The sequence below is a fragment of the Paraburkholderia sp. C35 genome (genome assembly GCF_003121405.1).
In the GTDB taxonomy this organism is placed as follows: Bacteria; Pseudomonadota; Gammaproteobacteria; order Burkholderiales; family Burkholderiaceae; genus Paraburkholderia.
This window is the reverse complement of the sequence record NZ_QBUY01000011.1, coordinates 1-115,343: the sequence shown is the minus strand read 5'-3', so window position 1 is coordinate 115,343 and position 115,343 is coordinate 1. Positions and strand designations below refer to the sequence as shown.

The following is a 115,343-nucleotide window of genomic DNA, read 5'->3' as shown; positions in this document are numbered from 1 at the left end:
AGTTCTACACGGATGAGGCACTGCAAAAGGCAGGCGCCGACGTGCAGATCGCCGAGCCGTGGAAGAGCAATGTTGTCGTCGACCGTGAACTGGTTACGGGTCAGCAGCCCTTCTCGGACCACGCTTTGGGTGAAGCGCTGGTCGCCAAGTTGAACGCACAGACGTCGAAGTAAGTTCAGCAATCCGGGCGTTGCTGGTTTTCTGACAAGCAACGCTCTGCTGAGTTAACGGGACTGGCTTGCCAGCCAGTTTCCCGATATGCGTTATAGCGTGCGACTTTTTTCTGGAACGCTGACTCTGTAGGACGTTTGACGGAGCTGCCGGATTCGAGAGGTGAAAGTGGATAGCGTCGATCTGGATGTGATCAGAACGAGTGTGCAGTGGATGCATGAGGGGCACGAAGTCCTTCTTGCGACCGTAGTAAGCACATGGGGTTCGTCCCCACGTCCTGAGGGTGCAATGCTCGCATTGCGAGGCGATGGCCGCATCGTTGGTTCGGTGTCTGGCGGCTGCATCGAGGACGATCTGATCGCACGCTTTCGCACACACACCTCTGAATTGCAGCATCCGGAAGCTGTGACCTATGGCGTCACAGCGGAGGAAGCGAGGCAGTTTGGTCTGCCATGTGGCGGCACGATCCGGCTGGTCCTCGAACCTTTGCATCGGGAAAATAGCAAACTCGGCGAATTGCTCGTTGCGCTCGATAGCGGCAAGCTGATAAGTCGCACGTTGGACATGTCCACGGGTGCTGTGCACATGTCAGCAGCGACACAGACTGATGGACTCTCGTACGACGGGACGACATTGAAGGCCGTGCTCGGCCCACGTTACCGGATGCTGGTGATCGGCGCGGGGGATTTATCGCGTTACCTTTGCATGCTCGCATTGGGCCTTGATTATCAGATTACGGTATGCGACCCAAGAACCGAATATACGGCTGGTTGGAGTTTGCCCGGTGTGCGTGTTGTGCACTCCATGCCTGATGACACGGTGATTGACATGCAGCTTGACGAGCGTTGTGCCGTGGTCGCCCTCACACACGATCCCAAGCTGGACGACCTCGCCTTGATGGAAGCGTTGAAGACGCCGGCCTTCTACGTGGGTGCACTTGGGTCGAGGCGCAACAATGCGGCGCGGCGTGATCGGCTCAAACTGTTTGACGTTACAGAAGAAGAGTTGGCGCGCTTTCGCGGTCCGGCTGGCCTCTACATTGGCAGTAAAACTCCTCCGGAGATCGCCGTGTCGATTCTGGCCGAAGTGACGGCCTACAAGAATGGCGTCGAGCCGGCGGAGAGTGCGACTGTGGAGGGTGGTAAGCGCCGCCGTGAGCAGATAGGATAATCGCGAGCGCGACCTTACGACGAGAAGCCTTTCGTGAATGACATCAGTCGTCGCCCCGTTGGAATACCTGTTTTTTAGGGGGTTAATCGGTCCGTGGAGTATTACAGACCGGCTAGCTGAATGTGGGAACTACGTATTGTTACGGTACACCCGCAATCGCATACTTTGTTTAAACCGGGACGACGCGCTGCTGTGTCGCTCCATCTCGAAAGTTGAGGAAATCATGCCCTATCTGCAACTCGACGTACCCTACGAATACACCTCGGACCAGAAGAAAGCCGCCGCCAAACGAATCGGCGATATTTACGCGGACGTGATGAAGGTCAACACGAACATCATCACCGTGGCTATCCGTGAAGTGGGTAAAGGCGGGGTGTGGCGCTGCACCGATGGCGAACCCGACGAAGCAGCAATCATGATGCTGGACATCCGTCGTGGCCGTCCGCTCGAACAACGCGCAGAGCTCGCGCGACAATTGATCGAAGCATGCGTTGAATTGCTCGGTCTGAAGACCAATCGGCTGAACATCGAATTCACGCAGCACACGGGCGACGAAATGTATCACCCGATTCTGGGTGGCTTCAACAAAGACTGGATCGCAGACGAGCGCAGCGAATAAGAGCCTCGAAGCCAGCTTTTTCTTTGTATTGAATTGCGGGTCCGGCTGGGACTACGAGCCGGGTTCTGTTTGCGCGCAGATCGGTTTTAAAACCAAAAAAACAATATAACGCAACCAGTCGGCCAGCGAATTGAGCGTGCTGTGAGTACCCGCCGGCTGGATCCCATCGACGCCGTATGAGTCAGGGTATGTGAGGATGACACCATGAAGCAACCTTTCTACAAAGTCCTGTATCTTCAGGTTCTGTTTGCGATTGTCGTTGGCATCGTACTCGGCCATCTGTATCCATCGTATGCCATGTCGATGAAGCCGCTTGGTGACGCATTCATCAAGCTCATCCGTATGGTGATCGGCCCAATTATCTTCTGTACAGTGGTCACCGGCATTACAAGCATGGGTGACCTGAAGAAAGTAGGCCGGGTTGGCGGTAAAGCTTTAATCTACTTTGAGATTGTTTCGTCGTTGGCATTGGCCATCGGCCTTATCTCGGGCCACTTTCTTCACCCTGGTGATGGTTTTAACGTCTCCATTTCATCGCTGGATCAGCACGCGATTTCCGGCTTTGTTAATCAGGCAGAACACCTGGATGGCGTAGCGGGTTTTCTGCTCGCAATTATTCCCGGCTCGTTCTTTGATGCCTTCGCGAAGGGCGAGACGTTACCCATTCTTTTCGTCTCCGTTATGTTCGGAATCGCGCTCTCTGCCGCAGGCGAGCGAGCCCAAAGCATTACCGTAGCGATCGAAAAGCTGTCGAGCGTCTTCTTTTCGCTCGTCAAGATCATTACCAAAGTCGCTCCTATCGGCGCATTCGGTGCGATCGCGTTCACAGTGGGGAAGTATGGAATCGGATCGCTCGTTCCTCTCCTGAAACTGATCGGCGTTTTTTATCTGACCGCGTTCGCGTTCGTTGCCGTGGTGCTTGGTTCGATTGCGAAATTCGCGGGATTCAATGTCTTTCGCTTTCTCGCATACCTGAAGGAAGAGTTGTTCATCGTTCTTGGGACGAGCACGTCAGAAGCCGCGTTGCCGCAGTTGATGCAGAAGCTCGAGCGTCTGGGTTGCTCGAAGGCGGTGGTCGGCCTGGTTGTGCCAACGGGTTACTCGTTCAATCTTGATGGCGCGAACATCTACATGACGCTGGCAGTGATGTTCCTGGCGCAGGCGACGAACATTCACCTTACGCTGACGCAGGAATTGACGTTGTTCGCCGTCACCATGCTGACATCAAAGGGATCGAGTGCCGTTGTTGGCGCAGGCTTTGTGGCGCTGGCAGCCAGTCTGTCGGTCGTGCCCACTGTGCCCGTCGCAGCGATGGTGCTGATTCTCGGTATCGATCGCTTCATGGCGGAGTGCCGTTCGCTTGTGAACATCATCGGCAATGCGGTTGCTGCCGTCGTTGTCTCGGCGTGGGAAGGCGAACTGGACAGGGATGCCATGGCTCGAGAGCTATCGGGTCGCAGTGCGGATAAGCCGATGTTTGAATCGCGTAAGGACGTGGTAGCGACCGCGTCGACGGCTCGCGAAACAGAAGCAATATAGACCGATCCGCGTGAGGCTACTCACGCCACCAGAAATGTGGGCAAAGAAAAATACACCCACCGGACGATGTCAGCGTGAACGCTGGCATCGTCTTCTGTTTGGCGTGAATGGGGCGCGGTCTCTGTTTGAAATTCTTGCTAGAAGTGAGTATTTCTTGCGTCTCCGATCATTTACGAGTGGTCCATTGCGGTTGGTGATACCGCTTGGCGTCATCTGCTTCATCGTCGTCGTCACGGGCGCGCTTCTGCTTGCGTCGCAGAATCTCGAACACGCACGTCAGGAGCGACAGCTCGTATCAGATACCCTCTGGGCCGAGCAGGCGGTTGTGTTTGAGTTACAGCGGGTTGTTGAGGCGATGCAGTCTCTAGAACGTGACTTTGCATTGTCATCGCAGAGCGAGAAGTATTTTCACGTCAGAGCAGCGGCAATCATGCAGCGAAGTCCCGAGATTGGACGGATTTCGCTGTGGCAGGATCACGGTGACAATGACAAGCTGCATGTCATCATGAGCGAAGGCGCGAGCGCAGCGGGAGACGCGCTTACAACGAACGACGACGAACTTTGGTCAGTGGCGCGTAAAGCAGAGACGATGCGAGGGCCTGCTATTTCGCTATTGCAAGATCGCAAGCATGGTGTCCATATGCTTCTCGCCGTGACCACGTATCTCGATAGCACGCGTCAGGTGATTGTCGCGTCGATTTCGCTAGATCAATTACTTGCTTCAACAATTCCGTGGTGGTTTGCGCATCAGACGCAACTCACGCTTGAGGACTTTGAAGGTAATGTCCTCGCGACCCGCGACCATCACGTGGTCGGAAAGGGCGTCTATACCCATCGTCTGGCGGCGCCTTTCGCAGATGAGACGCTCTACCTTGATGCCGATAGTACGCTCGGGCCGCCATCGCTGATTCCGAACGTCTTGACGCTTTCGGTCGTTGGCATGTCCATCCTGTTGGCATGGACCGTCTATGCGTTGTGGCGAGATCTCGCCTGGCGGACGGCTGCAGAAAAGCGCCTGCGTTCCCAACAGGCGTTCAGGGAGGCGATGGAAGCCTCGACGATTACGGGTATGCGGGCGACTGACACAGCGGGCATCATTACGTACGTCAATCAGGCGTACTGCACCATGGTTGGACGCAGTACGGGGGAACTCATTGGTACTCTCGTAGAGAGTTCACGTGACGGTGCGACCGGGTGTTCAGTCAGGGCTGAGGGCAGCGCGATACAAAAAGCGTTGGAGGCCCGTTTGACCCGATCGGATGGAACGTCAATCGATGTCGCGATTTTCGAGGCGCCGATGCTTGACGGTACGGGTGCTGTATCAGGATATATGGCGTCCGTTCTCGATGTGACCGAGCAAAAACGCAATGCGTCGTTGCTCAGCGCGCAGAACGAGCGCGTTAATCGTCTGTCTAGGCTCATTACCATGGGCGAGATGACTTCAACCCTCGCTCACGAAATGAACCAGCCGTTGACCGCTATCAACAGCTATCTCAGCGCGGGAAAAAACCTTCTTGAAGCTGCCGGGCACGACGCAGAGCATTCGGAAGCGTATCAGATGCTAGAAAAGGCGAGATATCAGGCGGAGCGAGCGGGCCTGGTCATTCGACGGATCAGGCAGTTCGTGCACAAGTCTGGACCCGTTCCTGGCCCGGTGGATATGACGCAACTGATCACAGAACTGCTGCCGCTGGTACGCCTGCAGGCACCGCGCCCGGACTCCGTTATCGAGCTGGATCTGGATGCCGCCTGTCCTTCTGTGATCGGCGACAGAGTGTTGCTTGAGCAGGTGCTGCTGAATCTGACAAAGAATGCATTTGAGGCAATGGCTACCTGGCCATCTGCGGATCAGAGAGTGATCGTTGCGATGTGGCGTCCTGAGGACGACATGCAATACGTCGTTATCGAGGTTCGGGATTCGGGACCGGGTCTCGGCGAGGAGGCAAATGCAATTCTCTCCAGTTCGTTTACTACTACGAAGGCAGACGGCATGGGTTTGGGCCTTTCAGTTTGCAGGACGGCCCTGGAATTGCTTGATTCGCGGCTGGTGTATGGGAAATCTCCGACTGGCGGTGCCTCGTTCCAGTTCCGACTTCGAAGCGCATAAGTGTAGTGAGAGACATCAATGACAACGCGTGAAAAAAGCGAGCAGAAAGGAGCACGGCTCTATCTGGTGGACGACGATGAGTTCATTCGCGACTCGCTAGGTGCGCTATTCAGGTCTCGCAACGTTGCCTCCACAGGTTTTGCCGATCCCCGACAGTTTCTGGCATCGTGGCGATCAGACGGTATGAAGGAAAGTCCCGCGGTATTCCTGCTTGATGTGCGGATGCCTGGGATGTCCGGTTTCGAACTCTTCGAGCAGTTGAAGAAGCTCGGGTTGCCTGCACACAACCTGGTCATCTTCCTGACTGCTCACGGCGAGATTTCGATGGCTGTGGAGGCTATCAAAGCGGGTGCATATGACTTTCTCGAGAAGCCGTTCTCCGACAATCGGCTCGTGGACAAGGTCGTCGCGGGTATGAAGCATGCAGAAACGGTTTTTGCTTCTGAGGAACGAGAGCGGCTGCAGGCAAATGGGGAAGCGCTTACAGTGCGCGAGCTGGAAATCGCCGAACGGATCGTCGCGGGAAAGACGAACAAGATCATTGCGGAAGAGTTATTCATCAGCGTGCGTACGGTCGAAGTTCATCGGGCGAAGCTGTTTTATAAGCTGAACATCAAGAGTGCCGTGGAACTCGTTCCTCTCCTGAAGAAATGATCCCCTCTGCCTGGATTTCATTGAATCGTGAATGCTAACCGACGGAAATTGTTGGGGTTGGTTAGTGCGGCAGCGGCCGTCGGCGCAGGCGCGACATTGATGAGCCGCCAGGCGCGAGATCGAGAGGCTCCCATCGTTCTGCGCTTTAGCCATGTTGCCGCCGCGCATACGCCCAAGGGAAAAGCAGCACAGTACTTCAGTGAGGAAGTCGCGCGTGCGAGCGGTGGAGAAGTGAGAGTCGATGTCTTCCCGAACAGTATGTTGTACAAGGATGGGGAGGAACTCGAAGCACTGCAACTCGGAACGGTCGACATTATTGCTCCGTCGCTGTCAAAGCTCGCGTCGATTGGGCTTAATGGTTTTGCGGTTTTCGATTTGCCCTTTCTGTTCTCCGACTACGACAGTCTGCACGAGATCACAGACGGGCCGATCGGTCGAAAGATGCTCAAGCAGCTCGACCATGCGGGACTGGCAGGGAAGGCGTTCTGGGATAACGGCTTCAAGAATATGAGCGCTACGCGACCGCTGGCTGAGGTGAAAGACTTCGATCAGTTGCGTATGCGTATCCAGCCGTCAAAAATTATCGATCTACAGATGCGTTTGCTCGGCGCACGTACAGAAGATATCGCACTGGCGGACCTGCGCGATGCGCTCGCAAACAGGCTCGTCGATGGATGCGAAAACCCACCGTCGAACTTCCTGACGCAGAACCTTGCGCCCGTCCAGCCGTATATGACTGTGTCCCGGCACGGGTATCTGGGAAATCTGATGTTGGTAAACAGCGAGTTCTGGGCCCAACTGCCGCGTCATGTCCGGTCGCTGCTTGACGATTGCATCGATGCTGCGACCCGTTACGCTACGAGCATTGCAAGAATAGAAAACGAGCAGGCACTGGAGGTGATTGCGGGGACGAGGATGACTACGATCGTCGAGCTATCTGAACGACAGCGAAACGATTGGAAAAGGACGCTTGCGCCGGTTTATCAGCAGATAACAGATCCTCTATCGCTGGCACTTCTGGAAAAGGTACATCGCCGCTCGTAGGTCGATCAGGCTCGCCGCTTGTCGACTTACCGGTGTGGCGACGCGTCTGTCAATGCAGCGCTTGATCTATGCGAGGCGTTCCAGAAGAGAGTTCTCAAATACGTCGGTTGCCCGTCGCAAGTTACCGGGCTGTGAGGTTCGTACGATGATCGCGTCAAGATGTAGCGAGAAATCGGCGACGTCAACGATCATTAATTGGTCTCGCAGGGGACTCTCCTTGATGATGCTACGTGGGACCAAACCAAGCCCCATCCCTGCTGCAACGAGTCGAAGTTGCATCTCGGTACCGTGCGTATTGATGCTGATTTTCAGTTGCCGCCCCTTGCCTTCCATCGCTCGTTCAACGGCGGCACGATAACCGCATCCGAGTGGGTTGAGAATCCACTTTTGCTTTGCCAGCGCGTCAATCTCAGACTTCGAATCGACCAACGGGTGCGGCCTGCTCTGCACAACCACGACCTCTACCCGTTTGATAACACGCTCTTCTATGTCGTTTGGCAATTCTCTGCCGGCAACCACGAGCAGCGCTGCAGCGTCGAGCCGTCCGGAATCGACCATTTCCAGCAATCCAGGGCTCCAGCCAGTTTGAAGTTCTATATCCAAAGCAGGAAAGCTTGCTTTTAGCTGCACAACCGCATTGAACATGGCGATGTCAGCCAACGCATGCGTCAAGCCAAGACGGATTGTGCCCGTCGGCTCCGCACTTTCCCTCGTCACTGCCACCAGACCGTCGCGGTCCCGGAGCAACCGCACCCCTTGTTCGTAGACGCGCCGTCCTACAGCAGTCAGACCATGAGGTTTGACCGTGCGGTCTAAAAGCTCCACGCCTAGCGTACTTTCAAGCTGCTGCAAGCGGCGGGAGATCGCAGACTGTGTCAGCGACAGTTTGTCTGCGGCCTTGGTGAGGGACCGCAGGTCGGCGACAGCAACAAATGCCTCGATATCTTGCAGCAACATGCGCCTCTTTCATAAAGATGATGAGAATTATGCGCTTGTCGCGCATTTCGCGAGACTATAACCTATTTGAACTGCCGGTGTTGTCGGCTAACCGAAGTCCATTCAAAGGAAATTTCATCATGCCATTGGTTCGAATCAACATCTCCCAGACAGCTTCGAAAGACGTCGCGCGCACTGTCAGCGACGTCGTCTATGAAGCGATGATCAATGTCGCGAACGTGCCGCAACACGACAAGTTTCAGATCATTACCCGTCACGCATCGGAGGAGCTTGTTTATCCCGAAGAGGGATACCTTGGGATCAGCTACACCCCGCAAATCGTCTTCATTCAGGTGGTGTGGAACGCGGGAAGAACGACTGATACGAAGAAGGCTTTCTATAAGACCATCGCGGACGGCATTCATGAGAAGGCAGGGATTCGCAAGGAGGATGTGTTCATCAACCTCATCGACGTAGCGCGCGAGGATTGGTCGTTCGGTAACGGTGAGATGCAGTACGCGCCGAAGTGATACGCGTTCTTTCGAACTGATTTCACATACTTGACGATACAACCCCATGAAATTCGCAACGTTTGAACATCAGGGGAAGCAGCTCGTTGGCAGGGTGAGCGCCGATGGCGTACGGATTTCACCCTTGCCGGCAGACAGCATGCTCGATCTGATAGAGCGATATGAGCAGCTTGCTGCACAGATCGACACCGGGCATCCGGCGACGCTACTCCTTGATGAAGTGCGCCTGCTCGCGCCTATCCCTCATCCGCGCAAGAACATCTTTTGTGTCGGTAAAAACTATCGTGAGCACGCGTACGAGTTCTCCAAGAGCGGCTATGAAGCGGGAGCCGTAAAAGGCAGTGAAGTTGACGACTATCCTGCTGTCTTCACGAAGCCCGCAACCTCGGTTGTCGGACCCAACGATGCCGTGCTCACGCATCCTCAGGTAACGAATGCCGTCGACTACGAGGGCGAAGTGGCCATCGTCATCGGACGCCGCGGTCGCGATATAAAACGGGCGGATGCCGATAGTTACATCTGGGGTTACACGATCATCAACGATGTGACTGCTCGTGACCGGCAGAAGAATCACCGTCAGTGGTTTCTTGGAAAATCACTCGACACGTTTTGCCCGATGGGCCCGTTCATCGTGACCTCCGATGAATTGCAACACAACGACATAGCCATTCGCACGTGGGTCAACGGTGAACTGCGTCAAGACGCTCACACGCGGGACCTGATTTTTGATGTCCCAACGCTGATCGAAGCTATCTCTGCAGGATGTACCCTCGAACCGGGCGACATCATTTCGACGGGTACGCCGGCCGGGGTCGGTATTGGGCTCACACCGCCTAGATTTCTTAAATCCGGCGATATCGTCGAAATTGAAGTGGAAGGCATTGGACGGTTGAAAAACCACTTCGTCTGAGGCTACATGTGCAAGGCAACCTCCGTCGTTAGTTGCGGCGGGGGCTCGCGCGTGTCATATCATACGAATTTCTCAACGCGGCCATTGTCTCTGCCTGGTGACGGCCAGACTGCCTTGCTCCGCTAGCGAGATCCCGCCTGTTCGTGCCGCGCAATCAGTTCATCGACAACTCTATGCGCCGCCTCGATCTGATCCGTGATTGGTGTTGCGGCATCGGGGCTATGAAGAACAGAGCCTCCGAGTTGCTTCGCTGCTTGCGCCAAAGCGGGAGCCGTGGATGCCGTCGGATTGATGAACAGTGTGGTTTCGATACTCCCGAATTCAATATGTCTCAGGACGAGAAGAATCTCGAAACTACGGTAGACATCTCGTACAGGCTCTTGCACTTTTATCTCCTTCGGGTCATCCGGGTCACCTCTTACGGCAGGGTAACGGATGATCTAACCGCCTGCGTCGTCTACGTCCTGAGCCGACGCAAAATGCGGAAGCGTTAACGTTGCTAGCGCATGACTGCATGCCATGCGGCGCGAGGGCGTATTTGCAGAGGCGATGAGCCGATATCCGCACGCGCTGTTAAACCGGGGAACATCCTTATCCTCCGAGTTGCTAACCGATCAGAATCCCTGTCTGCGGCTCATAGTCGCGATGCTGATCCAGCTACCCATTTTGCCCGCCGTGATGTTTATCCCCAATGACGTAGATGCAATGATTTCGGCCACGACGTGCCTGTTCGCCGCTCCAAAGGGGTGCACGCTGCGCTCGCTACGATTTCTGACCAAACGTTCGCGCGATTGCATTGCCGAGTTCGCCAACAACTTCCGTCGAAGGACCCGCTGAGGCAGATATCGTGAACTCAACATCGGGCAGTGCAGGTAAGCCGGCCTCCGACGTGACCACACGCAAGCCTTGCATGAGACTCGATTGCGCGATCGGCGTCACGGCAAGGCCGGCCTGCGCGGCAGCGCAAAGGCTGGTCGCACTCGAACCAACCAGCACGATACGGTAATCGCGGCCCGCTCGAGCGAGTTCGGCCAGCGCGGCTTCGCGGTATGGACAAGGTTCGGGCAATACCGCCAGCGGAATCGGGACACCCGGCGCGAACGATGCCCATTCCGAGCCGACCCAAACGAGCGGTTCTCGCCACAACACACGTCCGTCGCTGGCGTCGTAGCAGCGTCCGCAAACTACGACGTCGAGTTCGCGTTGATCCAGGGCGTGCAGCAACTCAGCCGTGATGCCGACCCGGGCACTGAACTCGATACGCGGATAACGCTCGCTGAAGTTCTGCACGACGTTCATCAGTCGGGTATCGGCGAGGTCGTGTGAGAGCCCGATACGGATCGCACCCTCGCTCGGCACACGCGAAAGCACCGCCCGTGCATCGTGATTGAGTTTGAGAATGGCGCGCGCGTATCCCAACAGCAGCTCGCCGTCCGCGGTGAGCGTCACCGAGCGCGTCGTGCGCGCGAGCAGTTCGTGCCCGATCTGGCTTTCCAGCCGCCGCACATGAGCGCTCACCGCGGATTGAGTCAGATTGAGGCGGGTAGCGGCAGCCGTGAATCCACCCTCCGCAACGACTGCCACGAAAGAGCGCAACAACACCGTATCGAACATCAGACATCCCTCGCTTGATTCAGTGCGATCAAAACTTAATAAGGCGACAATACTTTGTTTATATTTCAAATTCAAATATGTTGCAATGATCACTCCTTTAACGCATTGGAGTCATCTCATGTCCACCCTGCTGCATATCGAAGCCTCTCCTCGCAAGCAACGATCCGCGTCGCTGGATGTTGCGCGCGCGTATCTGGAGGCTTATCGCGAGGCCCACCCGGATCATCGGATCGATGTCCTCGACCTTTGGGGCGTCGACTTACCCGAGTTCGACGGCGACGCGCTCAATGCCAAATACGCGGACCTGAGCGGCGCCACGCTCAGCGCAGGACAGCAGCAAGCCTGGGCAAGTATCCGACAGCTCGCGCAGCGCTTGCATGACGCGGACACGCTGCTGTTTTCGGTGCCACTGTGGAATTTCTCCATTCCCTACCGGCTCAAGCATTTCATCGACGTCGTCTCGCAGCGGAACATCCTGTTTTCCTTCGACGAAAAAGGGAGCGCGGGATTACTGAAAGACAAGAAGGCGGTGGTCGTGTATGCGCGAGGCCTCGACTATTCGATGGACTCGGGCACGCGGGCTCACTGGTTCGATTTTCAGCAGCCCTATATGGAGGCGTGGCTGCGCTTTGTCGGCGTCACCGATATCGAGCCTGTCGTCATCGAGAAGACACTCTATGGTGCCGAAGTCGATGAAACGGCGCGACAGGCGGCTCGCGCCCAGGCAGTGGCACTGGCCCGACGAGCATCGAATTGATCGTTAGACACAATCACGACAGGAACAACCATGCTCGTTAAACGGCAAATGGAAATAGAGTGGATCGAGGCCGGCGTGCCTGGCGTGCAGACCGCGATCCTCTGGGGCACCAAACAGGGCGATGGCGCGCATCTGACCCGCTTCGCGGCGAATGCCCGTGCGCCGAGGCATTCGCATGTCGGCGCCTGGGAGCAAATCTATGTCGTCCAGGGGCGGTTGAACCTTGGCGGCATCGACATACGGACAGGGGACACCGTGTATTCGCAGGGCGATGATGAGCATGACGCCGTAGCGCTGGAGGACACCGTCGTGCTCGTTACGCATCACGGCGGCACTCAACCTCTGGAGTAAGAGCGTGACGTCCGTTGCGATGGCAACCTTTAGACATGCGAGAACCGCTTCTGAGTGCAATTAGTGCCTTCAGAAGCGAGCCTTCCTTTCGCGCTTTAGCCACAAACGATGGAGCATGCGGGCCATGAAAGCGGTCCTGCGCGAAGGGGCGTAACGCTTCCCCGGAATTCTGCATTGGCGTGGCGCGTGGCCGTCGATGGGTGTTATTGCAGAAAGATGTAGCGAGCAAGATAGGGAGAACTGCCGACCTGATGTTCCTGAGCACACGGCTCGGAAGGCGGAATACCACCCACGGTATCGATCCGTTGCACGTATCGCACACCAGCCAGAATGCCGTCGGCGGTACTCTTCGTTTCGAGCAGGAGTTGCGCGATGCTGTTTGGGCTTGCACTCGGTACCTGTGAAATCACATGCCCGACTATTCTGCTGCCATCAGTGGCCTGCCAGGACGGCCCAACGTCATGCTCGATCACCGCACGGCCGGCGCTGTCGTAGAGCGTGGCCCTTGGATGTTGAAAAACCCACCCGAGATGGCCAGTCTTGTCGAGCTCGCACGAGTAGATCTGTACGCCCGTCGCCGTGGTAGCGATAAGCGGCTGGGCACCGGGCGGCACGAGCGAAGCCGGCGTGACACCCGCGGCTCGCGCCATCAGTGGCGATGTGAAAGCGAATACGACTGCAAACGCAAGCTGTCGCAACGAGGTGCGACTCGGACGAAGCAGGCCATGGAAGGAGCGAAGGCGAAATGGAAGCATCTTGACGACCGAGTTTGGGATTGTCGGAACTACCGGTTGCTCTATCAGAACATTTGAGCGGACCGACTTATTCCATAGCCGTAAAGACGGGCTAACATGGCGAAGATGCACACCTCGGTGGCGACTGCTCATGGGCACGCGATGACACGGTCGCGTGTGCTCCAGTCAAGTTGCCGCCGGTATTCGCCTCGCAAACACTATCAAATTCCCCGGTCAAGCTGGCACTTGATCAGGCGCGAGAGAAAAAAGCGGGTTAATGGCTGCGAGGTTCGGGCTCTGGTACGTCCGAAAGCCCATTCGGGAACAGCATTCGCGCAGTAGATATGATGTTCAGATACTCGCGCAGCAGCTTGATTTTTCCGCCTTCTGCGAGAAGATGAGTTACATAATCCTGCGCGTACACCCGGTCCGTATCGTTGATGAGTCCATCCGTATGGTACTCAGCGAAAAGACCGTTTCCACCCTTCAATTCGTGGATGCTGACGTTCGACACAGTGAGCGAAGAGAAGCGCGATCGAATGAGATTAAGCACTTCCCGAATGGCCGCTTTGCCTTCGAATCGGGTGTTCATGCCGAGAGTCGAAAAATAGGGGAATTCGAACACGCCATCATCGGCAAAGAGTTCGACGCATCGATCGACCGAGGTATCAAGGTTTCTCAGGCAATCGAAGAATTCGTTGATCAGTTCGTTAGGGGATGACATATGGGCATTCCTGTTGCGAGACGAAGCCACGCGCAGCGCATGTTTCAGCGAGTCAGCGCGTGGCAATTCGCGTGAGAGGTCGGCTTCGTCGTCAGATTTGAGCAATCCCGCCGTCGACGAAGAACTCGCTTCCGGTTACGAAGCTGCTTTCATCGGATGCGAGAAACGCAGCGACTTTCGCGACTTCATCGTCGCGGCCGATTCGTGCAAGCGGCGTGACGCTGGCGGCGAAATCGAAAAAGCCACTCACTTCATCTTTTGTGATGCCCATTTTGTCGTGGCCGGGGGTTTCAATGACGCCGGGACTCACGACATTCACACGGATATTCCTGCCCTTGAGGTCCGACGCCCACGTACGAGCGAAAGAGCGGACGGCCGCCTTGGTTGCGCTATAGATGCTCCAGCCGCCAAACCCCTTACTGCCGACGATCGAGCCAGTGAGAATGATCGAGCCGCCTGCACGAATCAAGGGCAGCGTCTTCTGAACGGTCCAGATGACGCCTTTGACATTCGTATTCAGAAGACCGTCGATATGTTCTTCCGTCAGATTGCCAAGCGGTGCAGGCTTCGCAAACCCCGCGTTTGCGAACACGATGTCGACGTGCCCGACTTCTGCTTTCACGAGGTCGTGAAGGCGATCCACGTCGGCAGGGTTGGTGACGTCGCCGGGAACCGCGACAGCACGTGCGCCGAGGCCACGCACGGCTTCTTCCAGTTCGGCCTGTCGTCGGCCGGTGAGGTAGACACGGGCTGCGCCGTCGTCGAGGAAGGCTTTGGCCGTTGCAAGACCAATACCCGAATTGGCGCCGGTAATGATGGCGGTTTTATCTTTGAGCCGAGACATTGAGGTTCTCCATTCTGTAGAAACGTGGGCGCGCGGTAACGGTCGACGAGCACTTTGCTGTAGTCCGTCGGTCGCGCCCCTGAAACGGGTGATGCCCGATTTCGACAGTCTGGGGGTTGCACGCCATGGCGACAATGTCATAATTGCCACCATTCTCGCCATCGGATGTCAGCCATGCACAAGGTCGGTTTTATCGTCTATCCCACCTTCCAGCTGGTCTGTCTCGCGGCCAGTTCGGTGTTCGAGGTCGCCGATCGTGTCCTCGAAACGCCGCATTACGAGGTTTCGATCCGCTCGGAAGCGGGTGGCACGATCAGGGGAAGTGCGGCCGTCTCGGTGCAGAGCGAGCCGCTCGGAAACGAGTATTTCGACAGCATCATTGTTTGCGGCGGCGAGGCGCTGCCGGAAGCATCGGCTGGGCTGGCGGCGTATTTGCGCGGCGCGGTGGCGAGTACATCAAGGATCGCAGCCATCTGTACGGGCGCATTCATTCTGGCCCAGGCGGGTCTTCTGGCGAATCGTCGCGCGACAACGCATTGGATGATGGCTGCCGAACTGGAGCGACGCTACCCGGACGTTCACGTCGAAGCCGACCGGATCTTCGTGCAGGACGGTCAGATCTGGACATCTGCCGGTATGAGTGCCGGAATCGATATGGCGTTGGCAATGGTGGAATATGACCACGGCATCGAGGTTGCCCGCTCGGTTGCGCGCCAGCTTGTTCTCTATCATCGCCGCGCTGGTGGACAGTCTCAGTACTCGACGCTGCTTGAGTTGTCGCCCAAATCGGATCGGATTCAAAACGCGCTCAGCTATGCGCGAGCCAATCTGAAGAACGCGCTGTCATTGGATGAACTCGCCGAAGCGGCTCGATTGAGCTCGCGGCAATTTAGCCGCGCGTTTCGTGATGAGACCGGTCAGACGCCCGCGAAGGCCGTGGAGCGGCTGCGTGTCGAGGCCGCGCGCCAGATGCTGGAGCAGGGACGTCATACGATCGAAACGATTGCGTACGAGACCGGTTTTGCTGACCGTGAGCGTATGCGACGCGCTTTCTTGCGCACGCTGGGGCAGCCGCCTCAGACCGTGCGTCGCAATGCCACCTGACGTTGCGCCATTGCTGCGAGCGAGTGAGAGCATTGTTCTCCAATGCATCTGCGAATGACCACGCAAAAGCGGCGTGGCCGAATTCGTTGCGTCTACGTCATTGAGGATATGCATGCGCTTCCATACCATTCCCTTTATCTGATGGCGTATTGCCGTGTATTCGAAAAGGCTTGCGTCAAATGAGGTCTGAGTCCCTATCCGACTCGAGTCGGGTCGTAGTCAACAAAATGGTCAACGTGGCATCGCCGTCTTGACGCATTTCTGAAGCTGAGGCTGTTATGGATCAACTTGCATCGATGCGTGCATTCGTCACGGTCGCAAGAACGCAAAGTTATACGAAGGCTGCGGACATTCTCAACGTGTCGAGAGCCGCGCTGTCTCGCGCGATATCCGATCTGGAAACGCACACGAGTTCGCGGCTTTTGAACCGGACGACACGCCGTGTTGCGCTGGCCGAAACCGCGAGAGACTATTTCGAGTCGTGCGCGAGAATAATCGACGAGTTGGAGCAGGCTGAGCGACGTCTTATCGATGACAAGACATCGGAATGTGGATACGTGCGGGTAGTCGCGCATCCACTTGCCGTGGCCGCAGGTATCTCGACCATGCTCGATGCGTTCGGCGCAACGGCCCCGTGCATAAAGATCCATCTGACGGTGCAGGATGGCCCGCTCAATCTCATCGAGTCTGGCTATGATCTGTCGATTTATCCTCCCGATCGCATAGCGAACGCGACGGTTGTGAACCGTCCGCTTTTTCGATCCGGTTTCGTATTCGTGGCCAGTCCGCAATACCAGCAAAGAAGTGCACCGTTGAAAACGATCTGTGATTTGCCGCAGCATCGGATAATCGACGGGCGTGAAGAGGCTGCAAGAAAAGGACTGGAAATCTCATTGGATACCAGTGCGTGTTCTGCGGCGCCGTTGCAGAGTGCCGATCTGAATGTACCTGGCGCGATTGCGAGAGAGCTCGCCCTCGCTGGCGCGGGTATCGCTTTGCTGCCTGAAGTGATTGTTCGCCGTGAGCTGGCGCGAGGCGACCTCAGGAAGGTTGCTTTAGATGAGGACATGTCCCTCGGCGGGATCGATCTCGGCGTTCAGTATCAACAGGCCAGTTCTATTCCACGAAGGACAAGGACGTTCATCGATGCCTGCCTGGGATATTTCCGCTCGCTAGATGCGCATCAGGAATTAACGGCTCCGTCCGCCTCTGTCTGATTCGTCGCGAGGCGCGGTATAAATGGACAGAACATCCGTGCGCTGGAAGGTACGCGACTTGTCGCTCGGCGCACGCGAAGAAGAACCCGAAACTGAATCGAACTGGTCACGCGGTTTACGCGATGTAGCGCCGCCGTCCACATATTCACAAGGACGGCGGCGCACTCAAGCCCGATAACCCAACTACTTACTTGCTCGCAGCCAGACCATAACGCGCCGCAGGCGCCGCGTTGCCGAACTTCTGCGAGATCGCACGGCGACCCGCTTCCCACTGGTTCCAGTCTTCTGCGTCATGCAGACCCGGAATCGTCACGATTTCGCCAGCGTCGAGGCCTGCCAGCGCAGCGTCGACCAGGTTTGCCGCCGACATCGTGATCGGCGAGGTCTTCTGATCCGAATAGCCTGCGACGTCCCAGAACTCGGTAGCCGTTGCGCCCGGCAGCACCGATTGCACGCGAACGCCCTTACCGGCCAGATCGCGTTGCAGCGCGTGGCCAAAGCTGATGACATACGACTTCGATGCGCTGTACACGCCGTTCAGCATTTCGACCGCGATGCCGACCACCGACGCGATATTGACGATCGTGCCCGTGCCGCGCGCCACGAAAGCGGGAGCGGCAGCATAAGTGAGACGCGTCAGCGCGGTGATGTTGAGGGCGATCATGTCTTCCATCGTGTCGACGTCACCTTTCAGGATCGAGTTGACCGAACCGATGCCGGCGTTGTTGACGAGCATGGTGATGCTTGCGTCATCGCGCAGTACAGCTTCGACGCGGCGAACGCCAGCCTTATCGTTGAGGTCTTCGGCCAGGTACTTCACCGAGCGGCCCGTTTCGGCTGCCAGGCGGGCCGACAATGCCTTCAGGCGTTCTTCATTGCGGGCGACCAGAATGAGGTCGTAGCCGCGCTTCGCGAGACGGTCGGCATAGATAGCGCCGATGCCGGTCGACGCGCCAGTAACGAGGGCAGTACCTTTCGAATTGCTCATGATTTGCTCCAATGGGTTAGGCCGATAAATTTCGACTTCGAGACGAAAGATACGCCCGCCCGGCGTTGTCGCAAATGTCAGATACGCAACGATTCCGGCCATGACGCAAAACGCGGTCATGGCGTCCGATTCTTGAGAACTGAGCTTCGTGACAGAAGGCCAGCGCTGCTGGAGCCGCGATGGCAACAGAGTCCCTGGATCAACAGACGGAAGGATGCGTAGCGATGCGGCAAAGCGAACATGAGACGCGGCGAGGCGACGCAGGGCATGCGGAAAACGCCTGCCATATGCCGCTGGCCACACGTTGAAGGTGCGCGGCAAGCTGTCCGTATGCGGAAGAGAGCTTGCCGTCTTTATCGCCGCTCAGATCAGGCGGCAGAATGCTGATTGCAGAGCATGAGCGTGCTTGCTAACGTCAAGCGCGCTGCGCACGGCACGAATTGGATCAAGCCGGAACGGAGGGAGCGGCGGTGCGCTGTATCGACTGCGGCGGCTGGCCGAACGCTCGCAGAAACGCCCGGCGCATACGCTCGCGATCACCGAAGCCCGTTTCCCGCGCAATCTTGTCGATTGGATGACGGCCCGTTTCCATCATGGTTCTCGCCGCTTCGACGCGAAGGCGTTCCACAGCCTTGGCCGGCGACTGACCAGTCTCCTCGCGGAAGATCCGGCTGAATTGGCGAGGGCTGAGGTTAGCGGCTTCCGCAAGTTCCTCGACTGATAGTTCCGACGTCAGGTGCTCTTTTGCATAGGCCAAGGCGCCTTGCACGCGATCTGTCTTGGCGTCGAGTTCGAGCAACGCAGAGTACTGCGACTGGCCGCCTGCACGCCGATGCGTCACGACAAGTTTCCGGGCAATGTCGCGAGCAATCTTCTGCCCTAGATCCTTTTCAACCAGTGCAAGAGCAAGATCGACACCCGCACTCATGCCTGCGGAAGTCCAGATATGTCCGTCGATCATGAAGATGCGGTCTTCTTCCATCTGTACATTCGGATAGGCACGTTGAAACGCCCTCGCAAACTGCCAGTGTGTGGTGACCCGACGTCCGTCCAGCAAGCCTGCCTCTGCGAGGACAAATGCCCCGGTACAGATGGCGCAGATCCGTCGCGAATGCCGGCTGGAAGCGCGCAGATATTCCTTGAGGCCTTCGCTCGGCTTCGCCGTTTCGTTGTCGCCGGTAACGATCAACGTGTCGAATTTACGTCGGACGAACGTACTGGTTTCGACCGAAAAGCCTTGAGACGATTTGATCAGTCCACCGAGTTCCGAAACCAGCGACAGATCGTAGATCTGTTCGCCGCTCATGATGTTGGCGTATTCGAACACGGTCGCAACAGCGAGTCCGAGCGATTGAAAGTTGGGATAGACGACGAGTCCAACCTTATGCATGGCAACCTCCGAATGATGAAGACGTCGATGGCTGAAATCGTTGCATCTACGTCATTGATGCCAATGATCGCATAGATCCAGAATTCGTACATGCTGAGCGATCAGTAAATATTGTCGGAGAAGTGGCTTGCTCGAAGGCGTCAGCAAGGGCGCTGCAGTCCTGACTGGCGACGTCAAGTGGTGTCAGTGCGTGCAGCGCTGTCCGTTTGCACGATCGCATAGTTCGCCCGGTAAAATGGAGACCCGATGAGGCGCGATGAACACTCGATGCCGCCCTGACTGCATGGCGCACCGCGCGCTTCCGATCTCCTTGCTACTGCGCGATTCAATCCACGTGTGAAGACTGCTACCCTCGAAGAACTGCGTGACGGCCAATTCGCCGGTGCGCGTCAGCTGAAGCTCGCGTGCGGGTTGACCGAAATGCCACGCGAGATCTTCGATCTTGCCGACACGCTCGAAGTGCTCGACCTCTCGGGCAATGCGCTCACATCGCTGCCGGATGACTTGCCGAAGCTGCGGCGCCTGCGCATCCTGTTCGCGTCGAACAATCAGTTTACCGAGTTGCCGGCTGTGCTTGGCGAGTGCGAATCGCTGAGCATGATCGGCTTTAAAGCGAACCGCATCCGGCATGTTCCGGGGCGCGCGCTGCCGCCGCAATTGCGCTGGTTGATCCTGACCGATAACGACATCGAAACGCTGCCTGCCGAAATCGGCGAGCGTCCGAATTTGCAGAAGCTGATGCTTGCCGGTAATCGGCTGCGATCGTTGCCCGCGACGATGGCTGCTTGCAGCCGACTCGAACTGCTGCGCATTTCAGCGAACCGGCTCGAGGCATTGCCCGACTGGCTGCTACGCTTGCCGCGGCTCACCTGGCTTGCGTACGCCGGCAATCCGCTGAACGCCGCGCGCGAACAGGTGGCGCTGGCCGATACGACTGCGCCGGAAATCGACTGGCACACGCTCGCGTTGGGACAAACGCTCGGTGAGGGCGCATCCGGCGTAACGCATCGCGCGACGCGTCTGCTGAGCGACGGGCACCCGACCGAGGCCGTTGCCGTCAAGTTGTATAAGGGCGCGGTGACGAGCGATGGTTTGCCGGAGCTTGAAATGGCCGCGTGTCTACGGGCCGGCGAGCACCCGAATCTCATCCCGGTGGTTGGCAAGATCAAGGGGCATCCGCTCGACGAGCATGGTCTCGTGATGAAGCTGATCCATCCGTCGTTCGGCAATCTCGCGGGGCCGCCTAGCCTCGATTCCTGTACACGCGATGTCTATGAGCCGGAGATACGCTTCGACAGGCCGGTCGCGTTGCAGATCGCGCGTGGAATTGCATCGGCGGCGCAGCATCTGCATCGACGCGGAATCATGCACGGCGCCCTTTATGGACACAACATCCTGCATGACGGTGCGGGGCATGTATTGCTCGGCGACTTCGGCGCGGCGTCGCTTCATGATATCGACGATCACGCATTGGCCCAGTCGCTTGAACGGATCGAGGCGCGTGCGTTTGGCTGCCTGCTCGAAGAGCTTTCGCATCGTTTGGCAGGAGAGGTCGATGATCTTGCCGCCGGGTTCGATGGGCTGGTTGAAGCGTGTCTCGGCGAGCGCATCGAGATGCGCCCTTCGTTCGATGAGATTATCGAGCGGCTCTCAGCACTGAGTATTTGAATCGAACAACGTCGCCATGACGCGGCCGTTCATCCGGCGCGCAGTACTTGAATCCGATAGTTCGCCGGTGACCGCATCGACACAGAATCCAGTCATGTGGTCACTGGCGCTCGCGACGACGGCTTTTAACGCTGATTACATCGGTGCTGTTTCCTCTGCTGCCTGAGGTTCCGCATGCCACGATGAGCATGGGATAGCCTGCGCGGGTTTAATGTAGAAGACGCGCTCCGCGAGCGACTGTCTGGTTTGAAATGCCTTTGGATTGTCTCTCCGTATATCGGATATGGTCTTGTCCAAAGATTCCAGATCCTGTTTAGCGGCGAGCACTAGCTGCGTTCTTTGCAGGCTGGTGAGATGAATATACATATAGACCTCATGCGTGTTTGACGATACCAAAGCGAATGACCGGCCCCATTTAAGACACTCGAAGCGTTTCACTCAAGGCACAGCTTGAACGCGTTTTGTTAGCAGAGGGTTAGCGAAATTCTCTCGATAGCTCTTCGTCGTTTGCGCAACTTTTCCTGGTGCTGTGATGGCTACTGTGGGCGGTTGCCGCCGCTGTCACAGCGCGAGCAGATTTGGCCCTGCCAGCGGCGCGCCAAATTGCTGAATACGCCCACCCTCAGCCAGACCGCCGAGATCAACAGGGCAGAATCCTGTAGACGACAAAATCGCAGATACGACCTTCTTGGCCTTCTCGTCGTCGCCACTTAGAAACATCACCCTGCGCCCACCCGCTTCGGCAGGGTCTCTCTCCAGCACCTTGTAATACAGCGTGTTCAACGTCTTGACGATTCGAGCACCGGGCAGCATGTCAGCCACAATTTCACTCGATGTCCTGCCGCCAAGGTCGGCTCTACGAAAATCAGGTGCATAGCTGAGCAAGGCGTTCGTGGCGTCGACAACAATCCGACCGGACCAATCGATGTTTCGTTGCTGCAGAGATCGAAGCTGGGTCCATGGCAATGCCAGCACGACTACATCCGCTTCCGCCGCTGCTTCTACTGACGCGGCCGATGCCTGCGTGCCGAATGCACTCATCAGATTCGCGAGCGATTCAGGCCCGCGGCGATTGCTGAAAACTACCGAATGCCCGCTACGCAGCAGGTGTTTCGAATATGCCTGGGCGAGATAGGCTGCGCCGACGAAGCCGATCTTCATGGAAGCCTCTTCTTGAGTAAAAGCCATAGATGTCGATGGCGTAACTCTAGCGACGAATACATGGCGGAAAAATGCCGATCTTCCTAATTCATATTCCACACCTGTAGATAATCGCTCCAAAAAAAGAGAGCGAGACTGAAACGGCCTAACTGCATTCTGTGTTTTCGCGCGGTGATCAATTTGCGCGTAGATACCTTGAAACAGTGAAGCAAGGCCAATAGATGAAATTTGAAAGACGGTTGGAATAAACGCAATCGACCGTTGTTTGCCATTCCGAAGAAGCTCTCGAGGAGATATCTGATGCGCATTCGTTGGTCGCGGCCCTACACGTTATCGGGCGTACTTGTCTTGATGCTGTCCATGTTTTCCTCGCCTCTGGTGTTCGCAGGCAGCACTGCGTCTGGACCAGAGGCGGCCTATCTGAAAGAGAACGACGTTGCCATGACACGGATGATGGACGCGATGTCCGTCGATCCGACTGGCGATGTCGATCACGATTTCGTCGCCATGATGATCCCACACCATCAGGGAGCAATTGACATGGCCGAGGCAGAACTGCGTTACGGCAAGAACGAGCAGCTGCGGCGTATCGCACAGGAAATTGTGATCGAGCAGCAGCAGGAGATCGTAGCGATGCACGTCGCGCTCGGTCAGTCACAACCGCCGTCATCGGGATCCAGAGGGCCGACGGGCGGTGAATCAAACGCCGCGATGGGACACGCGCCAGTCGTCGGCAATGACGCCATGCATATGCATGGCTCTCAACAGATGTCTACCAGTGAGGAAAAATGATGAGACGTCGGCATTTCCAGTTGGGTGTGATCGCCGGGGCGATCGGGTTTGGGCTGTCCGCTGTCGCCTTTGCAGGGCAAGCGCCGGGCATCGACACGGCACCGGATGTCCCGGTGACTCACCATGACCGCGTGTATGCAGCCGAACAGTTCTCCAATACCGTATCGGTAACGGACCCTGTCGATAACAAGCTGCTCGGTGTGATCCGTCTGGGTGATCCGTCGCCGGGAAATTTCAGCCCGCTATATCGCGGTCAGGTACTGGTTCATGGCATGGGCTTTTCGCCGGATCATAAGACCCTCGCAGTGGTGTCGATTGGATCGAATTCGGTATCGTTCATCGATACGGCGACCAACTCCGTCAAGCATGTGACGTATGTGGGTCGCTCGCCTCATGAAGCCTTTTTCACACCGGATGGAAAGGAGGTCTGGGTCACCGTACGCGGCGAAAACTATGTGTCGGTTCTGGACGGCACCACCTTCGAAGAGAAGACCAGAATCACGACGCCAGCAGGTCCGGGCATGCAGATCTTCTCTCCCGATGGAAAGTACGGTTATATCTGTTCATCGTTCAATCCGGAAACGGATGTCGTGTCGGTGGCCAGTCACGAGATTGTCGGGAAAGTGAAGCAGGACAGTCCGTTCTGCCCGAACATTGCTGCGACGCCTGACGGCAAACAGGTCTGGTTCACGCTCAAGGACGTGGGCAGGACGCAGGTGTTCGAAGCAACGCCTCCGTTCCGACTACTCAAAACAATCGACACGGGGCCGATCACGAATCACGTGAACATCGTGAAGAACTCTAACGGCATGTTCGCTTATGTCACGGTGGGTGGACTCAACGAGGTGAAAGTTTTCCGAACCGATAACTATGCACAGGTTGCTACCATTCCCGTCGGTAGTCTGCCGCATGGCATCTGGCCGTCGGGTGACGGCTCGCGCGTTTATGTAGGGCTGGAGAACGGTGACGCGCTCGCCGCTATCGACACGATGACCAACAAGGTCATTGCCCAGATTCCGATCGGCCAGGCGCCGCAGGCTGTCGTCTATGTTCCAGATGCGGTACCCGATGGTGAAGGGCGTCAGAACCTGCAAGCGTTGGGCGTCGCCGGCAACGTGTCCCACATCCAGCTGACAGCCGCGGGCGGCGGTGCCAACGCGTCTGACAAGTCACCGACGAGTGTTGCACTGTTCGATCAGGGCCTGCTTCAGGTGCTACAGGCGTCAGTGACAGGACTCACGCCGAAGCATCCATACGTACTGGGTCTTTCCGATAAAGCAGATGGCAGCAGTCCAATTGAAGGTCTGGCGAACTTTATGACCAACCCGGCGGGGTCGGCGATCGTCAATGCGATTAGCCAGATCAGGCAGGTGGTGTCCGTCAACGATCCGCAGCAAACGGGTATGCGACGTTATCTGGTGATCGCACCGCAGATTGAAGGAAAGCCGGGACCGGTCGTGCAAGTTCAAGGGTTGTGAGTTCCGATGGCTATTTCGTGAGCGGCCCGTTCTGACGGTGCCGCTTAGCGTTCAGCCTCGGCGTGTGCATCTTCCAGTGCGGTATCCATCCCATCCCGGAGCGCTTCCAGGATGGGGTGATACCACCAGCTCTCGTGTTGCACGCAATGCTTCAGCGCGCCTTCAATCACCGCGAGCGCACGGTCGCGTTGGCCGTTTGCGGATAGTGCTTTCGCAAACTCACCCAGCACCATCGGCAATAGAGCGAGATATCCGGTGTCCCGAAGTCTTCCGATCGCGGCTTCCATGTCCTGCAAATCGGCAGACGACAACGTGTACTCCATCGCTTTCGCGATCCATTCCAGCGCATCACAGCAGACCAGCCACGCGCGCAGGCCTGCGGTGCGGCATTGCCGTTGCAAGTCTTCGACGGCAAGCATCAGCGCGTCCGGCATGCGTTGAAGTATCGCGAGCGGAATGCTGGCCTCAATGAGAACGTAAGCCAGCGTGAGTTCATGGCCCGCCATTCGCGCGGCGTCTTCGGCCGCTTCGATCTGACGCAGACTGCCTTCGGCATCGCCGAGAAACCACTGGATGCGCGCGAGCGTTGCGTGGGTAGCAGCAATCATATCGGTCCGCACGCCCGTCGTGGACCAACGGACAACCTGCATATCGGGCGATGCCAATGCCGCACGAAGTTCATCGCGCGCCTCGGCGTGCCGACCCGCATAGTGCAGCGTAATGCCGATGATTCTTCGGCTAAGGGCTACCTGCAGCAGCGAGCCGAACTGCTTCGCGGCCGTCTGAAACCATTGCGCGTGAGCAAGTGCCTCAGCGGGTTCACCTGCGTATTGCTTCAGATTCCAAAGGCCCCAGATTGCACGTAACTGATGTCCACGGTCCTCCACCAGATCGGCGAGTCGGAGAGCTTCGCGCCATGCGATCTCGACCGATGGTTTTGGGCCTTCCGTATAGACCAGCGCAGACGCGTACGCCGATAGAAGGCGCAACCGCGTTTGCACAAGCCTGCCTTCATGTCCGGTACGAGCGAGCGCGTTCAGCGCGAGATCCGCCCAGTGCGCACATTCCTCATACAGCGGGAGCTCGTAGAGGATCGGCACGGCGGTCGTGGCGAGATCGACACCCAGTTCAGTGTTGGCAGCGCTGCTGAACGCCCAGCTCATGGCCGCCCGCATGTTGCCGATCTCCGCGCTGATCACATCGTGCGCGTCCTCGATCTTGATGTACTCGGATTTGTAAGGCCCTTTGTCGAAGAAGTCGCGGAAATAAACGGCATGCGTGTGAGATGCGGACGCCGTTTCACCATGTTGATCGAGCAGCGCGCGTGCGTAGGCTCGCGAACTTTCCAGCTGACGAAAACGCCGTGAGTTCTGAAGATCGACATAGAGCAACGATTTTGCCACCAGCCCTGCAAGTGCCTGCGCCGTCTCGGCTATCGATAGCCGATGACGCGCCATGACGGCAGAGATCGCCTCGAGGGAAAAACCGTCGACAAACACGCCAGCCTGCCGGAAAAGAATCTGCTCTGCTTCCGAAAGCAGACGGTAGCTCCATTCGAATACTGCCCGCAAGGTCTGGTGACGCGGAAGGACATCGCGTGAACCACCCGTCAAGATGGCAAAGCGATCGTCCAGATGGGCGCGAACCGTATCGAGACCGAGCGTCGCAGCACGCGCTGCTGCAAGTTCGATAGCGAGCGGAATACCGTCGAGTCGGCGACAGATTTCTCCAATGACCGCGAGACTCTGTGCATTCAACGCGAAACCTGCCGACAGGCGTCGCAATCTGTGCAGGAACAGTTGTACGGCGTCGCTTCGAAGCGCTTCTTCTTCATTCACCGACGGCGCGGGGCAAGCGAGGGTCGACACAGGATGTACCGTCTCGGCCGGGATGCGCAACGCTTCGCGGCTGGTTGCCAGTACGCGTACGCCGTCGTTTCCGGCTGTGATCGTTTGTGCAATACAGGCAGCCGTGTCGATCAGATGCTCGCAATTGTCGAGAATCACCAGGCATTGCGAGCTGCGCAGATTGCTGGCCAACTCTTCGATGGTCATCGCACTGCCCTTGACCACGTCGGCGAAGATAGACAGCACGGCCTCGCGCGCCTGCCGGTCATTCTGGATCGGCGCGAACGAAACATAGCGAATACAAAAGAACCGATCGCCAGTGTGGCGACAGAGTTCGATTGCGAGACTCGTCTTGCCGATACCGCCTGCGCCCGTCAAGGTGACCACCTGACCCGACTGGAACGAGCGCAATAGGCTGTCCACGGCGTTGCGCCGTCCGAAGAGCGTATCGAAGAACGGCAAGCCAAGCGAATACGCAGCGCTTTGGCGCGGCGCTTCGTCAGGCTGCGGCAGCAGCACATAGCCGCGGCCAGACACGGTTCGCAAAAGATCGCGCGATGCGCCGAGCGCCCGCCGCAATGCCACTATGTGGACGTGTAGATTGTTCTCTTCGACAATCGTATCTGGCCATGCGTGCGCGAGCAGTGCCTCCTTCGTTACGATGGAGCCACGTTCGGCAATCAGCGCCTCGAGGATGGAGAAAGCGCGGCTGCTAAGGGGATAGCGTGAGCCCGCCCGGCTAACGGTTCGGTCCTCGAGCGATACGCGCAGGCGCCCAACGCGTATCACGCAACGGCTCCCATCAACGAAAGCAAAGGTGTCAAGAGCCCGGCCAGTGGGAACAGGCCGGCATTCTGGTCAGAGTGGAATTCAGACATGAGTCCGCGGAGAATTGACGACGCAGCTATCGATGCGGTCTATCGTAGCAGGTCAATATTGTGAGGTTGTTGCAGGCCGGCAATCGCGATGTGCCGCAACTGCGGTTGACGAGCAGCGTGAATTACGTCGCTGGATCAGAACCTGCTGCCATTGGTCCGATCGGTTGATATGACCTGTGCGTGGTCAGGGTTGCTACGCAGCGACGTTGGTGCCTTGCTCAACAGAGGATGCTTCGATCATCGCGCCAGCATTCGAGCACAACTGGCTGGCGCGCAACGGGCGGAAGACCGGATCGCCTGTCGCGATGAGCATGCCCGTCAATGCGCACACGCCCGCTCTGCGCGCGAAGCCCTTTCGCCAGACCTGCTCGCTATAGTGACAGCCCACTGAACTGCTCCATCGCACGAGTGCGGTTTCCCTGGTGGGTCGCTCGAGGATCGTGACTTGCGCGTATCCGTGCAGCGCGCGGGGCGCGAGCGCAATCGCTTCTATACCCGTGTCGACAAAGACGGGACCCTGGAGGCCAGCCAGTATCTTTCGCCAGCGCTGTGTATCGGTGGCATCGTACGATTTGCGGGAGGATTTCATCAGTCGATAGCATGCAGGCGGGCATGCCCGTGTAATAACTGGTAAGTTCTGCGGCGTGTGGTGTAGACGGCTCGACCCGACAGTTCATGCCGTGCCGTCCACGCTGCCGCTATCAGTTTTTCAGAAAATCAAGCAGGTCGCGATTGACTTCATCTGCGTTGATGACGGCCATGCCGTGCGATCCACCCGGATAGATCTTCAGCTTCGCATTCGGCGCGATTTCGACCGAGCGGCGGGCCGACGCATCGATTGGAACGATCTGATCGTCATCGCCATGCAGGATCAGCAAGGGTACCGTGATCTTTTTCAGATCTTCCGTGTAGTCGACCTCGGAGAACTCGCGAATACAGTCAAACTGTCCCTTGATCGATCCCAGCATGCCTTGAGCCTGGAACGAATCGATCGTGCCTTGCGACACGTCGGCATTCGGACGGTTGAAGTTATAGAAGGGGACGGCCAGGTCCTTGTAGAACTGCGACCGGTTCTTGACGACACCTGCGCGAATCCCGTCAAAGACGTCCATGGGAAGGCCGCCCGGATTCGAATCTGTCTTTAGCATGATGGGCGGCACCGCGCCGATCAGCACTGCCTTCCTGACGCGTGCCGTGCCATGGCGGCCGATATAGTGCGCGACTTCGCCGCCACCCGTGGAATGGCCGACCAGCGTGGCATCTTTCAGGTCGAGGTGTTCGAGCAATGCGGCGAGATCGTCGGCATAGGTGTCCATGTCATTGCCGTCCCAGGGCTGGGCGGAACGGCCGTGACCGCGCCGGTCGTGCGCAATGACGCGATAGCCCTGCTGGCCAAGGAAGAGCATCTGGGCATCCCACGCATCGGCGCTAAGCGGCCAGCCGTGTGAGAAGACGACAGGGTCGCCGCTGCCCCAGTCCTTGTAATAGATATCGGTACCGTCGCTGGATTTGAAGTAACTCATAACAGCCTCCTGAAAGGGCTCTGCAACCTGAAACTGCGTCGGCGACGCACGCTTGGTCATACGCAGGGCACGATATGGGAGACCGTTACAAAAAGCCTTTTATATAAATTAAGTTTTATGAATACCGACCTGAACTGGATCATTCGAGCTGCGTAACCGTGCTCGCTCGTTCCTGACGAAGGAACCGGCGGATCGTGTTGGGTATCCGATACGTGATGGTCGCCCCGTCGGTTGCACGGAGAACGGCGCAACGCTCGACAAGTTCGGTGACGGCATCCAGTGCCTCTTGCGAAGAAAGGCCCACGCCTTCGGCGATGTCGCGCAATCCGGCAAGGTCCGCTTCCGATCCTGCGTCCATTAGCCCAGCCAGAACGGCGTGGCGCGTCGAGCCGAGATCGGCCCATGTCCACTTCAATGCCGCGTTAAGGGACGCGTGCCGGCTCTCCATCATGCGCCGCATGTGCTGGGATGGCAGGTCGATATCCCGGGCCAACAGATCACGCACCGTTTCAATACCGAGCAGCGATGTGTGGTGGGCCGCGAGTTCAATGGCGAGCGGCAGTCCATCCATCTCCTGCACGAGAGCCAGCGCGTTTTCGATGAACGTTGCCGAGACATCGATACCGGGACTCAGCATCTGAATCCGGGAGATGAACATCTCCAGCGCAGCGTTGGTCCCTTCGACGGCAGGAACCGTCAGCAGACACGGAACCTGCATCACTCTTTCCATCGACACCCTGAGCGGCATACGCGTTGTCAGCAGTACCACAATGCCCAACTGTTTCCTGAAGGCAGCGCTATCGCGCAACGACGCGATGACTGCTTCTGCGAGCCTGTCGCAGTTATCCAGCAACAACAAACCCCGCGGGCCGGGCGCTTGAGCGGAACTGCCTTGTGCCAGTGCGGCACCTAGCGCTTCGAGTGCAGTGCCGATGGAACGATATGCCTGCTGTTCGTCTGTTTGCGTTGCAAGCGACATATAGGCAGCGCAAATGCTTCTTTCCGCAGTGAGCATGCGGGCCACTTCAATTGCCAGACGCGACTTGCCGACCCCAGCGGGGCCCGTCAGCGTTATGACAGGCTCTCCCATGTCTATTCCCGCCCGCACATGCGCGACACACGTCTCCCGTCCGAAGAAATAGCCCTGAACGTGCGGTAGTGCGTAGTCGATCCGGCTTTGCGGAGCTTCAGGCGGAACATTCGATGTGGGTGCATGCGCAGTGGGCGCTGTCTGTGGTCGGCTCATCCTGTAACCCCGGCCCGACACGGTCTGGATCAGATGACGGTGTTCGCCTAGCAGGCGCCGCAGCGCGCTGATGTGCACCTGAATGTTGTTCTCTTCGACCACGATCGAAGGCCAGATCCTGCTGAGGATTTCACCCGTCGTAACGAGTGCACCGTCCGCTTCCAGCAGCAGTTTCAGCAGATCAAATGCGCGACCGCTCACACGCACCGCGACACCATTGCGCAAGACTTGCCTTGATTCGAGCCTTACCTCCAGATCGCCGATTTTCATGGGAGTCGAAGTCGTGGTGGAAATAGTCGTTGCGCAAAGCGGGCGCTTTCGCAGCTTCATTGACGGCAGCACGGGGCGAACGAATGTTTGAAGCTTCGCCTTCGGGCGTATTGAAACGATCTGGCTACACGTCGACGGAGAACAAGCAAGCCGACAGCTTCCCGCATTTGCAAACGCTAAGGGATCAGACCGTAGAGCGAATCGTTGCGTGAGGCTTGGTGAGCCGCATATCGCCTGTAAACAAGGACGAAAGGCACAATCCGTCGCGCCATTCGAAAGACCGTATTGGAACGATGACAAAACGAATGGCGGGGACATATTACCCGCCATTGACGCATTTTCATAATCATTAATGTTCCGTCAAGGAAATTCAGCTCGCTCTTCCGGAATACTTATAGCAGCGATGCAGGCGCTTTACGCGTGCATCCAATGCCACGCTTTAGGGCATTGACTGAATACCTGCGCGCTTAAGCGAAGGTCAGTCATACGCCGGTAACTCATCGATTATCCATCTGTGTGGAAAGTCATTTAACGATTGGCGTATTTTTCCCGTTCGAGCCTACGTTTATCGTTTGCCGCGTCTTTAACAGGACGTTCGCGCTACGCATGCGGAAGGCGGTGGAAGCTGGAACTACCACACTGCAGGAAAAATAACGCAATGAAAACCAACGCTCCCGATTTCGGCGCGTCTGAGCCGAACAAGGGCCGACGCTCGATGTTGCAAATGGCTTCCGCGCTTGCCGCGCTGCCGTTCATGAAGTCCGCTGAGGCTGCGAGCAACGCTTTGCTCACAGCGCCCGCACCGTTCACGTTGCCGGCCGCCACCGAGGCGGTGACGTCGTTTCGCGTCGCGATTGCGCAGAGCCAACTGGACGATCTGCATCGGCGGCTAGCGCTGGTGCGCTGGCCGGATCAGGAAACGGTAGCGGGATGGGTCCAAGGTGTCCCACTCGACTCCGCGCGAGAACTCATTCATTACTGGCAGACGAAATACGACTGGCGACGCTTCGAGCGGCAGATCAACCGGTATCCGCAATACCGTACTTCGGTGGACGGACTTGGCATTCACTTTCTCCACGTCCGGTCGAAGCATCCCGATGCCATGCCGATCATTTTGACCCACGGTTGGCCGGGTTCGGTCATCGAGTTTCTCGACATCATTGGACCGCTCACGGACCCAACGGCTTTCGGCGGCAACGCAGCCGACGCATTCGATGTCGTGATCCCTTCGTTACCGGGCTTCGGCTTTTCTGACCGCCCCGGTGAGAAAGGATGGGACGTCGTCAGGACCGCGAAGGCCTGGGCCACCCTGATGAACCGTCTTGGCTACAAGCGCTGGGTGGCGCAAGGTGGCGACTGGGGCACGGGCGTCACCCATGCGCTCGGTCATATTCGTCCTGATGGACTGATTGCCGCGCATGTGAACTGGCCGTTGGTCTTTCCCCAGACGATGCCCGCACATCTGACGCCAGAGCAACAGGCCGCAGTAGACGGTGCGGCGAAGTTCACGGGCGAGGGTGGCGGCTACTTCAAGGAACACGCGACGAAGCCGCAAACGATCGGTTATGCGCTCGCCGATTCGCCATCGGGCCAGGCCAACTGGATGTATGAGAAGTTCATCGGTTGGGCCGACAACGCCAATCTTCCCGACGGGCATCTCTCATTCGACAAGATCCTCGACAACATCACGCTCTACTGGCTCACCAATACGTCGGCGTCTTCTGCGAGGTTCTACTGGGAAGCGACGCAGGCGGGACTGTCGGGATTCAGTGGCGGCACGATTGAATTGCCGATGGCCGCGACCATTTTCCCGCATGAGATTTACCGTGCGCCCAGGGACTGGGCGCAAGCGGCATGGCCGAATCTCTTTTACTGGTCGGAAGTGAGCAAGGGTGGCCACTTCGCCGCCATGGAGCAACCGGCGCTGTTTGCGCAGGAGATGCGACTCGCCTTCCAGAAGATTAGAACGGAATAGCGCGCCGTCTGCACGTCCAACCGCGCCTCGTCGCCCATCGCGGTCGGTTACCTGACTCGCGATGGCGACGGCGCGCTGTCGTACGGCGTGAAGACTTCGATCACCCAGTCGACGAACACTTTCAGGCGGGCACTGTTGTATTTCGATTGAGCAAAGACGATGTGCATCGGGTGGACGGGACGCGTCCATTGCGGCAAGACTTGGACGAGATCGCCGTTTTTCACCCATGGCTGCGCCATGAACGCAAACGTCTGACCGACGCCCAGCCCACTCACGAGCGACGTCAGATGCGCCGTGCTTTCGTTGACGAAGACGCCTCGTGCGCCCTTTGGATCGATAGCGATTTTTTCCTCGCCCTGCTCGAACAGCAGCGCGAACACACGACCGGTCAACGATGAAAAATAGCCCGCCACATCATGACGCGCGAGCAGATCGTCGGGATGCGATGGCGTGCCGCGTTCGGCGAGGTAGGCGGACCCGGCATAAGTGCCCCATTCCAGCCCTGCCAGACGCCGGGCGACGAGCGAGGTGTCGGTCAGTTCTCCGCCGCGGATCACACAGTCCACGCCTTCACCGATCAGGTCGACTTGCCGGTCGCCCACGCCCACGTCGAGCTGGATTTCCGGGTAGCGCTTCCGGAACGCCGGCAGGTGCGGCAACAGGATCAGGTTGGCGAGCGACGAGCCGATGTCGACCCGGATCCGGCCGCGCGGATTACCGCGAGAGTCGGCGAACAGGCCATCCATCTCGTCGATATCGGCGAGCAGTTTTACCGCGTTCTGATAGTAGGTTTGCCCTTCTTCCGTGACGACCACGCGGCGCGTGGAGCGCTGAAAGAGCTTCACCCGCAGGTGGGATTCGAGCTCCTGAATGAGCTTCGAAACCGTCGCTCGCGGCACGTTCAGCGTGTCGGCGGCCTTGCCGAAGCCGCCCGACTCGGCAATACGAACGAACACACGCAACGCCTGTAGCTGATCCATCGGTTCTCCTTGTGTCGGCTAAGTCGTCAGTGTAGCGATTATCCATGCATGTGGAGAATCAATTCGTTGGAACGGTGTTTTTCTCGGTCTCATAGACATTTATCGTTACACCCATCAACACTCAACAACCCGGAGCAAATCATGAGCAAGAAACTCGAAGGTAAGGTCGCACTGGTAACCGGCGGCACGATCGGCATTGGCCTGGCAACTGCCAAGGATCTCGCTGCAGAAGGCGCGAAGGTGTACATCACGGGTCGCCGTCAGGCTGAACTGGATGCCGCTGTCGAAGCGATCGGTCACGGTGCGCGTGGCGTGCGGGGCGACGTCACATGCCTCGAAGATCTGGACGCGCTGTTCGAACAGATCCGCGCCGAGCAGGGCCGTCTGGATGTGGTGTTCACCAACGCTGGTGGCGGCTCGATGCTGCCGCTGGGCGCGATCACCGAACAGCACTTCGATGACACGTTCAACCGCAATGTGCGCGCTGTTGTCTTCACGGTGCAGAAGGCGTTGCCGTTGATGGGCAAGGGCGGTTCGCTGATCCTGAACGGCTCGATCGCGGGTTCGACGGGCACGCCGGCATTCAGCATCTACAGTGCGTCGAAAGCTGCCGTCCGTGCGCTCGCTCGCAGCTGGGTGCTGGACCTGAAGGATCGCGGTATCCGCGTGAACGTGGTGAGCCCGGGCACGACCCACACGACGGGTTTGGTCGAACTGGCCGGCGACTCGAAGGAAGCGCAGGACGGTCTGGTGGCCTACCTCGCGACGCTGGTGCCGATGGGCCGCCTTGCTGATCCGTCGGAGATCGCGAAGGTCGTCACGTTCCTCGCATCGGACGATTCGAGCTTCATCAACGGCGCAGAGATCACCGCCGACGGTGGTCAGGCGCAGGTCTGATCGACTGTCAATCACTGCAGTGGCAGCGGGTGATCCCGCTGCTACACGCGAAAGGCACTCATGCCTTTGCTACCTTTTTGTGGAGCATTACCATGGAAAATGCAGCATCCCTTCTTAACAAGTACATTCAATCCATTCGCGATCCGAAGGCGGCTGCGGCGCTCTTCGCAGACGACGGCATTCTTGAGCTTCCCTATCTATCGAGCCTTGGTCCGACGACAGGCGCGCAAGGACCTGAAGCTATCGAAAAGTTTATCGCCGGGCTGCTGAACAAGGTGCCGGATTTCAGGTTCAAGGACGCGCAGATCCTGATCGATACACCGGATCAGGTATTCGGCGAGTACTCGGTCGAAGCATTGGTGCCGTCTACGGGAAAGGTCTACAAGCAGATGTACGCAGGCCGTCTGGTCGCAGAGAACGGCAAGATCAAGCTGCTGCGTGAATCGCTTGATACGGTTGCGGCACAGAAAGCATTTAGTGCCGCGGGTTAATCAGGAAGCAGGCGTGCTCTCTGGTTTTTAGAAAAACCAGAGAGCAGCAGGCCGTTGACCATGAAGAATGTCGTGTGCGCCAGCGCAAAAAGCACGATGCCACTGAATGACAAGACGTGACTCCCCGCGAATCCTTGACCAATAAGCGGGAGGACCACACATGCATTGGCAAGCCAGACTGCGAGTGCGTAGGAAAAACTCTTCGTAATGGAATGCTTGCGCGGATCTCCAGCTATCAGGCCGTAGAAAATGGCCATCGCTATACCCACACAGAAATGAAACGCTAGCTGGAAAGGCCACGACGTTGCTAGACCTGCGTCAGGTATGTGCGTCCATGCTCTGAGCAGCGTCAGCAGTCCTCCATGAGCGGTCGCGATTCCCGCCTGATCCGCCGCCATAAGTAGTGCGGTATTTGCAAGTATTGCCAGCGTCCCGGAGGCCAGCGCCAACTTTATTTGTCCGCCAATGCGACAGGGCTTTGGATGCACGTCTTCTCCCGCTCAATGAAAATGTCCGGATGATTTGCACGTTGCGTGCATATCTCGAACACATCGCGAGCGGATTTATTCCATGCTGATGTTGCGGCTAGCCCGGCTGCGGGGCTTTGTCACCAACGGCGTAAGTCTGCAAGCGAAACAGTTCCGCTGGCGATGTCGTGAGAATCGTTTGCCTTGCAGTTTCGTCGGGAATCCACCGCCGCAGCGCGTTCGCAGCGGCATCGTAGGCGATCAGGTGGCGATGCTGCGTGTGTGGCCAGTCGCTGCCCCATACGAGGCGATGCGCACCGAATGCGTCCATCAACGCTGCGGCCAGTCCGATTCCGTTTTCCGTGCCGTTTGCCGCTACTACGCTTCGATAAGCGGCGGAGAGCTTTACCCAGACATCGCCGGACGGCGCCTTCGACAACAAATGGCGAAACCCCGGATCGTTTGCGCCCTGAGCGGCATCTGGGCGGCCAAAGTGATCGACTACGATCGTGCAGCGCTGCGCCAGCAATGCGTCGAGCACATACGGCAGATCGGCGGAATGGGTTTGAACTTCGACGTGCCAGCGTAGCGCGTTGAGCCGCGACAGCAACGTCGACCAGCGGCGCTCACGAAAATCGGGCAGCGGCAAACCGATCAGATTCAGGCGCGCACCGACCACATGCGCATCGTTCAGCGCCTCGAGTTCCACGTCGTCGACTTCGGGATTCACCACGGCCACGCCGCGAAACCGTGCCGGATAGCGCTTCGACACCGCCGCGAGAAATGCATTGTCGACACCAAGAAAACTCGGCTGCACCAGCACGCCTTGGGACAGCCCGTGGCCGACGAGGTGATCGATGTACTGGTCGAGCGTCGCATCGTAGTCGGGCGCGTGACGGCGCGACGCGCTGAGAGGCAAGCCCTGTACGAAGATGTGCGCGTGCGAATCGATGCCCGTCATGCGCAACGCGTCGGATTCGAGCCACGCTGCGCTCTTGTCGGAGAGGCCGATGAAAGGATCAACCGTGGTTCCTGGCAGAGTGAGTTCCATGCAATGTTTTGCCTGAGAGTCGACGATAGGAGGGCGGGCAGTCGCGAAAGAAGGGCGCTCAGTGATGGGACGCGGCGCGTGCATCGGCGAGCGGAGCGCCCTGGGCCGACGTGGCCATGCGACGCTCGCGTGTTTCGGGCAGCATCAACGCGGCGACGACAACGAGTCCATACGCGACGCCTGCATCGATGCCGAGTGCCGCGCCGAGCGACATCGAACTGCTCATATGGCCGATGAGCACCGGGAAACCGGCCGAGACAATGCGGCCGAAGTTGTAGCAGAAGCCGACACCCGTGCCACGCACGCCGTGCGGATACAGTTCGTTAAAGAGCGCCCCGAGCGTCGCCGGGATCCCAGCTGAGAACAGTCCGAGCGGGAAGCTCAGGATCAGCATCGCGGTGTCGCCGAGCGGCAGGAACGTGTAGAGGTTGACCATCACCGCGCAGCAGACCGCGAAAAGGATTACGTTCCAGCGACGCCCAATGCGGTCCTGCAACCAGGCGCTCACAAAGCACCCGACAATGAACGCGACGATGACGACGGCCAGGTAGCCCCCTGTGCCCATCACCGACAGATGGCGTTCAGTCTTGAGATAGGTTGGAAGCCATGTGGTGATCGCGTGATAGCCGCCGTGCGCACCCAGCCCGATCAAAGCGCCGACAAGCGTCGTCCGGATGACCGAGGGATCGAAGATGCCGGCGGCAATGCTGAAGATGCCGCGTGGGCGAGCTTCCTCGCGCACGGTCTGTGTGTCGCGTGCCGGCTCGACGATGTTCCGGCGCAAGTACAACACGAGGATGGCGGGCAACAGGCCGATCGCAAACAGCACGCGCCAGGCCCATTGCGGTGACGTGAACGAATAAACCAGCATATAAAGCAGCACTGCGCCGCCCCAGCCGAAGCCCCACGCACTCTGCACGATACCCATCGCCTTGCCGCGATGTTTCGGGTTCATCGTCTCACTAAGGAGTACCGCACCCGCCGTCCACTCGCCGCCGAAGCCGATGCCTTGCAGCGTTTTCAGCACCAGCAACTGGTCGAAGCTCTGCGCGAACGCGCTAAGAAAGGTGAATAGCGAAAACCAGATCACGGTGATCTGCAATGCGCGAACACGACCCACGCGATCAGCCAGGATGCCTGCGAGCAGGCCGCCCAGTGCACCCGCGACGAGTGTGGCGCCGCCGATCAGACCTGCTTGCCCCTTGCTGATACCCCACGCCGTCAGCAGCGACGGAATGACGAGCGAGAAGACCTGCGTGTCGACGCCATCGAGGGCCCAGCCCGCGAAGCAACTCCACAGCGTTTTCTTTTCGACGGACGTGATGTCCCGGTACCAGCGCATGGTTGTCTCCTTGTACGCGCCGCTGGGCGCGGCGGCCAATGGTCCAGGGGACGGCCGCGGTTAGTTGGTGGAGCTCATTCTAAAAAGGCTGAAGATACGTGCATACTATGAAAATGTTGTTTATTCATAATGCTTTGATATGGAATCCGTCCGCACACTCAAGTATTTCCTTGCCATCGTCGACGCAGGAAGTGTCACGGGCGCGGCCAGCCAGCTCGGCATGGCGCAGCCCGCACTCAGTCAGGCCATCACCCGGCTGGAGCAGGATCTTGGCGTGAAGCTACTGGCGAGGACACGCCGCGGCGCGGCACTGACCCCGGCAGGCGAGGCTATCGTCGAGGATATCCGGCTGAGCGTGTCGCGCATCGAGGCGGCCGAAAAGCGTGCGCGCGATATTGGCGCCCAGCGGGGCGGAAGGCTGACGATCGGTTTCGCGTCGGCGGCGCTTTTCGAGGTGATGCCCAGGGCGATCGCGGCGCTGCGCCGTGAGGTGCCCAACGTCGAACTGACGTTGCGCGAGATGAGCAACGCGGAGCAGGCCAGCGCGCTCGAATCAGGCGAGATCGACATCGGCCTGCTCCACACACCCGTAGCGGTGAGCGGGAGGATGCGCGAAAAGTTGATCGTGCGTGAACGGCTGCAGGCAGTCGTGCACGAGTCGCACCCGCTCGGCGCGGACGGCAAGCTTGGACTCGCGGAACTCGCACGCATCGGGCTCGTGTGGTTTCCGCAAGGCCAGTTGCCGGTGGTACGCGCGGGCATCCTCAGCGCGTTTCGCAAATTCGGCTGCGAAGCGAACATTGTGCAGGACGCGAATCGTTCACTGACGGTGCTCGCCTGCGTTGCGGCGGGCTGCGGCGCCTCGTTGCTGCCGCAATCGGTCAAGGCGCTGCAGTTCGCGGGCGTGCGCGTCTGCGAAGTCCGCGAAGGCGACGCACTGCCGTTCTTCGAACTCAGCGCGATCTGGCCACACCGGTCACGGCCTACGCTAGCTGATAAATTCGCGGCACTGCTGAGTTCGGGTTGAATAGATCTTATGACGCGGCGTCTGCATGAAGGCGAACGCGCTCGCCCGTCACCATTAAAGCGTAACGGGTTGTGGCGTGTATTCATACGTAACGTCCAGCGAATCGTTACGTAACGCGAGGACGCCTTTAGCTGAATTCCCAGCCGCAAAGCGCTGCGAGACACGGCGCCGCATACGGCTTTCTCCTTTGCCGATTGAACCTTGCAATAAACACTGAACCTGGCACGACATGTGCATATTCCGGCGCGGCTTAAAAAAATCATTTGATGACTTGCCGAAAATAATGTGCAAACCGTAATTGCTTTGGTTCTGAGTTGAAGAAGTTCTTCCGGGGATCTAAAGAACTTCATTCACGTGTCCTGTGCGTCCCATATGGCGACGCAAATGGCGAATGACACATTGTTCGTGTCATTGGCCTGGCTCAGGTCGCCTATCCCCAGTTGTGTCAGCTGTCATGGCGCGTTGATGTCGCCTGCTCAAAAAGCAGGCGCGTGAGTGCTGCGCGCAGATTCTTCGTAGCGAAACGGTGACTGGTTCGAAAAAACAGGTGCGGCTCACGAGATAAGCACTCGGCCGTTCGAGATCAACGAAACGCGCGCACGCGCACGACATCCGACTACATATGCGAGGACAGTTGCAAGCACAACGACGCGCCGTATTGCCGACGGCCATCGCCATCGGCGCATTTCTTTTATTTTCGACCTGTGCCAGCGCGAGCGAGCCTGAGTTGAATGCACTGGGCCAAAGTGGCGGACTGGTTATTCCTTATGGTTTCGTTTTGCCAGAAGGCGTACTCCAGGCGCAGTACGGCAACTACATCGACCCGCGCTACGGCAAGAAGGCGACCAGTTCGGATATCTACTGGGGAGCCGTGGGGCTGCTCCCTTATGTCGAAGTCTCGGGCGGGCTTGTCAATTACCCAGGCAACGTGACCGCGCCGTTCTCGGGCGCGGACCATATGGTCCTGCGCCACCTGATGGCAAACGTCAAAGTCGAAGTACCCCGTTTTTTCAAATATCAGCCTTCGATCGCATTTGGCGTGAGTGACGTTGGTGGTCAGACGCATTACTTTCGTTCGAAATACGGCGTGGTTTCGCAGTCGCTTGGTCCCGCGACGTTGACGCTGGGATATGGAACGGGCGACCGGTTGGATGGCGTGTTTGGCGGTGCGTCGGTGGCGCTGTGGAATACCGGCATTTCGCTGATCGCCGAAGACGATTCGAAAACGCCATATGCCGGTGTGCGATACGCATCGCCTGCAATCCGATGGCTCGCCGACGCGAGTGTCGTCGGAACAGTGATGCGGTCGGTGCGTAGCACAAATGGGGTTGCGCCACGTACATCGGTGTCGGTGGCGATCAGCATTCCGCTTGGCAAGCGCTTCGACGCGCAGCGGTGCGGAACAGGGCTGTGCGAGAACGCCAGCCCCGCACAGCCGTTGGACTCGGCGGCGTCAATACCTGACGCGCACGCGGATACGCCAGCGCCATTGACGCTGCAATCGCCACTATCGCCACTCGCGATGCCGGCCTCGTACGCCACGCCAGCAGACGCGCCCGCAAACTCGCGGGCGGAAATGCGAAAAGCAGTGGCTCAGGATAGCGGCGCTGCGCTCGATCTCATCGCTGAGCAGTTGTTCGCCGCCGGTCTGGAACGCGTGCGTGTCGGTATCGACGGGGACGCGCTGGTAGTCGAGTACGAGAACCATCGCTATAACCAGAATGAAGCGGATGCACTGGGGATCGTGCTCGGCGTCGCCAGCATCGAGGCACCCGATGGCATCAGGCGTGTTCACGCAATCATCAAAAAGGCGAATGAGCCGCTCGCCGACGTCTCGGTCGAACGTGATGCCTACGCCCAGTTCGTGCGTGGCGGATCGCCCCAGGTGGCGAGCGCGACGCTTGCCATGAGCACGCAGCCCGACTCGACGTCGCACACAGTGGATTGGCACGGCGACGCAAGCAGGCATGGCCTGACGCGAATCCAGATCGAACCGATTACGAGTTACCTGTACGGGACCGAGTACGGAAACTTCGATTTCTCGCTTGGCGCGAATATCGAAGGGTTCGTGCCGTTGTGGCGCGGCGCCGAACTCTATGGCAGCTATATCGCGCCGCTGTACAACACGCGCAACATGAATGACGGCCGCGTCTACAGTCAGTACCGGCTGCGTGGCGGACTCAATGCGGCGGCCCTTGCGCAGAGCTTCTGGTTGTTACCGCAAGTATTCAACGTAGCGGCCGTTGGGCGTTTCGACTATCAGTACCTTGGCGTACAGAACGAGACTACGGTTTTCGTGCCGGGGCGCCCCGATCTGGTCCGTCTGCGCCTGGCCTATCTGCATCACGAGCCAGGACATGACGAACTGCCGAGTGAAAAGAATGCGGTGCTGACCTATCGATGGGTACAGCCTGCGTGGAAGCTCTGGATCGAAGCGGGTGTTGCACGCTATGTAGGGGGTGACAAAGGCCCGTTGATCACACTGACGCGCTGGTTCGACGATGTGTCAGTGAGTGTGCATGGCGAGCACAGCGGACAGGGTAGTTTTGTCGGCGCAGCGATCAGCTTCCCGCTCACGCCGCGCCAGGGGATGAAGCCTGGTGTGACGCAGGTGTATGGATCGGAGCAGTTCGCGCTCGATTTCCGTTCACGTGTCGGTTCGACCAATTATCTCGCCGGCAATGCTGCCGAGAACATGTCGTTTCCGTACAGCACCCAACAATATCTGTTGAATCAGGGGCGCTTTAGCGAGCAGTACTTTGGCACGCAGCTTTACCGGATGCGCGACGCGTATCTGCGCTATGTGCCGTCGTCGAAAGACGATGAGAAGGGCGAACAGGCGTCTATTCCCGCTGACGATCCACCGCTTGCCGCTGCCGATACCACCTCCCTCGTCACACTGTGTGCGCGAAATTCGCTCAGCGACACGCAAGCGCTGACGACGTCGTTTTCTATTGCCTGTCAGTCACTCACTTCTGGAGATAATCAATGACGCAGTTCAACCTCAAGGCGTCGCGCAGCTTGCGGATCAGCATTGCCGCGCTTGCCAGCAGCACGTTATTCGCTTGCGGCGGTGGGGGCTCATCACCCAGTGCGACGATCAAGGGAACGGCTGCCGTCGGTGCTGCGTTGTCGAATGCGAGCATTACGCTGTCATGTAAGAACGGCAGTGGCAGCGCGACCGCGAATTCGAATGGCGCGTATACCGCGAGTTTTAACTTCGACGGGCCATGTACGATCAAGGCTTCGAACGGCGCTGTGACGATCAATTCATTCGCGTCCGGTAGCGGTACTTTCAATGTGACGCCACTCACGCAGTTGCTGTTGAGTTACCTTGCCGGTGAACTCGGTACGACTGTCGACGGGCTCCTTGCTGGCATATCCAGCAACGCGTCGTATCAGAGTGCGTTGACCAATAGCACGTTGATCGCAAACGCGCAGAACAGTGTCGCGCAACTGCTCGACACGCTTTACGGCGTGAAGTTGTCCAGCAATTCGTTCCTGACGGTATCGTTCACGCCGGGACAGGCGGGAGCGGATTCCGATCTCGATACACTCGCCGCAGCCGGCGCGATTGGCAGCGACGGCCAGCCCGCTCCTACGCTGGTCGCGGCGGCACATGCAGCGGGGCAAAGCGCGGCGTCGGGATCGCCCGGCGGATCAGGCGGCGCGACGGGCGGCACGGGCGGTAGTACATCGACCACGAAATAACGCGGGTATCGCGCGATTCACCGAACCAGGCAAGGTGAATCGCGCAGATATTCCATCCGCTCGAGTTCGAGAACTGCGGGAAGCACTAGGCAATCTGTTTGTCCCGCATGAATATCTGTTGCGCGTACCTGTCGCGCAGGCAAACAGACATATGGCAACCGATCAATGCCCAGAAATACCAGTTGAAGCTGAGATAGTAGATCGTGTTGTCGGAATAGCTTTCCAGCAGATAGGCCGCTATCAGGGCGATCGCAATCGCGCCACGCTTCCGGTTGTGGTCTATTTTGCGAATCGCGATGATCATTGCCGCGAAGGTTGCAACATATAGCGCAAGGCCAACCGCACCCATTTCATAGATGGTCTGTATATAAGCACTATGCGCGTCGGCGGTGGCTTCCAGTGGGAAGAAGAACTGCGAGTTGTTTCTGAACGACCCCAGACCTTTGCCGACGACACGCGCATCATTCGAATCAATCAGTGCGTATTGCCACAGAAGCTGGCGCCATGACAATGAGTCGAGCTGTACGCCGTTCTTGATGTCTTGTGCGGAACCGTTCGATCCCAGATCGCTTAACCTGTCCGACACGGCAGGAACCAGCAGCAGCGGCGGAATCAGAACCAGTCCGATCAGCAGCTTTCTGTTGGCAAGGCACGCATACAGTGCAAATCCCACTACTGCCGCGATCCATGCACTGCGCGTCTGGGTGAGCAGCAGGAAGACGAGGAGTAGTGCGAGATACGCATACCGGCCCAACCTGGCGGGGAATGCCCTTGGCATCATTCCGAGATGTCGAACATAAAAAATGCAAGTCAGCACCAGAACCAGATAGAAAGCGAGAATATTCGGATGCTCGAAAGTGGATTGAAGCCGCCCGCTGAAGCCGTTGATCATCGCGTACTGAATGATGCCGAATACAGCAACGGGAATCGATGAATAGAGGATGCACTTCAACAGTGTTTCAGCCTGCCTGCGAGATCCGGTGACATTCAGGGCGATGGTAAAGACCATGAAGGTCGACAAAAGGCCCAGAAAAAGGCGAAATCCTTCGAAAGGATCCGGCGAGCGCGCCAATGAATAGAGTGCATAGACGAGATAGGTCAACCAGACGATCAGGGGTGTGCGCAAAACCCGGATACCGCGCTGGATAACAATGGCCACCCCCATCAGGATGATCAGTGCATTCATGACCGCGCCTGGTGACATGCCATTTCCATCAAGGCGCAGTGTACTGAAGACGATATCCAACGAAGACCTGATGAGCAGAATAGAAAAGAACATCAACCGGACGAATTTCATTATTGACGGCCATCCGTGATTGAGTGACCGACGGAGAATCCGGCCCGCGCTGACCGCTGTTTAAGCTGCCGAAGCTCGGGAAACAGGCTGATCGCGATGCGTCTGGCACTCAGGAAGCGGGACGATACTCGCGTGGCGGCGTACCAGAGCGCTGCGAGGTTGCGAAGACGAAGCGCTGGCGTGATGCCTGCTTCGTAGCTGATCGACGGAATGCTGCGAAGCTGTCCATCGACCAGCGATACGCGCACGGAAGCTCGATGTTGGCGGGGAACAGCCGAAAAAGGTAACGCGATGGTTTCCTTGAGCAACCGGTGCATGCTGTCGTAGTGGTGACGGTTCTTTCGACCGGAGGTAATCGAATCGGACCGAAGCCGTCTTTGGAATAGGGGCTGAGGCAGAACAGTAACGCGCAGACTTCGCTCCGTCAGCAATGCAACGAAGAAATGATTGTCTTCGAACACCATGCCTTCGATAAATCTCAAGTGACCAATAACATCGCGTCGGGCGATATAACAGCAGGGCGATGTAAAGAAACGGTTCTGCGCCACGGACTCGGCCAGCACTTCACCACTCGGCAACGGAGAGGCAACCGCGGGCCTTCTGTAATATCCCTTGTATAGCGGATAGTCGGGCGATTGAATAGGAAAAACGTCCGCGTCGAACAGCACAATATCCGCATTGTGTGCCTTGAGACTCGCATAACAGCGTTCGAGCATATCGGGCACGATCTTGTCGTCGGCATCCATGTAGTAGAGATATTCGCCCGTCGCCAGATCCGTTCCGGCGTTTCGAGCCGAAGAGACGCCCTGATTGTTTCGCGCACTGTATGTGAATCGTGAGTTCAGTCGGCAAAAGTCGCGTGCGATTGCGCCGCTTCTATCGGTGGATCCGTCGTCAATCAGGATCACCTCGAAATCCGTAAAGATCTGCGCGGCGATGCAATCAAGCGTCTCCTGCAGAAAGTGCTCTACGTTGTACACGGGGACGATGATGGAGAAAGTTGTCATGATGGAAGACCCTCGTTCAGTGCCAGCTTTGACTCGCGTTCTTCTGCGGACGTGTTCCTCAGTGACAGACAGCGGCGCAGGAAGAGAAGATCACCCGTCACGATCAATACGGCGATATACAGGATGGTTAGCGTGGCGATCTTTCCGACAAGAGTTGCGATGCTGAAGTCAGCAGGGTGAATGAAGCATTGCGCTGCAACGCACGCGGCGAGTATCAACGCGGTCCCGCACAGAACGCCTGCCGACGGACGGAAAAAGCAGCGCAGCGTTTCGCCAAATCCGTAGCGGATCAGAATAATGTAGGCTTGAATGCCATTGATGAAGAAGCTGCCAACCAGCAGCCAGCAGAACAGCACCAGGCTTCCAGACAACGCGCCAGCGATCATGGCCCCAACACTGCAACAGGCGGACAGCAGTCCCGATAGAGAGAGGAGATCGGTGCGCCCGATGGCCTGAAAGATTGCTCCGCTCGACGACAGGACAACCTGAACAGGTATCGAGAGGCTCAGAATGGAAAAGAGCGTAGCGGCGGCGATCCACTTCTCGCCGTAAGCCAGCAGAATGATTTCATGGGAACACAGGTAGCACGCCGCGCCGACAAAGCCACCGGCAATCGACAAGATCCGGACGACCTGCCGATACGATGCAAAGATGGTGCTCCTGTCGCTTTGATGCACGGCATAAATGGGTTGCAGCGCAGGCGAGATGATCTGCGTGAGGTTCGATATGGGCATTAGCATGAGCCGGTATGACATGTCATACATTCCCAGCAGATTCCCGCCCATCAACTTTCCGATTACGAGTTTGTCGAGATTCCGGGTGAAATAGTTGACGATGGTGAAGGCGAACTGATAGCCCGAGTACGTCAGGACATTGCCGATATGGCGGAAGTCTGGGCGTGTGAACGGATTAAAGCGGCTAGCAATCAGGCAAAACGTCAACATAAACGTCGCGTACGAAACGCTCTTGGTCGCGAGCGCGGCGACACCCCAGCCTCGGTACGCAGCACCAATAGCGATAACGCCGGAAAGGAGTGCTGAGGCGACTTCGACAACGACAATCGACCGGAACTGCTGCGCTTTGCGCAGTAGCGCCAGAGGCACGATTCCCCAGCATGACAGCGCGATCGACGCCGCCAGATACTGTGCAAGTGACACGTAGCCGGTTTCTCGATAAAAGCTGCCGATAACGGGGCCGCTCAGCGCAAAGACAAGGCCGAGTAGAGAACCAACGCCAACTGTCATCCAGAACAATGCAGATACCGCAGACGGTTGCAGTTCCCGAAACTGGACGATCGCTGGCCCTAACCCCATTTCGCTGATGAATGAGAAAAACGTGACCAGTACCGCGAGTACCGCGACGACCCCGAAGTCGTGAGGATTCAGCAAGCGCGCCAGTATCCCCGTTACAACCAGCTGAACGGCGATATTGCTATAGCGCCCAACGAAATTGATAGAAACACTTCTTTGTATTGCCCCGTTTAGATTCGACATATCTCGTTGTTATTGGACACTCGGCCCATTTCAAATGGGTTTTATGTGCTCGCGCCGATGGTGAAAGATCAGCGTCGGCAATTTTCGACAGGTTGTTAAAGCAACGACCATGCCGATTTCATCCAGCCGCACATTGACCGGCAAGATCGCACTGCATGCCCGCACGGACGGGCCCGGCAGGTCAGAGCGGTTTCCGCGAGCGTTCGCGATCACGCGCCTGTTACGTAACTCGCATATCGCAGCCCCTGCCGTAACGTAACAGCACGCGGTCGCTGAGCCAGTCACACGGCCAACTCAATATGCAAACGGTGGAAAAGCCACATAGTTGGCAGAAGAAGCCAGTGGATTAGCTGCGAGTCGCGCCATGTGCATGGCTGGCACGACATGTGCTCACTACGAGCCCCGAGCAAAACGTAGGAAGAAAAGACGGCCGGCAGCACACGCGATCCAGGTTGCGGATTCACCGGAAACGTCGAATGACACAACACACCGACAAGGGTCAAAAAAAACAAGTCGGGAAGAAGAAAGCCGGCGGCGGGAAGAGAGCAGCAGGCACTACACGAAGAACGAATGTCGGACCGGCTAACCATTCACGCGCCGGTCTGTTTGCTTAAGGGGAAAGCAAATTGAATCCTGGAATCCGCATCCAGCTGTTGCGGCTGGTGGATGTTGTCAGCATCATCACTTGCGCCGTCGTGGCGTTCGTTCTGCGTCTGTCCGGTCCTGATGTCCACCATGCCTACGCGACCTGCACATCGTTCTCTGCGGTGCTCGCGTTGACGCTGTTTCCCGCGATGGGCGCTTATGAATCGTGGCGCGGGCGGTCGTTACCGGGGCTCGCAAGCAGGCTGATGCTGGCGTGGCTAGCCGTGCAAACCTGCAGTCTTCTGCTGATGTTTTCGCTTCACATCACGGAGAACATTTCTCGCCTCTGGTTTGCGTCGTGGACTGCGATGGCCGCTGCATTGCTGACGGCCACGCGATTCGTCGCGCGATCCGTGCTGCGTCAGATGCGACGCGCAGGCCACAATCTGCGAAACGTAGCGATCGTCGGCTCTGCCACCCAATGTGCGCGCGTGTTAGGCACGATTGGCCAGTACCCGGGCAGTGGCTTTCGGGCTGCTGCTGCTTTGCATCTGAATACTTCGGCAGGAACCGCGAATAACAACGTGCCGATATTCAATGAACTGTGCTCGTTCGCCGGTCATGTGCGAGCAAGTCAGGTCCGTGAAGTGTGGCTGGCGCTATCACTGTCGGATGAGAACCTTGTCGCTGCCGTGGCGGAGGAGTTTAGCGGCGACCTGATCAATATCCGCTTGATCCCGGATGTGAGCAGCTTCGCACTCTTCGGTGGATCGACAACGGACTTGCTAGGTGCGCCGGCACTCAACCTGTTCGGCTCGCCGCTCGATTACGCGCCGCTGCTGAAAGAAGTGTTCGACCGCGCCTTCGCGCTCGTGTCGTTGCTATCGTTGGCGCCATTGATGCTTGTCATTGCCGCGCTGGTCAAGATGTCGTCGCCTGGCCCCGTGTTTTTCATGCAGCGCCGACAAGGCATGGATGGCCGGGTCTTCAGGATCTACAAGTTCCGCACGATGTATGTGCATCAAAACGACGACGGCGTGGTGAAACAGGCAGCCCGGGGCGACACGCGCATCACTCGCGTGGGTGCGTTTCTGCGGCGTACGAGTCTGGATGAACTGCCCCAGTTTCTGAATGTACTGCGCGGCGAAATGTCGGTGGTAGGGCCGCGTCCGCATGCCATCGAACACGACGAGATCTATCGGAACTGCGTCAGCCACTATATCCAGCGCTACCGCATCAAGCCGGGCATAACGGGTTGGGCTCAGGTCAATGGATATCGCGGAGAGACCGATCAGATCGAAAAGATGCAGAAGCGCGTTGAGCACGATCTTTATTACATCCGGAACTGGACCTTCTGGCTTGACCTGCGCATTGTTCTTTCCACCATTGCCAAAGGATTTGGTGGCACCAACGCGTATTGATGGGCCTAAGTAGTTAAAAAAAGAAACTACCCGTTGCGATGCGACGGGTGGCTAAACACTAAAAATGAAGAGAGCTGCGGGGGCAGTTGATCGTGCAAATACAAGAAAAGGCAGAGCCGACGAGGGCAATGACGACGCTCGTTCGCGCCATTGGATGGGTGAGCGCTTGCGTGGCGTTGAGTGCGTGCACGCTAGCGCCGGGCATGCGTATGGCAAGCCCGGCCAGCGTTGTGGCCACTAGCGCGACGGGCGATCAGGCAGCGCAGCAACTGAATGTGCCGATCACGCCAATCGATCTTGCGCTGATCAGGAAAATGCAGGAAGTCGACGCGAGCGAGAGCGCAGGGCTTAATGCAGAGCTCACGGCGAAGCTGGGCACCTATCGTTGTGGTGTGGGCGACGTGCTTCAGATCACCGTGTGGGACCATCCGGAACTCAACGCCGCATTGGGCGCGCAAGCCATGGCTGCGCAGAACAGGCCATCCGATCCCGCACAAGGGTTCGTGATCGATAGTCAAGGAGACGTTCAGTTTCCTTATGTCGGCAATCTGCGTGCGGCGGGTTTGACTGTCGAAGAATTCACGCGGCAACTGTATGCGCGTCTCTCGACCGTATTCATCAAGCCGCAACTGACCGTGCGCATCGCTTCTTACCGTTCGCAACAGATCTACGTCGACGGCGAGGTCAAGTCGCCTGGACCGCAACCGGTCAACGATATCCCGATGAGTCTCTACGAGGCTGTGGGCCGCGCTGGCGGGTTCCTCCCGACGGCCGACCAGAGCCGCATGAACCTGATCAGAAACGGTGTGACCTATCGGTTGAACCTGTCGCAAATGATCGCAAAGGGCATCAACCCGGCGGATGTCGTTTTGAAGAACGGCGACTTGCTGCGCGTTGTCTCGCGTGATGAAAACGGCGTGTTCGTGATGGGCGAAGTGATCAAGCCAACCACGGCCGTGCCGCTCAAAACGGGCAATCTGAGCTTGAGCGATGCGCTGTCGCAGGCGGGGAGCATCAACTCGACGAGCGCAGATGCGGCGCAAATCTATGTAGTGCGCGGAACGAAACAAAGCGAAATCAAGGTGTTTCACCTGGACGCGCATTCGCCCGTTTCGATGGTGCTTGCCAACCAGTTTTCCCTGCAACCGCAGGACATTGTTTATGTCGACGGCAATGGCCTCGTGCGATTCAGCCGCGTGCTGCAACTGCTGCTGCCCGCCATCAACTCCGCATTGACGGGCGCGATTATCACCAAATGATGAGCGAAATTCTCTTTATTTGTGAGGGCAACATTTGCCGAAGCCCGATGGCGCAGAGCCTGATGGCGAGCGCGTTGCCTGAGACCAGTGTTGCATCGGCGGGTTTGAATGCGATGGCGGGCCATGGGGCTCATCCGATTGCCGTGCGCCTGATGGCGCAGCGAGGTCTGGATATTAGCGCGCATGTGGCTGTGCCATTGGTGCCGGAGAAAGTGCACGCGGCGGAGATCGTCCTGACCATGACGCAGGCGCAACGCAAGCGCGTCGAACTGGCTTATCCATTTTCCGTGGGAAAGGGTTATCGGGTTGGACACAGGACGCAAATCGATATCGACGATCCCTATCGCTTTGGGGAGGCGGCATTCGAAGCGTGCATCGCGGACCTTGAGCGGGCCCTGCAATCGTGGCTGCACGTTCTCGCCAAACATACTGCATAAGCTATGGAACTACTCAATAAAAACCAGCGTATCGCGTTGCCGGGCGAAGATGATGTCGACCTGTCCGCTTACCTTGCCATTGTCCGGGAGAAATGGCGTGCGATTGCGGCACTGACGCTTGCGGGCGCATGCATCGGCGCCGCGTATGTATTCGTCGCGCGCCCCGTGTATAGAGCGGACGCGATGTTTCAGATCGAAGAGAGCATGGGTTCCGAGCAGAGTCTGCTTGGAAATCTCGCATCCGTGTTCGACACAAAACAGACGGCTGCGTCGGAAATCGAGGTCATCAAATCACGTCTCGTCGTCGATCAGGCGGTGCGCAAGCTTCATCTGGACATCTCGGCACAACCACGCTATTTCCCCGTGATTGGCTCGGTGATCGCGCGGCATATGCGTGCCGATGACCTGGCCGCGCCGCTATTTGGCCTGTCGAGATTCGCCGCCGGCGGCGAGGCCATTTCAGTCAGCCAGTTCGATATTCCGCGCGAGGACTACGACGAGCACTACGTTCTGATCGCGCGCGCGGAGGACACCTACGACCTTCTCGATCCGCATGGAACCGTGTTGCTGCACGGAAAGACGGGCGTTCTTGAGCACAGTAACACCGTCGACATCTGCGTTGAAAAACTGGTGGCGCGTCCCGGCACGGAATTCAAGCTCTCGCGTGCTTCCATGCTCAAGACGACGGAAGCTTTGCAAAAGGCGTTATCGATCGACGAAAAAAGCAAGCAGGCCGACATCATTCGACTGTCTCTCGATGGGACCGATGCGAAGCTGACTTCCGAGACGGTCAATGCCATTGCGCAAGCCTATCTTCAACAGAATATCGACCGCAAGTCGGCTGATGCAGCACAGGCATTGGATTTTCTCAATCACCAGTTGCCACAACTGCGGCAAGAACTCGAGAAAGCCGAGACTCGCTACAACGAGTTCCGCAACCGCAAAGGGACGGCAGATCTGGCAGAAGAATCCCGGCTGCTATTGCAGCAGGTGGTGGACAACAAGGCCAAAGCGGTCGAATTGCAGCAGCGGCGTCTGGAACTGAGCCAGCGCTTCGCTCCGACGCATCCTGCCGTGGTATCGCTCGATACGCAGATCGCAGCGTTGCAGGCACAGCAGGAATCGCTCAACAAGGGCATCGCGAGTTTGCCCGATACGGAGCAATCGGCGCTGCGTTTGCTGCGCGATGTGCGCGTCGACACGGAGTTGTATACGAATCTGCTGGATAGCGCACAGCAGTTGCGGATGACCAAGGCGGGGCAGATTGGCAGTGTGCGCCTGGTGGATGTGTCCGTCACGCCGGAAACGCCGATTGCGCCCAAGGTCCCGCTGGTACTTGCGTTGGCGACGCTGCTGGGCCTCATGGGTGGCACGGCATTTGCCTTTGTGCGCAGAGCCATTCTAGGTGGCATGGAGAGTTCGGACGCGATTGAAGGCACCTTGGGTGTGCCTGTGTTCGCAGTGGTCCCGCGCAGTATTCAGCAACGAAGAATTGATCGTCATCGTAAATCGGGTAAGTCCGCGGGCTTGAGCATACTCGCGACGGCTGCGCCAGACGACATCGCCATTGAAGCCATCCGGGTGCTTCGCACGGCACTGAAGTTCGGTCTCGGCGATTCGACCAACAACATCATTGCATTGACGGGCGCGCGGCCCGCAGCAGGCAAATCGTTTGTCGCGCTGAACCTGGCTTCCGTGCTTGCCAGCGAGGGCCGGCGAATTCTTCTGATCGACGCCGACATGCGCCGCGGCACAGTAGATCAGGCGCTGGGCATCGCGCAATCGCCCGGTCTTTCGGACGCCATCAATGGTCACGATCTGAATCGCGCCATTGTTCGGGAGGTCACGGCGGGTGTCGACGTGTTGCCGCGCGGCTCGAACAACGCAAATCCTTCAGAGTTGTTGTCGCGTGACCGTTTCGAACAGTTGCTGGATACGTGTTCTAAAGCGTACGACTTCGTAATTGTCGATACGCCGCCCGTGCTGGCTGTCACCGATCCCGTGCTGATCTGCAAACACGCGGGTATTGCGCTGCTGGTCTTGCGTTTTGGCCAGAGCCCGGCAGGAGAAGTGCTCGATGCGGCAAGCAGGTTGCGTCACGGCGGTGTGACGATCAAGGGTGCATTGCTGAACGGCATGCCGCACCAGCGCAGCCAGTATGGCGCGAGCTACTACAGTTCGCTCGAGCCGCGCCGCCGGATTCAGAAAATCACTCAAATCAAGGCGTAAATACCATGAACGCGCGAGTGGCCGTCATTATTCCGACCCGCAATCGCCGCGCCTTGCTGGCGCGCGCGCTCGAGTCTGTATTCAGGCAAACGTATCGTGACCTCGTCGCTGTCGTAGTGAATGACGGATCGACCGATGACACGCGCACGTTCCTCGATCAGATGGCACGCCAGGAACCCCGACTCATCGTTCATCACATGGCACCGTCAACGGGTGCGCCGTCGGCGCGAAATTACGCCATTGCCAACACCGACGCTGAATTCGTGACGGGTCTGGATGACGATGACGAATTTTTGCCTGACCGGATCGAATTCCTGATTCGTTCGTGGAACGCGTCAGGCAATGACAGGGATCTGATTTCGTGTCTTTTCACGGAAAGCGTCATGACAGATGGCGTGCATGCAAGTGTGACCGTCGATCGCAAAGATATTGTGAGTTATCGGGATCTCTTTACGCACAACTTCATCGGCAATCAGATTTTCTGTCCCCGAGAGCGGGTTCTATCGGTTGGCGGCTATGACCCGGCGTTACCCGCCTGGCAGGATCTGGAAATGTTCATGCGACTGGTGCGTCGTTATGGGCCAGCGCGCAGGGTGCACGCACCCACTTACGTTTGCCATGTGGATCGACGGCCGGACCGGATTTCGGCGAATGCGGAATCATTGCTGCGGGCTTTCGAGCTCATCGCTGGATAGCATGCGCGTGTGCCTGATCATTTGCATCATCAACTGTTCATGCAGATCTTCTCGGCTTTCTACGGTACCAAACCGATGATAGGCGACTGGGCAAGGCTTCTGAATTGGCGCGCCAGTCCGACGCTAATGCTCAAGATGTTGAAGTCGGACCTGCGATACCGGGTGCACGCGTTGCGTCGTGTCAGAGCGATCTAGAAAGAGACTGAACAAAATGAACACAGGCGAACGACAAATGGGCTCTCGCAATCCGATCAATGAGCGCTTCACGGGCTTGGGCGTCGTGACGATCGCCATTGGTGCGCGACGTTATTTGCGGCAGGCGGAGATTCTGTCGATGTCTTTACGACGGAACATGCCAGGCGTGCCGATTGCCATTGTGTCGGACAGCGAGAGCATGAGAGCGCACTGCGATGTACTGATCCCCGTCGATCATTCCATGCCGATTGCAACCGCGCAGAAACTCCTGCTCGATATCTATACGCCGTTTGCCGAGACGTTGTTTATCGACTCCGACTGCGTCGTTGCCCGTGACTTTAGCGAAGAACTTGCTGAAATCAGAAGGTATCCGTTCAGTCCTGTCGTGCAACAACTGACGCCCGCCAATGGAGTGGACGAATACTTTGAGCATCTCGGTGCAGCGTTGGAAAAAGTCGGGGGCACGGCATTTCCAAAATTCAACGGCGGCGTGTACTACTTCCGGCGATCAGCAGAGGCGCGCGCCGTGTTCAATCTGGCGCGTGAGTACTTTCGCGACTACAAGCGCTACGGTATCAAGGTATTCGACCGGGGCGGACCGGGTGACGAAACGGTGATTTCATTGGCGCTCGCCCGACTCGGCATGCTCGATCTCTACACCGACGGCGGATCGTTAATGCGTACGCCAACGGGATTGCAGGGGCGCTTGCATATCGATCCTATCGCCGGGTATTGCCGCTTTCGGCGCGCGGAAGGTGTCGTGCATCCCGCGATCTGTCATTTTGCGGGCCATTATCTGCTCATGCCCGAGTACCGGCTCGCAGAGGCCGCCTTGCGTCGCGGCGTGACGCGGGTTGAATTGCCGTACCGCGTTCGCGTGCTTGCCTTCGTGGCGGCGCACGCGGCGAGATTGCAGCGTTTCGCAGTGTATCGGATGCATGGTCTCAGCAGACGGCTTGATCGTGCGCTGACGCTTCCGTGGGCCAATTGAGGGCGCCGCGCAATGCACCCCAATCTGCGTCGTCGGCGCGTGTCGGCCTGTCTCGCAGCTGCACCGTTTGCAGTGGCGATGGAACATGTTGCTGCTATCGCTTCGCCGGCTAACGAGCAGCGCGAATGCGGATTCGAGCGGCCTTTTTCGGCGCGCTCGATGTGGAACGCGAGACCACTCAATCCGGTTCTGGGAACGGCGGCGATTCCGGCGAACGGCAATCGTGCTTATCTGGAGCAGGGCAAATATGGAAGCCGGCTGTTCCGTGCCACATCGTCAGATGCACCCGTTGTGATCGGCGGGGCGGTTGATTCCGATGGACCATGGGTATCTGACGAACTGCGTCATCGACCCGTGCTGATTCCGCGCTTTCCAGCCGATACGCAGCCAGCAGCCGGCACGGATGGTCATTGCGAAATCTATGACGATGCGGACGGGCGCCTGCATTCGTTCTACGGACTCGCCTACGATCGTACGTCGCAGCAATGGCGCGCCAAAAAGTACTGTGTTTCGGATGCGACGGGAAGCGGCTGGGGATCTCCGTCGCGACCGGATGGAACGCGTGCGTCGGGTGTGTCGACGGCGGGTGGCCTGCTGCGTATTCATGAAGCAGAGGCGCTCGTGTTGCGTCATGCGCTGGCCGTCGCGGCGGACGCCAATACATTGCGTAGCGGTCCGGCATTTCCGGCCACACTGGAGGATTCGGATGGACGCCGGCGCTACACGGGGCGTTTTCCAATGGGCACGTTATTCATGCTTCCGCCAGATTTCGAAGAAACATCGCTCGTGTCGTCGCATGCGCGTGTGATAGCCGGTGCGCTCAAAACGTATGGCGCGCGACTGGTTGATCAAACGGTCGGAACGTTCGCGTTTTACGGCGAAATCGGCGGTGCGTGGTCGCAATCGGTTAGCGGTGGAGTGAAATGGAATACAGCGTGGGCTGAAGACCTGACGCGTGTGCGTGACGCATTGCGACAGGTGACGTCGCAGGACGGCTGGATTGACGCGAATGGTGTGGCCTTCAGGCCCGAGTCATGGTCCGACATGAATCTGCTTTCGATGCGCGGTCCGTGGCAGTGCACTGGTGGAACTGCCACGCATGACGCGGGATTCGACACCGATAGCGGATTGTTTGTGTTCCCGGAATGCAGTACGGGATCGACTTACCGGAAGCTGCTGTATCAGCGTGACGATACAAAACCCGATGGATGGTTCAGATGGCAGAACGCAATGCGATGGTACGTCAATCCGCAACCCGGTGATGCTTACATGATCAGGGCATCGGGATTCGGCGAATGTAGTGCGACGATCGATATCCGCTCGGCCGACGGCGCGCGCAGTATCCGAGCAATCAAACCACTGCGCGTTGGCGAAACCGCATTGATCGAGATGCCGCCGGAAGGCGCCCAATTGACCATGGTCTATGTCGCCAAACCGCCCGGTCCGGCTGCGGGCATTCGACTGGAATGGATCAGGCGCACGTACTGAAGAAAACGAACGGGGGAGTCATGCGGGTTGCGTATGTGGTCAATCAGTATCCGAAGGTCAGTCACAGCTTTATCCGACGGGAAATACTCGCGTTGGAGAAACTGGGCGTGAATGTAGCGCGTTTCGCATTGCGCGGCTGGAAGGACGATCTTGTGGATGCGAGTGATGTGTCCGAGCGGGAGCGCACCGAATATCTGCTGCGCGATGGCGTCCTGCCGTTGCTATCGGCACTCGTTCTACAGATTGTGCTTAATTCCTCGCGATTCCTGCGCGCGCTTGGGCAAACGCTCAGGATGATTCACCGGACTGATCGAACGCTGGCATTGCACGCGATTACGCTGGCAGAAGCGTGCTATCTCGCGCGCCGGATGAGGGGGCGCGATATCACGCATATGCATGCGCATTTCGGCACGAATTCGACAGAGGTTGCGATGCTCGCATCCACACTGACGGACATCCCCTATAGCTTCACGGTGCACGGTCCCGACGAGTTCGATAAACCGGAATTTATCAAGCTTGCCTTGAAGGTTCGCCATGCGCGTTTCGTCGTTGCCATCAGCGACTTTTGCGCGAGTCAGATCTATCGATGGTCCGCGTATCAGGACTGGAAGAAAGTGGCCATTGTCCGCTGCGGCATCGACCCGGATTTTGGCGCGGCGGCGTACATTCCGCCGCAAAGTCCGCAGCGACTCGTTTGTATCGGAAGGCTCGCGCCGCAGAAAGGGCACATGCTGCTGGTTCAGGCAGCCGCGAGAGCAAGCCGCGATATTGCGGATCTCGAGATCACGCTGATCGGCGATGGCGAAATGCGCGGTGAAATAGAGTCCCTGACGCAGTCAGAAGGACTGACCAGCACGATCCGTTTCGTCGGCTGGAAGGATACGGAAGGCGTGCGGCGTGAACTGGTATCCGCACGAGGCCTGGTGCTCGCGAGCTTCGCGGAAGGGCTGCCGATTGTGATCATGGAAGCCATGTCATTAGGTCGCGCAGTCATTGCGGCAGATATTGCCGCTATTCCAGAACTGGTGCAAACCGGTGAGACAGGCTGGCTGTTTTCGCCGGGCTCGATGGAATCGCTTTCGAGTGCAATCACGCAATGTCTCTCGACAACGGAAGCCGATCACGTTGCGATGGGCGAGCGTGCGCGCAAGGTGATCCAGCAACGGCATGATCAGGACCGGGAGGCGTCCGTCCTCGCGAAGCTGTTTTCGGGGCAGGTGACGGTCGCCAATCTGAGAGGCGCACAATGACGCACTTCATCGATGTACTACTGGTCGGTTGCTCGATGGCGGCTCTCGTGCCTGCCTTGACGTTGGCGGCACAAGTCGTGGCTGCGATGCTGGCGCGAAATGCCTACAAGAATCGCGCAACCAGCCAGCGAGGCCGCGTGGCGATCATCGTGCCTGCGCACAACGAAACCAGAATGCTGCCGGGCACATTGGCTGCGCTGTTTCGCCAGATTGGCGGTGGTGACCGCATCGTCGTGGTGGCGGACAACTGCTCGGATGATACTGCACAGGTAGCGGAAACGCTCGGTGCCGAAGTGGTCATTCGCAACAACGACGTACATCGCGGAAAGGGCTATGCAATGGCGCGTGGAGTCGAATATCTGGCTCGCCATTGTCCGCCTGATGTCGTGGTGTTTGTCGACGCCGATTGCCTCGTTGCGCAAGGCGCGATTCAAAAACTTACCTCGGCGGCGCTGTCCACAGGGCGTCCTGTTCAGGCTCGCTATCTGTTGCAGGCGCCACCGCGTGCCGGACTCGGCGTGCGTGTCTCCGAATTTGCAGTGCGATTGAAAAACCATATTCGTCCATCAGGCGGCGACTTACTCGCCATGCCGTGCGGATTGACGGGTAGCGGTATGGCGTTTCCGTGGAGCACGGTTCGTAGTGTCGAGCTCGCGACCTCGAACATCGTTGAAGATCTCGCGCTCGGAATCAATCTCACGCTTATGGGGCACTCCCCCATCTACTGTGCAGACGCGCTCGTGACCAGCCCACTCCCGCTAGCCGAGTCGAGTCACACCAATCAACGAAAGCGTTGGGAGCAGGGGCATCTTGCCACTATTGTGCGCAAGGTTCCGACCTTGTTGATCTCAGCCGTGCGCCAGCAGTCATGGAAATGTTTTGCTGCGGCGCTGGATCTGCTCGTGCTTCCACTCACGTTGTTGCTGCTGGTGCAATCCGCGCTTCTCGTTGTCGACCTTTTGTGGACAGGGCAAGGCGGAAGCGGATGGCCACTGTCGCTCCAGATAGTTTCACTGCTGCTTATCTCTGGTTCGATTTCGATTGCGTGGCATATGCACGGCCGCGATCTGCTCACCGTCAGAGATTTTTTCTATGTCCCTCTCTACGTCATGAAAAAGATACCAATGTACTGGCGGATAGGTATGGGCGATCGGGTCGGCTGGACCCGAACGGAAAGAGATTGAGTTGCGGTGATTGGACTGTCGAATGTGTGACCGTAACGTGCGCTACAGATTGCCGTAACACATGAAACATGCTGGCGAAATTCACGTCTGGATCGAATGTTTCAGATCACGTCTCGATCTCGCTCGACCGCGCCACGCCTGACGTTTCGAACTGTCGAAAAAAGATGATTTCCCGTGCTTCGCATGGCATGCAATGTGCGTGCATTGTCGCAACGATACGAATAACAACGCAGGCGAACAGATGTCCCGGTTTTGAACAGGGATGGACTGCAAGTTGCGTGTTTCCGGAAGAAGCCGATTGAACCAACACAAAGTACTCTGCGTGATCGGGATGTTGAGTTTTGCCACTCTCTCATACGCTCAGAGCAATGGGCGATCGCAGTCTGATAATGACGTTCGTGTTGGAGCGAAGTCCACGGATTTTTCAAGCTTGGGCGAACCCATCGAATACGAGCAATCGTCTGGATCGAATCTGAACGCGAAACCCGCAGCGGGATTTTCGCGGGATGGTTCGGCGGCTACTTTCCAACGCAACAGAACGAAGACGCGACGCCACACTGCGAATGTGCGTGTGGAAAGCGACCACGTTGATTCTGCTGGTTACAACGATGCGTTCGATGCCGGCGATAGCGAACCACCACAGTCACCGCGTAGCACGCGAGCGAGCAGGAAGTCCGGTCAACGTATAGCAGCCGATGCGATGAGCAGCGATGACGGAAAAGCCTTTTACAGCAGTTCAGCGGACGCGGCCAAGAGTAGTACTCAAGTTTATTCGCAACCGTGGAGAGTCGATCCTTTCTCTGGCGACCATTGATAACCGCGATGTTTTCTACCGATTCCTGATTGGTTAAACGAAGCAGAATTTCAATTATCATGTTTTTATGTATTGATTAGGCATGCGTATAAAACGAGTGATAGATATATAAAATTTGACTTCAATATAATTCACGCGCGGAAAAATAAAATAACCATGAGAGATCAATTCATTGAGAAGACCATTGGTCTGCTCAGGTCGACGACCGTCATCAACTGGGAAGCATCGATACACGACACGGTCGCGTCCCTGCGCGAACAGGCGCAACGGCCTCTCGTCGTTTCATGGGTCAACGCTCATGCAGTCATGCTGGCGAAGTCGGACCGGCAGTTCTTCGACGCGCTATCCAGTTCGGACCTTATTCTTCGAGACGGAATCGGCGTTGCAGTGATGTTGAGAATGATGGGAGTCGATCCGGGCGCGAATATGAATGGAACGGATTTGATACCCGAGAACATTCGAGCGTTTGAAGGGAAAGCAGTAGCCCTGTTCGGAACGGTCGAACCGTACCTGTCCAGAGCGGCCGACGCGGTGCGTCAGATGGGCGGCCGCGTAGTGGCGACACTCGACGGATTTGAATCGCCACAAGCTTATGTCGACCGACTCGATGGTATTCACGTCGATCTCGTCGTGCTGGGCATGGGTATGCCCAGGCAGGAACATGTGGCGTCATTCCTGTCGACGTCGCTAAAGGAAGAATGCGTCATTCTGAATGGTGGCGCGATACTCGACTTTATGGGGCGTCGTTTTCCGCGCGCACCGCAAGTATGGCGAAACCTTCGCATTGAATGGCTCTTTCGCCTCATGCTCGAGCCACGCCGCTTGTGGCGGCGTTATCTGCTGGGCGGGGTGCGCTTTGCCGCTTACTCGGTGCGGGTAGCGGTTGCGGTCCGGACGGTTCGCGGTCTCGTGGCATTGAAGTAGGCGTTCGGCACGTCTGCTTCATGAAATGAGGACTTGGCTCAGGTCTGATTGCCCCACAAGTCGTCAATCGCGCGGATTGCTAGCAGATATCCGTTTGCGCCCGCTCCGCAGATTACCGCCGTGACGGCGGCCGATATTGTCGAATGACGATATTCCTCCGAGCGCGCGTGTATGTTCGTGATATGCAGTTCCACCACGGGACGCTTGACGAGCTTGACGGCATCGAGCACAGGAATCCGACCAAACGAAAATCCGGCTGGATTGATCACCAGTGCAGCGTCTTGCAGGAACGCCTCCTGAATCCAGTCGATCAGTTCGCTTTCGCTATTGGTTTGACGGAATACGCAGTCGAACCGGAGCGTCTCAGCGAGTGCGAGGCAGTTCTGTTCGATATCTTTCAGCGTAGTGCTGCCGTATAGATGCGGCTCCCGTAAGCCCAGCATATTCAGGTTCGAACCATTGAGGATATAGAGTTTGCGAGTCATATTTTTTCAGTGTGTAGAGGAATGTTCGAGAGCGGTGCCTTTGGTTTCCTGCGATACGGCAATCATCAGAAAAGACAGCAGATTCAACGAGCCGCACACAGCGACGATGGCCCAAGGAGAACCGTGAAAGGCATTCAGCAGCGCGACAGCCGCAATCGGCATCGGACCGCCAGTCAGGAGATTGGCGCCTGAATACGACAGCGCTGATCCCGTATAGCGTGCTTCCGTCGGAAACGATTCAGCGAACCACACTGGCTGGATACCACTCTGGAACTGAGTGAAGCCCAGGAACGCGCCCATCACGGCCATGGTCATCGCGATCGAGTTCTGGTTGAGAACCGGGAAATAGATCAGGCAGCAGACCATTGTGCAGAACGAACCGATCATCAGCGCACGTTTGCGTCCTATCCGGTCACTCAGATAACCGCCCGCCAGCGCGCCCACAATGGCGCAGACATTCGCGATCATCAGCAGCATGAAGCCGGTCTGCTTCGGCACGCCGAGATGTTTGGTCAGGTAGCTGAGCGAGAACACCACGATCAGATAAAACAGCGCAGCAGGCCCACAAAAGAACAGTGTCAGGCGAAGCGCAGTGCGCCAATGGTGCTTCAGCACGATGCCGAGCGGATTGGCGGCGCGTGCGCGTACACCCTGCTTGTTGAGCGCCTCGAAGGCGGGCGTTTCGCTGACCTTCCTGCGGATATAGATGCCAAGCAGCACGAGAACAAAACTGGCGAGGAACGGGACGCGCCATCCCCACGAATCGAAGTCGTCCGTTGAAAGCAGGGTCGCCAGCGTAAAGAGCGAGAGATTGGCGAGAATCTGGCTGAGCGGAGAACAGATGCCGAGCAGGCCCGAGTACCAACCGCGTCGCGCTGCAGATGCATGCTCCACTGCCATGAGTTGCGCGCCCGTCGATTCCCCGCCGAGTGCGAAACCCTGGATGATGCGCAGTGAAACGAGCAACGTCGGTGCGAGGATGCCGACCTGCTGGTAAGTGGGCAGCAGGCCCATCAGAAACGACGATGCGCCCATCACCGAGACCGTGATCAACATCAGTTTGCGGCGTCCCCAGCGGTCGCCGAGCATCCCGCAGATAACGGCGCCCAGCGGCCGCGCGGCGAGCCCGGCCCAGAAGCTCGCGAGCGATGCGAGCAGCGAGGCAGTCGGGTCGAGCGACGGGAAAAAGAGCTTTGGAAAGATCGTGGCCGCGACCACGCCGTACAGCGCGAAGTCGAACCATTCGAGCGCGGTCCCGACCGTTGCGCCAGCCACCGCACGGCGCGCCATCAGGTGAGCCTGCGCGGACTGTTCCGCCTCGGCGAGGTCCGGATCAGCGAAAAATGACATGGTGTCTCCTCATTTCGATGTGTTGAAGCGTTCGTTTCTGGTGACGAACAAGTGCTATTGTTTGCGCTGCCAGAAAGGGGTGTTCCGCAGCGGAACTCCATTTCGTATCGTGGGAATGACTAGAGATGTCGCTCAAAAACGGCCTGAAAGTTCTCGATTTTCTGGCGTCGCAAGGCGAAGGCGCGGGCCTCGTCGCTATTGCCGACGCCTTGTCGTTGCCGCGCAGTTCGTGCCACCGTCTGCTCACCGATCTCGTCGCGGGTGGGTACGTGCGGCAACTGGTCGATCACAGCCGCTACATTCTGACGATGCGCATGACGTCGAACGGGCTTGAATTCCTGAGTCTGACGGGCATCGCCGATATTGCGCAGCCGATCATCGAACGCGTCGCCGCGCAGACGGGCGAACTGGCGCGGCTGTCGCTGGTCGATGGCGAAGCGATTATCTGGGTGGGAAAGGCAGATGGGCAGCGCGTCGGCTTTCGCTACGATCCCGACATGGGCCAGGCCGCGCAACTCTCGTGCACGTCGACAGGACATGCGTGGCTGATGACGATGACCGATGAACAGGCGCTCGCGCTTGTGCTGAAGCAGGGTTTCGGACAGCCGAACGAGTTCGGTCCCAATGCGCCGACGACGGTCAAGGCGCTGTTGGGTTTTCTGCATGCCGCGCGCGTGCGTGGCTACGCGATGATCGATGAGGTATTTGCTCCGCGCATGTCGGCGGTGGCGGTGCCGGTGGTGAGCGGATCGCGGTGCGTCGGCGTGATCAGTCTGGCGGGGCCACGAATGCGGCTGACGGTCGAAAAGATCCACGAATACGCGTCCCTGCTGCTCGAGGCGGCGAATGAACTGGCGCAGCTGAGCAATATGGCGGGATTCCCCAGTCGGCCGCCGCTCGGCAAGGGTTGATTCGATGCCGGCGCACGGCATTCTTCGATGCGACAGGTCAGTTCCGGTCCAGATAGGGTAGAGAAAACAACCGGTTCCTCACGATCGATGCCGCGCCAATCGCGGCGCCATCGGGTCCGAGTCGGGTGATGAATATCGGCGGCGGGCTGAATCCATGCAGCAGATGAGTCGCCAGCAGTTTCTTGACCTTCGCTTCGACGCGCGGAAATAGCGCACTCAACGGGCCGCCCAGCACGATTTTCTCGGGGTCGAGCAGATAGACGAGATTGAGAAACCCGGTGGTGAGCACGTTCGCCCACTCATCGAATGTGCTTTCGAGTTCCGGCGTGTTTGCATCATTGTCGATGTTCGCGAGCCATTTCAATCCGTCATTGAGACTGAGATCTTTGGGCAGAAATGGGCGAAAGCGCTCGTAGCCCGCAAGCAGTTCGAACGTCTGCGTGCCGATGGCAGCCGGTGTGGCGCCCATCACCATATGGCCGAGTTCGCCCGCGTAGCCGCGCGCACCTTCGACTATCTGACCTCTCTGAACAATGGCGCCGCCGAGACCTTCGGTAAGCAGGATCAGCAGCATGTTCCTGGCATCTTCTTCACGCGCGATGGTGCGCTCGGCGGTCGCGAACGCGACGGCGTCGTTGCATACGGTGACTGGCCATTGCATGGCCTTGCAACCGGACAGCATCGCTTGCAGCGGAACATCGCGCCAGCGCAGGAACGGCGCGACGACAACCCGCCCGTCGTGATCGACGAGTCCGGGCACGCTCACGCAGACGCCTTGAACCCGGTCGGGATCGACGCCCGTGTCGGTCAGCAGACGCGCGGGCAGGACGGCAATCTGTTCGACCACGCGTTCGACGTTATCGGCGTGCGCTTCGACGGACTCACTGAAGCGGTGTGCGACGCGCATTCCCAGGTCGATCAGCACGGCCGTCAAGGTCAGGCTGGAAATGTCGATACCGATTGTGTACGCCCCTTGGGGATTGAGCCGCACGCCGGAGCCCGGCCGTCCCGGGCGCGCGCCTTCCGACCGCTCGGACGTCTCGACCACCAGCCCCGATTCGATCAGTTCCTTCACGGCGTGGCCAATCGTGGCGCGCGTCAGACCCAGCTCGCGCGACAGGTCCGCGCGACTGAGCGTTGCGCCACGCCTGAGTTGCCGCAGACAACGCGCTGTGTTGATGTGGCGCAGCAGCATCGGCGTAGTGGGGGCTGCTTCCGGGAGCGTGCGTTCGGAGACGCGCTTGCGCGCTTGCGAAGTCTCAAGGCCGTCGATCAACGCCTCAGGTTCAACCACAGCGCGAGGCGGCTGGCTGTCGATGCTGGCCTCGCGGGCGGCCTTGCGCATCCGGTAGAGATAGCTTTTGAGCGTGGCCGTCGTGATGGCGAAGCCGTTCTCGTTCAGCGTGCGCACCACGTCCGCGATGCGCGCGCCGGCGGCGAGGCGTTGCTCGATTTCCGGCAAGACGCTGCGCAGTCGGGCTGCCTTCGTGTGAGCTTCGATGTCGTCGATAGCCGAGCGAAGCGATCGGGTGGCATTCATTACGTGATTTCCTGTCAATTCAGTGCATTCTAATTGCATCCATTTTGATTTTCAAATGCATCTTTTTGCCAGAATTGAAGGTGTTAACCCCGCTTGAACGTCAAGTTAGTTTGTTTAATATGCAAACAAACGGGATGCAGATGAAGTTGCCATCGTTGGCGAGGCGAGATGAGCTGCAGCGCCGCCGACGCATTCCGTTCAAACCAACCTCCATCGGGAAACACCATGCTCAAACACATCGACCCGCTTCTTGGCCCGGAACTGCTGTCCGTGCTGCGTGCAATGGGCCACGGCGAGGATATCGTCATCGTCGATCGCAACTATCCGGCACTCAGCGCGGGTCCCGCCATCATTCGCGAGGATGGCGCAGACGGCCCGCGTGTCCTCGATGCGGTCCTGTCAGTATTGCCGCTCGACAAGGGCGCGCAGGCGATCACACGCATGGAAGTGCGCGATCAGCCGCAAGAGATCCTGCCCGTAATGAGCGATCTGATGAAGGTGGCAAAATCACACGCACAGCATCTCGAAGTGGACTCGCTGCCTCCGGCTGAATTCAAGGCGCGAGCGTCGAAGGCGGTTGCGATCATCGTGACGGGCGAAACGCGTGTGTACGGAAATATCCTGCTGCGCAAGGGCACGCTGCCCGTTTGAGGTTGCATCGCTGCAACTCTGTCCGGTTACTCGAAAGGCGCTTTCATGACTGACGTTTCAATGCATCTGCGGTTCTCGGCTGCCTGCGCAATTGCGCGTGAGGCAGGTTGTCTGATTCGCGAACGCTTCCTCGCTCGCGACGAGGCACTCAACTTCAAGTTCAAAGGTCCGCAAGACTATCTGACCGAAACGGACGGCGAGGTGGAGAAACTGATTGCAACGCGTATCGCCGAAGCATTTCCCGATGACGCCTTTCTTGGCGAGGAAAGCGGCGGCCAGGTGGGCGAGCGTCTATGGATTGTCGATCCCATCGACGGAACGGCGGACTTTGCGCGCGGCGTGCCGTATTTCTGCGTGTCGATTGCGTATGTCGAGCATGGCAAGACGGAGATCGGCGTGCTGTACGACCCGATGATCGATGAGCTTTTCGTTGCACGCAGAGGACATGGCGCGACATTGAATGGAAAGCCCATCAAGGTCAGTCCAGTTACCGACATACGGCAATCCGTTGTGGAACTCGGCTGGTCGGCGCGCACGCCGTTCGAACGCTACACGAAGCTGCTCGGGAAACTCAATGCACAGGGTGCAGGCGTGAAGCGTCGCGGCTCGGGCGCGCTGGGCCTCGCTTATGTGGCGATGGGGCGGCAGGACGCCTACTGTGAGTTGCATATCAATGCGTGGGATGCCGCGGCCGGTGTGCTCCTCGTCGAAGAAGCGGGCGGCTGGACCAATGACTTCCTCACGCAGGCGTGCCTCACAGAAGGCAATCAGGTGATCGCGTGTACGCCGTCTCTTCGGGACGTACTGGAAACGACGATCAAAGAAACGCCATGAAGCGCGTTGAAATTCACGCACAGATGATTGAATCAAGAGTCGGATGATGTCGAACAATCCAATGAACTGCTTCTCTCTGGACGGAGAGATCGCGCTCGTCACGGGCGCGACGCGAGGCATCGGCCTTGCGTGTGCGAAAGCCCTTGGCAAAGCGGGCGCTGCCGTTGCGCTCGGCTGTCGCGACGTGCAGGCGGGTACGTCGATCGCAGCGGCGCTGCGTCAAGACGCTATCAACGCGATTGCCGTTCCGATGGACATGCTCTCGCTCGAATCGATCGGGCAGGCCGTCTCACAGGTCGAATCGGAGCTGGGGCCGCTGACCGTTCTGATCAACAACGCGGGACACAGCCGCCCGGCGCCCGCGATGGATGTCACCTCCAGCGACTACGACGCGATGTTCGATCTGAACGTCAAAGGCGCATTTTTCGCGTCTCAGGCGGCTGCGCGCCAGATGGCAAAGCGCGGCCGCGGGTCGATCATCAACATTGCGTCGCAGGCAGGACTCGTCGCGCTGGATGGCGAGCCGGTCTACTGCATGACGAAGGCCGCCATGATTCATATGACGCAGTGCCTTGCCGTCGAATGGGCGCAGCATCACATACGCGTCAATGCAGTTGCGCCGACGTTTATTCGCACCGACAGCACCAAAGGCTGGCTCGAGAACGAGACCTCGCTGAATGGATTGCTGGCGCGGATTCCGCTGCGTCAGATCGGCGAGCCGGAGAACGTGGCGGAGCCTGTGGTGTTTCTTGCATCCGAAGCGGCCGCGCTGATCACGGGCGCCACGTTGAAGATCGACGGAGGCTGGACAGCCGTTTGAGCATGAACCAGCGGACACCGGTGAATGCCGGGTCCGCATGGAAAGCCGCACGCTGACCGCGGCGTGCACAGCAGCTATCAAGGCGCGGTCGGACACAGATAATCCAGAGTTGGAAGGAGACAATCATGAAAAAGCTGATCTATTCGATGTTAATTAGTTTAGGAATGCTACTAATAGCACAGCAATCGAAAGCTGATGAACCCATCAAAATCGGCTTTCTCGTGAAGCAGCCTGAAGAGCCATGGTTTCAGGACGAATGGAAGTTCGCCGAGATCGCCGCGAAAGAAAAGGGCTTCACGCTGGTGAAGATTGCCGCGCCGTCGGGCGAGAAGGTCATGAGCGCCATCGATAACCTCGCGGCGCAGAAGGCACAAGGTTTCGTCATCTGCACGCCTGACGTGAAGCTCGGTCCAGGCATCGTCGCTAAAGCAAAAGCAGACGGTCTGAAGATGATGACGGTTGACGACCGCCTCGTCGACGGAACAGGAAAGCCGCTCGCGTCTGTGCCGTACATGGGCATTTCTGCCTCCGAGATTGGACGGCAGGCCGGCGAGAGCATTGCATCGGAAGTGAAGCGGCGCGGCTGGAACATGAACGAAGTCGGCGCCATCAACGTGAGCTATGACCAGTTGCCGACGTCGCACGATCGCACGGCTGCGGCAGCGGAGGCGCTAGTAACGGCCGGTCTGCCGCGTGCGAACGTGATCAACGCGCCGATGAATCATCCCGACACCGAAAACGGCTTCAACGCCGCGAATATCGCCATCACCAAGCATCCGCAATTCAAACACTGGGTCGCATTCGGCCTGAACGACGAATCGGTGCTGGGCGCGGTGCGCGCTGCAGAAGGTCGCGGCATCAAGGCGGACAACATGGTCGGTGTCGGTGTGGGCGGCTCCGATTCGGCGCTCAACGAGTTCAAAAAGCCGCAGCCAACCGGGTTCTTCGGCACGGTGATCATCAGCCCACGGCGGCACGGTGCGGAAACGTCCACGCTCGTCTACGAGTGGATCAAGACGAGCAAAGAGCCCCCGTTGCTGACATTGACGACGGGCATGCTCGCCACGCGCGACGACGTGAACCAGGTGCGGGAAAAGATGGGCTTGATCGTCAGCAAGTGAGTGATGGCCGAGTGATGGATCGGCGAAGCAAAAACGGGAGGCATCGTGTCGTTGCTGCGTGTTGAGAACGTGTCGAAAGGTTTTCCGGGCGTGCGTGCGTTGTCGAGCGTGTCGTTCGATGTTCGCGCCGGTGAAGTGCATGGATTGATGGGCGAGAACGGTGCAGGCAAATCGACATTGCTGAAAATTCTCGGCGGCGAGTATCAGCCGGACGCGGGCAGGATACTGATCGACGGCAATGAAGTGCGCTTTGCCAATGCAGCAGCATCGATCGACGCGGGGATCGCCGTGATTCACCAGGAACTTCAATATGTTCCCGATATGAGCGTCGCCGAGAATCTACTGTTGGGCCGCCTGCCTGTTTCCCGTGGCTGGTTCAGCAAGTCGCGCGCGGTGTCGGTTGCGAGGGAAAGGTTGCTGGCAATGGGCGTCGATCTCGATCCCACGACGAGCTTGCGCAAGCTGTCCATTGCACAGCGTCAGATGGTCGAAATCTGCAAGGCGCTCATGCGGGACGCAAAGATCATCGCACTGGACGAACCTTCGAGTTCGCTGTCGCATACGGAAACGGAAGTACTTTTCAGGCTCGTCAGGCAATTGCGGCAGGAGCAGCGCGCACTGGTCTATATCTCGCATCGTATGGATGAGATCTACGCGCTCTGCGACGCATGCACGGTGTTTCGCGATGGCAGGATGATTGCGACGCATGCTGAACTAAAGAAGTTGCCACGTGCGACGCTCGTGCGTGAAATGGTCGGCCGCGACATTGCGGACATCTATCACTACAGGAAGCGGACGCACGGCGACGTGAGATTCTCGGCTAGCGCGTTGCTGGGAAAGCCACTCGCAGAGCCTGCAACGTTTCAGGTTCGTCGCGGCGAGATCGTTGGCTTCTTCGGTCTCGTCGGTGCCGGACGAAGTGAGTTGATGCACCTCGCGTACGGCGCAAGAAAACGCGAACAGGGAACGATCAAACTCGACGGACAGGCGGTTCGCATCAACGGTCCACGCGACGCGATTCGCCACGGCATCGTACTGTGCCCGGAAGACCGGAAAGAAGCGGGCATCGTCGCGATGGCGAGTGTCGCGGACAACATCAATATCAGTTGCCGCAGGCATTCGTCGCGGGCAGGCATGTTTCTGAACAGGAAACGGGAAGCACAGATTGCCGATGGTTTCATCCGGCAGCTTCAGATCAAGACCCCAAGCCGCCGGCAGAAGATCCGGTTTCTGTCTGGCGGCAATCAGCAAAAAGCGATCCTTGCGCGATGGCTCGCGGAGCCTGACATGCGTGTGGTGATTCTCGACGAACCGACGCGGGGCATCGATGTCGGCGCAAAGCATGAAATCTACGACGTGATCTACACACTGGCCGAACGCGGTTGCGCGGTCGTGGTGGTGTCATCGGAATTGCCGGAGGTGCTTGGCATTTCGGATCGGATCGTTGTGATGCGCGAAGGATGCATCGCGGGTGAACTCGATCGCGACTTGGCAACGGAGCAAAGCGTGCTCTCGCTTGCATTGCCTGACAGATCACGTTGATCGCAGTCCCACGTCGGTCAATCAACGTTATTTCCAAGCTCAAATCTATGGCGCGGTGCGCAGGGCAGCGTGCGCGCTCAGGAGACAGAAGTGCAAACGAATGAACAACTGGGAACAGTCGATTCGCGCAGATCACATGAACGCACGGCAGGCGAGAGCGCCCGTCGATTCAGATGGCGCGAGCAACTCGCCGAGTACAGCCTCGTATTGATCTTCGTTGTCATGTTTCTGGCGATGGCATTCAGTGTCGATCATTTCTTCTCGATCGACAACATGCTCGGTCTCGCATTGTCAGTGTCGCAGATCGGCATGGTCGCGTGCACGATGATGTTCTGTCTGGCAGCGCGCGACTTCGATCTGTCGGTCGGATCGACGGTAGCGTTTTCGGGCGTGCTATGCGCGATGGTGCTCAATGCCACGGGCAGCGCGCTGATTGCAGTCGCTGTGGCCGTGGCGGCCGGCTGCGCCATCGGCTTCGTGAACGGCGCGGTGATCGCTTACCTTCGCATCAACCCGCTGATTACGACACTGGCGACCATGGAGATCGTGCGGGGTCTGGCGTTCATCGTTTCGCACGGGCAAGCCGTGGGTGTGTCGTCGGAAGGGTTCATTGCATTCGGCGGGTTGACGCTGTTTGGTGTCTCGCTGCCTATCTGGGTGACGCTGGTCTGCTTCGTCGTGTTCGGCGTCATGCTGAACAACACCGTGTACGGACGAAACACGCTTGCAATCGGCGGCAATCCGGAAGCGTCACGGCTCGCGGGGATCAATGTCGATCTCGTGCGCGTGACGATCTTTCTCGTGCAAGGCGCCGTGACCGCGCTGGCGGGCGTGATCCTCGCGTCCCGCATCACATCGGGACAGCCAAACGCAGGAGAAGGCTTCGAACTCAACGTGATATCGGCGTGCGTGCTGGGCGGTGTGTCACTGCTTGGCGGCCGGGCGTCGATCTCGGGCGTGGTGGTCGGCGTGCTGATCATGGGCACTGTCGAAAACGTGATGACCCTCATGAATATCGACGCCTTTTATCAATACCTCGTGCGTGGCGCCATTCTGCTCGCGGCCGTGCTGCTTGATCAATTGAAGAATCGGGGCGAGCGCAACTAATTGCAGTGCATCTGCTTGGAACGAATCGTTCGGGACATCCACGGAGAAATCAGTGAAGAAAGAAGACAGGCAATTACGTATTGGCGTATTGGGTTGCGGACCGATTTCACAGTTTGCGCATTTCGAGTCAGTGCAGAAGGCGCGCAATGCGGAGCTGTTTGCGGTGTGCGACGTCGATGAAAATCTCGCCAGACATTTTGGCCAGTTCTACGATGCTCGCAAGATCTATCTGGACTATGACGAGATGCTCGCCGATCCGGATATCGAGGCCGTGATCATCGGTACATCGGATGCCTTTCATGTGCCAGCTTCGATCAAGGCACTCCAAGCCGGAAAACATGTGCTGTGCGAAAAGCCAGTTGGAGTTTCAGTCGATGAGGTCGAGCACCTTGCACAGGAAGTGAAGCGTTCTGGAAAGGTCTTGCAGATCGGTCACATGCTGCGTTTCGATCCGGGTATCGAATCCGCAAAAGCATTCGTTCAGGACGAAATGGGCGAGATGCTTGCACTCAAGGCGTGGTATTGCGACTCCACACATCGCTACACGAATACAGACGCCATTCAACCGCTGCCACGTCAGGGGACGCGCATTCTGCGTCCAGAGGGCGATCCGAAGGCGGATAAGCAGCGCTATTTCATGCTAGCGCACGGCAGTCACCTGGTCGATCTTGCGCGCCATCTTGGCGGCTCCATTCGCGCGGTCGATGCAAGGCTGCGAGAGAAGTTCGGCGCGTGGTGCTGGGTTGTCGATATCGACTTTGAAAACGGCACGCTCGGGCATCTCGCTCTGACCATCGCAGTGCGGATGGACTGGCACGAGGGCTTTCAGATCTACGGCGAACCCGGCAGCGTCACGGCGCGCACCTATAACCCGTGGTATTACAAATCGAGCGACGTCGACATCTTTCACGAACGCAATGCGACAACCACGCGTGTGCTGGGCGCGGACGGACATTTCTATCGACGGCAAGTGGAAGGGTTTGCGGATACCGTGCTCAATGGCGTGGTGATGCGAGGCGCCGATATCGACGATGGTGTTGCGTCGATCCGGGCAATGGTCGCCATTGCGCAGTCGGTACGAAGCGGAAAAGCGGTCGAGCTTGCTGAGGCAGGGGGCGCATTGTGATGACGCCAGGCGTATTTGCTCGAACCTATGCAGCAAAGCATCCCGGCGAACTGTTCGCGCGGATTCGTGCCGATGGATTTTCGGCGGTTCAGTTCAATCTGTCGTGCGCCGGCCTTGCAGCACTTCCTGATGTGTTGCCGGATGGTATTGGCGAATGCATTGCAAATGGTGCGCGGGAAGCCGGACTCACACTTTGCGCGTTATCGGGTACCTACAACATGGCGCATCCCGATGAAGCACAACGAAAGCGTGACCGGAAAGGTTTTGAAAACGTGATGCGAGCGGCCCGCGAGATGGACGTGTCGCTTGTCACGCTATGCACGGGATCTCGCGACGCGACCAATATGTGGCGCGCGCATGCCGATAACAGCACGGAAGCTGCATGGAGCGCATTGCGTGGCGAACTGGATTTCGCGCTGTCGCTTGCTGAAGCGTTCAATCTCGTGCTCGGTATCGAACCCGAGCCGGGCAACGTCATTGCAGATGCAAAACTGGCGCGAAAAGTACTCGACGAAGCAGGCTCGAAACGTCTTGGCATCGTACTCGACGCGGCGAATCTTCTGCCGCCCGAGGTGCAGGCCGTGCAGGCCAGGATAGTCGCAGAGGCTGCGGAACTGCTGGGCGGTGATCTGTTTCTGGTGCACGCGAAGGATATAGATAGCGTTGGTGTTGTCGTGCCCGCTGGTAAGGGCGCTGTGGACCTACCGTTCTTTATCGGGTGCATGAAATCGGTGGGTTATGACGGACCGCTGGTCGGGCATAACTTTGCAGAAGCCGATGCGCCCGGCGTTGCGTCGTATCTGTCGGCGCTTATTCGGAACATGACGTAATGAACGAACGTTACTTCGAAACTGCAGATGGCTGCAGACTGGCCTTCGTCGATGAAGGGTCGGGTACGCCAGTGTTGTGGCAGCACGGACTCGGCGCGGACGGTAATCAACCTGCAGAGGTGTTCCCTGACATCGATGGCATTCGCCGGATCACGCTCGAGTGCAGAGGGCATGGACAATCCGGACTGGGTGACCCGGCGCGAATTTCGATTGCGCAGTTCGCCGAGGATGTCATCGGTCTTCTTGATTATCTCGGCGTTGAACGCGCTGTCGTGGGAGGCATATCGCTGGGCGCGGCTGTCGCCATGCGCATTGCCGCGTTACACCCAGAGCGTGCATTGGCGTTGATCCTCGCTCGTCCAGCCTGGCTCGATACCGATGGACCAGCACATCTCGCGATCTATCGTGACGTCGCGCGATTGTTCGAACTGTATGGTTCCGATGACGGCGTACTCCATCTCGAACATAGTGCCCGATTCCGTGAGATCGAAGCTGAATCGCCGGATAACGCGGCATCGATGCGCGGATTTTTCGCGCGCCCCGACCGGGCATCCACGATAGCGCTGCTTAGCCGTATCCCTGAACAAGGTCCCGGTGTCACGCGGCAGCAGATCAACACGCTTGCACTTTCGACACTGGTGATCGCCAACCAGCAAGACTATGTCCATCCCGTCGAACTGGCAGAAGCGCTTTCCCGTCTGATTGCGGGCTCGACGCTCACAGTCATTACGTCGAAGACAATCAGCCGCAATGACTATGTGGTGGAGTTTCGCCATGCATTGAACGAATTCCTCTGGCCAATGCGGAATCAGCCATGACATCAGCAACAGACGATCAAAACACGCCGGCAACCGAAGCGATCCTCGTGATCGACATCGGCGGGACAAACGTCAAGTTCGGCTATTCATGCGGAGGTCAGCCTCTGGACTTCCGCAAGCTGTATTCAACCGATGCTCTCAGGGCTGGTGATCCCGTTCGGGCGCTCGCATTGATGATCGAAGATGTCGTCGCGGATACGGGCATCGAGGCGCAATCGCTGGTCGTCGCAGTACCCGGTTTCATCGACACCGACGGCAATTCTGTCCTTCATGCTGCCAACGTTCCGAGCCTAAACGGCCGGCGGCTTGGCGCCGAACTGGAACAGTGGTTCGGCTGTCCGGCTCTGCTCGAACGCGACGCAGTACTGACGCTGATGGGTGAACGGCGAGCGGGAGTCGTGCAAGGCGGCGACGATGTACTCGGCGTCTTCTTCGGCACGGGCGTTGGGGCGGCTTTTATCCATCACGGCGCGCCATTTCGGGGCGGTGGATGGGCACTCGAAATCGGACTGATGCCGTTTCAGGCAGAAGGACCCGTGCCCGACGGTGTACGTCCACAATGTCTGGAAGCCTTTGCATCGGGACGGGCGTTGCAGGCGATTGCGGGTCGACATGGCGTAGCCATTGATAGTGTTTTTCTAGCGTCGCGATACAAGCCTTCCTTAGAGGACGAACTCGCGCGCTTCGTCCAGTATCAGGCGGTTGCTATTGGCACGGCATCGGCAATGATGTCACCGGCGACCATTGTCGTCGGTGGCGGGGTCGTGGATATGGCGGGGTATCCGCGGGACAGGTTGGCCAGTCTTATCGAAAGCAAGCTGCCGAATGCGGAGACAGGCCGCGCATTCGATCTGCGATGGTGTCGTCACGGATGGACTGCTGCACTATATGGCGCGCCCGTCATAGTGGGAGAGCGTCGCCTGCAAGTCGCAGACGCTGGCCGTCGAGGATACCTTTGGCCGTAGATGGATATAGCGGCGCATGCGCATTCATGGCGATAATAGAGCGCACCAGGCGACCCGAACAGCGGAGAAAAGATGGACAAGCAAGGTTTCACCACCAATATCGTTCACGGCGACAGAATCACGGGCAATGAGCACGGTGGCGTGCGTCAGCCGATTCACACGTCCGTGCAATATGGCTTCGAGCGTGTCGAAGACCTGATCGGCGTATTCCAGGGCACGAAAAAGGGCGGCTTCAATTACGCCCGTCAGGGCACGCCCACGACAGCCGCGCTCGAGCGCAAGATCACGAGCCTCGAAGAAGGCATCGGCACGATCTGCTTCAGCACGGGCATGGCCGCCATCACGGCAACCTTCCTCACGCTCCTTCGCGCGGGCGATCACGTCGTATCGAGCCGTTATGTATTCGGCAACACCAACAGCCTGTTCGGCACATTGAGGACGCTCGGCATAGAAGTCACCACCGTTGACGCGTGCGACGTCGAGAACGTGAAGCACGCAGTCCGGCCGAACACGCGCATGGTGTTCGTCGAAACCATCGCGAATCCAGGTACGCAGATTCCGGACTTGCAGGGCATCAGTGAGGTGTGTCGCGAGCGCAGCATCGTCTATGTGGTCGACAACACGATTACGTCGCCGGCATTGTTCAAACCGAAGACGGTTGGCGCCAGCCTCGTGATCAACTCGCTGACCAAGACGATCGCGGGCCACGGTGCGGCGCTCGGAGGCGCGGTGACCGATACCGGTCTGTTCGACTGGAGCGCGTATCCGAACATCGCCGACGACTATCGGCGCACGCCGCCCAGGGAGCAGGGCCTGTTGCAGATCCGCAAGAAAGGCTTGCGCGACATGGGCGCGTCGCTGTCCTCCGAGCAGGCACACTCGATCGCGATGGGCGCGGAAACGCTCGCCTTGCGCGTGAAGCAAAGCAGCGACAATGCACTTGCGCTTGCTCACTTCCTGGAAGGACACAAGGCCGTCGGCAAGGTGTTCTATCCGGGTCTGAAAAGTCACCCGCAATACGACATCGCGCAAGCGCTGTTCAAGGGCGCGTCCTGGCTTCTGTCGTTCGAACTGCGTGACGCACAACGTATGGTGGAAGTCGTCAACGCGCTTCAGCTGCCTGTCAAGGCGACGGGTCTCGGCGATACACGCACGCTGATTATTCCCGTCGCACCGACCATTTTCTTTGAGGCTGGTCCGGAAACGCGCAAGGCTATGGGTATTTCTGACGGCATGCTGCGACTATCGGCGGGCATCGAAGATATCGACGATCTGATCGCCGATTTCTCGCAGGCACTGAAGTTGGCGGATTGAGTTGTGATACTGAATGCGCGGTGGATTCGCTTTTGCCGTCCGCACTGCATGGAAGAAGGGCGATCCCGGCACGGCGTGAGCCGCCCGGGCTTCGCTCTGAAGCGTTCGAATTTGCCGCGCTACGTACGCTCAGTTTCGTCGGCGACTCACGGAATTCCCGCCGGCTATCGTCGCCATGCCAATCGCGGATTTACTTGCTGGCCGCGGCAATAGCCTCCTCGACTACCTTGACCACCACGAAGGGCTGTGCCGCCGGAACATCATGACCAGACCTGGTCCTGACGATCCTCGCGCCGGCCCGATTTGCCATGAATTCCTGCACCTGAGTAGGGACAGCATGGTCCTGAGTCGCGACGATTTCCCACTTGGGAACAGACGCAGGTGCCGCTAGCGTGGCCGCTTCCGCGAAGGCCGCCGCGGCAAGTGGGCGTTCCCCAGCCGCAGCGACGGTTATGTCAGGCTGGCTGAGTCCACCGGCATAGACGGTGCCGTATTTATCCTGGTTGATGTACACGTCGGTCTGCCCGCCAGGGGCGGCGACGGAATGCAGGTTCGCAGCGACAAGTTGGGACCCTGGAAACTTCGTGACCAGGTCATTGGTGCTCTCGCCCACCACGGGGATCAGCGCGGCAACGTACACAATCGCCTTCACCGACGGCTCCTGGGCGGCGACCTGGCTGACCACCATGCCTGCGTAGGAGTGACCCACCAGCACCACGGGGCCGTCGACGGACTTGACTAGCGCGTCGAGGCCAGCGGCGTCGTTGGCAATGCCACGGAGCGGATTCGCATAGGCAATGACGGGATACCCGGCGCTGCGTAGCACACTGATCTCTACATTCCAGCTGGATGAATCGGCAAACGCCCCATGGACAAAGATCACCGTGGGACTGGCATTGTGAGGATGATGGAAACTTTCGGCCCTCGTTGAGGCAGGTGTGGTGGAGGTGTCCGCGGAAGCGTTGAAGCTGATGCTGGCGGCGAGAAGTGTGGCGATGAGGGCGCTGAGGCTGCTTGACCTGTTCACGGGAATACCCCTTCTGAGTAGGTTCGAACGGAGTGTGCACATGGCGCGTTCGCGGCGACATCTGGAGTCACGGCTATCCGTTGCCTGAGGCCCAGTTCGTGAGCCGCATGGCGGTCGATAACTGGTCGTATGCTGACTACCGGAAACGTTCCCGTCTTGAAGCTTCTTGCTGACTGTGGAATCTTGTTGCGCACGCGGTGATGCAAACCTCGGGCGAGGTTCGAAGGCGTGCACAAGGTATTGAATGAATTGGCGAGCGATCCAGTGCTGTGTTTTCACCGTGCCACTTCCGTCAAAGGGCGTCCGGTCCCTTGCTGACGATGGTTGTGCGCAAGTCTATTTCTGCACCTGGATGGCGTCCTGCTGCGGGTTTGCGAGAATCCGATCAATCACCAACTGATTGCACAACGAGCTTTCGAGAGAAAACGTCACGTCTTTCGTCTCCCCGCGCACGGTTCTAGCAAAGTCCTCGATCATCAACTGATACTGGTCGACATCGCCAAACTCGGTGACCTGAGTCTCTGCCGTGCGGTCGTCTCGAAGTCGCACCGTGGCGGGTCCATATACGCAAGGATTAAACGGCGCATCCACGCTGATCCACCCGGACGTGCCATGAAACACCATCTGCTGCCGGCGGCCCAATTGCGTTCCGCAGTAGAAGCGCGCGGTGAAGTCTGCGAACGCCATCGTGCAATGGGCATGGCGGTCGGTGCCGAAGCGCGGATCGATGCTGACTTCGGCGTGCACGTCGACCGGTTCGAGTCCTGTGGCAAGGCGAGTGGTGACGACGGGATAGACGCCAATGTCACGCACGCCTCCGCCGCCTAATTCACGATTGTTCTTGAGCGCGTGCGGATCGTCGTTGAAGTAGGTGAAACATCCTTCGATCAGCTTCAGTTCGCCGATAGCGCCTCGAGCAAGGCTGTCGCGCACAAACGCCCACTGAGGATGATGAGCGACCATGAACGCTTCTCCACATACGAGACCTGTTTCATCGCGCAGCGCGATGAGTTCTTCGATTTCCGACGCGTGCATGGCGACAGGCTTTTCGCACAGAACGTGTTTGCCGCCTTGCAGCGCTTTCCTGACCCACTCGACATGGCTGGCGGTAGGCAGCGGAATATAGATCGCGTCGATGTCGTCTCTCGCTATCACGTCTTCGTAGCGTCTGAGCACATGCGGGATGCCATGCTTCGTGGCGAACGCATCGGCACGCGCCGCATCGCGACTGGCGACGGCCGTAACACGCGAGTCGGTCGAACGTTGTATCGCGGGCACGACGAAGTTGTCGGCGATTTTCGCGGCGCCCAGTACGCCCCAGCGCAAAGTTCTTGTCATGCTTGTCTCCGGTGTTCTTGATGAGCAGGTTTAGCAGTGGCTTTGCAAGCGTTCAGCACAGGTCGCAAGCACCTGGTCGGGGTCACGTTGCCACCAGTCCTGCGCGGAAAAAATTTCGACTTCGACATGTCCGTCATAGCCCGCCGACTCTACGGAACGCCGAAGCGATGGCAGGTCGATCACGCCGTCGCCCATCATCCCGCGATCGAGCAGCATGTCGCGTGTATCGCGCAGCCAGTCGCACACGTGAAACGCGAGGATGCGATTCTCGCGGCCTGCCGTTTCGATGGCGGCAGCGAGCGCGGGATCCCACCAGCAGTGGTACGCATCGATGGCGACGCCGAGATAACCTGTGTTCTCTGCATCGACTGCACGGCAGATGTCGAGCGCCTGCGCGAGCGTATTGACGACAGCACGATCCGCCGCATACATCGGATGCAGCGGTTCAATCGCAAGCGGAACGCCGCAGTCGCGTGCTGTGTCGAGCAGCATCGCCATGCCTTCGACCACTTGCGACCGTGCGCCCAACAGATCGCGGCTTTGCGCAGGCAATCCTCCTGTCACGATCACGAAGCACTGTGCGCCGAGCGTTGCGGCATCGCGTAACGCGGCGCGATTGGCCTCGATGTTTGCGTTGAACTCCGCAGCCGTTGCGGCAGGCAGTGCCGTCGAGCGGCAATAGCCGCTGACGCTCAGGCCCAGAGCCTTGATTTGACGGGCGATCTGCGCGACATCGGCGCCTTCGATCTCGCGGCGCCACGGCGCAATGCCGCCGAATCCGGCACGCGCGATGCGGTCAATCGTGAGGCTGATCGGTTCGCGATGCCCGAGCGTGGCCGTGTTGATCGAGCAGAGGTCCAGTCTTCCCTGAAGGTTTCTCATCGCTGATCACTCGCCGCAGCCGAGCGGCGCCATCACGCGGCGCATGCGCGCGATGGCGTCTTCGGGATTGCGCAGCAGCCTTGCCTGATCGGCGAGACGGAAAACATCGGCGAGATAGGCGGGCGGGCGCATGCCATGATGTCCGCCGGGCATAAAGAAGTGATCCTGGAAGCCATTCAGATACGCGAGGAATACGACGCCCGTCTTGTAGTACTGAGTCGGCGCACGGAAGATGTGACGCGACAGCGGCACAGTCGGCGCGAGCAGCGCATGAAAACGCGCGGTGTCGCCCGCCGCGAGGGCAGACAATGCCTGCGATGCAGCGGGCGCAATCGCATCGAAAATGCCCAGCAGCGCGTGCGAAAAATGCGTACCGTCGCCTTCGATCAGCGACGGATAGTTGAAGTCGTCGCCCGTGTACATCTGCACCGTGCGCGGCAGACGGCGACGGAAAGCGATTTCCTTCTGATCGTCGAGCAACGAGATCTTGATGCCTTCGACGTGCGCGGCGTTTTCGTCGATGATCGACAGGCACACGTCGGCTGTGTCCGCGAAGTCTGTTGCGCCCCAGTAACCTGCCAGTTCTGGATCGAACATGTCGCCGAGCCAATGGAGGATCGCCGGTTTATCGCACAGTCGCAATGCTTCCCGATAGACGCGTCGATAGTCTTCGGGGCCACGCGCGACTTTCGCGAGCGCGCGGCTCGCCATCAGAATCACGCGGCTGCCCGTGCGTTGCACGGCCTCGAGCTGTTCCGCGTAGGCGCGGATCACATCGTCGACAGAGGTGACGGAGCCAGGTGCCAGGTGATCGGTGCCGCAACCCGATGCAATCAGCGCGCCTTCGATATCGCGCGTACCTTCCATGCAACGCGTGATCAGTTCGAGCGCCGTATGCCACGGCACGCCCATGCCGCGCTGTGCGGTGTCCATCGCTTCAGCGATGCCGAGTCCCTGTTGCAGCAGATAACGGCGGTATGCAATCGTGCGTTCCCAATCGATTGCAGGCGGGCCGTTGAGTTCACCTGAGCGTAACGGATCGGCAACGACATGCGCCGCCGAATAAGCGATACGATTGAACGCGAGCTCAGGTGCACGCACGTCGAGCGGCGTGCCTTGCACGCGCCATGTTTCGAGGGTGCCCGCAGCAGTGGGCAATTTGATGGAGAGGTTCATATGCGACTCAGTATTTGGTAACGAGAAGGCCGCCATCGACGCGTATCGCCTGGCCGACGCTATACGGCAGACCGCCTGTGGCGAGTGTGCGCACGGTGGTGGCCACTTCCTGCGGCGTGCCCCAGCGTTTGATCGCTGTCAGTCCCTGATCGATCTGCGCGTCATAGCGGCTGCGCGACGGTGCCGTCATTTCGGTTTCAATCAACCCTGGCTGGACTTCGTACACGCTGATGCCGTGCTGCGCGAGCCTTAGCGAAAACAGCGTATTCGCCATCGAAAGACCGGCCTTCGATACGCAGTATTCGCTGCGCAACGGAGACGCCGCGACAGCATTCGACGAAGTGATCGTGATCACACACGGATGCGCGGCGACGGCAGCGCGTTGCCGTGCAAGACAGTGGCGCGCGTAGGTCTGCATGAGAAAGAACGTGCCGCGCGTGTTGACCGCGATACAGCGATCGAAGCTCTCAGGCGTCACATCGAGCAGATCGCCTCGCGACATCACGGATACGCCCGCGTTGTTCACGAGGCAATCGATTTGCCCTTCGAGCTTTGCTTCGACATCGCGCAACAGCTGTGCATGCGAGTCGATGTCAGCGAGATCCGATGTCATGGCAATGGCACGCGCGCCGGTGCTTTCGACTTCGCTTGCAGCCTGCGTCAGTTCGTCGGATAGCGTGACGTCCGTCAGCGCGACGTCGAAACCGGCGCGGCCGAGTTCAACGGCTATCGCGCGTCCGATGCCGCGCCGGCTGCCCGTGACGAGTGCAATCGGGCGGGCGCTCACAGCGAGGCTCCGTGGTTGATCAGATCGCGCGCGACGATGGTGCGCTGGATCTGGTTGGTGCCTTCGTAGATCTGCGTGATCTTGGCGTCGCGATACAGACGTTCCACTTCATAGCCGCGGATGTAGCCGCTGCCGCCGAAAATCTGCACGGCATTCGCACTGTGCTTGACGGCCGTGTCGCCCGCGAAGCACTTCGCCATTGAACACGCGATGCTCGCGCGCTCGCCGTTTTGCAGGCGTTCGGCTGCGTCGTGCACGAGCAGACGGGCGGCCTGGATATCGGTTGCCATGTCGGCGAGCATCCACTGGATGCCCTGAAACTCCGCCAGATGGCTGCCGAACTGTTTGCGCGTTTGCGCATAGTCGAGCGCGGCCTCGAGACCCGCTTGCGCGATACCGACAGCAAGCGCAGCGATACCGACGCGCCCCTTATCGAGCACGCTCATCATGATGTGAAAGCCGCGCCCTTCAACGCCGAGCAGCGCATCGGCGGGCAGCTTCACGCGGTCGAAATGCAACTCGCCGACCTGCGATGCGCGCTGTCCCATCTTGTGTTCCTTCGGACCTTTCGACACACCCGCCAGCGCGCAATCGACGATGAAAATACTCATGCCGCGCCGCCCGGCGGCAGGGTCCGTGCGGGCGAGCACGAAGGCGACATCGGCGACGGGCGCGTTGTGAATCCACAGCTTGGCGCCCGTCAGTTCCCAGCCCGTTGCCGTGCGTGTGGCCGTGGTGCGGATGCCGGAGACGTCGGTACCCGCATCGGCTTCCGTGATGCAGTAAGCGGGGCGCAATTGCGCGCGCAGCAGCGGCTCCATATAACGCGCGCGCTGTGCGTCGCTGCCATGGATCGACAGCAGCGTGCCGACGAGTTCGAGCAGCCCGCACTGATCGGCAACCGACGCATAGCCGCGCGACAACTCTTCCATCACGAGCGCATAGGCCGTCACGTCGAGTCCCGCGCCGCCATAGGCCTCCGGCACCGTGATGCCGAACAGGCCAAGCTCGCCCATCTGCGTGTAGATCCCGGCCGGGAAACGCTCTTCCCGGTCGAGTTCTTCCGCCACGGGGCGGATCACTTCCTGCGCGAAACGGCGCGTGGTTTCGCGAATCTGTTGATGCATTTCGGTGAGTTTCATGCTGTCTCCGTCCAATCGATCACTACCTGTCTGACCTTTGGCGCGCTCGTGCAGGTAAACCCGAGCGTCGCAATTCGATACTTGAAACGGGCCGTTTCCTGTGCCAACATTCGCAACAAGTAACCAACTGGATGGTTATTTAAGACCAACGGTTGGACGCTGTCAATGAGCTGTGAAGCCGATCAGACGGAGGGTGGTTTGAGCAAATGGATAGATGCCGCTGCGGCGGTCGAGCAGATTTTCGACGGCGCGACGATCGCGCTGGCGGGCTCGGGCGGCGGTCTGCTGGAGGCGGACGCCGTGCTGGCGAAGCTGGAGCAGCGCTTTCTCGAAACGGGTCATCCGCGTGATCTGACCATCGTGCACGCGCTGGGTATCGGCGATGGCAAGGGCAGTGGCCTTGGACGTTTTGCGCATGCCGGCATGGTGCGGCGCGTGATCGGCGGGCACTGGAGCTGGTCGCCCGCGATGCAGCGTCTTGCGCAGGAGAACGCATTCGAGGCCTACAGCCTGCCGGCGGGCGCAATCTCCACGCTGCTGCGCGAAATCGGCGCCGGGCGTCCGGGCCTGATCACGCATGTCGGACTGCGCACCTTCGTCGATCCGCGATTGGACGGCGGCAAGATCAATGCACGCGCCACGGAAGACATCGTCGAACTCGTGCATCTGGATGGCCGCGAGTTTCTGCGCTACAAGCCGTTCAGGATCGATTTCGCGATCGTGCGCGGTTCGTCGGCGGACGATGCAGGCAACGTCACGTTGCGCCACGAACCGGCGGATCTCGACGTGTACGCCGCCGCGCTTGCCGCGCACAACAGCGGCGGACACGTGATCGTGCAGGTCAAGGCGCGCCGTAGCGACGGGTACGTGCCTGCGCGGCTGGTGCGCATTCCGGGCGTGCTGGTGAACAGCCTCGTTGAAACGTCAGAGCAGGTGCAATGCGTGGTGGCCGATTACGACCCGTCCCTGAGCGGTGAATCGCTTTGCCCGGTGGGCGAGGGTTTCTATGAAGCGCCCACTGGCATTCGCCACATCATCGCGTCGCGCGCGGCGAAAGAACTCCCCGCGGGACAGTCAGCGAATTTCGGCTTCGGCATTCCGGGCGGCATTCCCGGTTTGCTGGCAGGCGAAGGACGCCTCGGCACGTTCTGGGGTTCCGTCGAGCAGGGCATTCACAACGGCGCAATGCTCGATGGCCCGATGTTCGGCACCGCGCGCAACGCGGACGCGATCCTGTAGAGCGTCGATCAGTTCGATTTTTATAGCGGCGGCGGCGTCGATGTCACGTTCCTCGGCATGGGCGAAATGGACGGCGACGGCAACATCAACGTGTCGAAGCTGGGTGCGACGGTGGTCGGGCCGGGCGGCTTCATCGACATCACGCAAGGCGCACGCAAGATCGTGTTTTGCGGTGCGTTCGAAGCGAAGGGCCTCGAGGTCGAGCAGAAGGATGGCGAACTGCGGATCGTAGCGGCGGGCAGCGTTCCGAAACTGGTGAAGCGCGTGCAGCACATCACATTCAGCGGTGAGCAGGCGCGCATCGCGGGGCAAGAGGTGCTGTACGTGACGGAGCGCGCCGTGTTCCGGCTCGAAGCAGATGGCGTTCGGCTGATCGAAGTCGCAGCGGGCGTGGATATCCAGCGCGACGTGCTGGACCGGATGGGTTTTCAGCCGCTGGTCGATGAGTCGTTGTTGCGCGGCACGGCGACGACAGAGAAAGCAGCGTGATGGAAGCAGCACGCTCACGCCGCAGATGCGGCGCGAGCGGGAGAGGAGTTAAGGCCGCAGCAGTCTGAGGATGGTTTCGATGTTGAAGTCGAGCCGCTTTTTCAGGGCGTCGGGTTCCATGAAATCGAAATCGAAGATCACGCCGCTGGTGTAGCGGTTGGTCAGATAGTAATAGCCGATGGCGGCCATCGTGATATGCAGTTGACGGGCATCGACGCCGGGACGGAACACACCCGCTTCGACACCGCGATCGAGAATGCGCTCCAACATCGAGATAAAGCCATGATGCAGTTCTTTAAATCGAGCCGACCGTTTGACATGACGCGCCTTGTGCAGGTTTTCGCTGTTCACCAGCGTCATGAATTCCGGGTTCTTCAGGTAGTAGTTCCACGTGTGCGCAACGAGTGCGGCGACGGCGTCTTCGGGCGACAGATGGTCGAGATGCAACTTCAGTTCGGCCATGCGGATATCGGCGTACACGTCTTCCAGCACGGCCTGGAACAACTGCTCCTTGCTGCCGAAGTAGTGATAGATCATGCGCTTGTTCGACTTCGCGCGTGTCGAGATCGCCTCGACCCGCGCGCCTGCGAGACCCAGCTTCGCAAACTCTTTTTTCGCGGCTTCGAGAATGCGCGCCTTGGTGACTTCGGGGTCGCGCTGACGCGGTGCCGGCGCGCCGTCGGCTTTGGCTGCCCTGGTGGCCCGGCCGGCGGGCGTGCTTGCAACAGTCATAGTGGTCAATCGCCTGAAATGGTGTGTGGGGGCGTCGCGTTGCCTTGACTTCGTGTGAGCGACTATAGACGAAAAAGGCATTGCGAGGAAGTAACCGGATGGTGCAGAATGGGCGCGAAAAAATGCGTGGTGATTCTGTCGCCGACGCGGACGGTTCGATGTGAGCGTCCGTGCAAATGCAAACAGTGGAGACATGAATGAGCAATCTGTCTGAGCTCGCAACAGCGCTTCAGCTGCCGCCGCAACCCGTGCGCAGCCCGATGTTCATCGATGGCGCGCAGTACATGGGCAGCACGGGCGAGTACGTCGTGCGCAAGAGTCCGGGGCATGGCGTGGCCGTCACGGAAACGCTGCGCGGGACGGCTCAGGATCTCGACGCCGCCGTCGCCGCAGCACGACGCGCATTCGACGATGGCCGCTGGTCGCGCATCTCGGGCGAGCAACGTGCCGCTGTGCTGCTGAAAGCGGCGCAGCGCATCCGCGAAGACGTCGAGACGCTGGCCTGGCTCGAAACGCTCGAAAGCGGCAAGCCGATCGGTCAATCGCGTGGCGAGATCATGGGCGCGGCAGGTATCTGGGAATACGCAGCGGGACTCGCGCGCGTCGTGCACGGCGATACGCACGACACACTCGGCGAAGATCTGTTCGGTCTCGTGGTGCGTCAGCCGGTGGGCGTGGTCGGCATCGTCACGCCGTGGAATTTTCCGTTCTTCATTCTTTCCGAGCGCTTGCCATTCGTGCTTGCGGCGGGTTGTACGGCGGTCGTCAAGCCCGCTGAACTGACATCGAGCACGACACTGCGGCTCGCTGCATTGCTCAGCGAAGCGGGCTTGCCTGATGGCGTCGTCAATGTGGTGACGGGTCTGGGTTCCGTGGTCGGCCAGGCGCTGGCCGAGCATCGCGATGTCGATATGGTGTCGTTCACGGGTTCGACTCCGGTTGGCCGTTCGGTGCTGACGGCAGCGGGCGGCAACATGAAGAAGGTCGGTCTCGAACTGGGCGGCAAGACTCCACAGATCGTGTTCGCGGACGCCGACCTCGACGACGCAGCCGACGCCATCGCCTTTGGCATCTGCTTCAACGCGGGTCAATGCTGCGTGTCTGGCAGCCGGCTTGTCGTGCATCGATCGGTGGAAGAAGAACTCGTTGCGCGCATCAAGGCCGTGTTCGAGAAAGTGCGTGTCGGCGATCCGCTCGATGCGACGAATCACGTCGGCGCGATCGTCGAGGCGCGGCAGTTCGACAAGATTTGCGGCTACATCGAAGCCGGGCGTCGCGACGGCGCGCAACTCGTGCACGGCGGCACATCGACGAATGATGGCGAGCGCTACTTCATCCAGCCGACGCTGTTCCGAAACGTGCGGCCGGACAGCGCAATCGCGCAGGAAGAGATCTTCGGGCCGGTCCTGTCGGTGACATCATTCGACACCACTGAACAGGCCATCGAACTTGCGAACGGCGTGCCGTATGGCCTTGCCGCGAGCATCTGGACGCGCGACGTGCAACAGGCGTTCGGCAGCTTCCGCCGCGTGCAGGCAGGGCGCATCTGGGTGAACTGCACGATTGCGGGCGGCCCCGAAATGCCGATCGGCGGGTTCAAGGAATCGGGCATCGGTCGCGAGACGGGCCGCTATGGCATCGAGGAATACACGGAGTTGAAGTCCGTGCATGTGCAACTCGGCAAGCGGGCACGCTGGATCGCGTGACGCGCGGCTTTGCCTGAGAAACACACGACGACAGCAGAACACAGTAGTGGAGACGACGATGTACGACTATGTGATCGTAGGTGGTGGCCCGGCAGGTTGTGCGCTGGCGGCGCGCCTCACGGAAGACGCCGGTAACCGGGTATTGCTGCTCGAAGCCGGTCCCGCCGATACCGATCCCTACATCCACATGCCCGTAGGGTTCTTCAAGATGACGGGCGGTCCGTTGACGTGGGGTTATCGCACGCTCGCTGCGAGCGAAACGCAGCGCCGCCAGATTCCGTTCGCGCAGGCACGCGTGCTGGGCGGCGGCGGCTCGATCAACGCGATGGTCTATACGCGCGGCCAGCCCGAGGACTACGACGGCTGGGAGCGCGAAGGCTGCACGGGCTGGGGCTTTCGCGACGGCGTGCTGCCCTACTTGCGTCGCATGGAAGACAACGAGCGCCTGTGCAACGAATACCACGGCGTGGGCGGCCCGCTGGGCGTGTCGGACCTGATCACCGTCAACGAACTGACCAAGGCGTTCGTGCGCGCAGGGCAGGAAGCGGGCATGCCGTACAACAGCGACTTCAACGGCGCGCAGCAAGAAGGCGTTGGCGTCTATCAGGTCACGCAACGCAATGGCAAACGATGCAGCGCGGCAGTCGGCTATCTTCGCGCGGCGCAGTCGCGGGCGAATCTGACCGTGCGCACCGACTGTCACGTGCTGCGCGTCGTGATCGAAAACGGGCGCGCGATTGGTGTCGAGATCGCGGCGCGAGGCAATCGTGCGAACGTCGAACTGGTGCGCGCCGAAGCGGAAGTCATCGTGACGGCGGGCGCGATCGGTTCGCCGAAGCTGCTGATGCTATCCGGCATCGGCGATGCAGCGGGTCTTGAGCGCGCAGGCGTGAAGCCGGTTCATGCGCTTGCGGGCGTGGGCCGAAACCTGCAGGATCACTTCGACATCGATATCGTCTACGAACTGAACGGGCCGTACAGCCTCGACAAGTACGCGAAGAAGCACATGATGCTGCTCGCCGGGCTCGAATACAAACTGTTCAACAAGGGCCCGGTGACGTCGAACATCGCGGAGGGCGGCGCATTCTGGTATTCGGACAGTTCCGTGCCGACGCCCGATCTGCAGTTCCACTTCCTGCCCGGCGCAGGCGTCGAAGCGGGCGTGCCACCCGTGCCGTCCGGTTCCGGCTGCACGCTCAACTCGTATTTTCTGCGCCCGCGCAGCCGGGGCAGCGTGACGCTGCACAGCGCCGATCCGCTGGACGCGCCCGTGATCGATCCCGCGTATATCCGCGATCCGTACGATCTGAAGGTGGCCGTCGAAGGTATTCGCCAGAGCCGCGAAATCATGAGCCAGACGGCGCTGCGCAAGTACATCAAGGCTGAGCATTTTCCCGGCAGCAGCGTGCGCACGCAGGCGGATTACGAGGCCTATGCACAGCAGTACGGACGCACGGGCTATCACCCGGTCGGTACGTGCAAGATGGGCGTCGACGCGATGTCGGTGGTCGATCCGCAACTGCGCGTGCACGGTATCGACGGATTGCGTGTGGCGGATTCGTCGGTGATGCCGCGCATCGTCAGTTCGAATACCAATGCGCCGACCTTGATGATCGCGGAAAAGGCTGCCGATCTGATTCGTGGTCTTGCAAGCGTGACATCGTCGACGAGCCAGTCGGGCAACATCGCCCGCCGCACGACACTGGCCATGGCGAGCGCAGCAGCCGTATAAAGCGAACCAAGCACGAGAGGGTAGAGGGCCAGGGCCCGCCCATGTCTCACAAGAGTCTGGGCGTTTAATCGATCTGTAAATATCCGGTTATTTATTTAGAGCGCGGCTTGCAGATGCGGCTGTGCGACTGTCTGGAGGAGACATCATGTCCAACTACGATCAGCATTCGGGTTTTTCGCGTCGCGATTTCATCAGGCTGGGTGCCGGCGCGGCGTTTGCCGTTGCGGGCGGCGGTCTTTCCAGCCTCGCGTTCGGTGCCGACAAACCGACGCTCGCCTGTTCGTTCCGCTCGCTGACGAACCCGTACTACACGGCATTCAACAAGGGCGCGCAGGACTTCGCAAAGAGCGCCGGTTTGCCGTACGTGCCGCTCACCACGGAAGGCAGTTCGGAAAAAGGCATCGCGGATATCCGCGCGCTATTGCAGAAGACGGGCGGCAACCTTGTGCTCAACGTCGACCCCAACGATTCCGCCGATGCACGCGTGATCGTCGAGGCCTGCACGAAGGCTGGCGCCTTCGTCACGACGATCTGGAACAAGCCGAAGGATCTGCACCCGTGGGATGCGAACCCGAACTACGTCGCGCACCTGTCGTATGACGGCGTCGCATACGGCGAGCAGACGGCGACTCAACTGTTCAAGGCGATGGGCGGCAAGGGCGGCGTGGTTGCGCTCGGCGGCATCTTCAGCAACGTGCCTGCGATCGAGCGAAAGGCGGGCCTCGATGCGGCGCTCAAGAAGTATCCGGGCATCCAGTTGCTCGACTTTCAGGTTGCGGACTGGAACTCGCAAAAGGCTTTCCCGATCATGCAGGCGTGGATGACGCGCTTCAATTCGAAGATCAAGGGCGTCTGGGCCGCCAATGACGACATGGCACTCGGCGCAATCGAAGCACTGCGCGCCGAAGGTCTGGCGGGCCAGATTCCCGTCACGGGCATGGACGGCACGCAGCCGGGCCTCGCCGCAATCAAGACGGGCGAACTGATCGCCTCCGTCGATTGGGATCCGTACTGGCTGGGCGGCATCGGTTTGTCGATGGGTCTGCAGGCGAAAGAAAAGAAAGTGGATCTCGCATCGCTGCCGAAAGACCGGCGTGAATCGTTCTGCACGGCGACCTTCGTCACGAAAGCGAATGTCCAGGAAGTCGCGCGCCGCGCGACTGCGCCGTCCGCCGACTGGAACAACGTCTATGCCCGCGTTTCCGGGCCTGTGGTGTATCGATGAGCAAGCTGACCGCAACTTCTTCCCGCCACGCGATGCACGGCGAAAACGGAACGGCAGGCGCGCTGTTCCCGGGCGAGCGCGCCGCGCTGCGCGCCATGCTGGGCCGGTTCGCGCCGCTTCTCGTGCTGCTCGCGCTCGGGCTCGGCATCGGTGCGCTGAATCACGACTTCTTCGATCCGATGAACCTTGCGCGCATCGCGATCGCCGCCGTGATTCCGCTCACGATTGCTTTGGGCGGAACCTTCGTGATCCAGCTCGGCAGCATCGATCTGTCGGCGGAAGGCATTGTCGCCGTCGCGGCTATTGGTGTGTCGATGCTGGTCGAGAACTCGTTCAACGGCAATCAGTTCGGGCTGTGGGCGGTGGCGGTCGGCATCGTCGCGGGCGTGCTGCTCGGGCTGACCAACGGCGTGCTGCACGTGGCGCTGCGCATCCCGTCATTCATCACGACGCTCGCGGTCGGTTTCGTCGCGACGGGCATCGGCACGGCCGTGCTGTCGGGCAACACGATCCGCGTCAGTGACATGGCGCTGCGCTCGATCTCGATCACGCGTTATGCCGGTTTGCCGTTGTCTGTGTGGATCGCCATGCTTGCGCTCGGGCTCGCTTACTTCGTGCATCGGCACACGGTGCTTGGACGGCATGCGCTCGCGATCGGCGGCGGCGAAGATCTCGCGCGGCTGAACGGCGTGCGGGTGGGGCGTATCCGCATTGCCGTGTTCGCGCTGGCAGGCGCGTTCTACGGTCTCGCGGGGATTCTCGCCGTTGCGCAGTACGGGCAAGGCCACGCGATGATCGCCGACGGCCAGTTGTTCGTCGCGATCACGGCGATCGTGGTCGGCGGCACGTCGCTCGCGGGCGGCAATGGCGGACCGCTGAACACGCTGATCGGCACGCTGGTGGTGGTCGTGCTGGCCAACGGCATGGTGCTGCTCGGTGTGCCGCCTTATGTGCAGCAGGGCATTCAGGGCGTGCTCATCATCGCTGCCGTGACGCTTGCGTTGAATCGCTCGCGCCGGCGCATCGTCAAGTAAGCGGCGCACAGGAGTTTTCACCATGCTTATCCTCAATCACATCACCAAGCGCTTTCCCGGTGTGCTCGCGCTCGATGACGTATCGATCGAAATCCGCCCGAACGAGATCGTTGGCCTGATCGGCGAAAACGGTGCGGGCAAATCCACGCTGATGAAACTGCTGACGGGCGGCTACCGTCAGGATTCCGGCGAGATTCTGCGCAACGGCGAGCCGCTCGTGATTCGCAATCCGCGCGACGCGACAGCGAAGGGCATCGCGATGGTCTATCAGGAGCAGTCGATCCTGCCCAATCTGACCGTCGCGGAGAACCTCTTCCTCGGACGCGAAGAACCGTTCATGACGTTTGGCCGCCTGAACTGGTCGAAGCTCAAGCGCGCTGCTGCCGCCGAACTCGCGACCGTGCATCTCGATGTCGATCCGCTCGATCTGTGCGAAGAACTGTCGTTTGGTCAGCGCCAGATGGTGGAACTCGCGAAGGCACTGTCGCTCGCGAGCCATTCAGGCGACACACCCGTGATCCTGCTCGACGAACCGACTTCCGTGCTCGAAGCCGCGGAGATCGACATTCTGTTTCGCCTTGTGCGTGAGTTGAAGTCGCGAGCGTCGTTCGTGTTCGTATCGCACCGGCTCGATGAACTGCTGTCGCTGAGCGACCGTGTGTATGTGATGAAGGACGGCAAGGTAGTCGCAGGCATGCAGGCCGCCGATGCTTCCGTCACACAACTGCACGAACTGATGGTCGGCCGGACGATGGGCGGCCAGTACTACCGCGAGAATCTGCAGAAGCCGTATCGCGCCGAGGTTGCGTTGTCGGTGCGCAATGCGAGCGTCGGGCAGACGCTGCGCAACGTGTCGTTCGACGTGCATCGTGGCGAGGTGTTCGGCGTCGCGGGCGTGGTCGGCTCGGGGCGCGAAGAGCTGTGCCGCGTGATTGCGGGCCTCGAAGCGCTCGATACAGGCGAAGTGCGCGTCGGCGAGACGCGACTCACACCGAGCGCAAGACACGCGGTGGAACTGGGCATCGGCTACGTGCCGCGCGAGCGCAAGGTCGAAGGTCTGGTCACGCAGATGAGCGTTGCGGAGAACCTGACCTTGCCGCGCCTGTCGGCTGTCAGCCGCGGCGGCGTGGTCGACAAGCGCGCGGAGCGGGCGCTCGCGAACGAATGGATCGAGCGTCTGCACATCAAGACGCCCGGACCATCGGCATCGTGCCGCAACCTGTCGGGCGGTAACCAGCAGAAAGTCGTGCTGGCGAAATGGCGCTTCACGGGCAGCCGTATTCTCGTGCTCGATCATCCGACGCGCGGTCTCGATGTCGGTGCGAACGAAGAGGTCTATCAACTGATCCGCGAACTGACGGACGAAGGCGTAGCCGTGGTGCTGACGGGTGACACGCTCGAAGAAATTCTCGGCCTCAGTCATCGCGTGATGGTGATGCGCGATGGACGCGCGCAGATCATTCTGCCGTGCGAAGTGGGCAGCAAGCCTTCGCAGGTCGATGTCGTTGAACACATGGTTTGAGGTCATCATGGCAAAACTGAATGAAACCGCACGGCGTCGTCTTACCGACAACGCACCTGTGATCGCGCTCGCCGCGCTGTATCTGTTGATCGAAATCGCACAACCGGGTTTTCTTGCGCCATCGACGCAACTCGGTCTGCTGGCCGACAGCTCGACGCTGTTCATCATGGCGGCGGGCACGACATTCGTTGTGTTGCTGGGAAGCATCGATCTGTCGTTGCAATCGGTGGCGTCGCTGTCGAGCGTGATCGTCGCGATGCTGCTGCCGCGCTACGGCGCATTCGCGGCAGTGATCGCGCTGGCGGTGTCCGCGTGCATTGGCTTGTTGAGCGGGTTGATCCAGACGGTGCTGCGCATTCCGTCCTTCATCGCGACGCTGGCCGTGGGTGGGATTGCATCGGCGGCTGCGCTGACCTTGTCGGGCACGCGCTCGATCGGTATCAGCGATGAATTGCGCAATGCGTCGCTTGGCTGGACGACGGGTTCGTCGTTCGGCATTCCGCACGAAATCCTGCTCGGACTGGCGACGTTTCTCTTCTGTCTGTTTCTGCATCGCTCGACCGTGGTGGGCCGGCGCGTCGATGCAATCGGCGCGGGCGAACCGGCGGCGATTGCATCGGGTGTGCGTGTGTCCGTGACGCGCTGCCTGATGTTCGCAACGTCGTCGTTCTTCGCGGGCCTCGCTGGCGTCGTGATGGCAGGACGGCTGGGCAGCGGTTCGCCGACGCTTGCCGATCAGTTTCTGCTGCCCGCCATTGCGGCTGTGATCGTGGGCGGCACGGCACTGACGGGTGGCGCGGGCGGCGTTGGCCGCACGCTGATCGGCGCTTTGCTGGTCTCCGTCGCGCGAGTCGGCATGACGTTCGTGGGGATCAGCGTGTTCGCGCAGCAGATCGTGTTCGGCCTGATCCTGATCGTTGCCGTGACGGTGGCGTTCGACCGGGCGAAGGTGCTGGTAATCAAATGAACGCGCGGCAAGCCTTGATGATTGAATTGGGCAATTGAGGACGAGGGAGTCAATCTGGATGAAAGTTCTTGTAGCGGTGAAGCGGGTGGTCGACTACAACGTGAAGGTCCGTGTGAAGTCGGATGGCACGGGAGTGGATGTGGCGAACGTGAAAATGTCGATGAATCCGTTCGATGAAATCGCGGTCGAAGAAGCCGTGCGGTTGAAGGAAGCGGGCGTGGTGAGCGAGGTCGTCGCGGTGTCTTGCGGTGTGGCGCAGTGTCAAGAGACGTTGCGCACGGCGCTGGCGCTTGGCGCGGACCGTGCGGTGCTGGTCGAGTCCGATGAGGATCTTCAGCCGTTGGCGGTCGCGAAGCTTTTGAAGGCACTGGTGGATAGGGAGCAACCGTCGCTGGTTCTGCTCGGCAAACAGGCCATCGATGACGATTCGAATCAGACGGGACAAATGCTCGCTGCGCTTGCCGGTTTGCCGCAAGCGACGTTTGCTTCAAAAGTCATAGTGGCTGACGGGAAAGCGGCGGTGTCGCGGGAGATCGATGGCGGCGCGGAGACCTTGTCGCTTACGTTGCCTGCAGTCGTCACGACCGATCTGCGCCTCAATGAGCCGCGCTATGTGACGTTGCCGAACATCATGAAGGCGAAGAAAAAGCCGCTGGAAACGGTGAAGCCTGGCGATCTGGGTGTCGATGTCACACCGCGCCTGAAGACGCTGAAGGTCAGCGAGCCACCAAAGCGCTCGGCCGGCGTGAAAGTAGCCGACGTTAAAACGTTGGTCGAGAAACTCAAGACTGAAGCCAAGGCGCTGTAAAGAGGACTCAAGGTATGGCTATTCTGGTGATTGCTGAACACGATAATGCGGCGCTAAAAGCAGCGACGCTGAACACGGTCGTTGCTGCACAAAAGCTCGGTGGCGATGTACATGTACTGGTTGCCGGTCACAATGTGCACGGTGTTGCCGATGCGGCTGCGAAGGTAGCCGGCGTTGCAAAGGTACTGCTCGCGGACGCGCCACAACTGGCTGAAGGTCTCGCGGAAAATATCGAAGCTACCGTGATGAACATCGCGAACGATTATTCGCACGTTCTTGCGCCGGCTACGGCATATGGCAAGAACATCGCGCCGCGCATCGCCGCGAAACTCGATGTCGCGCAGATCAGCGACATCACCGCGGTTGTCAGCGCCGATACTTTCGAGCGTCCGATCTACGCCGGCAACGCAATTGCGACGGTTCAATCGCAAGATGTGATCAAGGTCATCACGGTTCGCGCGACGGGTTTCGATCCTGCCGCAGCCGAAGGTGGGAACGCTTCGCTCGAGAAGATCGAAGCAGCCGCGGACACTGGGATCTCGCAGTTCGTCGGCCGCGAAGTGACGAAGCTCGATCGCCCGGAATTGACGTCGGCGAACATCATCGTGTCGGGTGGCCGGGGTTTGGGCAGCGGAGAGAACTACACGAAGGTGCTCGAACCACTGGCAGACAAGCTGCAAGCGGCGCTCGGCGCGTCACGCGCAGCCGTGGACGCGGGCTACGTGCCGAACGACTATCAGGTCGGACAGACAGGCAAGATCGTCGCGCCGCAGCTTTATATCGCGGTGGGCATCTCCGGCGCGATCCAGCACCTTGCGGGCATGAAGGACTCGAAGGTGATCGTCGCGATCAACAAAGATCCGGAAGCACCTATTTTCAGCGTGGCGGACTATGCACTCGAAGCTGACCTGTTCGCAGCAGTACCTGAACTGTTGAGCGCGCTGTAGCGCAAAAGCGGAAATGTCTGGGTGCAAGCTGCGCGGCTACTATCGCCGTGCGAGCATGAGGTCAAGGTTCTGAACGGCAGCACCTGACGCGCCTTTACCAAGGTTGTCGAAAACCGCAGATAGTAAAACATGTCCATGTTCGACGTTAGGAAAGACGCTCAGGCGCATGTCGTTCGTACCGTTCAACACCTGCGGATCCAGATGCTTCAGGTTGCGCGACTCGTGCAGAGGCATGACGTGTACGTGATGAGCCTCGGCATAGTGGCGTGCGAGGCATGCGTGCAGCGTTTCGCCATCTACGCCCGGTGCAAGTAGCTGAAGTGACAGCGGTATCGTCAGCACGATGCCCTGGCGGAATGCGCCATAAGCCGGCACGAAGATGGGACGCTGCGCAAGACCGGCGTGCTGCTGGATCTCGGGCGGGTGCTTGTGTGCGAGTGCCAGACCATATACCTGGTAAGCCGGCGCGCGAGTCGCGTCTTGCCCCTCATGTTCTTCCAGTCCCGCACGCCCACGCCCTGAATAGCCGGACACCGCGTGAATGCTGATCGGGTAGCTGTCAGGTATCAGTCCCGCCTGCAACAGGGGGCGCAGCAAGCCGATTGCACCTGTCGGATAGCAACCGGGATTTGTCACACGGTTTGCGTTCGCAATGCGCCTGGCCTGTTCCGGTGACATCTCCGGAAAGCCGTATGTCCAGTCGGGCTGCGTGCGGTGGGCCGAACTTGCGTCGATCACCCGGACGGCAGGATTGACGATGGCGTCCACTGCCTCGCGTGCAGCCGCATCAGGCAAACAGAGGATCGCGAAGTCGCAGGCGTTGATGGCTTCTGCACGACGCCGCAGATCCTTACGCTCGTCGGCAGCGAGCGTAAGCAGTTCGAGGTCGGTCCGATTCCGCAGCCGTTCGTGGATCTGCAACCCGGTCGTGCCCTGATCGCCGTCGATGAAAACAACAGGGGAATGCATACAGGAAATACTCCCGTGATGGTGAGTGGTAGCGGGTAGAACGAGTCGCTATGTTCCATGCAGCGCTAGAATAGGGAAAGTTGAATTTCACAACGCTGATGTTCAGTTTTTCTGAATCTGGGTGCTGACATGCGAGAGATAAGCCTGGACCGCTTGCGTACGCTGGTAGCCATAGCCGATCGTGGCTCGTTTGCCGACGCGGCGCGCGCATTGAATCTGGCGCCGCCAACGGTCAGCCTTCACATCGCTGAACTCGAAGAGCGGATTGGTGCGCCGCTCCTGTCGCGCAAGCGCGGTGAGGTCAGGCCGTCGGCGATTGGCGAGGTGCTGGTGGATCGCGCCCGTCGCCTGCTCGCCGACGCAGAGCAGACGTTGCACGATATCCAGCGGCAGGTGCAGGGCCTTGAAGGGCGCGTGCGGGTCGGTGCGTCAACGGGTGTGATTGCGTACCTGTTGCCGCAAGCACTGGAGGTGCTGAGCCAGCATCATCCGGCTATCGACATTCAGCTTGCAGTGTTCACTTCGAACGAAGCGCTGTCCCGATTGGCGGACGGAAGGTTGGACATCGGGCTGGTCGCGCTACCTCAGCCGCCAGTGGCCGGACTGACGATTAAGCCGTGGCGACGCGACCCGGTGATGGCTTTCGTGCCGTCGCATTGGCGGTGCCCGAGCCGCGTCACGCCCGAATGGCTCGCAGAGCAGCCCCTCATCCTCAATGCCGCGACCACTCATCTTTCGCGGCTGACGACGGACTGGTTCGCGGCTGGCGGACATCACCCTGAGCCACGCATTCAGCTCAATTACAACGATGCAATCAAGAGTCTGGTAGCGGCAGGTTACGGCGCGTCGCTACTGCCTCATGAGGCGACGACGCCGCTGTCCGACGAACGCATCGCCATGCGACCGCTGCGTCCGGCGTTGTGGCGGCGGCTCGGGATCGCGCATCGTGCGGGGTACACCGAGCGCTCGACGCAGCACGTACTCGACGTGTTGTGGGATCTTCGGCTGAAGTGAGCGGCCGGATTGTCTGCAGATCCTGCTCAAGCTCACACGCGCCGGTGGATAACCGGCTCTCCCGTTGCGGCATTCACCCTTAACGCGCGAAGCTGATAGGCAACCCGCCATCCGGATGCGCGACGGTCCCCATCGGGATGCTATAGATCCTGCTGAGCGTCTCGGCGCGCATCATCTCGGCGGTCGGCCCATGCGCGAGCAGGCTGCCGCCCTTGAGCGCGATGAGTTCGTCGCAGAAGCGGGCCGCCATGTTGATGTCGTGCAGCACCACTACGACCCCGATGCCACGCTCCTCACACAAACGTCTCACGAGCGTGAGCACCTCGATCTGATGTGCGATGTCGAGCGCGGAAATCGGCTCATCGAGCAGCAGGCAATCGCTATCTTGCGCGACCAGCATCGCAAGCCACACGCGCTGACGCTCACCGCCCGAGAGGCTATCGACCGCGCGATCGGCAAAACGTAGCACGTCGGTCTGTTCCATGGATTCGTGCACTTTCTGCGCGTCGGTGCGCGAGAAACGGCCGAGCGCGCCATGCCATGGATAGCGCCCAAGCGCTACCAGTGCGCGGGCCGTCATGCCGTCGGCAGCGGGCACCTGCTGCGGCAGGTACGCGACCTCGCGCGCGAACGCCCGGGTTTCCCATTGCGCGAGCGGCCGGCCTCGAAATTCGATCGCGCCTCCAGTGGGCTGCTGCTGGCGCGCGAGCAGCTTCACAAGCGTCGATTTGCCGGAACCGTTGTGACCGATCAGGCCATACACGCGTTGCTTCGCCAGCGTCAGCGACACGGGTTTGAGCAGCGTGCGGCCACCGGCATCGAATGAGACTTTGTCGAGTGTGAAAAGCGCGTGCGCTGGCGGGGCAGTTAGTGGCGCTTCCTGGAGCGCCAGGTCGAACGACAGCTTTGTAGGCATACTCATCGGTAAAAACCTCGACAGCAAAACAGATTCATCAGCACGATCGCAGACCTTATTTCTGAGCGGCAAAGGGCGTGTGCGCCGTACTACTCTCAACGCTTGCATCGATATATCGCGCGCCGGCATCCGCACCTGCGCCCGTCTCCACGATCTGACCGTATTCGAGCTTGATATAGCGGTCCGCGAGATGGAAATAGCGGTCGTCGTGCGTGATGACCAGCACGGTCTTGCCCTTCGCCTTCAGTTCGGGCAGCAGCTTGCGATAGAACACGTCTTTAAAGAGCGGGTCCTGATCTGCGGCCCACTCGTCGAACACGTAGACCGGCCGGTCCTCCAGATACGCGACCAGCAACGCGAGCCGCTTCCGTTGGCCTTGCGAGAGTTCGAGCGTGGAAAAGACCCCGTCCTCGATGCTGACCTTGTGATCGAGTTGCAGATGCACGAGCAGCGCCTGTGCTGTCTGGTCGATTCCATCCACACGCATTCCGAGCAGGTTGTCGAACAGAAAGAAGTCGCTGAACACCACCGAAAATAACTGGCGATAGGCGTCACGCCCGGCCTCGCCCATGCTCGCGCCGTTGAGCAGGATGCGCCCGCTTTCGGGCGGATAAAGACCCGCGATCATCTTCGCGAGCGTGGTCTTGCCGCTGCCGTTGCCGCCGATCAGATAGACGAGTTCGCCGGGCCTGAAAGCGAGGTTGATCGGCCCGAGCGTGAACACCTCGTTCTCTTTCTCGCGGAAATAACGATGCGTGACACCGTCTAGCACGATGCTGTCGAATGCGTTGCTTACCTGCGTATCGGGGCCGCTCGAGTCATGTGGAATCTCAGGCGGCAACTCGGCGTTCACCTGTTCGATGCGCTCCAGCGCAACGCGTGCAGTGCTGACGCTCGGAATCGCCGAAAGCAGCGACTCGATCGGCATGATCATGTAGAGGAACACCATCGCGTAACCCGACATCACGTGTGTGTTCACTGGAAAGAGTCGCGCGACCACGAACAGCGTAATGCCGATGAACGCGAACAGGATGAAGCTGCCCCAGCTCGCCGCCGCCGCGTAGAGCACGTAGCCGCGCGTGCGCTGCACGCGCACGGCTTCCACGTTGGTGGCAAGCGTATCGTCGATAAAGGCGGCGCGGCGCAAGCGATGCAGCTTCAGTTCCTTGGCGCCGTCGAAGAGTGCGCGAAAGTGGCGCACCAGATCGTCCTCGCGGCGGCGCGATGCGCGCAGATGAAAGAGCGCGCGGCCATTAGCGACCCGAAAGCCTGCCGCACCGATACCGATAGTGAGGATCGCCACCAGCAGGATCTGCCACGACAACACGCTCAGATACGCGAGGCAGCCGATAATGACGGCACTTTGCATCGCGAGCGCAGGCATGCGCACGAACAGCATCACGATGGCGTCCAGATCCTGCGTGAGCACGGCGAGCGAGCGCGCTGCGCCCTGTTGCTCCAGATGGCGAAACGAGGCGTCGCCGATACGGCGGATCGTCTGCATGCGCAAGCTTGCTTTGGCGCGCTGACCGAGGTCCATGAAAAGCGTCTGCGAGAGCGTACGCGTCGCGAGCACGATCACACCAAGCGCGACGAACTGCCAGCCGAGGCGCGCGAGTTGCGCCGTGGTTGCCGACAGCGCCTGGTTGATGAGTGCGACGAGACCGGCGTTGCCAAAGCCGCTGACGAGGCTGGTGATGAGCGCGACGATCAAGGTCCAGCGTGAATTGCGCGCGAGCTTCAAGAGCAAAGACATGTATCTCCCAGGGACGGTGCATCAGAAACCGGGCCGGTCTTGCGCCGGCCTTCGGAACATCGTGAGAATCAGATAAAGGCCGCCGAGCAGCGTGGCCATCACGCCAGCCGGCATTTCCTGCGGAAACAGCACCCAGCGGCCGAGCCAGTCCGAGCCGATCATCAGCGTCGCGCCGAACGTGGCGGAGATGAACAGCAAGGGCATGTCGCGGCGAATGCCGAGCATGCGCGCCATATGCGGCGCCATCAGCCCGATAAACGATAGCGGCCCGATCACGAGTGTCGCGACGGCGCTCAACCACGCGCTCAGCATCAGCAGACAGAACCGCGCCCCGGCGATACGTACGCCGAGCCCCATCGAGACCGCATCGCCGAGCGGCAGAATCTCCAGCCAGCGGCGGCACAGCGGCACGGCCGCGAGCGCGAGCAGCGCACAGCCGGCAACGAGCGCGGCCATCCAGGGTCCGACGTTGTAGGTCGAGCCCGCCAGCAGGTTGTAGAGGATGATGACGCGCGGATCGCCGCTCGAAATCGCGATTACGGAGACCGCTTGGAACGCCGCGCTCAGCGTCATGCCCGCGAGAATCAGCGTGTCGGGCGAGAACGACGACGCACGCGCGATCAGCACCAGCGCGCACAGCGTGAGCATCGAGCCGGCCGCGCACCAGACGAGAAAGGTCGGCAGCCCCGGGGCCGAGGTGAGGAAGAGTGCACCCGTTAAACCGAGCGCGCCGCCCGCCGGGATGCCGAGCAAATCAGGGCTCGCCATTGGATTGCCAGTCATGCGTTGCGTCATGCCGCCAGAGAGCGCGAGCAACACGCCCACGCCCGCCGCAGCCACCACGTGCGGCGCGCGCAGGAACAGCAGCGCGGCGGTCTCACGTGCATCGCTCAGATGCCAGCCCGCAAGGCCACGCCCGAGCGTAAGCGACAGCACGATCACCATTGCCAGCATCAACGCGCTTGCGAGCGCAACGAGACACAGGTTGCGTGGCGAGATCGGCGCGCCAGGCTGGGCAGACGCGTGCGCGAGATCGGGACGCCCTCGCAGACGGCGCAGCATCACCAGCAGGAGCGGCGCGCCGATCAACGTCGTGATTGCGCCGGTTGGAATTGCCATGCCGAAGCGTGTTGCGCACAACTGCGCAAGCTGATCGGCAAGCCACAACAGCGCGGCACCAATCAGCGGCGACCAGATCACGCGTTCACGCAGGCGTCGCGCGCCCGCAAGCCGCGCAACGGCGGGTGCCGCGAGCCCGACGAAGCCGATCACGCCCACCGCGCTCACCACGAACGCGGCGATCAGCAACGTGAGCAGGAGCACGATGCCACGCGTGGCGTGCAGCGATACGCCGAGGCTCGACGCCACCGTATCGCCGAGATCGAACACCGTCATCGGCCGCAGACACAGCAGCAAAAGCAGCGCGCACGGTATGAAGCGCGCCGCGAGCGCAAGCGCTACGTGCCAGTCGTGCTGAGCGAACGCTCCACCGCCCCAGACCAGCAGACCACTCAGCAGGTCGTAATGCGAGATCGCCAGCGCGAGGCAGAAGGCGCCGCCACACAGAATGACGATCATGCCCGCGAGGATCAGCGCGAGCGGCGACATCCCGCGCCGCGCCGCCAGCGCGAACACGGCGGCCAGTGCCGCCGCGCCGCCCGCAAGCGCGACGGCGTCGCGGCCACCGGCGAGCAGGAATGGCGCATAGACGGTAGCGAGCGCCAGCGCCAGCCACGCACCCGAGAAGATGCCGAGTGTCACCGGTTCCGCGAGCGGATTGCGTAACACCTGCTGGGTCGTGACGCCCGCGAGTCCGAGCGCGGCGCCACACAGCAGCGTGACGGCCACGCGCGGAAAGTCACCATAGTGCACCAGCAATTGAGTTACGTCGGAGGAAGAGGGCGCGACGAGTGCCTGCCACCAGAACGCGGGCGCGAGCCGCGCGTCGAGGCGCAGCGCGAACAGCAGCGCCGCGAGCACGAATAGCGCGCAGACAGACACGAGCGGCGTGCGGAGTATCGGCACGAAGGGTGGGCTCATGACATTCTTCATGTTGCCTCCGCGACGCGCTGTTCAGGCGAAGCCACGGGCGATGTCGCCGGCAGCGCGGCGAGCGCATCGACGAGCGCGTGCGCGAAATACGCCGCGCTCAGGATGCCGCCTTCGGGCGGCACCTCGGCCATGCCGGTCATGCGACCGGCGCCCGCGAAGGGCATGGCCTGCCAGACGCGGCTTGTCTGCATCATCGTCGCTGTCATGGCGGGCAATGGCTTGACGTACACGAGCGTCGCGCGCGGATCGGCGTCGAGCGCATCGAAGCCGATCATCGCCGAGGCCGCAGCACCGTTCGCACGGCCCCACGCATTGCGCAAGCCGAGTCGCGCGAGTAGTTCGCCGAACAGGCTGTGCGTGCCGAACACACGCAGATGCGATTCGTCGATAAAGCGTGTCAGGTAGACGGGTGCGGCGCGCGCTCGTGACGCCGCAGGCAGCGCGTCGAGTCTTGCGCGCGCCGCGTCGATTGCGCGCTGCGACTGCATCACGGCAGCCTCGCCTTGCGTCTCGCGCCCGAAGAGTCGTGCGAGGCGCATCGTCTCTTCGCAGGCGGCCGTATAAGGCGTGGGACTCGCGCGGAACATGCCCAATGTGACGGTGGGCGCGATACGTTCGAGCGCGCCGCGCATCGACGCATGCGCGGGCGTGATGACGATCAGATCGGGCTTGAGCGAGAGCATCAGTTCCATATTGGGCTGGAACATCAGGCCGAGATCGACCACGGAAGCCGGCACTGAACACGCGGTGAAGTTACGCCGGAAGCCGGGTGTGTTCGCCATGCCGACGGGCAACACGCCGAGCGCAAGAGTCAGCTCCGCGAGTCCCCAGTCGAGCACGATCACGCGGCGCGGCGCGGCCGCCCGCGCGCGCACGCCGAAGGACAGAAAAGCGCCGCCCAGCAGCGCGGCGAGCATCGCACGGCGATTCATTGCACTGCACCCGAAAGCACTACCACTGGTATTTCGCTCCCGCCATCAACAGGCGACCTTGTCCCCAGTAGCAGTAGTTCGCGCCCGTACACGATGCGAAGTACTTGCGATCGAGCAGGTTCGACACATTCAGCCAGGTGGTCCAGCCTTGCATGCTCGTGAAGCGTCGGCCGAGGTCATAGCGCAGCGAGAGATCGACGAGCGTCGCCGATGAGGTCATGAAGGTGTTCGCTGTATCGCCATACGAACCGCCGATATAACGCACGCCGCCGCCGAACAGCAGACCCGCAAGCGGACCGGCCGGGACCGTGTAGTCGGCCCACAGCGAAGCCGTGTTGCGCGGAATGCCCACCGGCACCTTGTCGAGGTTCGACGAATTGCTCTTGGTGTTGAGCAGGTTCGTGTAGGTGTAGCTCGCAATCAGCTGCAGGTTGTTGGTCAGGCTTGCATGACCCTCCACCTCGAAGCCCTGCGAGCGCACCTGGCCCGTGAGCACGCTGAACCCGCTGTGCAGTGGATCGGTGGTTGCGACGTTGTTCTCGGTGATGTGGAACGCCGACACCGTGACAAAGCTGTTGTAACCCTTCGGCTGCAGCTTCACGCCCACTTCGTACTGCTCGGACGTCATCGGCGCGAACGCTTCGCCGCCATACGAAGTGCCGATCTGCGGCTGGAACGAACGCGAGTAGCTCACGTACGGCGCGATACCGCTGTCGAACTGGTACACGCCGCCTGCGCGCCACGTGAACGCACGATTGAACTGCGTGGTGGTGGCACCCGTCTTGTATGAAGTCTGATCTTCGTTGGCCCAGTCCTCGCGCACGCCGAACAGGAACGACCATTTGTCGATATCGATCTGATCCTGCGCGTACACACCGAGCTGCTTGATCGAAGTGGCGTTCGACGTCGCGAACATGAAGTTCGGATACGGGATCGTCTGGCCGTAGATCGGGTTGCTTTCCTCGAGCCCAGGTGTCGAAGTCAGATTGCCGTAGAAGTAATGGTCGAACTGCATGTTCTGATAATCGAGGCCGACCGTGACGTTGTGCTTCACCGGCCCCGTGTTGAACTTCGCGTTCACCTGGTTATCGACGGTATGCGAATTCACGCTGCCGAAGTTCAGATACGCGGTGCGCGCGAGCGTGTCCGTGCCCGACGTGAAGCCGTCATTGCCCACGTACTGGATCGTCTGCGTGTAGCGCATGAAGCGATAGCTCTGCTTGAACGACCATACGTCGGTGAAGCGGTGCTCCAGCTGGTAGCCGATCGACTCCTGGGTCTTGCGGAAGCTGTCCCATGTCGGCTCGCCCGGATATTCGCTGCGGCTCTTCCAGGTATAAGGCACCGAGTTGTAGATGCCCGCTTCCGGGTCCGACTGATAGTTCGCGAAGATCGTGAACGTCGTGTCTTTCGACGGACGGAACTGGATGGTCGGCGCGATCGAGAAACGCTGCTGGTTCACATAATCGGTCTGTGTGCCGGTGTTAAAGCCGTCGGCGGTCAGGCGATAAAGGACCTTGCCGTCCTTGTCGATCGGACCGCTCATGTCGAAGAAGCCTTGCAGGCGGCCATAGCTGCCCGTCTGGAAGCCCACTTCATGGTAGGGCGTGTCGGTGGGCATCTTGCTCACGAGATTGATCGTGCCGCCCGGCGAGCCTTGGCCGTACAGCACCGAGGCCGGGCCGTGCAGCAGTTCGATGCGCTCGAACATATATGGATCGAAGCTCGTGACGTTGTAGCCAAAGCCGCCGTTCGGGCCGGGCGTGCGCAGACCGTTCCAGTACTCGTCGACGAGGAAGCCCCGCGCGTAGAGGTATTCGAGCGAATCGGTATTGGTGCCGCGCTGCTCGGGGTTGATGCCCGACGTGTAGCGCAGCGCCTGTGCCACGCTCTGCGCGTTCTGCACGTCCATCTGGTCGCGTGTGACGACCGAGATCGCCTGCGGCACCTTGATGATCGGCGTGTCGGACTTGGTGCCGGCTTCGCTGCGCTTCGCCACATAACCGACCACCGGACCCGTGCCCGGCTCTTTGTCGCGCGCGCCCTGAACCGACACAGCGGGCAGTTGCTGGCCTGATTGCGCAGTTTGCGTCGACGCGTCCGATGCTGCCACAGGCGCCGCCGCCGTTTGCGCACTCGCGATCTTTGCAATCGCCAACGCTACGATCGCCGTGATCGTGCGCACTTTCATGCGCTTTGTGCTTCCCATCTGGTTATTCACACCGTCCGCTGACTTCCCGCCCCATCCCCGATTCATCCCGTCTGCCTTATTCAAGATTTGAGATTCGCCGCCATATTAAATAAGAATCATTACGATTTATATGCATAGTGCGGCATGCGGACGATAGAATACGTGCCAGGTTTCGCCGACGTCCTGTCAATTAGCTACGCGAAACCATCGAAATTTAGCGGTTTTGCGATATTTCATCGAATAGTTCACAAAATGACCGAGATCTGGCAACGCTTTACTGGAAGCGAGCGGCGCTATCTCAAGCGTCCTGTCATCGCCAAACGGTACGATTTCGCCGCTGGCGACATTGAAAGCTGGCACTCGCACACCCAGCCGCAGTTCGTCTACACGACGCGCGGCGTGCTGCGCGTCATCACGCCGGACGGCGCGTGGACGCTCGGTCCGTACCGCGGTCTGTGGATCGCGCCGCTCGTCGCGCACGAGTTGCAGGCGGTCAGCCCGGCGGTGATGTACACGGTCTATTTCGAGGGCGATATTGCGCCGCGCGATGAGCCGAATTGCCATGTCCTGATGATTTCGACGCTGCTCAATGAACTGGTCGCCGCGCTCGTGCTGGATCAGCAGAACGGGCATCCCGAGCGCCGCTCGAAGTTGATCGACCCGCTGCTACTTCAGGAGATGCGCGAGGCGCAACTGGCGTCCGAAGGACTGCTGCCGCTGCCGAAAGATCGCCGGCTCCAGCAGATCTGCGGCCAGTTGATGGACGAGCCCGCCGACAACACGCCGCTCAACGACTGGGGCACGCGCGTGGGCGCGAGCGAGAGCACATTGGAGCGCGCCTTCAAGGAGGAAACCGGCCTCACCTTCGGGCAGTGGCGCCAACGGTTGCGGCTGGTGGAATCGATCGCGCGCCTTGCGCGAGGCATGCCCGTCTCGACGATCGCAACCGAGTTGGGCTATCGCAATTCCAGTGCTTTCATCACGATGTTTCGGCGCGCGATGGGCGAGACGCCGCAGCGCTTCTTGCGCAATCGCGGCGGCGTTCAGGATGCGGGTGAGGTGCAGCAGGCGCAATGAGCGGTACGAGCGGTTTATCTATCGGAGTGTTGCCTCGAAGAACTGCACCACATCGACATTGAAGTGTTCATGGAACGCCGCGCGGTCGAAGCCCGGCAGGCTGTTGCAGATCTCCGGCCTCTGTCGCGATAGACGCGCATCGCAAGGTGGCAGGAAGTCGTAGTGACCTGCGTTTGCGACCACGTGATAATCGGGCGGATGAGGCAGGTCGGCGCGCACCGCTTCTTCATAGTACGGATTCGGCTGATGGCGATCGTCGGCTGCTCGCCACAACTGGATCGATGCGTGCACATCGGCTAGCCCCGCGCGGCCGAAGCTGAATCCGAACGCTGGCGCGGCAATCACTGCCGCCTTGATGCGCGGCTCGTGGACCCAGGCGCTGGCGGGAATATCAGCGCCAATATGCGGATCAACGCCGGCATGTTTCAACGCCTCGCACAGATCATGCTCCGGATGGGCCTCGCAATACGGCGCGATCTTCGAAAGGTCTGGAATTCCGCCCGCTGCCACGAGCGCGGTGAAGCCACCGTTGGAGAAACCGTACGCGCCGACGCGGGCGGCATCCAGTTGTTCGTGCCCGCGCCACGCATCGAGCATGTAGTCCACCAGTTGGTGTAGCTGTGCGGGACGGCGCCACGGTTGCAGAACTCCGCTCTGGTCATCGAAGGTGTCGCCGGCGTGACTGACCGCCGCTACCACGAAACCCGCGTGAGCCAGGGCAAGCGCCGTGTCGTAATGGCCGCCGTACCAGCCTCCGCCGCCATGCGACATCACCACCAGCGGCAGCCGATGGCCAGCGATCGGCGCGTCCAGTGCCACCGTCTGGGTGAAATTGCCCAGCGCGTGCGGCGTCGCAGATGCATCGGTTGGATACCAGATTCCGGCCGTTAGCCGCTCCGTTCCATTCGCTATCTTCACCTCCTCGAAGCCGACATCGGCGGCGATAGCGGGCGCGGCAAGCAAGGCACAAAGGATGATGATCCCAGTCATCAATCGCACGATGGTCTCCCTGGTTGGCGCTTTCCGAACGTTGAATCACAGCTCACAGGCAGGATGAGGCGTTTGCGCGCAATTTGCGAGTGCCATGAACGTTTTCCCAGACATCAGGATGCACTTTGCGAATCGCCATCGATAGGGATCATTTGCCCGGAGATGGAACGTCCGGCATCCGATGCAAGGAAGACAGCGAGCGCCGCAATATCCGCCGGATCCACGAAATGCCTGATGGACTGATTGGCAAGGGCCGCAGCCTCTTCCTGCGCAATGGAACGGCCGCTGGCCGATGCGCGGCCCGCCAATACCTGCTGAACGCGCGGGCCTTCCACCGCGCCTGGCAAGATCGCGTTGACGCGTATGCCAAACTCGCCTAACTCACGCGACAAAGTCTTGGTGAATCCGATGAGGCCCCACTTGGTCGTCGCGTACGGACTGCGATTCGGATAACCAAAACGGCCGGCGAGCGACGACATGATGAGAATTACGCCCGGGCGAGATTGCTTGAGCAAGGGGATTGCCTGTTGCGTGACAGTGAACGTGCCGGTGAGGTTCAGTCGAAGCACGGCATCCCAGGCGTCCGGATCCATCTCTTCGACACTCGCGGTCGGGCCAGCAATGCCGGCATTGTTGATCAGGACGTCCAGGCCACCGAGCGCAGAGGCGGCGTCCGCGACCATTGTCGTCGCCGCCGCGCGATCGGCGATATCACATACCGACGTCACCACGCCGGGCAAAGTCGCCCGCATCTGTTCGAGCGCTGCCGCGTCGATGTCGCAGACATACACGCTCGCACCTGCCGCGACGAATGCTTCCGTGATGGCGCGTCCGATACCACCCGCGCCGGCCGTCACCAGCACGCGCAGGCCTGTCGATAAGGTCATCAAACTCTCCTTTCCGTCCGGTTCATGCTCGCCGCTCACTCGCAGGCGGCACGGATGAAGTCAGGAACGCCGACGGCCTTGAGACGTCCATCGTCCTGCCTGATACACAAGGCGCGTGTCGCGTGACCCTCGCAGATCAGCGTATCGTCGCGCACGATGCGATGGCTCTGGATAAACACCTTGCCGCGCCATTCCTCGACACGCGTATGTACCGCCAGATTTTCGCCGTAAGTCGCCGAGGTGTGAAAGCGCGTGTGGAATTCCAGCAGCGGCGCGCCGATGCAGTTGGGTAGCGCTTGCATCTCCCGCCATGGCGGCAGCCCGCACTGTATAAAATAATCGTGCGAGGCGGCGTCCATCCAGCGCGAAAAGTTCGGGAAAAAGACGATTCCAGCCGGGTCGCAATCGCCGAATTGCACATCGATTCGATAAACGGTTTCTTTACTCACGGATATATGCTCCTGCTTCCAGTTCAGCCATTGTGCGTGTATTGCCCGCACGACACTGTCGATGCAGCGACATTTCGCATCGGCGACCGGGCGCGTCGCCCGGAGGGACGGGAATGACGCGGCAAAAGCGCACGGCGACGGTGTCGCTTACGCTCGATGAACTGCTCGCCAGGTCGCCGTGGTTCGTCAAGCTGGATGAAACCACGCAGTCACGCGTGCGCGCTGACCTGTCGGAGCGTTCCGTCGCAGCGGGTCAAGTGCTCGGGCATCACGGTGAACGACAACACGCGTGGTTTGGCGTGCTCGAAGGCGTGATCAAATGGTCGATCACCGCACGCGACGGACATACCGTCACGTTAGGCGGGCAGTCGGTCGGAAGCTGGTTCGGCGAGGGCACGTTGATCCGCAACGCCCCGCGCGAGTCGGATCTCATCGCATTGCGCGACAGCCGCGTTGCGCAGCTTCCACGCGCAACCTTCCATTGGCTTCGCGAGCGCGAGCCCTCGTTCAACGAATTTCTGCTGCTGCAGGTCAACGAACGTCTGCACTGGTTCATGGGCGCGGCTGTCGCACACGGACTGCTCGATACCGACAACCTTGTTGCCAGAGCACTGGTGGGTATGGTGCACCCGCTGTCCAATCCGAGCGGTGCAGAGTACCTGCCGTTATCCCAGGAGGAACTCGCCAACCTGGCCGGCGTGTCGCGTCAAACGTGCAACAAGGCAATGACCCGCTTCAAGCATGCTGGCCTCGTGCGCACCGAATACGGCGGCATCGTCGTGCTGGATGTGCCAGGGCTCGACGCCTTGGCCAGATAGCAACGTATTCCTTGTTCAGCCACTGAAGCATCCGGTCCGGGGCGCCTGACGACTCGGTGTTTACGCTGCCCCCAACTGTCGCGCGATCGACAGTTGCGGCGGCGGTCGCCCGAAATAATGCGTGTCATACATGACCAGGAGACACGCAATGCATCGCGCCCAATCACTGCCCCCCGTAGGCGCACTTGTCGAGCGTCCGTCGGATCACACAGCAGAAGACGCCGTCTTTCGAAAAATCAGCTGGCGCGTGATGCCGCTGATTCTGATCGCCTACATCTGCGCATTCCTCGACCGGATCAACATCGGCTATGCGCAGTTGCAGATGAAGCAGGACCTCGCGTTTTCCGACGCGGTATATGGCCTCGGCGCAGGTGTTTTCTTTCTGACGTATCTGCTATTCGAGGTGCCGAGCAATCTGCTGTTGGAAAGGATCGGCGCGCGACTCACGTTCCTGCGAATCATGGTGCTTTGGGGCCTCACTTCCGCGGCCACCGCGTTCGTCACGGCGCCGTGGCAATTCTATGCAATCAGACTGATGCTCGGCGTGTTCGAAGCGGGCTTCTTCCCAGGCATCATTCTCTATCTGACCTACTGGTATCCGAGCCAGCGCCGCGGTCGTGTGACCGGTCTGTTCCTGTTCGGCATGCCGATCACGGGTGTCCTCGGTGGCCCGTTGTCGGGAACGATCATGAGCCGCCTGGAAGGCCTTGGCGGCATGCATGGCTGGCAATGGCTATTCCTCGTCGAGGGCCTGCCGACGGTCCTGCTGGGGGTTCTGCTGTATTGCATGCTTCCGGATCGCCCGGCCCGCGCTACATGGCTGAATGACGCGGAGAAGGGACTGGTGCACTCGGTGCTGGATGCGGATCAGAGCGGCAAGACCACGGCTCGACGTCATGGCCATCTCACAGCGGCGCTGACCGACCCGAAGATCTATGTGCTGGCGTTCGTCTACTTTTGCTGCGCTTGCGCCGTCTACACGCTGACGTTCTGGTTGCCGACGATGATCAAAGGGCTGGGTATCGCGCCGATCGCCACGATCGGCTGGTACACGGCCGTGCCCTATGTGTTCGGCGCGCTCGGTGTTCTCGTCATTAGCCGCAGTTCGGATCGCTTCAAGGAGCGGCGCTGGCATGTAGGGGGAACGCTGGCCCTCGGTGCGATCGTCCTTGCCTCGGCTTCGTTCGTCGGCACCGCCGTCGTGCCCGTGATGGTCCTACTGTGCGTGGCCGCGGTCTTCATTTTCGGAGGCGGCTCGCTGTTCTGGTCGATTCCTCCGACCTATCTGGGCCGGGACGCTGCCGCAGCCGGCATTGCCGTCGTCAGTTCGCTGGGCATCCTAGGCGGCTTTGTCAGCCCGACGCTGATCGGCTGGATCAAGAGCGCGACGGGCAGCATCCAGATGGGTCTGCTGGCCTTGACCGCGGTTGTCGTCGGCGGCGGGCTGACGATCCTGCTGGGGCTGCCGAAGAGCGCGGTCCGGGTGGGCCCCGCCGATGGCGCGGACGCGCACCAGGCGCGTCGCCACAGTTAATCCTCTTCTTTCAATCAGTTTCAACTCCGGAGTGGTTCACCATGAGCAAACCCAAAGTCATCGTGACCGTTGCCCCGACCGGCGGCATGGCCAGCAAGAAAATGAACCCCAATCTCCCGACACAGCCACAGGAGATCGCCGAGGACACCTACCGCTGCTACAACGCGGGCGCCAGTGTCGTTGCAGTGCATGCCCGCCGACCCGACGACGAAGCCACTTGCAATCCGGCGATCTATAGCCATATCAACCGGCTGATTCGCGACAGGTGCGACATCATCCTGAACAACTCCACGGGCGGCGGCATCAATGGCGATATGGTTCGCGAACTCGACAACGGCCTCTGGGAAATCCAGTGGGAAGAACGTCTGAAGGGCATGCAAGGTGACGGCGTCGAGATGTGCACGCTGGATGCACAAACCGTGATCGCAAGTTTTGGCGGCAAGGAGATCCTGGTGGCGACACCGCCGTCGCGAATCCGGCAGATCGCCACCATGATGAAAGAACGCGGCATCAAGCCCGAATGGGAAGTGTTCGGCCTCGCCGACATCGTCCAGGATGTGCAGCGCGCCATCAATGAAGGACTCGACGATGCACCGCACTTTATCAATATCGTGATCGGTGCCAATGCGTTCCAGGGTGCGTTACCCTATACGCCCCGTCTGCTGCAGACGATGGTCGATCATCTGCCCAGCCAGACCGTCTTCAACGTCAGCGCCATCGGCGCGGCGCAACTGCCGGCCGCGATGAACTCACTGCTGCTGGGAGGGCATGTGCGCGTCGGTCTCGAAGACAATCTGTACTACAGGCACGGTGAACTGGCGACCAATGTGCAGCTTGTCGAGCGGCTCGTTCGCCTCGTGCGTGAGATGGGTTACGAGCCGGCCACGCCGGATGAGGCGCGCGAGATCATTGGACTGCGGCCGTTGCGCGTCACGCGCGACGCCGACTGCCTGGAGGCTTAGGCTATGACAACGCGAGGCGACCACATTGCTGTCGTCGGCACGGGTGTTATCGGCGCCGGTTGGGCGACACACTTTCTGGCGCATGGTTTCACCGTCACCGCGACGGATCCCGGCCACGAGGCCGAGTCGCGCCTGAGAAACTGGATCGCCGATAGCTGGCCAGTGGGCGAGCGTCTTGGGCTGGCGAACGGCGCTTCGCGAGACAAGCTGACATTCACGTCCGATGTCGGCATGGCGGTACAGAATTCCGATTTCATTCAGGAAAGCGGCCCTGAACGTCTGGATGTCAAACGTGCTCTGATCGCGGGTATCGAATCGGCGGCGAGGCCGGACGCGATTATCGCGTCGTCGTCGTCCGGGCTGGCAATCAGCGAGATTCAGGCGGGGGCGAAGCATCCGGAGCGGATCGTCCTCGGGCATCCATTCAACCCGTCTCATCTCATGCCGTTGGTCGAGGTCGGTGGGGGCGCACTCACGTCGCCCGACTACGTCGCGAAGACCATGGCGTTCTATGCGTCAACGGGGAAGAAGGTCATCAGGGTCGGCAAGGAAGTCAAAGGTCATATCGCCAATCGTCTGCAAGTAGCGATATGGCGCGAAGCCATTAGTCTGGTACAGCGCGGAGTTGCTTCCGTGGAGGATATCGATGCGGCGATTTCCTACGGTCCAGGCCTGCGCTGGGCGCTGCTCGGTCCGTTTCTGAACCTGCACGCTTCGGGGGGATCTGGCGGCATTACGCATGTGCTGCAGCACCTTGGGCCAGCCCAGCGCGAGTGGGCGAGAGACCTGGGTACGTATCCGGAAACAGATGACTACATCGAGTCGATTGCGAGTGGCGTCGACGCGGAGCTTCGGTCATACGATTTTCCAGAAATGCTTCGTCAGCGCGTTGAACTGTTGATTCAGTTACTGGAGGCGAAGCGAAGTCTTTCTCAGATTCCGTAGCGGGATATGAGGAGAGGTGGATGCAGATACGACGATGTATTCTTCGGCAGTTCGACTTCACTTACGTTCGTCTGGCGGCGTAATCGTGCAAAGGAGCCCGTTTTCGATTCGCAGGGACGCCACCGTGACGGAAACAGGTGGTATCCACCGCACCCAAAGATCAAGATAAGGTTCCATGCTACGCAACACTCAATCGATGAATCTTTGATACTGCAAGAACCCTGATTCCATAAAACATATGAAGGCACCACGCTTTACGGCCGCTTTACTTTTCGCTCCTCTAATCGCCCATGCGGAAATAAGTCATGACACGTTTTGCTTTGGTTCAGGTGGAGCGAAGCCGACAAATTTCGAAATGCAGATCTATTCTGATTCGTCGAGCCAGTTGTCGTGGGGGTTCGTCAAGTATCAGAATTCCCGCCAGGCCATCCCGTTGATACTGGCCGAATCAACGTCTGAAGTACTGGACAAGAACGCACCCGAAGAAGTCACCGCTACCTGGGTCGAAGTCTACGGCAAGCAGGTCACGGGCGAATATCAGATGGTGAGCCAGGGAACGATGCTCGCATCGATGATTTATATCAACAGGAAAAGCGGCAAGAAAACCGCGTTTGGATTGAAGTCAGGTGCTGTGACTGGCACAGGCAGCTGCGACTGGCAGTGACAGTGCGCTTCGGCGGATACAGGCGAGACCCCCGAGCATATCAGCATGGTCCCGTACGCTAGAACAAGCGATAAAGGCAAATGTCAGCTGCGCGGCTATTTCTGCCGATATTGTGGCCCTCACTAAACGGTTAGCTGATACATACTCCGATGGGTTCGTCGGTCCTTGCAGACTCACGGCATTCAAGAGCGCCGACAGCCACCGCTCATTTCACGAGGGGGCGTCATGAACTGGTTCAGCAAATTGGTGATCGCGACGGCTGTCTCGCTGGGCGCGACAGGTTGCTCAGCGCCTTCCTTGATGCAGCAACCGCTCAAGGTAGCAGGTCAGGACGTGCAGCCCTGGGTTTTCCATGACAAGAACTCGAATGCGCTCTCTGGAGTCTTCGTCGACCTGACGAACGCCATCGCCAAAGATGCAGGCCTGCCAGTCCAGTATCAGGTCATGATATTCGGCGACCTGATCCCCGCGCTGGCCGGCGGCAAGATCGATATGATCGCCACGAACATGGCGATCACGCCTGCACGCGCAGAGCAGGTCGATTTCAGCAACCCGGTTTATAACGCGCCAACAGAAGTTGTCGTCGTGCTGGCGAACGACACGACGGCCTATCGAAGTCTGGCAGACCTCAAAAATTTTCCGGTGGGCGCGCAGAAGGGAAGCATTCAACTAGCGCTCCTGCAACGGACTGGCGGTTTCTCCGAAATCAGGATCTATGACACGCTGGAAGACGCGTGGTCGGCGGTGGCTTCAGGCCAGATCAAGGCCGCCGTCACGTCCTGCCCTGACACGATATATGCGTCCAGACACGGCCGACTTGCAGCATTGCGGATTGCGAGTTCGTACCAGTCGCAGTCACCCAAGCCTCGGATCGGCATTGCGGTACGAAAGGGAAATAGTGCGCTGCTTGAAAAAATAAACCGGTCGCTGGCGAAGCTCGAAGCGGACGGCACGGTCAAGGCAATCTTCGTCAACAATGGTATTGATGATTGGGCGCCGCCGAAATAGGCCGGTTACAGGGGGGCGATACCGGGCAGCCGTCGCACAACGCTAAACGACACCCGCCTCTGCCGCTTGAAGCGACTGTCAGGGCAACAAGCAGACAGTGATCTCAGCACCCGGCTAAGAAAGCGACACAAGCCGCCGCACATATGACGGCAACGCCGAGACGTGCAAATTCTCCACAAAGCTCTCACGCAACGCATTCGCAGCTGGACTGAGAGAGCGACCCATCAGTTCGATAAAACCCACTTCGCGTTCGACCCGCGGCGCTTCGAGCGGTATGAAGCGCAGCGCGTCACGGTGGCGTTGTTGCGCCAGATAGGGCAGCACCGTCAGCCCTACGCCACCCTCCACGGCTGACAGCAAGGTCGTGGTGTTGGCAATGAAAATGCCCTCCTGTCCGGACATCGCTCGACGGACTGGCTCCGGCAAGGTCCGCATCGTGCCATTGCCGATCAGCCGATAGCCCGACAGGTCCTTCCAGTCCACGCGGCGTCGCTTGAACAGCGCATGGCCGGTGTTGACGACGACACACATCACATCGGCAAGCAACGGCGTAAAGCTGAGTTCCCTGTCGTCGCCAGGCGACCCGGCGATACCGAAGTCGATCGCACCCGAGCGAACGCGCTCGTGGATGTATGTCGCGGTTCCGTCTTCCACTTCCAGGTCGATACCAGGGTGGCGTTGCGTGAAGCGGCTGATCGCGTGCGGCAGCAAATCATGCGCGATAGAAGGCACTGCAGCGACGCGCACCCGCCCGCCGCGCATCTTCGCGACGTCGATCGCAGATGCAATCGCGCGTTCGTAGTGTTCGACGAGCTTGCGAGCTTCGCCGTAGAACATCAGCCCGAATGGCGTCGGCGCAGCATGGCTGCCTTTCTCGAACAGCGCCGTGCCCAGCACGCTCTCCAGTTCCTTGATAGACAGCGACAACGCTGGCTGGCTGCGATACACCGCCTTCGCCGCCGCCTTGAAGCCGCCGTGTTCGATGACGGCCACGAAATGGCGCAACTGCGCGATCTTCACGTCTGGAAGGCGGTCCATGGCGGATATAAGCAGGTTAAATAAAATTATCAAAAAAATTGGCTTTGGTTATTTTATGCCGATTTTTAGAATCGGTCCTGTTGTCAATCGCATCGGGATCGAAGATGAATTCGCAGAATTTTTTGAACTGGATCGATGGTCGCTGGCAGTCTGGCGAGACCTTGGTCGAGAACCGCAACCCATCGGATACGGACGACGTCATCGGCCTCTACGCACAGGCGACGCCGTCTCAGGTTCGCGAGGCCATTGCGGCTGCGCGCCGCGCTCAACCGCTCTGGGCCGCGACCGGCCTCGAGCAGCGCCATGACGTGCTGCGCGCGATCGGCGACGAACTGATCGCCCGTCGTGATGAACTGGGACGGCTGCTGGCGCGGGAGGAAGGCAAAACGCTCGGCGAAGGTGTCGGCGAAGTGGCACGAGCAGGGCAGTTCTTCCATTACTTCGCTGCCGAAGTGCTCCGGCAACTTGGCGGTAAGGCCGACTCGGTGCGCGCAGGCATCGAGATCGATATCCAGCGGGAGCCGCTGGGCGTGGTTGGCATCGTCACACCGTGGAATTTCCCGATCGCCACCGCGAGCTGGAAGATCGCGCCCGCGCTCGCTTTCGGCAATGCCGTGCTGTTCAAGCCGGCTAACCTGACGCCCGCCAGCGCGTGGGCGCTGACCGAAATCATCAGTCGCCAGGCGGCATTGCCGCCGGGGACGTTCAATCTGTTGATGGGGCCAGGCGCGGCAATCGGCCATGCGCTCGCGACGTCGGATGGTGTGGACGGCATTTCGTTTACCGGCTCGCTTGAAACGGGCCGCCGTCTCGCCGCCGTCGCCGCGCCGCAACTGATCAAGCTGCAGATGGAGATGGGCAGCAAGAATGCGCTCGTCGTGCTGGACGACGCCGATCTCGATCTCGCCGTCGATTGCGCATTCACCGGGGCTTACTCCGGCACCGGGCAAAAATGCACGGCATCGTCGCGCCTGCTCGTCACGCCAGGCATTCATGCCGCGTTCGTCGAACGGCTCGCGCAACGGTTGCGCAGTGTGCGCGTCGGGCGTGCGCTCGAGGACGGCGTGCAGATGGGTCCGGTCGTCGATGCACGTCAGCTGGAAGCGAACTTGCGCTATGTCGCGCTAGGTCAAAAGGAAGGTGCGAGGCTCGTATGCGGCGGCGAAGCGCTGGCGCATCCTGAGCGCGCTTTCTGCATGTCGCCCGCGCTGTTCGACGATGGTCGCAACGACATGCAGATCAATCGCGACGAAATCTTCGGGCCGATCGCCTGTGTGATTCCTGTGCGCGACTACGACGAGGCATTGTCCGTCGCGAACGACACGCAGTTCGGCCTCACTGCCGGCATCGTCACGCAGTCGCTGCGTCACGCCACGCATTTCCGCCGCAACGCGAAAGCCGGCTGCGTGATGGTCAATCTGCCGACAGCGGGCACGGATTATCACGTGCCATTCGGTGGCCGCAAGGCGTCGAGCTATGGTTGTCTCTTATACACGTC

General features: G+C 59.5%; 104 protein-coding genes (1 of these 104 running past the window's edge). 63 read left to right on the top strand and 41 right to left on the bottom strand.

Features of this window, described 5'->3' with window-relative positions; translation table 11 throughout:
• The 7 genes from DK391_RS10165 to DK391_RS10135 form a co-directional block, all read left to right on the top strand.
• On the top strand, positions 1 to 173 hold the 3' end of the coding sequence (locus DK391_RS10165; protein WP_109477879.1) for a type 1 glutamine amidotransferase domain-containing protein. 703 nt of this gene lie to the left of the window's left edge; the window shows 173 of its 876 coding nt (coding positions 704–876); the start codon falls outside the window, past its left edge; the stop codon is at positions 171 to 173.
• A 166-nt stretch (positions 174 to 339) separates the two neighbouring features.
• Complete coding sequence (locus tag DK391_RS10160) at positions 340 to 1,341, top strand: XdhC family protein (protein WP_109477908.1); 1,002 nt, start codon at positions 340 to 342, stop codon at positions 1,339 to 1,341.
• 223 nt (positions 1,342 to 1,564) lie between these two features.
• Complete coding sequence (locus DK391_RS10155) at positions 1,565 to 1,960, top strand: tautomerase family protein (protein WP_109477878.1); 396 nt, start codon at positions 1,565 to 1,567, stop codon at positions 1,958 to 1,960.
• 204 nt (positions 1,961 to 2,164) lie between these two features.
• Positions 2,165 to 3,499, top strand: a complete 1,335-nt coding sequence (locus DK391_RS10150) for a dicarboxylate/amino acid:cation symporter (RefSeq protein WP_109477877.1) — start codon at positions 2,165 to 2,167, stop codon at positions 3,497 to 3,499.
• A 34-nt stretch (positions 3,500 to 3,533) separates the two neighbouring features.
• On the top strand, positions 3,534 to 5,606 hold the full coding sequence (locus DK391_RS10145) for an ATP-binding protein (protein WP_109477876.1): 2,073 nt from the start codon (positions 3,534 to 3,536) through the stop codon (positions 5,604 to 5,606).
• An 18-nt stretch (positions 5,607 to 5,624) separates the two neighbouring features.
• Positions 5,625 to 6,260 carry a response regulator gene (locus tag DK391_RS10140; RefSeq protein ID WP_109477875.1) on the top strand — a complete coding sequence of 212 codons (636 nt, stop codon included), beginning with the start codon at positions 5,625 to 5,627 and terminating at the stop codon, positions 6,258 to 6,260.
• Positions 6,261 to 6,359: 99 nt separating this feature from the next.
• On the top strand, positions 6,360 to 7,304 hold the full coding sequence (locus DK391_RS10135; protein WP_109477874.1) for a DctP family TRAP transporter solute-binding subunit: 945 nt from the start codon (positions 6,360 to 6,362) through the stop codon (positions 7,302 to 7,304).
• 66 nt (positions 7,305 to 7,370) lie between these two features.
• Here DK391_RS10135 and DK391_RS10130 read toward each other — a convergent pair whose 3' ends face one another.
• Entirely contained in the window at positions 7,371 to 8,261 is an 891-nt protein-coding gene (locus DK391_RS10130; RefSeq protein WP_109477873.1) for a LysR family transcriptional regulator, read from the bottom strand.
• Positions 8,262 to 8,380: 119 nt separating this feature from the next.
• On the opposite strand from DK391_RS10130, the gene DK391_RS10125 reads away from it, so the two are divergent.
• Positions 8,381 to 8,770, top strand: a complete 390-nt coding sequence (locus DK391_RS10125; protein ID WP_109477872.1) for a tautomerase family protein — start codon at positions 8,381 to 8,383, stop codon at positions 8,768 to 8,770.
• 46 nt (positions 8,771 to 8,816) lie between these two features.
• Positions 8,817 to 9,680, top strand: coding sequence for a fumarylacetoacetate hydrolase family protein (locus DK391_RS10120; RefSeq protein WP_109477871.1), 864 nt, complete (start codon positions 8,817 to 8,819; stop codon positions 9,678 to 9,680).
• A 122-nt stretch (positions 9,681 to 9,802) separates the two neighbouring features.
• Here the strand turns inward: DK391_RS10120 and DK391_RS44255 are convergent, their stop codons facing one another.
• Both DK391_RS44255 and DK391_RS10110 read right to left on the bottom strand, forming a co-directional pair.
• A complete protein-coding gene (locus DK391_RS44255; protein ID WP_162600774.1) occupies positions 9,803 to 10,066 on the bottom strand; it encodes a hypothetical protein in 264 nt (87 codons plus the stop codon).
• 376 nt (positions 10,067 to 10,442) lie between these two features.
• A complete protein-coding gene (locus tag DK391_RS10110) occupies positions 10,443 to 11,294 on the bottom strand; it encodes a LysR substrate-binding domain-containing protein (RefSeq protein WP_109477869.1) in 852 nt (283 codons plus the stop codon).
• A 118-nt stretch (positions 11,295 to 11,412) separates the two neighbouring features.
• Between DK391_RS10110 and DK391_RS10105 the strand changes: the two genes are divergently transcribed.
• Together DK391_RS10105 and DK391_RS10100 are read left to right on the top strand one after the other, a co-directional pair.
• Positions 11,413 to 12,051: an NAD(P)H-dependent oxidoreductase gene (locus DK391_RS10105; RefSeq protein WP_109477868.1), complete on the top strand. Its 639-nt coding sequence runs from the start codon at positions 11,413 to 11,415 to the stop codon at positions 12,049 to 12,051.
• Between the two features lie 30 nt (positions 12,052 to 12,081).
• Positions 12,082 to 12,402 (top strand): cupin domain-containing protein, encoded by a 321-nt coding sequence (locus DK391_RS10100; protein ID WP_109477867.1) that lies wholly within the window; start codon positions 12,082 to 12,084, stop codon positions 12,400 to 12,402.
• A 203-nt stretch (positions 12,403 to 12,605) separates the two neighbouring features.
• On the opposite strand, the gene DK391_RS10095 is transcribed toward DK391_RS10100, so the two are convergent.
• From DK391_RS10095 to DK391_RS10085, 3 genes are all read right to left on the bottom strand, one after another.
• Entirely contained in the window at positions 12,606 to 13,052 is a 447-nt protein-coding gene (locus DK391_RS10095; RefSeq protein WP_239482782.1) for a DUF3455 domain-containing protein, read from the bottom strand.
• Between the two features lie 358 nt (positions 13,053 to 13,410).
• Positions 13,411 to 13,965 (bottom strand): nuclear transport factor 2 family protein, encoded by a 555-nt coding sequence (locus DK391_RS10090; protein WP_162600773.1) that lies wholly within the window; start codon positions 13,963 to 13,965, stop codon positions 13,411 to 13,413.
• Entirely contained in the window at positions 13,952 to 14,866 is a 915-nt protein-coding gene (locus DK391_RS10085; protein WP_343225415.1) for an SDR family oxidoreductase, read from the bottom strand. The genes DK391_RS10090 and DK391_RS10085 overlap by 14 nt, the downstream gene beginning before the upstream one ends.
• Before the next feature lie 12 nt (positions 14,867 to 14,878).
• On the opposite strand from DK391_RS10085, the gene DK391_RS10080 reads away from it, so the two are divergent.
• Positions 14,879 to 15,808, top strand: a complete 930-nt coding sequence (locus DK391_RS10080) for a GlxA family transcriptional regulator (RefSeq protein WP_109477907.1) — start codon at positions 14,879 to 14,881, stop codon at positions 15,806 to 15,808.
• A gap of 278 nt (positions 15,809 to 16,086) precedes the next feature.
• Entirely contained in the window at positions 16,087 to 17,025 is a 939-nt protein-coding gene (locus DK391_RS10075; RefSeq protein ID WP_109477863.1) for a LysR family transcriptional regulator, read from the top strand.
• 187 nt (positions 17,026 to 17,212) lie between these two features.
• On the opposite strand, the gene DK391_RS10070 is transcribed toward DK391_RS10075, so the two are convergent.
• Positions 17,213 to 18,016: an SDR family oxidoreductase gene (locus DK391_RS10070; protein WP_204117331.1), complete on the bottom strand. Its 804-nt coding sequence runs from the start codon at positions 18,014 to 18,016 to the stop codon at positions 17,213 to 17,215.
• A 442-nt stretch (positions 18,017 to 18,458) separates the two neighbouring features.
• Complete coding sequence (locus DK391_RS10065; RefSeq protein WP_109477862.1) at positions 18,459 to 19,403, bottom strand: GlxA family transcriptional regulator; 945 nt, start codon at positions 19,401 to 19,403, stop codon at positions 18,459 to 18,461.
• A 336-nt stretch (positions 19,404 to 19,739) separates the two neighbouring features.
• Between DK391_RS10065 and DK391_RS10060 the strand changes: the two genes are divergently transcribed.
• The gene (locus DK391_RS10060) at positions 19,740 to 21,071 is read left to right on the top strand and encodes a leucine-rich repeat-containing protein kinase family protein (RefSeq protein ID WP_275426815.1); all 1,332 of its coding nucleotides are present in this window, start codon (positions 19,740 to 19,742) and stop codon (positions 21,069 to 21,071) included.
• Positions 21,072 to 21,632: 561 nt separating this feature from the next.
• Here DK391_RS10060 and DK391_RS10050 read toward each other — a convergent pair.
• A complete protein-coding gene (locus tag DK391_RS10050; RefSeq protein ID WP_109477904.1) occupies positions 21,633 to 22,232 on the bottom strand; it encodes an NAD(P)-binding domain-containing protein in 600 nt (199 codons plus the stop codon).
• A gap of 360 nt (positions 22,233 to 22,592) precedes the next feature.
• Here DK391_RS10050 and DK391_RS10045 point away from each other — a divergent pair, with 360 nt between their 5' ends.
• Both DK391_RS10045 and DK391_RS10040 read left to right on the top strand, forming a co-directional pair.
• A complete protein-coding gene (locus DK391_RS10045) occupies positions 22,593 to 23,024 on the top strand; it encodes a DUF305 domain-containing protein (protein WP_239482785.1) in 432 nt (143 codons plus the stop codon).
• Entirely contained in the window at positions 23,024 to 24,502 is a 1,479-nt protein-coding gene (locus DK391_RS10040; RefSeq protein ID WP_109477859.1) for a YncE family protein, read from the top strand. Before DK391_RS10045 ends, DK391_RS10040 begins: the two co-directional genes overlap by 1 nt.
• Positions 24,503 to 24,546: 44 nt before the next feature.
• Here DK391_RS10040 and DK391_RS10035 read toward each other — a convergent pair whose 3' ends face one another.
• From DK391_RS10035 to DK391_RS10020, 4 genes are all read right to left on the bottom strand, one after another.
• Positions 24,547 to 27,138, bottom strand: a complete 2,592-nt coding sequence (locus DK391_RS10035) for a winged helix-turn-helix domain-containing protein (RefSeq protein ID WP_109477858.1) — start codon at positions 27,136 to 27,138, stop codon at positions 24,547 to 24,549.
• A gap of 282 nt (positions 27,139 to 27,420) precedes the next feature.
• Positions 27,421 to 27,816: a DUF3331 domain-containing protein gene (locus DK391_RS10030; RefSeq protein ID WP_109477857.1), complete on the bottom strand. Its 396-nt coding sequence runs from the start codon at positions 27,814 to 27,816 to the stop codon at positions 27,421 to 27,423.
• Between the two features lie 112 nt (positions 27,817 to 27,928).
• Positions 27,929 to 28,750, bottom strand: a complete 822-nt coding sequence (locus DK391_RS10025; RefSeq protein ID WP_109477856.1) for an alpha/beta hydrolase — start codon at positions 28,748 to 28,750, stop codon at positions 27,929 to 27,931.
• Positions 28,751 to 28,889: 139 nt separating this feature from the next.
• The gene (locus DK391_RS10020) at positions 28,890 to 30,584 is read right to left on the bottom strand and encodes a winged helix-turn-helix domain-containing protein (RefSeq protein ID WP_162600772.1); all 1,695 of its coding nucleotides are present in this window, start codon (positions 30,582 to 30,584) and stop codon (positions 28,890 to 28,892) included.
• A gap of 340 nt (positions 30,585 to 30,924) precedes the next feature.
• On the opposite strand from DK391_RS10020, the gene DK391_RS10015 reads away from it, so the two are divergent.
• On the top strand, positions 30,925 to 32,241 hold the full coding sequence (locus tag DK391_RS10015; RefSeq protein WP_239482781.1) for an epoxide hydrolase family protein: 1,317 nt from the start codon (positions 30,925 to 30,927) through the stop codon (positions 32,239 to 32,241).
• A 47-nt stretch (positions 32,242 to 32,288) separates the two neighbouring features.
• On the opposite strand, the gene DK391_RS10010 is transcribed toward DK391_RS10015, so the two are convergent.
• Positions 32,289 to 33,221, bottom strand: a complete 933-nt coding sequence (locus DK391_RS10010; protein ID WP_109477854.1) for a LysR family transcriptional regulator — start codon at positions 33,219 to 33,221, stop codon at positions 32,289 to 32,291.
• Between the two features lie 141 nt (positions 33,222 to 33,362).
• Here DK391_RS10010 and DK391_RS10005 point away from each other — a divergent pair, with 141 nt between their 5' ends.
• Positions 33,363 to 34,118 carry an SDR family oxidoreductase gene (locus DK391_RS10005; protein ID WP_109477853.1) on the top strand — a complete coding sequence of 252 codons (756 nt, stop codon included), beginning with the start codon at positions 33,363 to 33,365 and terminating at the stop codon, positions 34,116 to 34,118.
• A gap of 92 nt (positions 34,119 to 34,210) precedes the next feature.
• Entirely contained in the window at positions 34,211 to 34,609 is a 399-nt protein-coding gene (locus tag DK391_RS10000) for a nuclear transport factor 2 family protein (protein WP_109477852.1), read from the top strand.
• Here the strand turns inward: DK391_RS10000 and DK391_RS09995 are convergent.
• The 3 genes from DK391_RS09995 to DK391_RS09985 all read right to left on the bottom strand — a co-directional run bounded on the left by DK391_RS09995 (position 34,606) and on the right by DK391_RS09985 (position 37,469).
• The gene (locus DK391_RS09995) at positions 34,606 to 35,097 is read right to left on the bottom strand and encodes a hypothetical protein (protein WP_162600771.1); all 492 of its coding nucleotides are present in this window, start codon (positions 35,095 to 35,097) and stop codon (positions 34,606 to 34,608) included. The two genes, DK391_RS10000 and DK391_RS09995, sit on opposite strands and share 4 nt — an antisense overlap.
• A gap of 97 nt (positions 35,098 to 35,194) precedes the next feature.
• Positions 35,195 to 36,127: an amidohydrolase family protein gene (locus tag DK391_RS09990; RefSeq protein WP_109477850.1), complete on the bottom strand. Its 933-nt coding sequence runs from the start codon at positions 36,125 to 36,127 to the stop codon at positions 35,195 to 35,197.
• 58 nt (positions 36,128 to 36,185) lie between these two features.
• Entirely contained in the window at positions 36,186 to 37,469 is a 1,284-nt protein-coding gene (locus DK391_RS09985; RefSeq protein WP_109477849.1) for an MFS transporter, read from the bottom strand.
• 139 nt (positions 37,470 to 37,608) lie between these two features.
• Here DK391_RS09985 and DK391_RS09980 point away from each other — a divergent pair, with 139 nt between their 5' ends.
• Positions 37,609 to 38,496 carry a LysR family transcriptional regulator gene (locus DK391_RS09980; protein WP_109477848.1) on the top strand — a complete coding sequence of 296 codons (888 nt, stop codon included), beginning with the start codon at positions 37,609 to 37,611 and terminating at the stop codon, positions 38,494 to 38,496.
• Between the two features lie 622 nt (positions 38,497 to 39,118).
• Positions 39,119 to 41,488 (top strand): YjbH domain-containing protein, encoded by a 2,370-nt coding sequence (locus DK391_RS09975; protein WP_109477847.1) that lies wholly within the window; start codon positions 39,119 to 39,121, stop codon positions 41,486 to 41,488.
• Here the strand turns inward: DK391_RS09975 and DK391_RS45700 are convergent.
• Positions 41,466 to 41,795 carry a hypothetical protein gene (locus tag DK391_RS45700; protein ID WP_343225414.1) on the bottom strand — a complete coding sequence of 110 codons (330 nt, stop codon included), beginning with the start codon at positions 41,793 to 41,795 and terminating at the stop codon, positions 41,466 to 41,468. The genes DK391_RS09975 and DK391_RS45700 overlap by 23 nt on opposite strands.
• Position 41,796: 1 nt before the next feature.
• Here DK391_RS45700 and DK391_RS45695 point away from each other — a divergent pair, with 1 nt between their 5' ends.
• Complete coding sequence (locus DK391_RS45695; RefSeq protein ID WP_343225413.1) at positions 41,797 to 42,207, top strand: hypothetical protein; 411 nt, start codon at positions 41,797 to 41,799, stop codon at positions 42,205 to 42,207.
• Between the two features lie 85 nt (positions 42,208 to 42,292).
• Here DK391_RS45695 and DK391_RS09965 read toward each other — a convergent pair whose 3' ends face one another.
• The 3 genes from DK391_RS09965 to DK391_RS09955 form a co-directional block, all read right to left on the bottom strand.
• Positions 42,293 to 43,393 carry an O-antigen ligase family protein gene (locus DK391_RS09965; RefSeq protein WP_162600770.1) on the bottom strand — a complete coding sequence of 367 codons (1,101 nt, stop codon included), beginning with the start codon at positions 43,391 to 43,393 and terminating at the stop codon, positions 42,293 to 42,295.
• Positions 43,394 to 43,503: 110 nt separating this feature from the next.
• The gene (locus DK391_RS09960) at positions 43,504 to 44,511 is read right to left on the bottom strand and encodes a glycosyltransferase family 2 protein (RefSeq protein ID WP_109477844.1); all 1,008 of its coding nucleotides are present in this window, start codon (positions 44,509 to 44,511) and stop codon (positions 43,504 to 43,506) included.
• Positions 44,508 to 46,004 carry a lipopolysaccharide biosynthesis protein gene (locus DK391_RS09955; protein ID WP_109477843.1) on the bottom strand — a complete coding sequence of 499 codons (1,497 nt, stop codon included), beginning with the start codon at positions 46,002 to 46,004 and terminating at the stop codon, positions 44,508 to 44,510. The genes DK391_RS09960 and DK391_RS09955 overlap by 4 nt, the downstream gene beginning before the upstream one ends.
• A 626-nt stretch (positions 46,005 to 46,630) precedes the next feature.
• Between DK391_RS09955 and DK391_RS09950 the strand changes: the two genes are divergently transcribed.
• The 10 genes from DK391_RS09950 (at position 46,631) to DK391_RS09905 (ending at position 59,476) form a co-directional block, all read left to right on the top strand.
• Positions 46,631 to 48,010 (top strand): undecaprenyl-phosphate glucose phosphotransferase, encoded by a 1,380-nt coding sequence (locus DK391_RS09950; protein WP_239482780.1) that lies wholly within the window; start codon positions 46,631 to 46,633, stop codon positions 48,008 to 48,010.
• A gap of 128 nt (positions 48,011 to 48,138) precedes the next feature.
• Positions 48,139 to 49,269 (top strand): polysaccharide biosynthesis/export family protein, encoded by a 1,131-nt coding sequence (locus DK391_RS09945; RefSeq protein ID WP_239482779.1) that lies wholly within the window; start codon positions 48,139 to 48,141, stop codon positions 49,267 to 49,269.
• Positions 49,266 to 49,706 carry a low molecular weight protein-tyrosine-phosphatase gene (locus tag DK391_RS09940; protein ID WP_109477842.1) on the top strand — a complete coding sequence of 147 codons (441 nt, stop codon included), beginning with the start codon at positions 49,266 to 49,268 and terminating at the stop codon, positions 49,704 to 49,706. The genes DK391_RS09945 and DK391_RS09940 overlap by 4 nt, the downstream gene beginning before the upstream one ends.
• A 3-nt stretch (positions 49,707 to 49,709) precedes the next feature.
• Positions 49,710 to 51,935, top strand: a complete 2,226-nt coding sequence (locus tag DK391_RS09935) for a polysaccharide biosynthesis tyrosine autokinase (protein WP_109477841.1) — start codon at positions 49,710 to 49,712, stop codon at positions 51,933 to 51,935.
• Between the two features lie 5 nt (positions 51,936 to 51,940).
• Positions 51,941 to 52,630 (top strand): glycosyltransferase, encoded by a 690-nt coding sequence (locus DK391_RS09930; RefSeq protein ID WP_109477840.1) that lies wholly within the window; start codon positions 51,941 to 51,943, stop codon positions 52,628 to 52,630.
• Positions 52,631 to 52,862: 232 nt separating this feature from the next.
• Complete coding sequence (locus DK391_RS09925; protein ID WP_109477839.1) at positions 52,863 to 53,816, top strand: hypothetical protein; 954 nt, start codon at positions 52,863 to 52,865, stop codon at positions 53,814 to 53,816.
• A 12-nt stretch (positions 53,817 to 53,828) separates the two neighbouring features.
• On the top strand, positions 53,829 to 55,304 hold the full coding sequence (locus tag DK391_RS09920) for a hypothetical protein (RefSeq protein ID WP_109477838.1): 1,476 nt from the start codon (positions 53,829 to 53,831) through the stop codon (positions 55,302 to 55,304).
• Positions 55,305 to 55,324: 20 nt separating this feature from the next.
• The gene (locus tag DK391_RS09915; RefSeq protein ID WP_109477837.1) at positions 55,325 to 56,554 is read left to right on the top strand and encodes a glycosyltransferase; all 1,230 of its coding nucleotides are present in this window, start codon (positions 55,325 to 55,327) and stop codon (positions 56,552 to 56,554) included.
• Complete coding sequence (locus tag DK391_RS09910) at positions 56,551 to 57,738, top strand: glycosyltransferase family 2 protein (RefSeq protein ID WP_109477836.1); 1,188 nt, start codon at positions 56,551 to 56,553, stop codon at positions 57,736 to 57,738. Before DK391_RS09915 ends, DK391_RS09910 begins: the two co-directional genes overlap by 4 nt.
• A gap of 970 nt (positions 57,739 to 58,708) precedes the next feature.
• Positions 58,709 to 59,476 (top strand): WecB/TagA/CpsF family glycosyltransferase, encoded by a 768-nt coding sequence (locus tag DK391_RS09905; RefSeq protein ID WP_162600768.1) that lies wholly within the window; start codon positions 58,709 to 58,711, stop codon positions 59,474 to 59,476.
• A gap of 38 nt (positions 59,477 to 59,514) precedes the next feature.
• Here the strand turns inward: DK391_RS09905 and DK391_RS09900 are convergent, their stop codons facing one another.
• Positions 59,515 to 59,961, bottom strand: a complete 447-nt coding sequence (locus DK391_RS09900; protein WP_109477834.1) for a type II 3-dehydroquinate dehydratase — start codon at positions 59,959 to 59,961, stop codon at positions 59,515 to 59,517.
• Between the two features lie 6 nt (positions 59,962 to 59,967).
• Positions 59,968 to 61,251: an MFS transporter gene (locus tag DK391_RS09895; RefSeq protein ID WP_109477900.1), complete on the bottom strand. Its 1,284-nt coding sequence runs from the start codon at positions 61,249 to 61,251 to the stop codon at positions 59,968 to 59,970.
• A 185-nt stretch (positions 61,252 to 61,436) separates the two neighbouring features.
• On the opposite strand from DK391_RS09895, the gene DK391_RS09890 reads away from it, so the two are divergent.
• A complete protein-coding gene (locus DK391_RS09890) occupies positions 61,437 to 62,222 on the top strand; it encodes an IclR family transcriptional regulator (protein ID WP_109477833.1) in 786 nt (261 codons plus the stop codon).
• Positions 62,223 to 62,259: 37 nt separating this feature from the next.
• Here DK391_RS09890 and DK391_RS09885 read toward each other — a convergent pair whose 3' ends face one another.
• Complete coding sequence (locus tag DK391_RS09885; protein ID WP_162600767.1) at positions 62,260 to 63,762, bottom strand: ROK family transcriptional regulator; 1,503 nt, start codon at positions 63,760 to 63,762, stop codon at positions 62,260 to 62,262.
• A 225-nt stretch (positions 63,763 to 63,987) separates the two neighbouring features.
• Between DK391_RS09885 and DK391_RS09880 the strand changes: the two genes are divergently transcribed.
• The 11 genes from DK391_RS09880 (at position 63,988) to DK391_RS09830 (ending at position 74,890) form a co-directional block, all read left to right on the top strand.
• On the top strand, positions 63,988 to 64,413 hold the full coding sequence (locus DK391_RS09880) for an RbsD/FucU domain-containing protein (protein WP_109477831.1): 426 nt from the start codon (positions 63,988 to 63,990) through the stop codon (positions 64,411 to 64,413).
• Positions 64,414 to 64,458: 45 nt separating this feature from the next.
• Positions 64,459 to 65,247 (top strand): inositol monophosphatase family protein, encoded by a 789-nt coding sequence (locus tag DK391_RS09875; RefSeq protein WP_109477830.1) that lies wholly within the window; start codon positions 64,459 to 64,461, stop codon positions 65,245 to 65,247.
• A 61-nt stretch (positions 65,248 to 65,308) separates the two neighbouring features.
• A complete protein-coding gene (locus tag DK391_RS09870) occupies positions 65,309 to 66,067 on the top strand; it encodes a glucose 1-dehydrogenase (protein ID WP_204117327.1) in 759 nt (252 codons plus the stop codon).
• 146 nt (positions 66,068 to 66,213) lie between these two features.
• On the top strand, positions 66,214 to 67,188 hold the full coding sequence (locus DK391_RS09865; protein WP_239482784.1) for an arabinose ABC transporter substrate-binding protein: 975 nt from the start codon (positions 66,214 to 66,216) through the stop codon (positions 67,186 to 67,188).
• Positions 67,189 to 67,230: 42 nt separating this feature from the next.
• Complete coding sequence (gene araG, locus DK391_RS09860) at positions 67,231 to 68,730, top strand: L-arabinose ABC transporter ATP-binding protein AraG (protein WP_109477828.1); 1,500 nt, start codon at positions 67,231 to 67,233, stop codon at positions 68,728 to 68,730.
• A 108-nt stretch (positions 68,731 to 68,838) separates the two neighbouring features.
• Positions 68,839 to 69,837 (top strand): L-arabinose ABC transporter permease AraH, encoded by a 999-nt coding sequence (gene araH, locus DK391_RS09855; RefSeq protein WP_109477898.1) that lies wholly within the window; start codon positions 68,839 to 68,841, stop codon positions 69,835 to 69,837.
• A 52-nt stretch (positions 69,838 to 69,889) separates the two neighbouring features.
• On the top strand, positions 69,890 to 70,963 hold the full coding sequence (locus tag DK391_RS09850; RefSeq protein WP_109477827.1) for a Gfo/Idh/MocA family oxidoreductase: 1,074 nt from the start codon (positions 69,890 to 69,892) through the stop codon (positions 70,961 to 70,963).
• A complete protein-coding gene (locus DK391_RS09845) occupies positions 70,963 to 71,793 on the top strand; it encodes a sugar phosphate isomerase/epimerase (RefSeq protein ID WP_109477826.1) in 831 nt (276 codons plus the stop codon). The genes DK391_RS09850 and DK391_RS09845 overlap by 1 nt, the downstream gene beginning before the upstream one ends.
• Entirely contained in the window at positions 71,793 to 72,611 is an 819-nt protein-coding gene (locus tag DK391_RS09840) for an alpha/beta hydrolase (RefSeq protein ID WP_109477825.1), read from the top strand. Before DK391_RS09845 ends, DK391_RS09840 begins: the two co-directional genes overlap by 1 nt.
• Positions 72,608 to 73,576: an ROK family protein gene (locus tag DK391_RS09835; protein WP_109477824.1), complete on the top strand. Its 969-nt coding sequence runs from the start codon at positions 72,608 to 72,610 to the stop codon at positions 73,574 to 73,576. The genes DK391_RS09840 and DK391_RS09835 overlap by 4 nt, the downstream gene beginning before the upstream one ends.
• A 72-nt stretch (positions 73,577 to 73,648) precedes the next feature.
• Positions 73,649 to 74,890, top strand: a complete 1,242-nt coding sequence (locus tag DK391_RS09830) for a cystathionine gamma-synthase family protein (RefSeq protein WP_109477823.1) — start codon at positions 73,649 to 73,651, stop codon at positions 74,888 to 74,890.
• 190 nt (positions 74,891 to 75,080) lie between these two features.
• Here the strand turns inward: DK391_RS09830 and DK391_RS09825 are convergent, their stop codons facing one another.
• The 6 genes from DK391_RS09825 to DK391_RS09800 form a co-directional block, all read right to left on the bottom strand.
• On the bottom strand, positions 75,081 to 75,917 hold the full coding sequence (locus tag DK391_RS09825) for an alpha/beta hydrolase (RefSeq protein WP_204117326.1): 837 nt from the start codon (positions 75,915 to 75,917) through the stop codon (positions 75,081 to 75,083).
• A 336-nt stretch (positions 75,918 to 76,253) separates the two neighbouring features.
• On the bottom strand, positions 76,254 to 77,255 hold the full coding sequence (locus tag DK391_RS09820) for a Gfo/Idh/MocA family oxidoreductase (RefSeq protein WP_109477821.1): 1,002 nt from the start codon (positions 77,253 to 77,255) through the stop codon (positions 76,254 to 76,256).
• A 30-nt stretch (positions 77,256 to 77,285) separates the two neighbouring features.
• Positions 77,286 to 78,137 (bottom strand): sugar phosphate isomerase/epimerase family protein, encoded by an 852-nt coding sequence (locus tag DK391_RS09815; RefSeq protein ID WP_109477820.1) that lies wholly within the window; start codon positions 78,135 to 78,137, stop codon positions 77,286 to 77,288.
• A 6-nt stretch (positions 78,138 to 78,143) separates the two neighbouring features.
• Positions 78,144 to 79,313 (bottom strand): dihydrodipicolinate synthase family protein, encoded by a 1,170-nt coding sequence (locus DK391_RS09810; protein WP_109477819.1) that lies wholly within the window; start codon positions 79,311 to 79,313, stop codon positions 78,144 to 78,146.
• 7 nt (positions 79,314 to 79,320) lie between these two features.
• Positions 79,321 to 80,100, bottom strand: coding sequence for a 3-ketoacyl-ACP reductase (locus DK391_RS09805; protein WP_109477818.1), 780 nt, complete (start codon positions 80,098 to 80,100; stop codon positions 79,321 to 79,323).
• Positions 80,097 to 81,242, bottom strand: a complete 1,146-nt coding sequence (locus tag DK391_RS09800; protein ID WP_109477817.1) for an acyl-CoA dehydrogenase family protein — start codon at positions 81,240 to 81,242, stop codon at positions 80,097 to 80,099. The genes DK391_RS09805 and DK391_RS09800 overlap by 4 nt, the downstream gene beginning before the upstream one ends.
• A 198-nt stretch (positions 81,243 to 81,440) precedes the next feature.
• On the opposite strand from DK391_RS09800, the gene DK391_RS09795 reads away from it, so the two are divergent.
• Positions 81,441 to 82,481, top strand: coding sequence for a CoA-transferase (locus DK391_RS09795; protein ID WP_343225412.1), 1,041 nt, complete (start codon positions 81,441 to 81,443; stop codon positions 82,479 to 82,481).
• 57 nt (positions 82,482 to 82,538) lie between these two features.
• On the top strand, positions 82,539 to 82,970 hold the full coding sequence (locus tag DK391_RS45690; RefSeq protein ID WP_343225411.1) for a hypothetical protein: 432 nt from the start codon (positions 82,539 to 82,541) through the stop codon (positions 82,968 to 82,970).
• A gap of 48 nt (positions 82,971 to 83,018) precedes the next feature.
• Here the strand turns inward: DK391_RS45690 and DK391_RS09790 are convergent, their stop codons facing one another.
• Positions 83,019 to 83,702 (bottom strand): TetR/AcrR family transcriptional regulator, encoded by a 684-nt coding sequence (locus tag DK391_RS09790; protein ID WP_109477816.1) that lies wholly within the window; start codon positions 83,700 to 83,702, stop codon positions 83,019 to 83,021.
• Between the two features lie 197 nt (positions 83,703 to 83,899).
• On the opposite strand from DK391_RS09790, the gene DK391_RS09785 reads away from it, so the two are divergent.
• The 8 genes from DK391_RS09785 to DK391_RS09750 all read left to right on the top strand — a co-directional run bounded on the left by DK391_RS09785 (position 83,900) and on the right by DK391_RS09750 (position 93,643).
• Positions 83,900 to 85,408, top strand: a complete 1,509-nt coding sequence (locus DK391_RS09785) for an aldehyde dehydrogenase family protein (RefSeq protein ID WP_109477815.1) — start codon at positions 83,900 to 83,902, stop codon at positions 85,406 to 85,408.
• A gap of 58 nt (positions 85,409 to 85,466) precedes the next feature.
• Positions 85,467 to 87,140 (top strand): GMC family oxidoreductase N-terminal domain-containing protein, encoded by a 1,674-nt coding sequence (locus DK391_RS09780; protein WP_109477814.1) that lies wholly within the window; start codon positions 85,467 to 85,469, stop codon positions 87,138 to 87,140.
• A gap of 145 nt (positions 87,141 to 87,285) precedes the next feature.
• The gene (locus DK391_RS09775; protein ID WP_109477813.1) at positions 87,286 to 88,365 is read left to right on the top strand and encodes a sugar ABC transporter substrate-binding protein; all 1,080 of its coding nucleotides are present in this window, start codon (positions 87,286 to 87,288) and stop codon (positions 88,363 to 88,365) included.
• Positions 88,362 to 89,399, top strand: a complete 1,038-nt coding sequence (locus DK391_RS09770) for an ABC transporter permease (protein WP_109477812.1) — start codon at positions 88,362 to 88,364, stop codon at positions 89,397 to 89,399. The genes DK391_RS09775 and DK391_RS09770 overlap by 4 nt, the downstream gene beginning before the upstream one ends.
• 22 nt (positions 89,400 to 89,421) lie before the next feature.
• On the top strand, positions 89,422 to 90,921 hold the full coding sequence (locus tag DK391_RS09765) for a sugar ABC transporter ATP-binding protein (protein WP_109477811.1): 1,500 nt from the start codon (positions 89,422 to 89,424) through the stop codon (positions 90,919 to 90,921).
• Between the two features lie 7 nt (positions 90,922 to 90,928).
• Entirely contained in the window at positions 90,929 to 91,888 is a 960-nt protein-coding gene (locus tag DK391_RS09760) for an ABC transporter permease (protein WP_109477810.1), read from the top strand.
• 58 nt (positions 91,889 to 91,946) lie between these two features.
• Positions 91,947 to 92,696 (top strand): electron transfer flavoprotein subunit beta/FixA family protein, encoded by a 750-nt coding sequence (locus DK391_RS09755; protein ID WP_109477809.1) that lies wholly within the window; start codon positions 91,947 to 91,949, stop codon positions 92,694 to 92,696.
• A gap of 14 nt (positions 92,697 to 92,710) precedes the next feature.
• Positions 92,711 to 93,643, top strand: a complete 933-nt coding sequence (locus DK391_RS09750; protein ID WP_109477808.1) for an FAD-binding protein — start codon at positions 92,711 to 92,713, stop codon at positions 93,641 to 93,643.
• Between the two features lie 39 nt (positions 93,644 to 93,682).
• Here the strand turns inward: DK391_RS09750 and argC are convergent, their stop codons facing one another.
• Positions 93,683 to 94,612, bottom strand: a complete 930-nt coding sequence (gene argC, locus DK391_RS09745) for an N-acetyl-gamma-glutamyl-phosphate reductase (protein ID WP_109477807.1) — start codon at positions 94,610 to 94,612, stop codon at positions 93,683 to 93,685.
• Positions 94,613 to 94,741: 129 nt separating this feature from the next.
• On the opposite strand from argC, the gene DK391_RS09740 reads away from it, so the two are divergent.
• On the top strand, positions 94,742 to 95,626 hold the full coding sequence (locus DK391_RS09740) for a LysR family transcriptional regulator (protein ID WP_109477806.1): 885 nt from the start codon (positions 94,742 to 94,744) through the stop codon (positions 95,624 to 95,626).
• Positions 95,627 to 95,705: 79 nt separating this feature from the next.
• On the opposite strand, the gene DK391_RS09735 is transcribed toward DK391_RS09740, so the two are convergent.
• From DK391_RS09735 to DK391_RS09715, 5 genes are read right to left on the bottom strand one after another with little or no spacing between them, the layout of a single operon-like run.
• A complete protein-coding gene (locus DK391_RS09735) occupies positions 95,706 to 96,542 on the bottom strand; it encodes an ATP-binding cassette domain-containing protein (RefSeq protein ID WP_109477897.1) in 837 nt (278 codons plus the stop codon).
• A gap of 55 nt (positions 96,543 to 96,597) precedes the next feature.
• The gene (locus DK391_RS09730; protein WP_109477805.1) at positions 96,598 to 98,298 is read right to left on the bottom strand and encodes a cyclic peptide export ABC transporter; all 1,701 of its coding nucleotides are present in this window, start codon (positions 98,296 to 98,298) and stop codon (positions 96,598 to 96,600) included.
• Between the two features lie 21 nt (positions 98,299 to 98,319).
• Positions 98,320 to 100,338, bottom strand: a complete 2,019-nt coding sequence (gene fhuB / locus DK391_RS09725; RefSeq protein WP_109477896.1) for a Fe(3+)-hydroxamate ABC transporter permease FhuB — start codon at positions 100,336 to 100,338, stop codon at positions 98,320 to 98,322.
• An 8-nt stretch (positions 100,339 to 100,346) separates the two neighbouring features.
• Positions 100,347 to 101,282, bottom strand: a complete 936-nt coding sequence (locus DK391_RS09720; protein WP_109477804.1) for an iron-siderophore ABC transporter substrate-binding protein — start codon at positions 101,280 to 101,282, stop codon at positions 100,347 to 100,349.
• Between the two features lie 19 nt (positions 101,283 to 101,301).
• On the bottom strand, positions 101,302 to 103,473 hold the full coding sequence (locus DK391_RS09715; protein ID WP_162600765.1) for a TonB-dependent siderophore receptor: 2,172 nt from the start codon (positions 103,471 to 103,473) through the stop codon (positions 101,302 to 101,304).
• A 252-nt stretch (positions 103,474 to 103,725) separates the two neighbouring features.
• On the opposite strand from DK391_RS09715, the gene DK391_RS09710 reads away from it, so the two are divergent.
• Positions 103,726 to 104,550, top strand: coding sequence for a helix-turn-helix transcriptional regulator (locus DK391_RS09710; RefSeq protein WP_162600764.1), 825 nt, complete (start codon positions 103,726 to 103,728; stop codon positions 104,548 to 104,550).
• Between the two features lie 18 nt (positions 104,551 to 104,568).
• Here DK391_RS09710 and DK391_RS09705 read toward each other — a convergent pair whose 3' ends face one another.
• The 3 genes from DK391_RS09705 to DK391_RS09695 form a co-directional block, all read right to left on the bottom strand.
• Entirely contained in the window at positions 104,569 to 105,513 is a 945-nt protein-coding gene (locus tag DK391_RS09705) for a dienelactone hydrolase (RefSeq protein ID WP_239482778.1), read from the bottom strand.
• A gap of 140 nt (positions 105,514 to 105,653) precedes the next feature.
• Entirely contained in the window at positions 105,654 to 106,427 is a 774-nt protein-coding gene (locus tag DK391_RS09700; RefSeq protein WP_109477800.1) for an SDR family oxidoreductase, read from the bottom strand.
• A 35-nt stretch (positions 106,428 to 106,462) separates the two neighbouring features.
• The gene (locus tag DK391_RS09695) at positions 106,463 to 106,876 is read right to left on the bottom strand and encodes a thioesterase family protein (protein WP_109477799.1); all 414 of its coding nucleotides are present in this window, start codon (positions 106,874 to 106,876) and stop codon (positions 106,463 to 106,465) included.
• Positions 106,877 to 106,989: 113 nt separating this feature from the next.
• Between DK391_RS09695 and DK391_RS09690 the strand changes: the two genes are divergently transcribed.
• The 6 genes from DK391_RS09690 (at position 106,990) to DK391_RS09665 (ending at position 112,807) form a co-directional block, all read left to right on the top strand.
• Complete coding sequence (locus tag DK391_RS09690; RefSeq protein WP_109477798.1) at positions 106,990 to 107,694, top strand: Crp/Fnr family transcriptional regulator; 705 nt, start codon at positions 106,990 to 106,992, stop codon at positions 107,692 to 107,694.
• 250 nt (positions 107,695 to 107,944) lie between these two features.
• The gene (locus DK391_RS09685; protein WP_239482777.1) at positions 107,945 to 109,228 is read left to right on the top strand and encodes an MFS transporter; all 1,284 of its coding nucleotides are present in this window, start codon (positions 107,945 to 107,947) and stop codon (positions 109,226 to 109,228) included.
• Between the two features lie 41 nt (positions 109,229 to 109,269).
• Positions 109,270 to 110,190: a 3-keto-5-aminohexanoate cleavage protein gene (locus DK391_RS09680; protein ID WP_109477796.1), complete on the top strand. Its 921-nt coding sequence runs from the start codon at positions 109,270 to 109,272 to the stop codon at positions 110,188 to 110,190.
• 3 nt (positions 110,191 to 110,193) lie between these two features.
• Positions 110,194 to 111,135, top strand: a complete 942-nt coding sequence (locus DK391_RS09675; protein ID WP_109477795.1) for a 3-hydroxyacyl-CoA dehydrogenase NAD-binding domain-containing protein — start codon at positions 110,194 to 110,196, stop codon at positions 111,133 to 111,135.
• A gap of 238 nt (positions 111,136 to 111,373) precedes the next feature.
• Positions 111,374 to 111,799, top strand: coding sequence for a hypothetical protein (locus tag DK391_RS09670; protein WP_109477794.1), 426 nt, complete (start codon positions 111,374 to 111,376; stop codon positions 111,797 to 111,799).
• Positions 111,800 to 112,024: 225 nt separating this feature from the next.
• A complete protein-coding gene (locus tag DK391_RS09665; protein WP_109477793.1) occupies positions 112,025 to 112,807 on the top strand; it encodes an ABC transporter substrate-binding protein in 783 nt (260 codons plus the stop codon).
• A gap of 114 nt (positions 112,808 to 112,921) precedes the next feature.
• On the opposite strand, the gene DK391_RS09660 is transcribed toward DK391_RS09665, so the two are convergent.
• Positions 112,922 to 113,845 (bottom strand): LysR family transcriptional regulator, encoded by a 924-nt coding sequence (locus DK391_RS09660; protein ID WP_109477792.1) that lies wholly within the window; start codon positions 113,843 to 113,845, stop codon positions 112,922 to 112,924.
• A gap of 104 nt (positions 113,846 to 113,949) precedes the next feature.
• On the opposite strand from DK391_RS09660, the gene DK391_RS09655 reads away from it, so the two are divergent.
• The coding region (locus tag DK391_RS09655; protein ID WP_109477791.1) for an aldehyde dehydrogenase family protein at positions 113,950 to 115,343 on the top strand (1,394 nt) is incomplete at its 3' end.

Excerpts from the sequence above, each read along its gene's own strand:
- DK391_RS10155 (WP_109477878.1), top strand. The coding sequence starts at position 1,565 with ATGCCCTATCTGCAACTCGACGTACCCTACGAATACACCTCGGACCAG.
- DK391_RS10150 (WP_109477877.1), top strand. The coding sequence starts at position 2,165 with ATGAAGCAACCTTTCTACAAAGTCCTGTATCTTCAGGTTCTGTTTGCG.
- DK391_RS10145 (WP_109477876.1), top strand. The coding sequence starts at position 3,534 with ATGTGGGCAAAGAAAAATACACCCACCGGACGATGTCAGCGTGAACGC.
- DK391_RS10140 (WP_109477875.1), top strand. The coding sequence starts at position 5,625 with ATGACAACGCGTGAAAAAAGCGAGCAGAAAGGAGCACGGCTCTATCTG.
- DK391_RS10135 (WP_109477874.1), top strand. The coding sequence starts at position 6,360 with ATGAGCCGCCAGGCGCGAGATCGAGAGGCTCCCATCGTTCTGCGCTTT.
- DK391_RS10130 (WP_109477873.1), bottom strand. The coding sequence starts at position 8,261 with ATGTTGCTGCAAGATATCGAGGCATTTGTTGCTGTCGCCGACCTGCGG.
- DK391_RS10125 (WP_109477872.1), top strand. The coding sequence starts at position 8,381 with ATGCCATTGGTTCGAATCAACATCTCCCAGACAGCTTCGAAAGACGTC.
- DK391_RS10120 (WP_109477871.1), top strand. The coding sequence starts at position 8,817 with ATGAAATTCGCAACGTTTGAACATCAGGGGAAGCAGCTCGTTGGCAGG.
- DK391_RS10110 (WP_109477869.1), bottom strand. The coding sequence starts at position 11,294 with ATGTTCGATACGGTGTTGTTGCGCTCTTTCGTGGCAGTCGTTGCGGAG.
- DK391_RS10105 (WP_109477868.1), top strand. The coding sequence starts at position 11,413 with ATGTCCACCCTGCTGCATATCGAAGCCTCTCCTCGCAAGCAACGATCC.
- DK391_RS10100 (WP_109477867.1), top strand. The coding sequence starts at position 12,082 with ATGCTCGTTAAACGGCAAATGGAAATAGAGTGGATCGAGGCCGGCGTG.
- DK391_RS10095 (WP_239482782.1), bottom strand. The coding sequence starts at position 13,052 with ATGGCGCGAGCCGCGGGTGTCACGCCGGCTTCGCTCGTGCCGCCCGGT.
- DK391_RS10085 (WP_343225415.1), bottom strand. The coding sequence starts at position 14,866 with ATGGCGAGAATGGTGGCAATTATGACATTGTCGCCATGGCGTGCAACC.
- DK391_RS10080 (WP_109477907.1), top strand. The coding sequence starts at position 14,879 with ATGCACAAGGTCGGTTTTATCGTCTATCCCACCTTCCAGCTGGTCTGT.
- DK391_RS10075 (WP_109477863.1), top strand. The coding sequence starts at position 16,087 with ATGGATCAACTTGCATCGATGCGTGCATTCGTCACGGTCGCAAGAACG.
- DK391_RS10065 (WP_109477862.1), bottom strand. The coding sequence starts at position 19,403 with ATGCATAAGGTTGGACTCGTCGTCTATCCCAACTTTCAATCGCTCGGA.
- DK391_RS10050 (WP_109477904.1), bottom strand. The coding sequence starts at position 22,232 with ATGAAGATCGGCTTCGTCGGCGCAGCCTATCTCGCCCAGGCATATTCG.
- DK391_RS10045 (WP_239482785.1), top strand. The coding sequence starts at position 22,593 with ATGTTTTCCTCGCCTCTGGTGTTCGCAGGCAGCACTGCGTCTGGACCA.
- DK391_RS10040 (WP_109477859.1), top strand. The coding sequence starts at position 23,024 with ATGAGACGTCGGCATTTCCAGTTGGGTGTGATCGCCGGGGCGATCGGG.
- DK391_RS10030 (WP_109477857.1), bottom strand. The coding sequence starts at position 27,816 with ATGAAATCCTCCCGCAAATCGTACGATGCCACCGATACACAGCGCTGG.
- DK391_RS10025 (WP_109477856.1), bottom strand. The coding sequence starts at position 28,750 with ATGAGTTACTTCAAATCCAGCGACGGTACCGATATCTATTACAAGGAC.
- DK391_RS10020 (WP_162600772.1), bottom strand. The coding sequence starts at position 30,584 with ATGTCCCCGCCATTCGTTTTGTCATCGTTCCAATACGGTCTTTCGAAT.
- DK391_RS10015 (WP_239482781.1), top strand. The coding sequence starts at position 30,925 with ATGAAAACCAACGCTCCCGATTTCGGCGCGTCTGAGCCGAACAAGGGC.
- DK391_RS10010 (WP_109477854.1), bottom strand. The coding sequence starts at position 33,221 with ATGGATCAGCTACAGGCGTTGCGTGTGTTCGTTCGTATTGCCGAGTCG.
- DK391_RS10005 (WP_109477853.1), top strand. The coding sequence starts at position 33,363 with ATGAGCAAGAAACTCGAAGGTAAGGTCGCACTGGTAACCGGCGGCACG.
- DK391_RS10000 (WP_109477852.1), top strand. The coding sequence starts at position 34,211 with ATGGAAAATGCAGCATCCCTTCTTAACAAGTACATTCAATCCATTCGC.
- DK391_RS09990 (WP_109477850.1), bottom strand. The coding sequence starts at position 36,127 with ATGGAACTCACTCTGCCAGGAACCACGGTTGATCCTTTCATCGGCCTC.
- DK391_RS09985 (WP_109477849.1), bottom strand. The coding sequence starts at position 37,469 with ATGCGCTGGTACCGGGACATCACGTCCGTCGAAAAGAAAACGCTGTGG.
- DK391_RS09980 (WP_109477848.1), top strand. The coding sequence starts at position 37,609 with ATGGAATCCGTCCGCACACTCAAGTATTTCCTTGCCATCGTCGACGCA.
- DK391_RS09975 (WP_109477847.1), top strand. The coding sequence starts at position 39,119 with ATGCGAGGACAGTTGCAAGCACAACGACGCGCCGTATTGCCGACGGCC.
- DK391_RS09965 (WP_162600770.1), bottom strand. The coding sequence starts at position 43,393 with ATGAATGCACTGATCATCCTGATGGGGGTGGCCATTGTTATCCAGCGC.
- DK391_RS09960 (WP_109477844.1), bottom strand. The coding sequence starts at position 44,511 with ATGACAACTTTCTCCATCATCGTCCCCGTGTACAACGTAGAGCACTTT.
- DK391_RS09955 (WP_109477843.1), bottom strand. The coding sequence starts at position 46,004 with ATGTCGAATCTAAACGGGGCAATACAAAGAAGTGTTTCTATCAATTTC.
- DK391_RS09945 (WP_239482779.1), top strand. The coding sequence starts at position 48,139 with ATGACGACGCTCGTTCGCGCCATTGGATGGGTGAGCGCTTGCGTGGCG.
- DK391_RS09940 (WP_109477842.1), top strand. The coding sequence starts at position 49,266 with ATGATGAGCGAAATTCTCTTTATTTGTGAGGGCAACATTTGCCGAAGC.
- DK391_RS09935 (WP_109477841.1), top strand. The coding sequence starts at position 49,710 with ATGGAACTACTCAATAAAAACCAGCGTATCGCGTTGCCGGGCGAAGAT.
- DK391_RS09930 (WP_109477840.1), top strand. The coding sequence starts at position 51,941 with ATGAACGCGCGAGTGGCCGTCATTATTCCGACCCGCAATCGCCGCGCC.
- DK391_RS09925 (WP_109477839.1), top strand. The coding sequence starts at position 52,863 with ATGGGCTCTCGCAATCCGATCAATGAGCGCTTCACGGGCTTGGGCGTC.
- DK391_RS09920 (WP_109477838.1), top strand. The coding sequence starts at position 53,829 with ATGCACCCCAATCTGCGTCGTCGGCGCGTGTCGGCCTGTCTCGCAGCT.
- DK391_RS09915 (WP_109477837.1), top strand. The coding sequence starts at position 55,325 with ATGCGGGTTGCGTATGTGGTCAATCAGTATCCGAAGGTCAGTCACAGC.
- DK391_RS09910 (WP_109477836.1), top strand. The coding sequence starts at position 56,551 with ATGACGCACTTCATCGATGTACTACTGGTCGGTTGCTCGATGGCGGCT.
- DK391_RS09905 (WP_162600768.1), top strand. The coding sequence starts at position 58,709 with ATGAGAGATCAATTCATTGAGAAGACCATTGGTCTGCTCAGGTCGACG.
- DK391_RS09900 (WP_109477834.1), bottom strand. The coding sequence starts at position 59,961 with ATGACTCGCAAACTCTATATCCTCAATGGTTCGAACCTGAATATGCTG.
- DK391_RS09895 (WP_109477900.1), bottom strand. The coding sequence starts at position 61,251 with ATGGCGCGCCGTGCGGTGGCTGGCGCAACGGTCGGGACCGCGCTCGAA.
- DK391_RS09890 (WP_109477833.1), top strand. The coding sequence starts at position 61,437 with ATGTCGCTCAAAAACGGCCTGAAAGTTCTCGATTTTCTGGCGTCGCAA.
- DK391_RS09885 (WP_162600767.1), bottom strand. The coding sequence starts at position 63,762 with ATGAATGCCACCCGATCGCTTCGCTCGGCTATCGACGACATCGAAGCT.
- DK391_RS09880 (WP_109477831.1), top strand. The coding sequence starts at position 63,988 with ATGCTCAAACACATCGACCCGCTTCTTGGCCCGGAACTGCTGTCCGTG.
- DK391_RS09875 (WP_109477830.1), top strand. The coding sequence starts at position 64,459 with ATGACTGACGTTTCAATGCATCTGCGGTTCTCGGCTGCCTGCGCAATT.
- DK391_RS09870 (WP_204117327.1), top strand. The coding sequence starts at position 65,309 with ATGAACTGCTTCTCTCTGGACGGAGAGATCGCGCTCGTCACGGGCGCG.
- DK391_RS09865 (WP_239482784.1), top strand. The coding sequence starts at position 66,214 with ATGTTAATTAGTTTAGGAATGCTACTAATAGCACAGCAATCGAAAGCT.
- DK391_RS09845 (WP_109477826.1), top strand. The coding sequence starts at position 70,963 with ATGACGCCAGGCGTATTTGCTCGAACCTATGCAGCAAAGCATCCCGGC.
- DK391_RS09840 (WP_109477825.1), top strand. The coding sequence starts at position 71,793 with ATGAACGAACGTTACTTCGAAACTGCAGATGGCTGCAGACTGGCCTTC.
- DK391_RS09835 (WP_109477824.1), top strand. The coding sequence starts at position 72,608 with ATGACATCAGCAACAGACGATCAAAACACGCCGGCAACCGAAGCGATC.
- DK391_RS09830 (WP_109477823.1), top strand. The coding sequence starts at position 73,649 with ATGGACAAGCAAGGTTTCACCACCAATATCGTTCACGGCGACAGAATC.
- DK391_RS09820 (WP_109477821.1), bottom strand. The coding sequence starts at position 77,255 with ATGACAAGAACTTTGCGCTGGGGCGTACTGGGCGCCGCGAAAATCGCC.
- DK391_RS09815 (WP_109477820.1), bottom strand. The coding sequence starts at position 78,137 with ATGAGAAACCTTCAGGGAAGACTGGACCTCTGCTCGATCAACACGGCC.
- DK391_RS09810 (WP_109477819.1), bottom strand. The coding sequence starts at position 79,313 with ATGAACCTCTCCATCAAATTGCCCACTGCTGCGGGCACCCTCGAAACA.
- DK391_RS09800 (WP_109477817.1), bottom strand. The coding sequence starts at position 81,242 with ATGAAACTCACCGAAATGCATCAACAGATTCGCGAAACCACGCGCCGT.
- DK391_RS45690 (WP_343225411.1), top strand. The coding sequence starts at position 82,539 with ATGGGCGAAATGGACGGCGACGGCAACATCAACGTGTCGAAGCTGGGT.
- DK391_RS09790 (WP_109477816.1), bottom strand. The coding sequence starts at position 83,702 with ATGACTGTTGCAAGCACGCCCGCCGGCCGGGCCACCAGGGCAGCCAAA.
- DK391_RS09785 (WP_109477815.1), top strand. The coding sequence starts at position 83,900 with ATGAGCAATCTGTCTGAGCTCGCAACAGCGCTTCAGCTGCCGCCGCAA.
- DK391_RS09780 (WP_109477814.1), top strand. The coding sequence starts at position 85,467 with ATGTACGACTATGTGATCGTAGGTGGTGGCCCGGCAGGTTGTGCGCTG.
- DK391_RS09775 (WP_109477813.1), top strand. The coding sequence starts at position 87,286 with ATGTCCAACTACGATCAGCATTCGGGTTTTTCGCGTCGCGATTTCATC.
- DK391_RS09770 (WP_109477812.1), top strand. The coding sequence starts at position 88,362 with ATGAGCAAGCTGACCGCAACTTCTTCCCGCCACGCGATGCACGGCGAA.
- DK391_RS09765 (WP_109477811.1), top strand. The coding sequence starts at position 89,422 with ATGCTTATCCTCAATCACATCACCAAGCGCTTTCCCGGTGTGCTCGCG.
- DK391_RS09760 (WP_109477810.1), top strand. The coding sequence starts at position 90,929 with ATGGCAAAACTGAATGAAACCGCACGGCGTCGTCTTACCGACAACGCA.
- DK391_RS09755 (WP_109477809.1), top strand. The coding sequence starts at position 91,947 with ATGAAAGTTCTTGTAGCGGTGAAGCGGGTGGTCGACTACAACGTGAAG.
- DK391_RS09750 (WP_109477808.1), top strand. The coding sequence starts at position 92,711 with ATGGCTATTCTGGTGATTGCTGAACACGATAATGCGGCGCTAAAAGCA.
- argC (WP_109477807.1), bottom strand. The coding sequence starts at position 94,612 with ATGCATTCCCCTGTTGTTTTCATCGACGGCGATCAGGGCACGACCGGG.
- DK391_RS09740 (WP_109477806.1), top strand. The coding sequence starts at position 94,742 with ATGCGAGAGATAAGCCTGGACCGCTTGCGTACGCTGGTAGCCATAGCC.
- DK391_RS09735 (WP_109477897.1), bottom strand. The coding sequence starts at position 96,542 with ATGCCTACAAAGCTGTCGTTCGACCTGGCGCTCCAGGAAGCGCCACTA.
- DK391_RS09730 (WP_109477805.1), bottom strand. The coding sequence starts at position 98,298 with ATGTCTTTGCTCTTGAAGCTCGCGCGCAATTCACGCTGGACCTTGATC.
- fhuB (WP_109477896.1), bottom strand. The coding sequence starts at position 100,338 with ATGAGCCCACCCTTCGTGCCGATACTCCGCACGCCGCTCGTGTCTGTC.
- DK391_RS09720 (WP_109477804.1), bottom strand. The coding sequence starts at position 101,282 with ATGAATCGCCGTGCGATGCTCGCCGCGCTGCTGGGCGGCGCTTTTCTG.
- DK391_RS09715 (WP_162600765.1), bottom strand. The coding sequence starts at position 103,473 with ATGAAAGTGCGCACGATCACGGCGATCGTAGCGTTGGCGATTGCAAAG.
- DK391_RS09710 (WP_162600764.1), top strand. The coding sequence starts at position 103,726 with ATGACCGAGATCTGGCAACGCTTTACTGGAAGCGAGCGGCGCTATCTC.
- DK391_RS09700 (WP_109477800.1), bottom strand. The coding sequence starts at position 106,427 with ATGACCTTATCGACAGGCCTGCGCGTGCTGGTGACGGCCGGCGCGGGT.
- DK391_RS09690 (WP_109477798.1), top strand. The coding sequence starts at position 106,990 with ATGACGCGGCAAAAGCGCACGGCGACGGTGTCGCTTACGCTCGATGAA.
- DK391_RS09685 (WP_239482777.1), top strand. The coding sequence starts at position 107,945 with ATGCCGCTGATTCTGATCGCCTACATCTGCGCATTCCTCGACCGGATC.
- DK391_RS09680 (WP_109477796.1), top strand. The coding sequence starts at position 109,270 with ATGAGCAAACCCAAAGTCATCGTGACCGTTGCCCCGACCGGCGGCATG.
- DK391_RS09675 (WP_109477795.1), top strand. The coding sequence starts at position 110,194 with ATGACAACGCGAGGCGACCACATTGCTGTCGTCGGCACGGGTGTTATC.
- DK391_RS09670 (WP_109477794.1), top strand. The coding sequence starts at position 111,374 with ATGAAGGCACCACGCTTTACGGCCGCTTTACTTTTCGCTCCTCTAATC.
- DK391_RS09665 (WP_109477793.1), top strand. The coding sequence starts at position 112,025 with ATGAACTGGTTCAGCAAATTGGTGATCGCGACGGCTGTCTCGCTGGGC.
- DK391_RS09660 (WP_109477792.1), bottom strand. The coding sequence starts at position 113,845 with ATGGACCGCCTTCCAGACGTGAAGATCGCGCAGTTGCGCCATTTCGTG.